The sequence below is a fragment of the Kaistia granuli DSM 23481 genome (assembly GCF_000380505.1).
In the GTDB taxonomy this organism is placed as follows: Bacteria; Pseudomonadota; Alphaproteobacteria; order Rhizobiales; family Kaistiaceae; genus Kaistia; species Kaistia granuli.
In genome coordinates this window covers 228492-338086 of record NZ_AQYH01000008.1, presented here as the reverse complement: position 1 = coordinate 338086, position 109595 = coordinate 228492, and the positions used below count along the sequence as shown (strand labels likewise).

The 109595-nt window shown below is 66.8% G+C and carries 117 protein-coding genes and 1 pseudogene (2 of these 118 cut by a window edge); 49 read left to right on the top strand and 69 right to left on the bottom strand.

The annotated features are described in order from the left end of the window. The 4 genes from G342_RS0113975 to G342_RS0113960 all read right to left on the bottom strand — a co-directional run. Nucleotides 1–638, bottom strand: the 5' portion of a protein-coding gene (locus tag G342_RS0113975) for a di-heme oxidoredictase family protein (RefSeq protein ID WP_018183780.1). The gene continues 565 nt to the left of window position 1, outside the view; 638 of the gene's 1203 nt are visible here — the first part of the coding sequence; the start codon lies at nt 636–638; its stop codon lies off the left edge, out of view. 11 nt (nt 639–649) lie between these two features. Beyond that, a complete protein-coding gene (locus G342_RS0113970; RefSeq protein WP_018183779.1) occupies nt 650–2101 on the bottom strand; it encodes a multicopper oxidase family protein in 1452 nt (483 codons plus the stop codon). A 78-nt stretch (nt 2102–2179) separates the two neighbouring features. Beyond that, the gene (locus G342_RS0113965; protein ID WP_018183778.1) at nt 2180–3454 is read right to left on the bottom strand and encodes an imelysin family protein; all 1275 of its coding nucleotides are present in this window, start codon (nt 3452–3454) and stop codon (nt 2180–2182) included. Between the two features lie 41 nt (nt 3455–3495). Then, nucleotides 3496–4008 carry a hypothetical protein gene (locus G342_RS0113960; RefSeq protein ID WP_040878877.1) on the bottom strand — a complete coding sequence of 171 codons (513 nt, stop codon included), beginning with the start codon at nt 4006–4008 and terminating at the stop codon, nt 3496–3498. Between the two features lie 428 nt (nt 4009–4436). Between G342_RS0113960 and G342_RS26020 the strand changes: the two genes are divergently transcribed. The 4 genes from G342_RS26020 to G342_RS0113935 are packed head-to-tail and all read left to right on the top strand — an operon-like array spanning nt 4437 to nt 7337. Next, complete coding sequence (locus G342_RS26020) at nt 4437–4703, top strand: hypothetical protein (RefSeq protein ID WP_156830945.1); 267 nt, start codon at nt 4437–4439, stop codon at nt 4701–4703. Between the two features lie 4 nt (nt 4704–4707). Beyond that, a complete protein-coding gene (locus G342_RS0113945; protein ID WP_018183774.1) occupies nt 4708–5460 on the top strand; it encodes a metal ABC transporter ATP-binding protein in 753 nt (250 codons plus the stop codon). Beyond that, complete coding sequence (locus G342_RS0113940) at nt 5460–6332, top strand: metal ABC transporter permease (RefSeq protein WP_018183773.1); 873 nt, start codon at nt 5460–5462, stop codon at nt 6330–6332. The genes G342_RS0113945 and G342_RS0113940 overlap by 1 nt, the downstream gene beginning before the upstream one ends. A gap of 30 nt (nt 6333–6362) precedes the next feature. Continuing rightward, complete coding sequence (locus G342_RS0113935; protein WP_018183772.1) at nt 6363–7337, top strand: metal ABC transporter substrate-binding protein; 975 nt, start codon at nt 6363–6365, stop codon at nt 7335–7337. A 55-nt stretch (nt 7338–7392) separates the two neighbouring features. Here the strand turns inward: G342_RS0113935 and G342_RS0113930 are convergent, their stop codons facing one another. The 15 genes from G342_RS0113930 to G342_RS0113860 form a co-directional block, all read right to left on the bottom strand. Beyond that, the gene (locus tag G342_RS0113930) at nt 7393–7977 is read right to left on the bottom strand and encodes a protein-S-isoprenylcysteine O-methyltransferase (RefSeq protein WP_026304429.1); all 585 of its coding nucleotides are present in this window, start codon (nt 7975–7977) and stop codon (nt 7393–7395) included. A gap of 9 nt (nt 7978–7986) precedes the next feature. Then, on the bottom strand, nt 7987–9183 hold the full coding sequence (locus G342_RS24180; RefSeq protein WP_018183770.1) for a hypothetical protein: 1197 nt from the start codon (nt 9181–9183) through the stop codon (nt 7987–7989). Between the two features lie 59 nt (nt 9184–9242). After that, on the bottom strand, nt 9243–10178 hold the full coding sequence (locus tag G342_RS0113920; protein ID WP_018183769.1) for a sugar kinase: 936 nt from the start codon (nt 10176–10178) through the stop codon (nt 9243–9245). Nucleotides 10179–10276: 98 nt separating this feature from the next. Then, entirely contained in the window at nt 10277–11452 is a 1176-nt protein-coding gene (locus G342_RS0113915; RefSeq protein ID WP_018183768.1) for an iron-containing alcohol dehydrogenase, read from the bottom strand. 74 nt (nt 11453–11526) lie between these two features. After that, nucleotides 11527–12930, bottom strand: a complete 1404-nt coding sequence (locus G342_RS0113910) for an aldehyde dehydrogenase family protein (RefSeq protein WP_018183767.1) — start codon at nt 12928–12930, stop codon at nt 11527–11529. 24 nt (nt 12931–12954) lie between these two features. After that, nucleotides 12955–14319 (bottom strand): glutamine synthetase family protein, encoded by a 1365-nt coding sequence (locus G342_RS0113905; protein ID WP_018183766.1) that lies wholly within the window; start codon nt 14317–14319, stop codon nt 12955–12957. Nucleotides 14320–14530: 211 nt separating this feature from the next. Continuing rightward, nucleotides 14531–15898 carry an FGGY-family carbohydrate kinase gene (locus G342_RS0113900; protein WP_018183765.1) on the bottom strand — a complete coding sequence of 456 codons (1368 nt, stop codon included), beginning with the start codon at nt 15896–15898 and terminating at the stop codon, nt 14531–14533. A gap of 43 nt (nt 15899–15941) precedes the next feature. Then, entirely contained in the window at nt 15942–16256 is a 315-nt protein-coding gene (rhaM, locus tag G342_RS0113895; protein ID WP_018183764.1) for an L-rhamnose mutarotase, read from the bottom strand. A gap of 83 nt (nt 16257–16339) precedes the next feature. Then, nucleotides 16340–17710, bottom strand: coding sequence for an FGGY-family carbohydrate kinase (locus G342_RS0113890; RefSeq protein WP_018183763.1), 1371 nt, complete (start codon nt 17708–17710; stop codon nt 16340–16342). 16 nt (nt 17711–17726) lie between these two features. After that, nucleotides 17727–18782, bottom strand: a complete 1056-nt coding sequence (locus G342_RS0113885) for a class II aldolase/adducin family protein (protein ID WP_018183762.1) — start codon at nt 18780–18782, stop codon at nt 17727–17729. A gap of 120 nt (nt 18783–18902) precedes the next feature. Beyond that, the gene (locus G342_RS0113880; RefSeq protein WP_018183761.1) at nt 18903–20009 is read right to left on the bottom strand and encodes an autoinducer 2 ABC transporter substrate-binding protein; all 1107 of its coding nucleotides are present in this window, start codon (nt 20007–20009) and stop codon (nt 18903–18905) included. Nucleotides 20010–20078: 69 nt separating this feature from the next. Continuing rightward, complete coding sequence (locus G342_RS0113875) at nt 20079–21029, bottom strand: ABC transporter permease (protein WP_018183760.1); 951 nt, start codon at nt 21027–21029, stop codon at nt 20079–20081. Nucleotides 21030–21036: 7 nt separating this feature from the next. Further along, nucleotides 21037–22026 carry an ABC transporter permease gene (locus G342_RS0113870; RefSeq protein WP_018183759.1) on the bottom strand — a complete coding sequence of 330 codons (990 nt, stop codon included), beginning with the start codon at nt 22024–22026 and terminating at the stop codon, nt 21037–21039. Continuing rightward, on the bottom strand, nt 22023–23531 hold the full coding sequence (locus G342_RS24175; protein ID WP_018183758.1) for a sugar ABC transporter ATP-binding protein: 1509 nt from the start codon (nt 23529–23531) through the stop codon (nt 22023–22025). The genes G342_RS0113870 and G342_RS24175 overlap by 4 nt, the downstream gene beginning before the upstream one ends. A gap of 72 nt (nt 23532–23603) precedes the next feature. Further along, the gene (locus G342_RS0113860; protein WP_018183757.1) at nt 23604–24395 is read right to left on the bottom strand and encodes a DeoR/GlpR family DNA-binding transcription regulator; all 792 of its coding nucleotides are present in this window, start codon (nt 24393–24395) and stop codon (nt 23604–23606) included. 301 nt (nt 24396–24696) lie between these two features. On the opposite strand from G342_RS0113860, the gene G342_RS0113855 reads away from it, so the two are divergent. The 4 genes from G342_RS0113855 (at nt 24697) to G342_RS0113840 (ending at nt 29260) form a co-directional block, all read left to right on the top strand. After that, nucleotides 24697–26799, top strand: a complete 2103-nt coding sequence (locus G342_RS0113855; protein WP_026304428.1) for a bifunctional rhamnulose-1-phosphate aldolase/short-chain dehydrogenase — start codon at nt 24697–24699, stop codon at nt 26797–26799. A gap of 196 nt (nt 26800–26995) precedes the next feature. After that, nucleotides 26996–28288 (top strand): L-rhamnose catabolism isomerase, encoded by a 1293-nt coding sequence (gene rhaI, locus G342_RS0113850; RefSeq protein ID WP_018183755.1) that lies wholly within the window; start codon nt 26996–26998, stop codon nt 28286–28288. 262 nt (nt 28289–28550) lie between these two features. Further along, nucleotides 28551–28814 (top strand): glycine zipper domain-containing protein, encoded by a 264-nt coding sequence (locus G342_RS0113845; RefSeq protein ID WP_018183754.1) that lies wholly within the window; start codon nt 28551–28553, stop codon nt 28812–28814. Nucleotides 28815–28993: 179 nt separating this feature from the next. Then, the gene (locus G342_RS0113840; RefSeq protein ID WP_018183753.1) at nt 28994–29260 is read left to right on the top strand and encodes a hypothetical protein; all 267 of its coding nucleotides are present in this window, start codon (nt 28994–28996) and stop codon (nt 29258–29260) included. Nucleotides 29261–29279: 19 nt separating this feature from the next. Here G342_RS0113840 and G342_RS25330 read toward each other — a convergent pair whose 3' ends face one another. Together G342_RS25330 and G342_RS0113830 are read right to left on the bottom strand one after the other, a co-directional pair. Then, nucleotides 29280–31199, bottom strand: coding sequence for a peptide ABC transporter substrate-binding protein (locus G342_RS25330; RefSeq protein WP_018183752.1), 1920 nt, complete (start codon nt 31197–31199; stop codon nt 29280–29282). 96 nt (nt 31200–31295) lie between these two features. Beyond that, a complete protein-coding gene (locus G342_RS0113830) occupies nt 31296–31772 on the bottom strand; it encodes a YbaK/EbsC family protein (RefSeq protein ID WP_018183751.1) in 477 nt (158 codons plus the stop codon). A gap of 110 nt (nt 31773–31882) precedes the next feature. On the opposite strand from G342_RS0113830, the gene G342_RS0113825 reads away from it, so the two are divergent. Both G342_RS0113825 and G342_RS0113820 read left to right on the top strand, forming a co-directional pair. Further along, nucleotides 31883–32515 carry a hypothetical protein gene (locus tag G342_RS0113825; protein ID WP_018183750.1) on the top strand — a complete coding sequence of 211 codons (633 nt, stop codon included), beginning with the start codon at nt 31883–31885 and terminating at the stop codon, nt 32513–32515. Between the two features lie 262 nt (nt 32516–32777). Continuing rightward, on the top strand, nt 32778–33758 hold the full coding sequence (locus tag G342_RS0113820; protein ID WP_018183749.1) for a tetratricopeptide repeat protein: 981 nt from the start codon (nt 32778–32780) through the stop codon (nt 33756–33758). 24 nt (nt 33759–33782) lie between these two features. Here G342_RS0113820 and G342_RS24165 read toward each other — a convergent pair whose 3' ends face one another. Next, complete coding sequence (locus G342_RS24165; protein ID WP_040878973.1) at nt 33783–34679, bottom strand: metallophosphoesterase family protein; 897 nt, start codon at nt 34677–34679, stop codon at nt 33783–33785. Between the two features lie 316 nt (nt 34680–34995). Between G342_RS24165 and G342_RS0113810 the strand changes: the two genes are divergently transcribed. Beyond that, nucleotides 34996–35451: an NUDIX domain-containing protein gene (locus G342_RS0113810; protein ID WP_018183747.1), complete on the top strand. Its 456-nt coding sequence runs from the start codon at nt 34996–34998 to the stop codon at nt 35449–35451. 203 nt (nt 35452–35654) lie between these two features. Further along, the gene (locus G342_RS0113805; protein WP_018183746.1) at nt 35655–36155 is read left to right on the top strand and encodes a GNAT family N-acetyltransferase; all 501 of its coding nucleotides are present in this window, start codon (nt 35655–35657) and stop codon (nt 36153–36155) included. A 206-nt stretch (nt 36156–36361) separates the two neighbouring features. Here G342_RS0113805 and G342_RS0113800 read toward each other — a convergent pair whose 3' ends face one another. From G342_RS0113800 to G342_RS0113785, 4 genes are read right to left on the bottom strand one after another with little or no spacing between them, the layout of a single operon-like run. Next, the gene (locus tag G342_RS0113800; RefSeq protein ID WP_018183745.1) at nt 36362–38440 is read right to left on the bottom strand and encodes a hypothetical protein; all 2079 of its coding nucleotides are present in this window, start codon (nt 38438–38440) and stop codon (nt 36362–36364) included. Then, on the bottom strand, nt 38437–41256 hold the full coding sequence (locus tag G342_RS0113795; protein ID WP_018183744.1) for a DUF4159 domain-containing protein: 2820 nt from the start codon (nt 41254–41256) through the stop codon (nt 38437–38439). Before G342_RS0113795 ends, G342_RS0113800 begins: the two co-directional genes overlap by 4 nt. Then, nucleotides 41253–42170: a DUF58 domain-containing protein gene (locus tag G342_RS0113790; RefSeq protein ID WP_018183743.1), complete on the bottom strand. Its 918-nt coding sequence runs from the start codon at nt 42168–42170 to the stop codon at nt 41253–41255. Before G342_RS0113790 ends, G342_RS0113795 begins: the two co-directional genes overlap by 4 nt. A gap of 4 nt (nt 42171–42174) precedes the next feature. Next, complete coding sequence (locus G342_RS0113785; protein ID WP_018183742.1) at nt 42175–43191, bottom strand: AAA family ATPase; 1017 nt, start codon at nt 43189–43191, stop codon at nt 42175–42177. 115 nt (nt 43192–43306) lie between these two features. Here G342_RS0113785 and G342_RS0113780 point away from each other — a divergent pair, with 115 nt between their 5' ends. The 4 genes from G342_RS0113780 to G342_RS0113765 are packed head-to-tail and all read left to right on the top strand — an operon-like array spanning nt 43307 to nt 46070. Next, entirely contained in the window at nt 43307–43936 is a 630-nt protein-coding gene (locus G342_RS0113780) for a DUF1285 domain-containing protein (RefSeq protein WP_018183741.1), read from the top strand. After that, entirely contained in the window at nt 43933–44571 is a 639-nt protein-coding gene (locus tag G342_RS0113775) for a CoA pyrophosphatase (protein ID WP_018183740.1), read from the top strand. The genes G342_RS0113780 and G342_RS0113775 overlap by 4 nt, the downstream gene beginning before the upstream one ends. Continuing rightward, on the top strand, nt 44572–44829 hold the full coding sequence (locus tag G342_RS24160; RefSeq protein ID WP_018183739.1) for a DUF6111 family protein: 258 nt from the start codon (nt 44572–44574) through the stop codon (nt 44827–44829). It abuts the gene before it with no gap. After that, a complete protein-coding gene (locus tag G342_RS0113765) occupies nt 44826–46070 on the top strand; it encodes a CCA tRNA nucleotidyltransferase (RefSeq protein ID WP_018183738.1) in 1245 nt (414 codons plus the stop codon). The genes G342_RS24160 and G342_RS0113765 overlap by 4 nt, the downstream gene beginning before the upstream one ends. A gap of 47 nt (nt 46071–46117) precedes the next feature. On the opposite strand, the gene G342_RS0113760 is transcribed toward G342_RS0113765, so the two are convergent. The 4 genes from G342_RS0113760 to G342_RS24155 all read right to left on the bottom strand — a co-directional run bounded on the left by G342_RS0113760 (nt 46118) and on the right by G342_RS24155 (nt 49641). Next, nucleotides 46118–47002 (bottom strand): cytochrome c1, encoded by an 885-nt coding sequence (locus G342_RS0113760; RefSeq protein ID WP_156830968.1) that lies wholly within the window; start codon nt 47000–47002, stop codon nt 46118–46120. 28 nt (nt 47003–47030) lie between these two features. Continuing rightward, entirely contained in the window at nt 47031–48299 is a 1269-nt protein-coding gene (locus G342_RS0113755) for a cytochrome b (protein ID WP_018183736.1), read from the bottom strand. A gap of 19 nt (nt 48300–48318) precedes the next feature. Further along, the gene (gene petA, locus G342_RS0113750) at nt 48319–48879 is read right to left on the bottom strand and encodes a ubiquinol-cytochrome c reductase iron-sulfur subunit (RefSeq protein ID WP_026304426.1); all 561 of its coding nucleotides are present in this window, start codon (nt 48877–48879) and stop codon (nt 48319–48321) included. A 213-nt stretch (nt 48880–49092) separates the two neighbouring features. Further along, a complete protein-coding gene (locus tag G342_RS24155; RefSeq protein ID WP_198010793.1) occupies nt 49093–49641 on the bottom strand; it encodes a MarR family winged helix-turn-helix transcriptional regulator in 549 nt (182 codons plus the stop codon). 157 nt (nt 49642–49798) lie between these two features. Here G342_RS24155 and G342_RS24150 point away from each other — a divergent pair, with 157 nt between their 5' ends. Then, nucleotides 49799–50191 carry an antibiotic biosynthesis monooxygenase family protein gene (locus tag G342_RS24150; RefSeq protein ID WP_018183733.1) on the top strand — a complete coding sequence of 131 codons (393 nt, stop codon included), beginning with the start codon at nt 49799–49801 and terminating at the stop codon, nt 50189–50191. A 47-nt stretch (nt 50192–50238) separates the two neighbouring features. On the opposite strand, the gene G342_RS0113735 is transcribed toward G342_RS24150, so the two are convergent. Then, on the bottom strand, nt 50239–52074 hold the full coding sequence (locus tag G342_RS0113735) for an ABC transporter ATP-binding protein (RefSeq protein WP_018183732.1): 1836 nt from the start codon (nt 52072–52074) through the stop codon (nt 50239–50241). Between the two features lie 421 nt (nt 52075–52495). Further along, nucleotides 52496–54346 carry an ABC transporter ATP-binding protein gene (locus G342_RS0113725; protein ID WP_018183730.1) on the bottom strand — a complete coding sequence of 617 codons (1851 nt, stop codon included), beginning with the start codon at nt 54344–54346 and terminating at the stop codon, nt 52496–52498. Between the two features lie 63 nt (nt 54347–54409). Here G342_RS0113725 and G342_RS0113720 point away from each other — a divergent pair, with 63 nt between their 5' ends. The 6 genes from G342_RS0113720 (at nt 54410) to G342_RS25325 (ending at nt 59240) form a co-directional block, all read left to right on the top strand. Then, nucleotides 54410–54907, top strand: a complete 498-nt coding sequence (locus G342_RS0113720) for a tRNA (cytidine(34)-2'-O)-methyltransferase (RefSeq protein WP_018183729.1) — start codon at nt 54410–54412, stop codon at nt 54905–54907. Further along, nucleotides 54894–55781, top strand: coding sequence for an oxygen-dependent coproporphyrinogen oxidase (gene hemF, locus G342_RS0113715; protein WP_425402225.1), 888 nt, complete (start codon nt 54894–54896; stop codon nt 55779–55781). The genes G342_RS0113720 and hemF overlap by 14 nt, the downstream gene beginning before the upstream one ends. A gap of 176 nt (nt 55782–55957) precedes the next feature. Next, complete coding sequence (locus G342_RS0113710) at nt 55958–56836, top strand: S-methyl-5'-thioadenosine phosphorylase (RefSeq protein ID WP_018183727.1); 879 nt, start codon at nt 55958–55960, stop codon at nt 56834–56836. A gap of 160 nt (nt 56837–56996) precedes the next feature. After that, on the top strand, nt 56997–57539 hold the full coding sequence (locus G342_RS0113705; protein ID WP_018183726.1) for an adenine phosphoribosyltransferase: 543 nt from the start codon (nt 56997–56999) through the stop codon (nt 57537–57539). Nucleotide 57540: 1 nt separating this feature from the next. Beyond that, nucleotides 57541–58185: a glutathione S-transferase family protein gene (locus tag G342_RS0113700; protein WP_018183725.1), complete on the top strand. Its 645-nt coding sequence runs from the start codon at nt 57541–57543 to the stop codon at nt 58183–58185. A 44-nt stretch (nt 58186–58229) separates the two neighbouring features. Beyond that, a complete protein-coding gene (locus G342_RS25325) occupies nt 58230–59240 on the top strand; it encodes a DUF4282 domain-containing protein (protein WP_018183724.1) in 1011 nt (336 codons plus the stop codon). Nucleotides 59241–59317: 77 nt separating this feature from the next. Here the strand turns inward: G342_RS25325 and ychF are convergent, their stop codons facing one another. From ychF to G342_RS0113680, 3 genes are read right to left on the bottom strand one after another with little or no spacing between them, the layout of a single operon-like run. Continuing rightward, on the bottom strand, nt 59318–60412 hold the full coding sequence (ychF, locus tag G342_RS0113690; RefSeq protein ID WP_018183723.1) for a redox-regulated ATPase YchF: 1095 nt from the start codon (nt 60410–60412) through the stop codon (nt 59318–59320). 8 nt (nt 60413–60420) lie between these two features. After that, nucleotides 60421–61206 carry an aminoacyl-tRNA hydrolase gene (gene pth, locus G342_RS24140; protein ID WP_018183722.1) on the bottom strand — a complete coding sequence of 262 codons (786 nt, stop codon included), beginning with the start codon at nt 61204–61206 and terminating at the stop codon, nt 60421–60423. A 39-nt stretch (nt 61207–61245) separates the two neighbouring features. Next, complete coding sequence (locus G342_RS0113680) at nt 61246–61872, bottom strand: 50S ribosomal protein L25/general stress protein Ctc (RefSeq protein WP_018183721.1); 627 nt, start codon at nt 61870–61872, stop codon at nt 61246–61248. A 259-nt stretch (nt 61873–62131) separates the two neighbouring features. Between G342_RS0113680 and exbB the strand changes: the two genes are divergently transcribed. Both exbB and exbD read left to right on the top strand, forming a co-directional pair. Further along, nucleotides 62132–63004: a tonB-system energizer ExbB gene (gene exbB / locus G342_RS0113675; protein WP_018183720.1), complete on the top strand. Its 873-nt coding sequence runs from the start codon at nt 62132–62134 to the stop codon at nt 63002–63004. An 8-nt stretch (nt 63005–63012) separates the two neighbouring features. After that, entirely contained in the window at nt 63013–63432 is a 420-nt protein-coding gene (gene exbD / locus G342_RS0113670; RefSeq protein ID WP_018183719.1) for a TonB system transport protein ExbD, read from the top strand. 109 nt (nt 63433–63541) lie between these two features. Here exbD and G342_RS0113665 read toward each other — a convergent pair whose 3' ends face one another. The 5 genes from G342_RS0113665 to lgt all read right to left on the bottom strand — a co-directional run bounded on the left by G342_RS0113665 (nt 63542) and on the right by lgt (nt 68040). Beyond that, nucleotides 63542–64474, bottom strand: a complete 933-nt coding sequence (locus G342_RS0113665; protein WP_026304423.1) for a ribose-phosphate pyrophosphokinase — start codon at nt 64472–64474, stop codon at nt 63542–63544. 150 nt (nt 64475–64624) lie between these two features. Then, nucleotides 64625–65140 (bottom strand): hypothetical protein, encoded by a 516-nt coding sequence (locus G342_RS0113660; RefSeq protein WP_018183717.1) that lies wholly within the window; start codon nt 65138–65140, stop codon nt 64625–64627. Between the two features lie 110 nt (nt 65141–65250). After that, nucleotides 65251–66021 (bottom strand): peptidoglycan editing factor PgeF, encoded by a 771-nt coding sequence (gene pgeF / locus G342_RS0113655; RefSeq protein ID WP_018183716.1) that lies wholly within the window; start codon nt 66019–66021, stop codon nt 65251–65253. A 118-nt stretch (nt 66022–66139) separates the two neighbouring features. Next, entirely contained in the window at nt 66140–67198 is a 1059-nt protein-coding gene (locus G342_RS0113650; RefSeq protein ID WP_018183715.1) for a class I SAM-dependent methyltransferase, read from the bottom strand. Nucleotides 67199–67215: 17 nt separating this feature from the next. Continuing rightward, nucleotides 67216–68040 carry a prolipoprotein diacylglyceryl transferase gene (gene lgt, locus G342_RS0113645; protein WP_018183714.1) on the bottom strand — a complete coding sequence of 275 codons (825 nt, stop codon included), beginning with the start codon at nt 68038–68040 and terminating at the stop codon, nt 67216–67218. Nucleotides 68041–68189: 149 nt separating this feature from the next. Here lgt and G342_RS0113640 point away from each other — a divergent pair, with 149 nt between their 5' ends. Continuing rightward, on the top strand, nt 68190–68486 hold the full coding sequence (locus tag G342_RS0113640; RefSeq protein ID WP_018183713.1) for an accessory factor UbiK family protein: 297 nt from the start codon (nt 68190–68192) through the stop codon (nt 68484–68486). A gap of 171 nt (nt 68487–68657) precedes the next feature. Continuing rightward, nucleotides 68658–68993 (top strand): GIY-YIG nuclease family protein, encoded by a 336-nt coding sequence (locus G342_RS0113635; protein ID WP_018183712.1) that lies wholly within the window; start codon nt 68658–68660, stop codon nt 68991–68993. A gap of 81 nt (nt 68994–69074) precedes the next feature. Here G342_RS0113635 and G342_RS0113630 read toward each other — a convergent pair whose 3' ends face one another. Continuing rightward, nucleotides 69075–69962, bottom strand: coding sequence for a branched-chain amino acid aminotransferase (locus G342_RS0113630; protein WP_018183711.1), 888 nt, complete (start codon nt 69960–69962; stop codon nt 69075–69077). A 299-nt stretch (nt 69963–70261) separates the two neighbouring features. Between G342_RS0113630 and G342_RS0113625 the strand changes: the two genes are divergently transcribed. From G342_RS0113625 to G342_RS0113615, 3 genes are all read left to right on the top strand, one after another. Further along, the gene (locus G342_RS0113625; protein ID WP_018183710.1) at nt 70262–70753 is read left to right on the top strand and encodes a MarR family winged helix-turn-helix transcriptional regulator; all 492 of its coding nucleotides are present in this window, start codon (nt 70262–70264) and stop codon (nt 70751–70753) included. 19 nt (nt 70754–70772) lie between these two features. Further along, on the top strand, nt 70773–71483 hold the full coding sequence (locus G342_RS0113620) for a response regulator (RefSeq protein WP_018183709.1): 711 nt from the start codon (nt 70773–70775) through the stop codon (nt 71481–71483). A gap of 151 nt (nt 71484–71634) precedes the next feature. Continuing rightward, entirely contained in the window at nt 71635–73014 is a 1380-nt protein-coding gene (locus tag G342_RS0113615) for an ATP-binding protein (RefSeq protein ID WP_040878961.1), read from the top strand. A gap of 6 nt (nt 73015–73020) precedes the next feature. Here G342_RS0113615 and G342_RS0113610 read toward each other — a convergent pair whose 3' ends face one another. The 6 genes from G342_RS0113610 to G342_RS0113585 form a co-directional block, all read right to left on the bottom strand. Further along, nucleotides 73021–73863 carry a VOC family protein gene (locus tag G342_RS0113610; protein ID WP_018183707.1) on the bottom strand — a complete coding sequence of 281 codons (843 nt, stop codon included), beginning with the start codon at nt 73861–73863 and terminating at the stop codon, nt 73021–73023. An 82-nt stretch (nt 73864–73945) separates the two neighbouring features. Beyond that, on the bottom strand, nt 73946–74299 hold the full coding sequence (locus G342_RS0113605; protein ID WP_018183706.1) for a tRNA-binding protein: 354 nt from the start codon (nt 74297–74299) through the stop codon (nt 73946–73948). A 64-nt stretch (nt 74300–74363) separates the two neighbouring features. Continuing rightward, nucleotides 74364–75050 carry a hypothetical protein gene (locus G342_RS24135; protein WP_018183705.1) on the bottom strand — a complete coding sequence of 229 codons (687 nt, stop codon included), beginning with the start codon at nt 75048–75050 and terminating at the stop codon, nt 74364–74366. A gap of 60 nt (nt 75051–75110) precedes the next feature. Beyond that, a complete protein-coding gene (proC, locus tag G342_RS0113595) occupies nt 75111–75935 on the bottom strand; it encodes a pyrroline-5-carboxylate reductase (RefSeq protein WP_018183704.1) in 825 nt (274 codons plus the stop codon). A gap of 157 nt (nt 75936–76092) precedes the next feature. Then, complete coding sequence (locus tag G342_RS0113590; protein WP_018183703.1) at nt 76093–76596, bottom strand: type III secretion system chaperone family protein; 504 nt, start codon at nt 76594–76596, stop codon at nt 76093–76095. Between the two features lie 345 nt (nt 76597–76941). Further along, on the bottom strand, nt 76942–77154 hold the full coding sequence (locus tag G342_RS0113585; RefSeq protein ID WP_018183702.1) for a cold-shock protein: 213 nt from the start codon (nt 77152–77154) through the stop codon (nt 76942–76944). A gap of 525 nt (nt 77155–77679) precedes the next feature. Between G342_RS0113585 and G342_RS0113580 the strand changes: the two genes are divergently transcribed. Next, a complete protein-coding gene (locus G342_RS0113580; RefSeq protein WP_018183701.1) occupies nt 77680–77865 on the top strand; it encodes a hypothetical protein in 186 nt (61 codons plus the stop codon). Nucleotides 77866–77868: 3 nt separating this feature from the next. On the opposite strand, the gene G342_RS0113575 is transcribed toward G342_RS0113580, so the two are convergent. After that, nucleotides 77869–79041: an MFS transporter gene (locus G342_RS0113575; RefSeq protein WP_018183700.1), complete on the bottom strand. Its 1173-nt coding sequence runs from the start codon at nt 79039–79041 to the stop codon at nt 77869–77871. Between the two features lie 138 nt (nt 79042–79179). Beyond that, complete coding sequence (gene lepB / locus G342_RS0113570) at nt 79180–79953, bottom strand: signal peptidase I (RefSeq protein ID WP_018183699.1); 774 nt, start codon at nt 79951–79953, stop codon at nt 79180–79182. A 210-nt stretch (nt 79954–80163) separates the two neighbouring features. On the opposite strand from lepB, the gene G342_RS0113565 reads away from it, so the two are divergent. The 5 genes from G342_RS0113565 (at nt 80164) to G342_RS0113545 (ending at nt 84051) form a co-directional block, all read left to right on the top strand. After that, a complete protein-coding gene (locus G342_RS0113565) occupies nt 80164–81228 on the top strand; it encodes an LLM class flavin-dependent oxidoreductase (protein WP_018183698.1) in 1065 nt (354 codons plus the stop codon). Between the two features lie 340 nt (nt 81229–81568). Further along, nucleotides 81569–82279, top strand: a complete 711-nt coding sequence (minC, locus tag G342_RS0113560; protein ID WP_425402230.1) for a septum site-determining protein MinC — start codon at nt 81569–81571, stop codon at nt 82277–82279. A 20-nt stretch (nt 82280–82299) separates the two neighbouring features. After that, the gene (minD, locus tag G342_RS0113555) at nt 82300–83115 is read left to right on the top strand and encodes a septum site-determining protein MinD (RefSeq protein ID WP_018183696.1); all 816 of its coding nucleotides are present in this window, start codon (nt 82300–82302) and stop codon (nt 83113–83115) included. Then, nucleotides 83112–83384, top strand: coding sequence for a cell division topological specificity factor MinE (gene minE / locus G342_RS0113550; RefSeq protein ID WP_018183695.1), 273 nt, complete (start codon nt 83112–83114; stop codon nt 83382–83384). Before minD ends, minE begins: the two co-directional genes overlap by 4 nt. 199 nt (nt 83385–83583) lie before the next feature. Beyond that, entirely contained in the window at nt 83584–84051 is a 468-nt protein-coding gene (locus tag G342_RS0113545; protein ID WP_018183694.1) for a DUF4126 family protein, read from the top strand. Nucleotides 84052–84063: 12 nt separating this feature from the next. On the opposite strand, the gene G342_RS0113540 is transcribed toward G342_RS0113545, so the two are convergent. The 5 genes from G342_RS0113540 to G342_RS0113520 form a co-directional block, all read right to left on the bottom strand. Beyond that, nucleotides 84064–84285, bottom strand: coding sequence for a SlyX family protein (locus tag G342_RS0113540; protein WP_018183693.1), 222 nt, complete (start codon nt 84283–84285; stop codon nt 84064–84066). Nucleotides 84286–84437: 152 nt separating this feature from the next. Further along, a complete protein-coding gene (locus G342_RS24130) occupies nt 84438–85751 on the bottom strand; it encodes an RNA polymerase sigma factor (protein WP_018183692.1) in 1314 nt (437 codons plus the stop codon). 70 nt (nt 85752–85821) lie between these two features. Continuing rightward, the gene (locus G342_RS0113530; RefSeq protein WP_026304418.1) at nt 85822–86361 is read right to left on the bottom strand and encodes an SRPBCC family protein; all 540 of its coding nucleotides are present in this window, start codon (nt 86359–86361) and stop codon (nt 85822–85824) included. A 62-nt stretch (nt 86362–86423) separates the two neighbouring features. Further along, nucleotides 86424–86843, bottom strand: a complete 420-nt coding sequence (locus G342_RS0113525) for a YciI family protein (RefSeq protein WP_018183690.1) — start codon at nt 86841–86843, stop codon at nt 86424–86426. 47 nt (nt 86844–86890) lie between these two features. After that, complete coding sequence (locus G342_RS0113520; protein ID WP_018183689.1) at nt 86891–87307, bottom strand: YciI family protein; 417 nt, start codon at nt 87305–87307, stop codon at nt 86891–86893. Between the two features lie 203 nt (nt 87308–87510). Between G342_RS0113520 and G342_RS0113515 the strand changes: the two genes are divergently transcribed. Further along, nucleotides 87511–88557 carry an Ldh family oxidoreductase gene (locus G342_RS0113515; RefSeq protein WP_018183688.1) on the top strand — a complete coding sequence of 349 codons (1047 nt, stop codon included), beginning with the start codon at nt 87511–87513 and terminating at the stop codon, nt 88555–88557. Nucleotides 88558–88661: 104 nt separating this feature from the next. Beyond that, nucleotides 88662–91223: pseudogene (gene uvrB, locus G342_RS0113510) on the top strand (excinuclease ABC subunit UvrB); the annotation flags it as partial. A 623-nt stretch (nt 91224–91846) separates the two neighbouring features. On the opposite strand, the gene G342_RS0113505 reads toward uvrB, so the two are convergent. Then, the gene (locus tag G342_RS0113505; protein ID WP_018183686.1) at nt 91847–92563 is read right to left on the bottom strand and encodes an MgtC/SapB family protein; all 717 of its coding nucleotides are present in this window, start codon (nt 92561–92563) and stop codon (nt 91847–91849) included. A 157-nt stretch (nt 92564–92720) separates the two neighbouring features. Between G342_RS0113505 and G342_RS0113500 the strand changes: the two genes are divergently transcribed. Then, nucleotides 92721–93287 (top strand): hypothetical protein, encoded by a 567-nt coding sequence (locus G342_RS0113500; protein ID WP_018183685.1) that lies wholly within the window; start codon nt 92721–92723, stop codon nt 93285–93287. A gap of 7 nt (nt 93288–93294) precedes the next feature. Here G342_RS0113500 and G342_RS0113495 read toward each other — a convergent pair whose 3' ends face one another. Further along, nucleotides 93295–94029 (bottom strand): phytochelatin synthase family protein, encoded by a 735-nt coding sequence (locus G342_RS0113495; protein WP_018183684.1) that lies wholly within the window; start codon nt 94027–94029, stop codon nt 93295–93297. Nucleotides 94030–94248: 219 nt separating this feature from the next. Between G342_RS0113495 and G342_RS0113485 the strand changes: the two genes are divergently transcribed. Beyond that, complete coding sequence (locus tag G342_RS0113485) at nt 94249–94830, top strand: AAA family ATPase (RefSeq protein WP_018183683.1); 582 nt, start codon at nt 94249–94251, stop codon at nt 94828–94830. 3 nt (nt 94831–94833) lie between these two features. On the opposite strand, the gene G342_RS0113480 is transcribed toward G342_RS0113485, so the two are convergent. The 3 genes from G342_RS0113480 to G342_RS0113470 all read right to left on the bottom strand — a co-directional run bounded on the left by G342_RS0113480 (nt 94834) and on the right by G342_RS0113470 (nt 96481). Further along, nucleotides 94834–95136 carry a hypothetical protein gene (locus tag G342_RS0113480; RefSeq protein ID WP_156830942.1) on the bottom strand — a complete coding sequence of 101 codons (303 nt, stop codon included), beginning with the start codon at nt 95134–95136 and terminating at the stop codon, nt 94834–94836. Between the two features lie 142 nt (nt 95137–95278). Then, a complete protein-coding gene (locus tag G342_RS0113475; protein WP_018183681.1) occupies nt 95279–96106 on the bottom strand; it encodes an SDR family NAD(P)-dependent oxidoreductase in 828 nt (275 codons plus the stop codon). Between the two features lie 96 nt (nt 96107–96202). Next, a complete protein-coding gene (locus G342_RS0113470) occupies nt 96203–96481 on the bottom strand; it encodes a TM2 domain-containing protein (protein WP_018183680.1) in 279 nt (92 codons plus the stop codon). 193 nt (nt 96482–96674) lie between these two features. On the opposite strand from G342_RS0113470, the gene G342_RS0113465 reads away from it, so the two are divergent. After that, nucleotides 96675–97028 (top strand): DMT family protein, encoded by a 354-nt coding sequence (locus G342_RS0113465; protein WP_018183679.1) that lies wholly within the window; start codon nt 96675–96677, stop codon nt 97026–97028. A 128-nt stretch (nt 97029–97156) separates the two neighbouring features. Here G342_RS0113465 and G342_RS0113460 read toward each other — a convergent pair whose 3' ends face one another. Then, on the bottom strand, nt 97157–97402 hold the full coding sequence (locus G342_RS0113460) for a hypothetical protein (protein ID WP_156830941.1): 246 nt from the start codon (nt 97400–97402) through the stop codon (nt 97157–97159). Between the two features lie 197 nt (nt 97403–97599). Continuing rightward, nucleotides 97600–98229, bottom strand: coding sequence for a glutathione S-transferase family protein (locus G342_RS0113455; RefSeq protein ID WP_018183677.1), 630 nt, complete (start codon nt 98227–98229; stop codon nt 97600–97602). A 154-nt stretch (nt 98230–98383) separates the two neighbouring features. Between G342_RS0113455 and modA the strand changes: the two genes are divergently transcribed. From modA to modC, 3 genes are all read left to right on the top strand, one after another. Further along, entirely contained in the window at nt 98384–99193 is an 810-nt protein-coding gene (modA, locus tag G342_RS0113450; RefSeq protein ID WP_156830940.1) for a molybdate ABC transporter substrate-binding protein, read from the top strand. Between the two features lie 71 nt (nt 99194–99264). Further along, a complete protein-coding gene (modB, locus tag G342_RS0113445; RefSeq protein WP_018183675.1) occupies nt 99265–99960 on the top strand; it encodes a molybdate ABC transporter permease subunit in 696 nt (231 codons plus the stop codon). After that, entirely contained in the window at nt 99957–101024 is a 1068-nt protein-coding gene (gene modC / locus G342_RS0113440; protein WP_018183674.1) for a molybdenum ABC transporter ATP-binding protein, read from the top strand. Before modB ends, modC begins: the two co-directional genes overlap by 4 nt. A gap of 83 nt (nt 101025–101107) precedes the next feature. Here the strand turns inward: modC and G342_RS24125 are convergent, their stop codons facing one another. Next, entirely contained in the window at nt 101108–101506 is a 399-nt protein-coding gene (locus G342_RS24125; protein WP_425402223.1) for a septal ring lytic transglycosylase RlpA family protein, read from the bottom strand. 184 nt (nt 101507–101690) lie between these two features. After that, entirely contained in the window at nt 101691–102482 is a 792-nt protein-coding gene (locus G342_RS0113430; RefSeq protein ID WP_018183672.1) for a DUF72 domain-containing protein, read from the bottom strand. Nucleotides 102483–102551: 69 nt separating this feature from the next. Between G342_RS0113430 and G342_RS0113425 the strand changes: the two genes are divergently transcribed. Next, a complete protein-coding gene (locus tag G342_RS0113425; RefSeq protein WP_018183671.1) occupies nt 102552–102794 on the top strand; it encodes a YgaP-like transmembrane domain in 243 nt (80 codons plus the stop codon). Nucleotides 102795–102824: 30 nt separating this feature from the next. On the opposite strand, the gene G342_RS0113420 is transcribed toward G342_RS0113425, so the two are convergent. Together G342_RS0113420 and arfB are read right to left on the bottom strand one after the other, a co-directional pair. After that, nucleotides 102825–103079, bottom strand: a complete 255-nt coding sequence (locus tag G342_RS0113420; RefSeq protein WP_018183670.1) for a GlsB/YeaQ/YmgE family stress response membrane protein — start codon at nt 103077–103079, stop codon at nt 102825–102827. Between the two features lie 161 nt (nt 103080–103240). Further along, on the bottom strand, nt 103241–103660 hold the full coding sequence (gene arfB, locus G342_RS0113415; RefSeq protein ID WP_018183669.1) for an alternative ribosome rescue aminoacyl-tRNA hydrolase ArfB: 420 nt from the start codon (nt 103658–103660) through the stop codon (nt 103241–103243). A 105-nt stretch (nt 103661–103765) separates the two neighbouring features. Here arfB and G342_RS0113410 point away from each other — a divergent pair, with 105 nt between their 5' ends. Further along, nucleotides 103766–103954, top strand: coding sequence for a hypothetical protein (locus tag G342_RS0113410; protein WP_018183668.1), 189 nt, complete (start codon nt 103766–103768; stop codon nt 103952–103954). A gap of 234 nt (nt 103955–104188) precedes the next feature. Here the strand turns inward: G342_RS0113410 and G342_RS0113405 are convergent, their stop codons facing one another. The 3 genes from G342_RS0113405 to G342_RS0113395 form a co-directional block, all read right to left on the bottom strand. Beyond that, nucleotides 104189–104512, bottom strand: coding sequence for a GYD domain-containing protein (locus G342_RS0113405; RefSeq protein ID WP_018183667.1), 324 nt, complete (start codon nt 104510–104512; stop codon nt 104189–104191). Between the two features lie 159 nt (nt 104513–104671). After that, a complete protein-coding gene (locus tag G342_RS0113400; protein WP_018183666.1) occupies nt 104672–104929 on the bottom strand; it encodes a hypothetical protein in 258 nt (85 codons plus the stop codon). 150 nt (nt 104930–105079) lie between these two features. Further along, a complete protein-coding gene (locus tag G342_RS0113395) occupies nt 105080–106069 on the bottom strand; it encodes a substrate-binding domain-containing protein (RefSeq protein WP_018183665.1) in 990 nt (329 codons plus the stop codon). A 476-nt stretch (nt 106070–106545) separates the two neighbouring features. Here G342_RS0113395 and G342_RS0113385 point away from each other — a divergent pair, with 476 nt between their 5' ends. The 3 genes from G342_RS0113385 (at nt 106546) to G342_RS0113375 (ending at nt 108819) form a co-directional block, all read left to right on the top strand. Beyond that, nucleotides 106546–107286, top strand: coding sequence for an ATP-binding cassette domain-containing protein (locus G342_RS0113385; RefSeq protein WP_018183663.1), 741 nt, complete (start codon nt 106546–106548; stop codon nt 107284–107286). A gap of 34 nt (nt 107287–107320) precedes the next feature. Next, the gene (locus tag G342_RS0113380) at nt 107321–108316 is read left to right on the top strand and encodes an ABC transporter permease (RefSeq protein ID WP_018183662.1); all 996 of its coding nucleotides are present in this window, start codon (nt 107321–107323) and stop codon (nt 108314–108316) included. 134 nt (nt 108317–108450) lie between these two features. After that, nucleotides 108451–108819 (top strand): winged helix-turn-helix domain-containing protein, encoded by a 369-nt coding sequence (locus G342_RS0113375; RefSeq protein WP_018183661.1) that lies wholly within the window; start codon nt 108451–108453, stop codon nt 108817–108819. Nucleotides 108820–108833: 14 nt separating this feature from the next. Here the strand turns inward: G342_RS0113375 and G342_RS0113370 are convergent, their stop codons facing one another. Then, on the bottom strand, nt 108834–109595 hold the 3' portion of the coding sequence (locus tag G342_RS0113370; protein WP_040878869.1) for a BaiN/RdsA family NAD(P)/FAD-dependent oxidoreductase. Its footprint extends 486 nt past the window's final position; only the last 762 of its 1248 coding nucleotides appear in the window; its start codon lies off the right edge, out of view — the gene reads right to left on this strand; its stop codon occupies nt 108834–108836.

Genomic DNA, 109595 nt, shown 5'->3' with positions numbered 1-109595 from the left:
TCGGATGTCACCTGGTCGAGCGTCGCCGCCGAGGCTTTCCAGCCGAAGCGGCCGACGACGGACTGGCCATCGATTTCGAGCAGGCGCGGCCGGCCCGAAACGCCGTCCGGCTTGGGAGCCGCCGCGTTCGCCAGGATCGCGGCCTCGTCTACCGTCTCGATCAGTCCGATGCCGCGCAGCGACGGCGCCTGGCGCGGGCCGAGGCGGGTCGCGGCCGCGAGATCGCCGCGGCTCGGCGCGAACACCACGGCGAGTGGCCCGCCGGGCTCGTCCGGCAGCGCATAGGTGACGGTGCCCTCGCTGGTCAGCCCTGAGACGGCGCGCGGCTGAATCTGGCGGCCATAGACGGGATCGGGCACACCCTGCGGGTCGGCGAGCCGCGTTACCAGTCCTCGCTGGGCGAGCGTACCGTCCGGGAGCGGCGTGATCTTGGCCGATAGCGCCTTGCCTGAATGGCAGCTGGCGCAGCTCTTCTCGTTGAACAGCGGCCCGAGCCCGTCATTGGCGGCGGTGGAGGAGGGCGCCTGCACCCAGATGCGGTCGAACAGTGCCTTGCCGACGGCGCGGTCGAGCCCGTCGGCAAGCGTCGCCGCCGGCAGCGCCGCGAGCAGGACGAGCGCGACCAGAGACGAACGCATCGGCGCCATCCTCACGCGACCTCGAACCACGCCATCATCCCCGTCTCCTGGTGCTCGATGATGTGGCAGTGGAACATCCACTTGCCGGGATTGTCGGCGACGAAGGCGACTTCCATGCGCTCCTTCGGCTGCAGAAGAACGGTGTCGGCATGATGCGGCGGTAGGTCGCGCCGGTTCGATTTCAGCACGGTGAAGCTGTGGCCGTGGATATGGATCGGGTGCATGTGCGGCGTGACGTTGCGCAGCTCGAACAGATAGGTCTTGCCGCGCTCCAGCTTCGCCATCGGTGGTGGGATCTGGTGCATGTCGCTCGGCCAGGACGCCTTGTTGATCGCCCAGAGATTGCCTTCCGACAGGCAGAGCGGCCCGAGCGGCGCGCCGGAATCGGCAAGCTCCTGCACGGTCGCGCCGGTCGCCGTCGCCGAGAAGGTGATGGGCATGCGGATCGCGGCGGCGAGGTCCGGCGGGGTGATGCGCGCGGCGGCGAGCGGCGCCGGATTGAACGGACCCTGGCGCCTGGCGGGCCCGCGCGCCGTGAGCCTCGCCAGCGGCACCGGCTTCGGCGCGAAATAGTCGACCAGCGTGGCCGAGCCGCCATCGGCCGGCGTGCGGATGACGAGGTCGGCGCGCATCGCCGGTCCCATGCGCCAGGAGCGCAGCGGGAAGGGCTGGCAGGCAAGGCCGTCGATCGCCACCACGGCGGCCTCGGCGCCCTCGATGCCGATTTCGGTCAGCCGAGTGGGATCGACATTCAGGATCCGGAGCCGGACGTCGGCCGAGGCCGGCAGCACGATTTCCGGATTGCGCCTGCCGTTGACGCTGCGCACCGTGCCGAAGGTACCCGCCTTGCCGGCCCCCTCCATCGTCAGGAAGGGCAGGAAGCTGGTGCCGTCCTCGCTGATGCGCCAGTCGCGCAGCGTCAGCACCTCGTCGGCGTCATAGGGCTCGGGCGCGTCGCCCTCGACGATCAGGATGCCGATCAGGCCGCGGCCGATCTGCTCGGCCGAATTGCAGTGGGTATGGAAGAAGAATGTGCCGGTGTCGGGCGGCACGAAGGAATAGTCGTAGCTCTCGCCCGGCTCCACCGGCGGCTGCACCAGATAGGGCACGCCGTCCTGGTCGTTCGGCAGGCGGATGCCGTGCCAGTGGATCGAGACATGCTCGCCCGTCCGGGTCAGGCCATTGACGAGATGGGTGTCGAGGCGCTGGCCGAGCTTCATCCGCACGACCGGCGGCTCGGCCTTGTCGGTGAAGGTCCAGAGCGGCAGCTCGTGGCCGTCGAAGCATGGCAGCGTCAGCCGGCGTTCGGCCGCCTTCAGGTCGAGCGAGACGATCCTCTCGGCGCCGGGTTCGGCGGCGGGCGGCAGGGCACGCGTGAAGGCGGGGGCTCGGTCGGGGCGCCCGAACAGGGCGGCGCCGGCGAGGGCGGCGGAACCGGCGAGAACGCTGCGGCGGGAAATCATGGCCTGGAACTCTGATGGCGCGGCCGCGCGAGGCGGCCGCGCCGAGGATGAGACCGCGCTAACGCGGCGGACAGGGTGTTACTCGGCCGAGACGGCCGAGGGGTTGTCAAGGCTGTCGGAGCCTTCGACTTCGATCTTCAGGCCGAGGGCGGCGACCACCGCCTCGACGGCGCGGGTCTGGGCAACCAGTCCGTCGATCGCTTCCTGGACGATGGCGTTGCCGTTGTCGTTGCCGGCGCCGATCATCTGGTCATAGGCTTCGCCCTTGTCGGACGTATCCTTGAGGACCTGCATCTTGGCGGTGGTGACGGCGAGCGCGTCGTCGACCCGCTTGGCGGCGTCGGCGTTCTTGGCGGCCGCGAAATCACGGATGCTCGGGCCCTCGACGACCTTGCCGTCGGCGCGGGTGTACTTGCCCTGCCAGGCGGCGACCATGCCGGCCTGGTCGTAATAGTGGCTGTTGGCGGTGTTGTCCGAGAAGCAGTCATGCTCCTCTTCCGGATCGTGCAGGATCAGGCCGAGCTTCATGCGCTCGCCGGCCAGTTCGCCATAGGAGAGCGAGCCGATGCCGGTCAGGATGGTGGCGAGGCCACCTTCGTCACCCTTGGCGGCGAGCTGCTTGCGGGCTTCGCCATCGGCCTGCCAGTTGCCGACCATTTCCTCGAGGTCGGCGACCAGCAGATCGGTCGCGGCCTTCAGGAACTCGGCGCGGCGGTCGCAATTGCCGTTGGTGCAGTTCTTGGTGTCGAAGTCGGTGGCCGGGCGGTTGCCGGCGCCGGCATCGGTGCCGTTCAGGTCCTGGCCCCAGAGCAGGAACTCGATGGCGTGATAGCCGGTGGCGACATTCGCCTCGACGTCGCCGGCTTCCTGCAGCTTGTGCAGCAGCTCGGCGTTGATCACGCTGGCGTCGACCTTGTCTGGGCCGATCTGCAGTTCCTTGTTGGCGATGACGTTGGCGTTGTAGAGCGGGTTCGAATCCGAGCTGTCGCCATAGGACTTGGTATCGACATAGTCGATCAGGCCCTCGTCGAGCGGCCAGGCGTTCACGCGGCCTTCCCAGTCATCGACGATGGCATTGCCGAAGCGATAGACCTCGGTCTGCTGATAGGCCGGGCGCGAGGCCTTCCAGGCGTCGCGGGCGGCGGCCAGCGTCGCGTCGGTCGGGTTGGCGATCAGCGCGTCGACGGCGGCGTTCAGTGCCTTGGCGCCGCTGAGCGCGTCCTCATACTTCGCCTGGGCGATGTCGCCATAGTTCTTCAGCACGGCGCTGGCGGCCGGCGCATCGGCGGCCATGGCCGGCAGCGCGCCCGAAAGGGCCAGCACTGCCGTGGCGGCGAGGAGCATCTTCTTCATCTTCACAATCGTCTCCGGTGTGTGAAATCGTGCGGTGAATCTCAATGGAACTGCCGGCGGCAGGGGCGGGAGCCGATCTCGCGGATCACGGCGCCCGGCACGGGAATGAGGATCTGTCCGGTCTCGGCCAGCGCGTCGGCGAAGGCGCGGGTGGCGCGGACAACGTCGCCGCGCCCCTCCGGCGGCACCAGCCGGCCGAGCGCATGGCTCAGGCTGTCGTCGTCATGGTTCTGGCAGGCGGCGATCATGGTGACGGCGAAGCATTCGTCGCGGCAAAGGCGCGGGCACTCGGAGGGGGACAGCCCGGCCGGCCGATCCATCCAGGTCCGGAGCGTCGCGACCCAATGGGCCAGCGCCCCGAGCACCCGCGAACCTTCGGCGACGCCGAGTTCCTCGGCATAGAGGCTGGCGGCGCGTTCCCAGCACGCGACCGAACCGCGCTCGCAGCCCTGCATCCAGCGCCGCAGGCCCTCGACGACGAGCTTTTCCGGCGGGCGCTCCAGATAGTGGGACATCACGGCGCCGGATGTGTCGACAGGAATGCGCGTCGCCATCAGAAGGGGCCCCCGGGGCATGTCGGCCGGGCGGGCGAGAGGCAATGTCGAGACATCGAGACCATCGTCCACTCCAATCGGCAGCAGGAAAACTGCCGTCAAAGCGTCACCGATCGTGGCGCGGTTGGCCGACGTTTGAACCTGTTGTGTTGGCAAGTCAAGAATATGTAACAGTCTGAAATTATTCTAATTCCAGTATTGGCAAGTGTTACTTCGACGAAGTCTTGCTGATCCTTGTGATGCTGCTTCGAACTGTCGCGCCTTGCGGTGGCATGGAACGCGATGGCTGCCAGGCGCCGCTACGGCAGGTCGGCATTGCCTCGCCGCCGACCGGATGGTGTCGATCGCGGGAAAAATGGCAGCGGGGGCTTGTCTCGATTGAAATGATATAACATAACATGTCACAACAGCAGCGAGATGGATCCGCCATGGCACATGCGAGCGAGGGCGTCGGAGTGACCGACGGGCCGATTCCGGTTCCGGCTGGGCCCCATGGTCATGGCCAGGAACGGCATGGCCATGACCATGGGGCCCATGGCCATCACCATCATCCCGACACATCCAGGCCGGCCCGCGTCGCGTCGGCGCGCGTCTACCGGCATTCGATGTTCCTCGCTTCGGCGCTGGAACGGCTGGTGATCGCGGCGCTGCTGATCGGCGCCATCTGGGTCGGCATCCTGTGGGCGATCGGGTGACGGCATGCTGAAGCCATCCGCGCCGTCGATCCGCCTCGACAATCTGACCCTTTCCTATCGCCGCCATCCGGCCGTGCATCATGTCTCGGGCGAATTCCGGCCGGGCTCGTTCACGGCGATCTTCGGCCCGAACGGCGCCGGCAAGTCGACCTTGCTCAAGGGCATCGTCGGGCTGATCAAGCCGGATAGCGGCCGCATCGTTCTCGACGGCATCGCGCGCCACGACATCGGCTATCTGCCGCAGCAGAGCGCGCTCGACCGCTCGTTTCCGATGCGCGTGCTCGACGTCGCCGCGATGGGGCTCTGGCGCAAGGCAGGCATCTTCTCGTCGATCGGCCGCAAGTCGCTCGGCGCCGTCGAGGCGGCGATCGCCACCGTCGGGCTGACCGGCTTCGAGGACAGGAACATCGACACACTCTCCGGCGGCCAGTTCCAGCGCGCGTTGTTCGCCCGGCTCCTGTTGCAGGATACGCGGCTGATCCTGCTCGACGAACCCTTCACCGCCATCGACGCGCGGACCTGCGACGATCTGCTGGCCCTGATCGCCGGCTGGCACGCGGAAGGGCGCACGGTCATCACCGTGCTGCATGATCTCGACATGGTGCGCGAGCGGATCCCCGAAACCCTCCTGCTGGCGCGGGAAAAGGTCGCCTGGGGGCCGACGACCGAGGTGCTGACCGACGCCAATCTCGCCCGCGCCCGGCATCTGCACGAGGCGTTCGAGGACAATGCCGAACTCTGCGAGATGCCTGCGTGATGAGCTTCTATGACCTGGTTTTCGGGCCGTTCGCCGAGTTCGGCTTCATGCGCCGCGCCCTGATGGGCTGCGTCGCGCTGTCGATTTCCGGCGCGCCGATCGGCGTGTTCCTGGTGCTGCGCCGCATGAGCCTGATGGGCGATGTGATGGCACATGCGATCCTGCCGGGTGCTGCGATCGGCTTCCTGCTCTCCGGCTTCTCGTTGTTCGCGATGACGGTCGGCGGCGTCGCGGCCGGCCTGCTGGTGGCGCTCGGCGCCGGCGCGATCGCCCGCACCACACCGTTGCGCGAAGATGCGAGTTTCGCCGCCTTCTATCTCGTCTCGCTCGGTCTCGGCGTGATGATCGTCTCGATCAAGGGCTCGAACATCGACCTGCTGCATGTCCTGTTCGGCAACGTGCTGGCGCTCGACGATCCGTCGCTCTACCTGATCGGCGGCATCGCCACGGTGACGCTGCTGTCGCTGGCGCTGATCTACCGGCTGCTGGTGGCGGAGTGCTTCGATCCCGGCTTCCTGAAGAGCGTCGGCGGCGCCGGTGGCCTGGCGCATTTCCTGTTCCTGGCGCTGGTGGTGCTCAATCTCGTCGGCGGCTTCAACGCCCTCGGCACGTTGATGGTTGTGGGCCTGATCGTGCTTCCGGCCGCCTCCGCGCGGTTCTGGAGCGAAACGGTTCCGGGCCAGATCGGTGGGGCCGCCGTCATCGGCATCGTCTCCTCGGCCGCCGGCCTGCTGATTTCCTATCACGGCGAACTGCCGACCTCGCCGGCCATCATTCTGGTCGCCGGCGCCATCCATGCCGTGTCGATCCTCGCGGGGCGGCACGGAAGCTTTGTCCGTCAGGCGTTGCATGCGCGGCATCTGAGGGGCTGAGACACCTCTCTTTCACAGGAGTTCTACCCAATGAAGTCATCCCCATGGCTCATCGCGGCGGCGCTTGCCCTCGTCGTCGCGCTCCCTGCCCAGGCGGCCGAGAAGCTCAAGGTCGTCGCCAGCTTCTCGATCCTCGGCGATCTCGTCTCCGAGGTGGGCGGCGATCATGTCGAGGTCCGCACACTGGTCGGGCCGGATGGTGACGCCCATACATTCGAGCCCAGCCCATCGGACGCGAAGGCGCTCGGCGGCGCGGCGGTGCTGGTGGAGAACGGTCTCGGCCTTGAAGGTTGGCTCGGCCGCCTTGTCACCGTTTCCGGCTTCAAGGGCGAGACGGTCGTCGCCAGCGAGGGCGTGCGGACGATCGCCTTCAAGGGCGGTGACGCGCATGGCGCCGAGGAAGCGGCGCATGGCGACGAGGCGGGCCACGATCCCTCCGGTCATGACCACGCGGCGCATGAGGGCCATAGCCACGACGTCGATCCGCATGCCTGGCAGAACCCGCTGAACGGCGTCCTCTATGTGAGGAACATCGTCGCCGGGCTGAGCAAAGCGGATCCCGCTCATGCGGCCGACTACAAGGCGAGGGGCGATCAGCTCGCGGCGGCGCTGCAAGCGGTCGATGCGCGCTTCAAGGCTGAATTCGCCGCGATCCCGGAAGCCCGACGCAAGATCGTCACCAGCCATGACGCCTTCGGCTATTTCGCCGATGCCTACGGCATCCAGTTCGCCGCGCCCGAGGGTGTCAGCACCGAGAGCGAGGCCTCGGCCGCCGATGTCGCCAAGATCATCCGCCAGATCAAGGCGGAGAACATCAAGGCGCTGTTCGCCGAGAACATCACCGATCCGAGGCTTCTGAACCAGATCGCCCGCGAGACGGGCGTCAAGATCGGCGGCGCGCTCTATTCCGACGCGCTGTCGTCGCCGGAGGGCCCGGCGCCGACCTATCTGAAGATGTTCGAGAACAACGGCGCCGCTCTTCTCGCCGCGATGAAGGACGGCTGAGCCGGTCGATGGGCCGCGCCATTCCCGCTGGGACGGACGTGGCGCGGCCTATGCCTCAGTAGATGAACGGGATCAGCCGGGCGGTCTTGCGCGAATAGTCGCGATAGGTGCCGCCGAACGTGTCGAGCATCAGCTTCTCTTCCTTCTTCACGCGGAAGAAATAGAGGATGCCGATGCCGACGAGACCGGCGAGGCCGACGAACCAGTTCTGCAGCAACAACGCCTGCGCCACCGCCATCAGCCAGAACGAGACATACATCGGGTGTCGGACATAGTGGTAGACGCCGCTCGTCACCAGCGTGTGCTTGGCGCGGATCTCCAGGGTCGCCGACCAGTTGTGGCCGAGATCCTTGTGGCTGCGATAGAAGAACCAGAGATAGGCGGCCACCGCGACGACGCCGATCCAGGCGGCGATCGGCGAGAAGGGCAGGTCGGCGCCTTCGGGGAAGCCGGTGAGCGCCCAGATCGCCGGGATCAGGCCGACGCCGACCACCGAGATCGCCACCAGCGACTGCTGGCTGGCGCGGTCGCGCGAATCCACGATCTGGTGCTTCCGCGACCGGCGCTGGTGCGGGTAGCGGATGATGAACCAGATCACCAACCCGGCAACCCAACAGATCGTGGCAGCAAACGGCGTCATGTCGTCCTCTCAGGCTTCCGGAACATCGGGGCCGGAGGTCTCCGGCCGCATGTCTTTCGTAACCGTCTTCGTCGTCAGGGAGAAGCGGTCGCCAAGACGAAGCGGTCCGCAGCAAATCAGGAAGAAATCATAGAAGTAGCGGCGCGTGTTGCCCATGACGAACTGATAGTGCACACGGAAAAGACTGTTCCGGATGCGGCTGTAGTCGTCGGGCGCCAGCATTTCGCGCACCCGCACGATCGTGACATGCGGGAAAGGCCTGGAACCGGCCTTGTCGAGCCGCATCAGGCGGATCGGATCGGTCTTGTAGAAATTGACGACGTCGGTCAGCGCCTGGAATTCGAGCCATTTGATCGCCGGCTCCTGCCGGACGCATTCGATCCGCTCCCGAAGCACCTTGGCGGCCGGATGCAGGCCGAGCTGGAGCACGCAGGAGCCGACGGTCATGACGGCGATCGACGGACCGCGCCGGACGAGATCGGGGTCCTGCGCCAGCGCGCGCGCGAGCGCCTCGAGCGCGAAGACGCTGCCCTGGCTGTGGCCGACGATCAGGACCTCGTCGAAGCGCCCCGAAAGGGCCGCCTCGACGATCTCGCCGGCGAAACGCTCGACCCGCGCATTCATGTCGGCGCGGTCACCGCGCATGTACTCGCCCATGAAGGTGCGGGCATCGAGCAGATGGCTGACGAACCAGCGCCCGCCCGGCCAGCGCATCAGCCCGGCATAGATGGCGAGGCCGGCGAGGGGAGCGAGGATCGCCGCGCCCCAAGGATCGAGCCGCAGCACCAGCGAGGCGGCGAAGGCGGCGACGATGACGAAGGCGAGCGACAGCACGAAGGGAAAGAGGAAGTAGAGCGCGAAGCGCCAGGCCGCGAAGAAGTAGCGGAAGACGGTACCGGAAACGAGGAAATCGGCCAGCACGCCCAGCGACAGCGGCACACGCTGCCAGATCGGCCGGGCGAAGTCGTTCTTGACCAGATCGTCCCAGGCGAGCAGCCGGAAGTCGGTCCGGCTCGTCCAGCCGTCGGCTCTGGTGGCGATCTCCGTCCGCCAGACCTGGCCGTCGGCGGATTTTTCCGGCGCCGATACGGTTGCGTCGACGCCCCAGGTGTCGCGGAAATGGCCGAGTTCGCGAGCCTGGCGCCGGAAGAATTTCTCCGGCGTAACCGGGTCGTAGCCGCCGAGATAGAGGACGCAGCGATGCATCGGCCGTTTGGCCGATGCCGCGTCCCCTTCGCCGGGAGCTTTGACCGGTTCGCTTGCTTTCATCGGCGCTCGGCGAGCGCCGCTTCGACGGCGTTGCGGGTCGGCATCGGCGCGACGGCGCCATAGCCCTCGGTCGCCAGGCCCGCGGCGGCGTTGGCGTAGCGGGCGGCGGCGAAGGGATCGGCCGAACGGAGATATTCGGTCAGGAAAGCGCCGTCGAAGGTGTCGCCGGCGCCGGTGGCGTCGACCGGCTTCACGCGGATCGCCGGGATCACCATCCGCTTCTCCGCCGTCGCCACCAGCGCGCCGTCGGGGCCCATGGTGACGATGACGATCTTCGGGCCGAGGCCGAGATAGAAGTCGGCGATCTTGTCGGCGTCCTTCTCGCCCGTCAGCTCGAAGGCGTCGTCGGAGCTTGTCTTCAGAATGTCGGCGAGGCCGGCGGCGGCATGAATGACGGCGCGGGCGCGGTCGATCGGCCAGAGGCGGAGCCGGAGATTGGTGTCGTAGGAGACGAGCTTGCCGGCCTCTTTCGCGGCGCGCATCGCGGCGAAGACGAAATCGGCCGCCTGCGAGGAAATCGCCTGGCTGATGCCGGAGGTGTGGATCACCTTGGCGCCGCGAATATAGTCGCCCGGCAGTTCCTCCGGCGTCATCCGGCTCGCGGCCGATCCGGCGCGGCGATAGGAGAAGACGTGTCCTTCGGGGCCGTGGGTGACGAAATAGATGCCGGTCGGGGCGGTGCCGTCGCGCTTGACGGCGCTGGTGTCGACGCCTTCCTGCTTCCAGAGATCCAGGAAGGACTGGCCGAAATTATCGGTGCCGATCGCCGTCACATAGCCGACCGAGGCGCCCTGGCGCGCCGCCGCGATGGCGCAGTTAGACGTGTCGCCGCCATGGCCCGGCCGGAACACCACGTCGCCCTTGGCCTGGTTGAGTTCGAACAGGGGCTCGCCGATGCAGACGATGTCGGGGCTCTTGGCAGGGCTTGGCATTCAAGTTTCTCCGGACGCGAATGGCGCCCTTCATGGCGGTTCAGGCGCGGTGGTGCAAGGGCCGGCGCTACACGCGGGCCAGCCCGGGCGAGAGTTGATCAGAGCGATCCGTGGATGGCGTTCCGGAACAGGCGGTCATAGTCGGCCGCGACGAGCGGTGTCGGGTTGCCGCCATTGGAGGGATCGAGCTCCGCCATCCGGGCCGCGTCCGGCAGGATCGATTCGTCGACGCCGATTTCCTTCAGCGTATGCGGAATGCCGAGTTCGCGGCGCAGTGCCAGCACCCAGTCGACGACGCTGTCGGCCGACCGGCCGGGCAGGTCGAGATAGCGGGCGAGCGCCGCCAGCTTCTCGTCGATGGCAGGCTGGTTGAAGGCGAGCACATAGGGCATGACGACGGCGTTGGTTAGGCCATGATGGCTGCCGCGCAGGCTCGATGTCGGATGGCTCATCGCATGCATGGCGCCGAGCCCCTTCTGGAAGGCGACGGCGCCCATCGACGAGGCGATCAGCATCTGCGAGCGCGCCGTGATGTTTTGGCCGTCGGCGACCGCCGTCGGCAGCCAGTCCTTGACCAGCCGCATGCCTTCGAGCGCGATCCCGGCCGACATCGGATGGAAGAACGGGCTGCACCACGCCTCCAGCGAATGCGACAGCGCATCCATGCCGGTCCAGGCGGTGATCTTGGCCGGCAGGTCCACCGTCAGCTCCGGATCGGCAATGACGACCTTCGGCAGCATCAGCGGGTGGAAGATGATCTTCTTGGTGTGATCGCTCGGATCGGTGATGACGCCGGCGCGGCCGACTTCCGAGCCGGTGCCGGCCGTCGTCGGCACGGCAATGATCGGCGCGATGCCCTTGGGGTCGGCCCGCGTCCACCAGTCGGCTCGATCCTCGAAATCGAACACCGGCCGGGCCTGGCCCGCCATGAAGGCGATGGTCTTGCCGATATCCATGGCCGAGCCGCCGCCAAAGGCGATCACGCCGTCATGGCCGCCGGCCCGGTAGGCGGCGAGGCCGTCGTCCAGATTGGCGAGCGTCGGATTGCCGTCGACCTTCGAGAACACCGAGTAGGGGACCTTGGCCGCATCGAGGATCGCCAGCGCTTTGCCGACGATCGGCAGTGCGACGAGGCCGGGATCGGTGACGAAGAGCGGGCGCCCGATCCCCGCCGCGACGAGCGCCGCCGGCAGTTCGGCGATGCGTCCGGCGCCGAATCGGATGGCGGTCGGATAGGACCAGTTGGCGTTCAGCGAGGCATAATTGTCGAGCATGGCGGTCCTTGAGGCGATCGGTGGGGCTGTCCGGTAGGCGTGCCGGGCATGGCCGGAGATGGTTCTGCGGGCGATCAGTCCGTCCTGGTGCGCAGGTGAAAACTCTTCGGCCGGGTCAATTGCTCGTAACCGACCACCGAGAGGCTGGCGCCGCGCCCGGTTGCCTTGATGCCGGTCCAGGCGAGCGCCGGATCGACATAGTCGCAGCGGTTCATGAACACGGTGCCCGTTTCAAGGCGGTCGCCGATCGCTTCGGCCGCCTCCAGATCCTCGGTCCAGATCGCGGCGGTCAGGCCGAATTCCGAATCGTTCATCAGGCGGATCGCCTCGTCGTCGGACTTCACCCTCATGATGCCGAAGGCCGGGCCGAAGGTTTCCTCCATCATGAAGCGCATCGAATGGTCCACATCGACGAGAACCTGCGGCGCCAGATAGGGCGTGCCGGCTTTCGCTTCCGGGAAGTTTCTGACGTCGATCAGCGGCCTGGCGCCGGAGCGAACGGCCTCGTCGATCTGTCCCTGGATGAAGGCCGCCGCCGAGGCGCGAACCACGGGGCCGAGCGTCGTCGCCGGATCGGTCGGGCTGCCGAGCTTGTAGGCGTTGACGGTGGCGACGACGCCCTCGACAAAACGGTCATAGACCGCCTCATGCACATAGACGCGTTCCATAGCGCAGCAGGACTGGCCGGAATTGAAGAAGCCGCCATCGACAATGTTCTCGATCGCGAAGGCGAGATTGACGTCGGGCCGGACATAGGCCGGGTCCTTGCCGCCGAGCTCGAGGCAGGAGGCGGGGAAGTTCGGCGCGCCGGCGATCGACGCCATGACCTGGCGGCCGCCCGAGGTCGAGCCGGTGAAGCCGACCTGGTCGACGAGGCCGGAGCGGATCACCCGGTCCGTCGTCTCATGCGTCATGTTCACATACTGGAACACGTTTTGCGGCAGGGCTGCCTTTTCGAAGTCGCTGGCAAAGTGCTCGGCCACCAGCGCCGTCTGGCTCGAATGCTTCATGACGACGGCGTTGCCCGCGAGGATCGCCGGCAGCACGGCGTTGAGCGCCGTCATGTAGGGGAAGTTCCACGCCGGCAGGTTCAGGCAGACGCCGAGCGGCTCGCGGCGGATATAGCGCCGGAAGCCTTCCTTCGGCCCCGGATCGATATCGGCGAGCGACCTTTCGGCGATGGCGATCATGTAGCGGGCGCGTTCCTCGAAGCCGCGCATCTCGCCATGGCCGTAGCGGATCGGCCGGCCCATCTGCCAGGCGATCAACTCGGCCACCTTGTCCTTCTCCGCCACCATGGCGTCGACGAAGCGGCCAGCGATGGCGGCGCGTTCGTCGACGGTGGTCTCGCGCCAGTCGCGCTGCGCCGCCTTGGCCCGCTTCAGCACGGCGAGGACCTCGGCTTCCGAGGCCAGCGGCCGCTCGGCATAGATGGAGCCGTCAACGGGGGTGATGATCTGGAGGAGAGGGGCGTTCATGATCTTCTTCCTGCGGAAGGCGCTTCAGTAGCGCTCGAAGCCGCGCTGCAGTTCCCAGTCGGTGACACGGCGGTCATATTCGAGCTGCTCCCAGCGCGCCGTATGAAGATAGTGTTCGACGACGGCGTCGCCGAGGGCGGCGCGCAGCATGGTGGAGCCGTCGAGCGCTGCGATCGCCTCGCGCAGGGTCTTCGGCACGTCGCGCAGATGGCCGTCGTGATAGGCGTCGCCGGCAAAGGCCGGTTCGAGCTCCAGCGTTTCATCGATTCCGTGGAGCCCGGCGGCGATCAGCGCCGCAAAGGCGAGATAGGGGTTCAAATCGGCGCCTCCGATCCGGCATTCGGTGCGGATCGACTTGCCATGGCCGACGACGCGGAAGCCCGCCGTGCGGTTGTCGACCGACCAGATCGCCTTGGTCGGCGCGAAGGTACCGACCTGGAAGCGCTTGTAGGAATTGATGTAGGGGGCGAGGAACAGGGTCATCTCGCCGGCATGGGCGAGGTGGCCGGCGAGCCAGGATTTCATCGTCGCCGACATGCCGAGCGGGTCGAAATCATCGGCGAACAGGGCGGAACTGCCGGCCCCGTCCCAGAGCGACGAATGGATGTGCGAGGACGAGCCGGCAAGGTCGTAGCGCCATTTCGCCATGAAGGTGACGGCCCGGTTCTGGAGATGGGCGATCTCCTTGATGCCGTTCTTCATGATGACGTGCCAGTCGGCCATTTCGAGGGCCTCGGCGTAGCGGACATTGACCTCTTCCTGGCCCGGGCCCCATTCGCCCTTCGAATTCTCGACCGGGATGCCCGCTCCCGTCAGCCCGTTGCGGATGGCGCGCAGCAGCGGCTCGTTCTTGCTGGTCTGGAGGATTTGATAATCCTCGATATTGTCGCCCATCGTCTTGAGGCCGCGCCAGCGCTTGGCGCCCGCGCTCTCCGTCGTCTCGTCGAAGGCGTAGAATTCGAGCTCGGAGGCGAAGAGCGCCTGCATGTCGCGCGCCGCCAGCCGCTTCAGCTGCGCCTTCAGGATCGAGCGCGGTGCGTGGACGAGGTCCTCGCCATCATGGTCGCAGACATCGGCCAGCATCAGCGCGGTGCCGTCGAGCCAGGGAATGCGGCGCAGCGTCGAGATATCGGGCTTCAGGACGAAGTCGCCATAGCCCTTCTCCCAGCTGGCGGCGGCGTAGCCGGGCACCGGCTCCATGTCGATGTCGACGGTCAGGAGATAGTTGCAGGCATGCGTCTCGTGAACGGCGCTGTCGAGGAAGAAGCGGCCGGTGAAGCGCTTGCCGAGCAGGCGGCCCTGCATGTCCGGGAACGCGACGATCACCGTGTCGATCGAGCCGATGCCGATCTCGGCCTCGAGTTCCGCCAGCGTCAGATTTCCGGCCATGCTCGCCCCCTGCGCGGGGCCGAGACACCGTCGATCATCGGGCGCGGCGGCGCCACGAGACTTCCTGCAGCCGTGCGATGCATGCGTGCAAGCCCTGATCGGCGCGCCGGCCGCCTGCCGGGTGGCAGGCGTCTCCCCCGCGGCGCTGATCGCAGAAGGTTACAGCAGCCGGCACGCCGGTCAATCCGGCGCGCCGCTGCGGCAGCCCGCTCTATTCGAGCGCGTCGCGCCAGGCGGCGACATAGGCGGTGACGTCGTGGGCGAGCGGCGCCGCCGGCTCCGGATCGGGCAGACCGGGGCTGACGCCCTCGGGACCGGTCGCCAGCAGGGCGGCGCCCTCGGTGGTGCCGGTCGCGTCGGCGCGGGCGATGACGGGGCGGTCGACGATGCTGGTCAGCGCCGACAGGAACAGCGCGTTGCGCGAGATCGGCCCCTCGATGATGATCGGCCCGGCGGCGCCCGTTAGCTGCAGGCAGGTGTCGGCGACCAGCGCGCAATAGAGGCTGGCTGCGGCGATCCGCTCGCCCGGCGACAGGGTCGCCGGATCGTGGCTCCAATGGCCGTCGAGGAAGGCATAGGGGCCGGTGCCGGGCGCGAAGGACGGCAGCGCCAGGATGCGCTCCTCGAGCACGCGGGCGATCTCCGCCTCGGTCGGCGTTACCTTCGCATCCGCCGTCAGAAGCGAGAATTCGCGCCCCGCCATGAAGCGGGCCGACGGGATGGCACGGCCGAAGGCGTCGACATTGGCGAGGCAGTCACGGGCCGGATCGAGATCGGCGATCGAGCCGCCGACGGCGAAGAAGATCATCCAGGTGCCGGTCGAGATCACCGAGAAGGGTGGCCGGCGGCGCAGGATATGCGGCAGCAGGCTGGCATTGGAATCGTGGATGCCGGCGACGACGCGGCAATCGGGGCTGAGGCCGGTCTTCGCTGCGATTTCCGCCTTGATCGTGCCGGCCGTGTCCCAGGGGTGCAGGCGCGGCGGCACCATGGCGGCCCAGCCGCGATCCTCGGCGAGGCGCGAGAAGGTGCCGGCCTCCGGGTTCCAGAGGTCGGTATGGCAGCCGAGCATGGTCGGCTCGCTGACTTTCGCGCCGGTCAGCCGCCAGACCCAGAATTGCGGATAGAACAGGATGGTCTTGGCGCGGCCGAAGGCGGAGGGGTAGGTCTGCTGCTGCCAGTAGAGCTGGCGGCCGACATTGAGGCCGGCCGGCAGGTCCGGCGACAGCGTCTCCCAGAACGCGCCGCGCTGCGGCCGGTAGGCCTCGGCGACCGAATCCGGCCCCTTGAACTCATAGTCGAGGATCGGCATCACGAGGTCGTCGCCGTCGATCACGGCGATGGCGGCGCCATGCGTCGTCGTCGAGATGCACTCGATGTCGGCCTGGCCGGCGAATTCCCGCAATCCCTCCAGGATCCACTTCCACAGCCGCTCGACGTCGTAATGCGGATAGAGGCCCTCGGTCACCACCTCGTTCGTCGTGGTGCGGATGGCGAGGCTGGCGCGCGTTGCGGCGTCGACCAGGGCGAGCTTGGCGTTGGTCTTGCCGATGTCGAGGACGACGGTGGCTTTGGGCATTTTCTGGCCTTCGGGGGCAGGCTGGCTATCGGACATCAGGCGATCACGGCATGTGGAAGACGGTTTCGAGCGGCGTGGCGACCGGTTCGTTGTTCGGATGCGAGGCCATGATGTCGGCCATGTGGGCCCACCAGCGCCGCATCACCGGATGCGACGGCAGATCGTCCATGCGATGGTCGTCGGTGCGCCAGAGCACGGCGAACAGCGTCCCGGTCTCGCGGTCGAGATGGATCGAATAGTCGGAGACGCCGGCCTCCTTCAGGAGCGCCGACAATTCCGGCCAGATCTCGTCGTGCCGCCGCTTGTATTCGGCTTCCTGGCCCGGATGAAGCTGCATCTTGAAGGCGTATTTTGGCACCGGATCCTCCTGATCGTGTCTGCATGTGGTCATGGAACGGGGGCCGGCGACAAGCGCCGTCGCGTCGCGCCGGGATGATTTTCTCAGCCTTCGGCCGTCTGCTTCCATAGCGCCGCATAGGCGGCGAAGCCAAGGCCGAGCGGCGTGGCCGGGGCGGGGTCGGGCGCTGCCGGATGGGCATGGTCGGGACCGTCGGCGAGCAGCGCCGCGCCCTCCGTCGTGCCGGTCGCGTCGGGGCGGCCGATGACGGGCCGGTCGACGAGCGCAGCAAGCGCGGAGAGGAAGAGCGGGTTCCTGGCGAACGGCCCCTCGATCAGCACCGGCCCCTCGGCACCGGTCAGCCGCAGGCAGGTTTCCGCCACCAGCGCGACATAGAGGCTCGCCGCCGCCGTGCGCTCGCCGGGCGACAGAGTGGCGGTATCGACGGTCCAGTTGCCCTTGCGCCGCCCGAACGGCCCATTGCCGGCGACGAAGCCGGGAAGAGCCATGACGCCGCGTTCCAGCACGGCGGCGATGTCGGCCGGAGCCGGCTCGACCGCCTTGCCCTCTGTCAGGATCTCGAATTCGCGGCCCGCCATCGACATCGCCGACGGCACCGGCCGGGCGAAGGCGTCAGCATAGGCGAGGCCGCCGCGCTCGGCGTCGAGAGGATCGAGGCTGCCGCCGGCGGCGAAGGTGATCATCCACGTCCCGGTCGAGATCACCGTGAAGGGCAGCGGCCGCGCTAGGATATGTGGCAGCAGGCTGGCGTTCGAATCGTGGATGCCGGCGACGACGCGGCAGTCCGGCGAAAGGCCGGTTCGCGCCGCGATCTCCGGCAGCACCGCTCCGACCGTATCCCAGGGCGCGACGCGCGGCGGGAACAACTTCGTCCAGCCCTCCTTCGCGGCGAGGGTGGAATAGGTGCCGGCGCGGCCGTTCCAGAGGTCGCTATGGGCGCCGAACGAGGTCGCCTCGGCGACGCGCCGGCCGGTCAGTCGCCAGACCCAGTATTGCGGATAGGGCACGACCGCCTCGGCGCCGGCGAATTCGGCTGGGAAGGTCCGCGCCATCCAGTAGAGCTGCCGCCCGGCATTGAGCCCGCCCGGCAAGTCGGGCGACAGGATTTCGGCGAAGTCGCCGCGCGCCTTGCGATAATCGTCCGTCACGGCGTCCGGCCCGGCGAATTCATAGTCGAGCACCGGCAGAGCGAGGCCGTCGCGGCCGAGCACGGCGATCGCCGCGCCATGTGTCGTCGTGGCGATGACGGCGATTTCCGCCTTCCCGGCGAACTCCGTCAGCCCGTCGAGGAACCAGTCCCAGATGCCGTCGACGTCAAAATGCGGGTAGGGCGGGCCGGGCAGGACGGCGTTTTTCCGGGTCCGGATATCGAGGACGACGCGGGTTTCGAGATCGAGCAGGGCAAGCTTGGCGTTCGACTTGCCGATGTCGAGGACGGCGATGGCTTTCGGCATGCGTCGGCTCTTCGCTTCAGGTCTTGGCGGCGCTGGCGAGCGCGCGGCGGTAGATCTCGGCGTCCCAGGTGACGAGCTCCTGTTCCTGCTCGACGGTGAGGAAGTGGAGCGTCGCGTCGGCGGGAATGCGGCCGGTGACGTCGGCGAGCGCGCGGGCGAGCGCATCACCGCCCCGCAGGACTTCCCTGTGGATCAGCACGCCCTTGCCGGGCACGGCGACGAGCATCGGGGCAATCGGGGATCTTGCGGCGAGTGCTGCCGGCGTGTCGCCGTCGTCGAGCACGGCGATGCCGCTGCCGAGGAAGACGACGTGGTCGGGGTAGAGCGTGCCCTGGCGGGCGATGGCGAGGCGGGCGGGATCCGTGGCCGTCGCATGCGCTGCGGGATCCTCCGGCAGGCGGTAGGGCGAGCCCTCCGCCAGCGCCTTGAGCGCCGCCATGTCGGCGGCCGGCGCGGGACGGACGGGCGAGGCCAGCGCCGCCGAGACGCGCTCGACCAACTGCCCCGCCGCGCCGACCGTGTCGGCGGCGACGATCAGGCCGTGATTGCCGAGCACGACGACATTGGTGCCGGGCTTCGACACCGCGTCGATCGCGCGCGCCAGCGGCAGGCCGGGCTTTACATAGGGCACATAGGCCCAGGTTACCCCGGCAAGGCCGTCGAGCCGGGCCGCGATCGCGGCTTCCGCGTCGACCCTGCCGACCAGCGCCACCGTCTCGACGCAGTGGATGTGCAGCACGGCCGCCTGCGGCAGCACGGCGTGCACCGAGGTTTCGACGGAGGGACGCAGGTTGAGCGGATTGGCGTCGGCCACGACGAAATCGGTCGCCTTGGCGGCGCGCTCGTCATTGGCGTGGACGGCGGCGAGCAGCGGCGCCAGCGCGACGGGGAGGAAGATCTCCTGCGCCTCGGCGTGGGCGAGCCAGGTGCCGGATGCCTTGACCCAGAGCACGCCGTCGCGCTTCAGCGAGGTGTTGCCGCCGGCCGCCTGGGTCCGGTGCGGATCGCGGCCGAGCGCCGCGGACAGGGTTCTGAGGGCGGCGAATTCGGGATCATCGGTCGAGAGAGGCAAGGTCCGGCTCCGGATGGGGCATGAAACGATCGGGAGCCACGGCAAGAGGTGAAACGGCAAACCCGAGAAAAGAAAACGCGAGGCATGGCGGACCATGCCTCGCGCGGGATCGGATCTCGATCAGAAATCGAAGTCCTTGATGTTGTCCTTGGTGAAGGTGAACGGGGCGCCGAGCAGGATCTCGGAACCATTGATCACCTGCAGATCGCCGAGCTTGCCCGCCTTGACCGAGGTCGCGCCGGGCTTCAGGTCGCCATCGGCGGTGGCGCGCAGCACCTGCAGAGCGGCATAGCCGAGATCGACAGGGTTCCAGAGCACGACCGACTTGACGCAGTCCTTCTCGACATAGGGCTTCATGGCATTCGGCGTGGCGAGGCCGACGACCGAGATCTTGCCGCATTTTCCGGCCTGGGTGACGGCCTCGGCGGATGCCGGGGTCGCGACCGAGGTCATGCCGAAGATGCCCTTCAGGTCATCGCCATGCTTGTTGATCAGCGTCGTCGCCTGGTTGAAGGAGAGGACGTTGTCTTCCTGCGCCTCGACGGTCTCCAGCCACTTCATGTTGGGATGGCACTTGGCCTGGTAGGCCTCCATCTCCGAGATCCAGCGTGCCTGGTTCGGCGTGGTGAAGGTCGATGTGACGATGGCGAAGGACGCGTCCTCGCCGACTTCCTTGGCCATGTTGTCGACCAGCGCCTTGGCGATGCCGTTGAATTCGGCCTGGTTGACGAACCACTGGCGGGCGTCCGGCTGCGAGTTGGCGTCATAGCCGACGACGTTGATGCCGGCGGCGAGCGCCTTCTTCAGCACGGGCGCGATGGCGACCGGATCGTTGGCGGCGAACAGGATGCCGTCGACGCCGGACGTGATGTAGTTGTCGATGAACGAGATCTGCTGGTCGATGTTCGCCTGCGTCGGGCCGTCGGTCTTGGCCTCGACATTGCCGAGTTCCTTGGCGGCGTCGGCGATGCCCTTCGAGGTGGCGTTGAAATATCCGATGCCGATCAGCTTCGGCACGTCGACCACCTTGATCGGCTTGCCCTTGCGGTCGGGGGCGTTGGTGGGCACGCCGCCGTCATAGGGCTTGGCCTCGGCCTTGCCCGGGGTGCCGTTGCAGGCGAGCGGATTGGTCGGCAGGTCGTCGCCGCCGGTCCAGGTCGCTGCAAGGGCGGCGCTGCTGACGCCGAGGCTGAGGCCCAGCGCCAGTGCTACGGTTCTCTTCAACATTGCTCTTCTCCTCCAAAATGACGCCGGGGCCTTTGTTGTTTCGGCGAGACCCCCTCGTCCCCTGCTGAATCAGCCGTCGCCCTCGCGGCTGAAGAGATTGCTCGCGACGATCGCGAGGATGAGCACAAGGCCGATGACGACGATGGTGCCGTCGCCCTTGACCCCGGAGAGTGCGAGTCCGTTCTTCAGTGCCTGCATCAGGATCAGGCCGAGGACGGTGCCGATGATGGTGCCGCGGCCGCCGAAGATCGACGTGCCGCCGAGCACCACGGCGGTGATGACGTCGAGTTCAAGGCCCGTGCCCATGTCGGAGCGGGTCGTCGAGACGCGCGAGACGAAGATGACGCCGGCGAGCCCGGCGACGAGGCCGGAGGCGGTGTAGATCAGGAGCTTGGTGCGATCGACGCCGATGCCGGAGAAGCGCGCGCCCGTCTCGTTGGCGCCGGTGGCATAGGTAGCGCGGCCGAAGGTCGTCAGTCCGAGCACCACGGCGGCGATCACGACCAGTGCGCCGAGGATCCAGAGCTGCGTCGGCACGCCGAGCACCTCGCCCTGGCCGAGCACGAAGAACCATTCGGGATAGCCGCGCACCGAGCGCGCCTGGCTGATGCCTTCGGCGAGACCGCGATAGAGCGCCAGAGTCGCCAGCGTGGCGATCAGCGGGGGGACCTTGAAGCGGGTGATGATCAGCCCGTTGATCAGCCCGCCGATGCCGGCCGCGACGATCGCCAGCACCATGGCGACGGGCAGCGGCAGGCCGAGATTGTGCCAGAACACGCCGAGCAGGATCGCCGTCAGTCCGAGGATCGAGCCAACCGACAGGTCGATGCCGCCGGTGACGATGACGAAGGTCATCACCAGCGCCACCAGCCCGACCTCGGCCATCAGGCGGCCTTGGTTCAGGAGGTTGGCGGTGGTGAAGAAGCGGTCGGACTGGGTCGCCAGCGCGGCGAGCACCAGGACGAGCAGGATCGCCAGGATCGTCTCGTGGCGGAGCAGGGAGCGGAGGGTTGCGGTCATCGGATCGTCACCGGAGCCGGCGTCGCCGCGCCATGTCGGCGAGCACGGTGATCAGGATCAGGAGACCCTGCACCGAGCGCAGCCAATAGGCGGAGACATTGAGGAAGATGAGCGAGGAGGCGATCGCGGCGAACAGGATCGCGGCCAGGGTCGAGCCGATCACCGTGCCGGTGCCGCCGAGGATCGAGACGCCGCCGACGACCGAGGCGGTGATCACGGTCAGCTCCAGATTGGGCGGAACCGTCGACTGGATGACCTGCAATTGCGTCGCGAACAGGACCGCTGCGATGCCGGCGAAGGCGCCGTGGATGGCGAAGACGATGACGGTCGAGCGCTCGACCTGGATGCCGGCGACGCGGGCCGCCTCGACATTGCCGCCGATCGCGTAGATCGTCCGGCCGAAGCCCGAATAGCGCATCCAGAACGCCACCAGCGCGGTCAGGATCACCATGAACCAGACCGGCGAGGGGATGCCGAACAGGCGGAACTGGGCGATCAGATAGTCGGCCGGCAGGTTGGTGATCCAGGCGCCGGCGGTGACGCTGATCAGGCCGCCCTTCAGGATCGACAGCATGCCGAGCGTGACGACGATCGACGGGATGCGGAGATAGGCGATCAGCGCGCCGACGCCGGCATTGACGACGATGCCGACCAGGACCGGCACCAGCCAGGCGAGCCAGATCGGGTAGCCGTTGACGGCGAGCGTGCCGGAGATCGTCGCCAGCACGCCGATCAGCGAACCGACGGCGACGTCGATATGGCCGGAGATGATCACCAGCGACATGCCGATCGCCGCCACCGCGATATAGGCGTTGCCGGCGAAGATGTTGGAGATGTTGTTGGCGCCGAGGAAGCGCGGATTGACGAAGCTGACGACGACGAACAGCGCGACGATGGCGCCGAGCAGGATGAATTCCTGACCATAGGCGGCGATCCGCTTCATCGGCCGCATCGCCGGCGCCGTGCGCGGGACGGCGGGACTGGACGCCGTCATCATGCGACCTCCGGCAGGGTTTGCGATTGCATCATCGCCGTGCCGACGCTGTCGGGCGTCGCCTCGGCGCGATCGAATTCGGCGACGATGCGGCCATTGTTCATGACCAGCACGCGGTCGCTCATGCCGAGCACTTCCGGCAGTTCGCTGGAGATCATCAGCACGGCGAGACCCTGGCCGGCGAGGCGGCTCATCAGCGCGTGGATCTCGGCCTTGGCGCCGACGTCGATGCCGCGCGTCGGTTCGTCCATGATCAGCACGCGCGGCTCCGTCGCCACCCATTTCGCCAGCACGACCTTCTGCTGGTTGCCGCCGGAGAGCTGCTTCACGAGTTGTTCCGGCCCGCGGGCGCGGATGCCGAAGCGCTGGATCAGCTCGCGCGCCAGGCGCGATTCCTTGGCGCGGTCGACGATGGTCGCCGTCGAGATGCGGTCGAGCAGGGCTAGCGACAGGTTCTCGCGGATCGTCTGCGGCTTGATCAGCCCCTGCAGACCGCGATCCTCCGGCACATAGGCGATGCCGAGGTCGCGCGCTTGTTTCGGGTCGGTGATCCGCACCGGCTTGCCGTCGAGCAGGATCTCGCCCGAGGTCGCCGGCGTGATGCCGAAGATGGTGAGCGCCAGTTCGGTCCGGCCGGAGCCGATCAGCCCGGCGATGCCGACGATCTCGCCGGCGCGGATGGTGAAGGAGATGTCCTCGACTTCGTCGCGATAGGCGATGTTGCGCAGTTCCAGCACCGGCGCGCCGATCTCGGCGTCGGTCTTCGGAAACAGCTGGTCGACCGGCCGGCCGACCATCATCGAGACGAGGTCGGCCTCGGTGATGTCGCCGATGTCGCGGGTGCCGACATAGGCGCCGTCGCGCAGCACCGTGACGCGGGTGGCGAGCGCGAAGATCTCGGGCATGCGGTGCGAGACATAGACGATGGCGACGCCGCGATCGCGCAGCCGGCGGACGACGTCCATCAGCCGGCGGGCGTCGGTGTCGGACAGCGCCGCCGTCGGCTCGTCCATGATCAGCACGCGCGCGTCCTGCGACAGCGCCTTGGCGATCTCGACACGCTGGCGGTTGGCGACGGAGAGGCTGCCGACGCGGGCGTCGACGTCGAGATCGTGGCTGTCGAGGTCGTCGAGCAGGCGGCGGGCGCCGTCGCGCATCTTCGTCCAGTCGAGCGCGTTCATGGTCATGCGCGGCGCATGGCCGAGATAGATATTCTCGGCGACCGAAAGCTCGGGGAAGAGCAGAAGCTCCTGGTAGACGGTGGCGATGCCGGCGGCGCGGGCCTCGCGCGGCGTCGCGAAGCGGACGAGCTCGCCATTGACGCGGATCTCGCCGCTGTCGGGCGCATGCACGCCCGCGATGACCTTGATCAGCGTCGACTTGCCGGCGCCGTTCTCGCCCATCAGCGCATGCACTTCGCCCGGGCGGACGTCGAACGAGACGTCCTTGAGCGCTTTCACGCCGGCGAAGGATTTCGACACCCCCTCCAGGGCGAGGATTGGCTGCATGACTTGGCGTTTCCCTTGAACAACGGCTTGGCGCCGCCTTTTTTGTTGGCCGGGATTGGCAAGATCAGATCATCAACTCTCCGCTTCGACCTCGACGACATCGACGATGACGCCGGCGTCGCGCAGCATGTCACAGGCTTCCTTCGGCGCCGAACTGTCCGTGATCACCCGGTCGAGCTGGGTCAGGGGACAGAGGATCAGGCTGCCGCGCGGCTGGAACTTCGAGCCGTCGACCAGCGCGATCACCTGCTCGGCCTGCTTCAGCATCTTCTGCTCGGCCTTGATCAGGACGGGATCGCCCTCGATCAGGCCCTGGCGGCGGATGGCGTGGGCGCCGAGGAAATACTTGGCGGCGTAGAAGTGCTCGATCACCGTGTCGTTGGTGTAGGGGCTGACCACCATGCGCTGCTCGCGATGGATGTCGCCGCCCGGCAGCACGACCTGGCAATCGCCATTGCCGATCAGATAGAGCGCGAGATCGAGCGAATTGGTGAGGACGCGCAGCTTGCGATCGGCGATGTAGGGACCGAGGCAGTAGGTGGTGGTGCCGCCATTGACGATGATCGACTCGCCGTCCTCGACCAGGCTGGCGGCGGCGCGGGCGATGGCGCGCTTGGCGGGAAGGTTCTGCAGCCGGGTTTCCTCGAAGGCCGGCGTCATCAGGCTGCCGATGCCGTTCGAGCCCTGCAGCCGCTCGGCGCCGCCGCGTACCTTGCGCAGCTGGCCGTCGTCGTTCAGGGCGGTGATGTCGCGCCGGATCGTGGCTTCGGAGGCGCCGGTGAGGCCGACAAGCTGCGCCACCGTGACGACAGGGCGCTCGGCCACCTCGCCGAGGATGATCCTGTGGCGCTCGATTTCGTGCATGCGTCCCTCCGACGGAGCGGGATTGTCCAAGCTTTCCGATGATTGTCAATCAGAAACGATCATTCCCGCTAATGATGCGACGCAAAATAGTCAACATCAGTCATAATGCAGCGCAATATCTCCGGCATCATGCTCCGATCTGACTGGTTTTGATTGACAAGCGGCGGGGCCCCTGACAGATCATCAGACGCAATTGCGTGGTCCTCGGCTGGACAGGCCGAGCGACGTCCCCCGTGGATGGTTCGCCGATCCGATGCGCTCGCGCCATGCGAAGCGGCGACCGATCAAGAGCACCTCGATCATGACCGAACCCGTTTCCTCGCATCTCCTCGACAATCGCTGGGACGACGCCAAGGCCGCCGGCCTCGGTGAGGCGGAACTCCTGCTCTATCGCTCCAACCTGCTCGGTTCCGACAAGCGCATCACCAATTTCGGTGGCGGCAACACGTCGGCCAAGGTCGTCGAGAAGGATCCGCTCTCCGGTCAGGACGTCACGGTGCTCTGGGTCAAGGGGTCGGGCGGCGATGTCGGTTCGATGAAGCTCGACGGTTTCGCGACCCTCTACCAGGACAAGCTCGAAGCACTGAAGGGCATCTATCGCGGCCTCGAGTTCGAGGACGAGATGGTCGGCCTGCTGCCGCACTGCACCTTCAACCTCAATCCCCGCGCGGCCTCGATCGACACGCCGCTGCACGCTTACGTGCCCTACAAGCATGTCGACCACATGCATCCCGACGCAATCATCGCCATCGCCGCCTCGAAGAACTCGAGGGAACTGACCCAGCAGATCTACGGCGACACGATCGGCTGGCTGCCCTGGAAGCGCCCGGGCTTCGAGCTTGGCCTGTGGCTGTCGAAATTCGCCAACGAGAACCCGAACGCCAAGGGTGTCGTGCTCGAGAGCCACGGCCTGTTCACCTGGGCCGACACCTCCAAGGGCGTCTATGGGCTGACGCTCGAGATCATCAACAAGGCGATCGCCTGGTTCGCCAAGGAGACTGAGGGCAAGGCGATCTTCGGTGGCGCCGTCGCGCAGTCGCTCGACGCCGACAAGCGCCGCGCCGTCGCAGCCAGCCTGATGCCGCAGATCCGCGGCCGCATCGGCAAGACGGAATCGAAGATCGGCCATTTCGACGACCAGCCGGCCGTGCTCGAATTCGTCAATTCCGCTCAGCTTCGCTCATTGGCGGCGCTCGGCACGTCCTGCCCGGATCATTTCCTCCGCACCAAGATCCGGCCGCTGGTCGTCGACTACGATCCGGCCAAGGATAATCTGGACGCGGTGCTCGAAGGTCTCGACGGCGCGCTCGATGCCTATCGCGCCGACTACGCCGCCTACTACGACCGCTGCAAGCACGCCGACAGCCCGGCGATGCGCGATCCCAACGCCGTTGTCTACCTCGTGCCCGGCGTCGGCATGATCACCTTTGCCCGCGACAAGGCCACCGCCCGCATCGCCGGCGAGTTCTACGTCAACGCCATCAACGTGATGCGCGGCGCCTCGACGGTGTCGACCTATGTCGGCCTCGACGAGCAGGAAGCCTTCGACATCGAGTACTGGCTGCTTGAAGAAGCCAAGCTCCAGCGCATGCCGAAGCCGAAGTCGCTCGCCGGCCGCATCGCCTTCATCACCGGCGGCGCCGGCGGCATCGGCTCGGCCACCGCCGTCCGCTACCTGCAGGAAGGCGCGGTCGTCATGATCGCCGATATCGACCAGGCGGCGCTCGACACCACCGTTTCCGGTCTCGGCGCCAAGTTCGGCAAGGACAACATCCGCGGCGTCATCGCCAACGTCACCAGCGAGGGCGCGGTCGACAAGGCGTTCCACGACACGCTGATCGAGTATGGCGGCATCGATATCCTCGTCTCCAATGCCGGTATTTCGTCCGCCGCGCCGTTCGAGGAAACGACGCTCGAGACCTGGGACAAGAACATCGCGATCCTCGCGACGGGCTATTTCCTCGTCTCCCGCGCCGCCTATCGCATCATGAAGACGCAGAAGCTCGGCGGCTCGATCGTCTTCATCGCCTCGAAGAACGGCCTCGCGGCTTCGGCCGGCGCCTCGGCCTACTGCACCGCCAAGGCGGCCGAGATCCATCTCGCCCGCTGCCTGGCGCTGGAGGGCGCGCCGTTCGGCATCCGCGTCAACACGATCAACCCGGACGCGGTGTTGCGCGGCTCGAAGATCTGGCAGGGCGAGTGGCGCCAGCAGCGCGCCGAGTCGAACAAGATCGGCGAGGACGATCTCGAGGAGTTCTACCGCAACCGCTCGCTGCTGAAGCGCAGCGTGTTCCCGGAAGACATCGCCGAGGCTGCCTACTTCCTCGCCGCCGACCTGTCGAACAAGTCGACCGGCAACATCATCAATGTCGATGCTGGCAACGTCATCAGCTTCACCCGCTGAGACCGCCCGCCAATTCTACTAGGCCGGCCGTCTGACGCGGTCTTCTGCGCTTCCGGTGCTCACGGACCCAAAGTCCGCTCCGCTCCGGTCCTCGAAGACCACGCCAGCCGGCTCGGCCTGGCGAATTCACGAACGGTCTCAGGCTGAGAGATTGCCGGAACCGTTACGCAAAACTGGCTTGGGGAGGACCCGCCACATGACCGATCTTCCGATTTCCGCAGATATCCTGGCCGAGAAGAACAAGGCCGAGGACGCGGCGCTCGCCAACGACTATTCCTCGCTCGGCGAGCAGCTCGACCGGCGTGGTATCGACATCGATGCGATCACGCGCAAGGTCGCGGCCTTCACCGTCGCCGTGCCGTCCTGGGGCGTCGGCACCGGCGGCACGCGCTTTGCCCGCTTCGCCGGTCCCGGCGAGCCGCGCGGCATCTTCGAGAAGCTCGACGACTGCGCCGTTATCAACCAGCTGACGCGCGCGACCCCGAATGTCTCGCTGCACAATCCCTGGGACAAGGCGGATCCGAAGGCTCTGAAGGCGCATGCCGACGCGCTCGGCCTCGGTTTCGATGCGATGAACTCGAACACGTTCTCGGACGCCAAGGACCAGAAGCATTCCTACAAGTTCGGCTCGCTGTCGCACACCGACGCCGCCGTCCGCCAGCAGGCGGTCGAGCACAACATCGAGACGATCGAGATCGGCAAGGTGCTGGGTTCGAAGGCGCTGACGGTCTGGGTCGGCGACGGCTCGAACTTCCCCGGCCAGTCGAACTTCACGGGCGCCTTCGAGCGCTATCTGGAGGCGATGAAGTCGGTCTATGCGGCATTGCCGGACGATTGGCGCGTCTTCACCGAGCACAAGCTCTATGAACCCGCCTTCTACTCGACGGTGGTGCAGGACTGGGGCACCAACTACCTGATCGCCCAGGAGCTGGGGCCGAAGGCATTCTGCCTGGTCGATCTCGGCCACCATGCGCCGAACACCAATATCGAGATGATCGTCGCCCGGCTGATCCAGTTCGGCAAGCTCGCCGGCTTCCACTTCAACGATTCCAAATATGGCGACGACGATCTCGACGCCGGCTCGATCAATCCGTTCCAGCTCTTCCTCGTCTTCAACGAGCTGGTCGATGCCGAGTATCGCAAGGCGAGGGCGTTCCAGCCGGCCTACATGATCGACCAGTCGCACAACGTCACCGATCCGATCGAGAGCCTGATGGCGAGCGCCGTCGAGATCCTGCGCGCCTATGCGCAAGCGTTGCTGGTCGACCGGGCCGGTCTCGGCGCCTATCAGGACGCCAATGACGTGACGATGGCGAATCAGACGCTGAAGCGGGCCTTCACCACCGATGTCGGACCGATCCTGGCCAAGGCGCGGCTGGCCAAGGGCGGCGCCATCGATCCGATCGGCGTCTATCGCGCGTCGGGCTACCGCGCCAAGGTCACGGCCGAGCGGCCTTCGACCGGCGGCAGTTCCAGCGGGATTGTCTGACCTTTTTGCACCTTTGTTGACAATAGCTAAGGGCAGCGCGGCCTTGGGCCGGGTTGCCCCTTCTCGGGGCCCTCCGGAGCAGCTAGCTTGACTTCGAGCCTGACTGACCCTTCAAGGGGGGCGGGTGCATGGCCGTGATCCCGGCCGCCTGTGATTCTTGTGATCATGGACGGGCTGGATCGAGCGCCGGTGTGGGGGAAACCAATCGGACCTTGGTGTCTTGGTGGTCGCCCTCGGGGGTTCACATGGACAGGAGAGATTGATGAAGAAGGCTTCTACGCTCGTTATGCTCGTTGCCCTGGGCGCTGTGGTCGCTGGCTGCACGACCGGCTCGCGTGCCGGTGACGGTGCCGTCGTCGGCGGTCTCGCCGGTGCGGCCATTGGTGGTCTCGCAGGCGGCAGCGTCGGCGCGGCGGCAATCGGCGCCGGCGTCGGTGCGGTCACGGGCGCGATCATCGCCGACGCGACCGGCCGTTGCTACTGGAAGGATAATCGCGGTCGTCGTCATTACACGTCCTGCCGCTAATTTCTTTTCTTGATTTCTTGAGACGGCCGGGACTTCGTTCCGGCCGTTTCTTTTTGGCCGCCGCGCCTTGCCTGCCGTGCCGCCGGAACTGATCCGCGACCTCCTGCATTACTTTCCAGCATGGTACAGCCGACGCGAGCCGCGACATCCGTCATGCGCCGCGTCCAGAGGAGGTCGACATGAACAAAGCTCCCCTCGTAATCGCAGTGGCTCTTTCGGGCGCCATCCTGGCCGGTTGCACGACCGGATCCCGGACGGGCGACGCCGCCGTCCTCGGCGGCGTGACGGGCGCGGCGATCGGTGGTTTGGCGGGCGGCACGGCCGGTGCGGCGGCGATCGGCGCGGGCGTCGGTGCGGTCACCGGCGCGATCATCGCCGATGCCACGAGCGGACGCTGCTACTGGCGCGACAGCTATGGTCGTCGCCATTATGTCGCCTGCCGCTGAGCCGGCTGGCGTCCGGCTGTCAGTCCAGCGTCATGAAGCGCGTCGGATGGACATTGCGGGGATTGTCGTCCCAGCCTGACAGCACCGGCGAGACCAGAGCCAGCGAGACATAGCCCAGAAGCGGGATGATCGGCGCGTCGGCGGCCAGCATGGCGGCCGCCGCGTCGAGATCCTGCTTCCGCTTCGCCATGTCCATCTCGACCGATGCCAGATCGAGCAGGCGGTCATATTCCACGTTGCGATAGCGCGGATAGTTGAAGCGGACATTGTCGCTGCGCAGCACCGTCAGCATGTCGATCGGATCCGCCTCGTCGGCGATCCAGCCGGAGCGGGCGACGTCGTAGTCGCCGCCGTCGCGAAGCCGCGCGAAATGCGCCGCGTTGGGCTCCGTCACGATCTCACTCTCGACGCCGATCGCCTTCCACTGGGCGGCGACGGCGCGGGCGGTTTCCTCGTTCCCCAGTCCGGTGCCGACGCGGATGGTCAGCACGAGCGGCTTCGGGCCCGACGCTTCGGGCGAGGCTGGAGCGGCGGCGGCCGTCTTCTCGGCTGGCTTGGTTTCGATCGGTTTGGTTTCGTCCGGCTTGTCGTCCGCCACTTTGGCTTGGACCGGCTTGTCCGTCGCCTGGGCGGCAGCCGCCGGCTGCCTGGTCTCCGGTGCAGCGTCTGCCGGCTTCGTCTTCGGGGCGGCGGAATCGGCTGCCATCCGGGCGGGGGCTGCGTTGGCCTCCGGGGCATCGGGACCGTCGGTTGCCGGCTTCGTCGCGGCGACGGCTTGAGCCGTCTCGGCGGCCTTCCCGGCGTTGTTCGGCTCCGCCGGATCGGCGGCGGCGTGCTGCATCGGGATGGCGGCTTCCGTCGCCGGTCCGAAGCCGGCGCTTTCGAGCAGCTTCCGCGCTTCGGCGCGGCGGATCTCGATCGGTTCCGGCGTCTTGGCGGCGATCCCCGACAGTTCCGGCGGCACCAGGGTCGCGGTCGGGATCATGCCGCCCGACCAGACGGCGGCGGCGAGCGCCTCTCGATCGATCGCCATGGCCAGCGCGCGGCGGACGACGATGTTGTCGAACGGCTTCTTGGTGGTGTTGAGCGCGAAATAATAGGTGCCGGGATAGGGCGCGAAGCGCAGCGCCGAGCCGAATTCCTTGCGCAGGTCCTGCAGGTTTTCCGTCGGCACGTCGGGGCAGGACAGCACCGCCTGGGTGCGGAACGCCTCGACGCATTCGGCCGGGCTCTCGAACGGCTTGTAGACGACGCTGTCGATCGGCATCGCCTTGGCGTCGCGGAAGCGGGCGTTCTTGACGAGGATGTAGCCGTCCTTCTTGTCGATGGCGGCGAGGCGATAGGCGCCGTTGGAGACGATCTTGCCGGTCGAGCCGAAATCGGCGCCGAGCTTCTTGATCGTCGCGACATTGACGGGGAGGGCGACCGGCAGCGCCAGCCGGTTCAGGAAGGTCGGCACCGGCCGTTCCAGCGTGATCTCGAGCGTGGCCGCGTCGGGCGCGGCGACGCCGAGCGTCTCGGGCTTGGCGGTGCCCTGCTGGACGGCGCTGGCGCCCTGGATGACGAGGAGCGGGCCGGCCTCGGTAGCGCCGGTTGTCGGCGCGAACAGCCGGCGGAACGACGCCACGAAATCGGATGCCTTGACGACGTCGCCGTTCGACCAGCGGGCGCCGTCGCGCAGCCGGAAGGTGTAGACGCGGCCATCCGGCGAAACGGTCCAGCTCTCGGCGGCGCCCGCGACGGGGCGGCCCTCGGCGTCGAGCGTCACCAGACCTTCGAATAGGTCGTAGAGAATGGGCGTTTCGTTGAAGGTGGCGGCCTTCTGCGGGTCGAGTGTTTCCGGAGCGCGTACCAGTCCACGCGGATAGATCACGTCGGCGCTGGCGGGAAGCGCGGCATTCGCCACGATCATCACGCCGGCGATCCAGGCGAATCGCATTCTCATCTCTCCGTATCGGTCCCGACCCGGCGCGGATAATCGTCAGAATTCAGGCGATCTCAAGCCGCCCCCGCGCTTTTTGGATCCGGACGGCCGTCATCCCATGGCGATGACCGGCGCCGCGATGGCATTTTGCAGCGCGGCCGGGCTGACGGCGAAGACGGCGTGCGGCGTGCCGGCGGCGGCGAACACGCGTTCGAACGCCAGCAGATCGCGGTCGAACCAGCAGGCGAGCCGGGTCGCATGGGCGAAGGGCGGAATGCCGCCAATGGCAAAGCCGGTGGCGGTGCGGACGAAGGCGGCGTCTGGTCGTTCGATCGGCTCGCCGATCGTTTCGGCGACCTTGCTTTCATCGACGCGGTTCGAGCCCGAGACGAGCAGCAGGATGGCGTCGCCGCTGGTCACGCCGCGAAAGACCAGCGATTTGACGATCTCGCCGACCGAGCATTCGCATGCCGCGGCTGCTTCCTCCGCCGTGCGGGTGGAGGACGGCATGACGTGGAGCGCGATGTCGAGGCCGAAGGACTTGGCTGCGTCGGCGACCCTGAGCACGGGTCCGGAAAGCTCGGTCATGGCGTCCCCCTGATCGCTGCCCGCGCGATGCCGACGATCCGTGGATGCGTCGGGGCGGCGGATTTGCTAAAGACAGGCAGAAGATCGTCGCATCAATTCGGAGTCAACGGATGAACGACGCTGGCGGCAGGCGCGGGCCCGAGGGCGGAGCGGCTTCGAACGTCCGCAATCTCGCCGATGCGATCCGCAAGGTCCGTCTGGCGGAAGCGGAGCGCGCCGACGTGGTGGTGGAGTTGCGCGAGGCCGAACGGGCTCGCCTCGACATGCTGGTCGACGCGCTCAAGGGCGTCTTCGACGGAGTCCCCGAGGGCGACGACCAGTTCGTGGCGGCGATCGATACTGGCACGCAGCCGCGCTTCTGGATCGACATGACTGCCTTTGTCACCATGGCGCGCGATCGTCGCACCTATCGTTTCCTGAAGGATACGCGGCTCGGCCGCACCGTCATCCTCGAGACCGTCGATCTCGAGGACATGGCCGATTGCGTCACCCACTATGTCGCCGAGCGGGTGATCGAGCGCGATCGGGCGCTGGAGGGCGACTGGCTGATCCGCCGCGCCGCGCAGCAGGACGGCAAGCGCGGCGAGCGCCGGACGCTCGCCCGCAGTCTGCCGGCCGATGCGGCGGCGCCGCGGGCGGCTGCCTCGACGCAGACGGGCTGGATCGTCGCGGCGTTCCTCGCGGGACTGCTGGTCGGCGTCGTCGGATTGCTGGCCTATGCCTGGGTCCATATCGGCGGCTAGCGTCTTTTCCCTTTCCAACGAACTCCCGCCTCGGCTCTCGGCGGCGGCTTTTGCATGCCCCCAAATGGCGCTGCCTCTATGGGGCGGTGGCGGGAAACTGTGTGCCCAGTCGAGTGTGGCAATTGAGGCCTAGAGAACCTTTCAGTTGGCGAGTACATTCGTCAAGTTCAGTCCAAGACCAGTGTCCGAATATCTGGAAGACTGAGTTGAATTTATAGCAAATTTCCAAATATTTCTTCTTGAAAGTCAGAGAAATCTTCGCATGGAAGAGCTGTATTCGGGTCGTTCCTACCAGGTGCAGGCGGCGCTGGCGGACGACGGGCCCGTGGTGGTCTGCTTCGACCCCTGGTCCAACGTCCTGGATCCGGACCGGCCGCCGTTTGGGCTGCGCTACTTCTCGACGAACAACGTCAACGTCGTCTCCATCAAATCGCATGGCAACCACTGGTATCAGCACGACGAGATGGATGACGTCATCGAGCGGATCAACCAGCGACTGGCTGGCCGGCAGCGCGTCGGCTACGGCTCGAGCATGGGGGCTTATGGCGCGATCAACTTTTCCGAGCGGCTGTCCCTTTCGCGGGTGCTGCTCTTCGCGCCGCAATTCTCGCCGGACATGGCCCGTTTTCCCTGGGAACAGCGGTGGCAGGCCGATCAGACCGGCCTCGTTTGCCGTTACGATGTTGTCTCGCAGATTGCGCCGGTTGCCGGCGGCTACATCTTCTACGATCCCTTCAACGGTAATGATCGAAAACACGCCGATCTGATTACCGCGCGCCACCCGCTGACGCCGGTCAAGATGCCGTTTTCCGGTCATCATACGCTGGACTGGTTTGGCCAGAACAAGACGATCAGCCGATTGATCAAGTTGATGGTGTTCGACAGCGGCCGCGAGTGCGAGGCCATTCGCTATCGAAGGCTGGATCGCCAGAACATATCGACATACTGGCTCAATCTGTCGGCCCATTATCTCAGCAAGGACAAGCCCGCACTGGCGCTGCAGGCGGCCCAGCGAGGGACGGAATGCGAGCGGGGGGATCTGATGCTGGCCCGGCATACCTATGCGACATGCCTGTATGCCAGCGGGGCAGGGAGTGAGGCGAAGCGGATCTGGCGTTCGGCTCTCGACAACCCCCAGGAGGCGACCCGCCAGCGCTGGCTGCTGGGTCAGTCCATCTTTCAGCAGGGCTGGCAGGAATTGCGCGGCGAATTCCTGGAACAGAACGCGCCGGCGCCCGCCTAGCGGCGCCGGGCGGCGTTCCGGCCTTCAGCCGACGCTGCGCTCGCGGATGATCTCGATGCCGCTGCCGGGGGCGCCGTAGCCTCGCTCCACCAGCGAACAGCGCCAATTGCCGGGTTCGCCCTCGATGCCGAACAGATTGTAGCGTCCGGCCGGCTTGTGACCGCCGGGCGCATTGGCCGCCGACGGCACGCCGATCACCGGCACGCGGCCTTCCGGCCCCTCGATGCTCTCGAAGCTGTCGATATGGGTATGGCCGTGCAGGATCAGTTCGGCTCCGACTTCCTTGATCAGGGCACGAATCCGTCCGGCTCCGACCAGCCGCTTGTGCCAGCCCGTCGCCTTCTTGAAGGGCGGATGATGGATCAGCACGACGCGATAGAGGCCGTCGCTCTTGGCGCGCAGGAGCATGTCGCGCAGTTCCGGCAGGCAGGCGGCGTCGACATGGCCCGTCGCCATGAAGGGGGCCGACGCCCTGGCGCTGGAAACGCCGATGATGGCGACCGGGCCGCGACGTCGCAGATAGGGAAAGGTGACGCGGCCGAGCGGCGTGCCGGTATCGCCGGTCGCATAGGGTCCCCAGAGGGCGAGTGCCTTGGCCAGAGCGCCCGGCACATAGGCATCGTGGTTGCCCGGTACGAACGAGACGTCGGCGGGCGGGCCGACAGCCTTCAGCCAGTCGCCGGCGGCGACGATCTCGGCCGGCAGCGCGATGTTGACCAGGTCGCCGGTGACCGCGATGTGGTCCGGCGTGCGGGAGAGCATGTCCTCGATCAGCCCGGCCAGCACCTCGCCGCCGAGCGAGCGCACGCGGTTGCGCCGCCAGTTGACGTAGCCGATGACCCGCTTCGACGCGAGCTCCAGCGTTCGCGGACGCGGCAGCGGGCCAAGATGCGGATCGGAGAGATGGGCGAGCACGAACATCGTCATCGGCTTAACGAAGCGCGAGGCCAGCGTCCAGCCGCGATGCCGCGTCGACTTCGATCGATGGCGGGTGCGTCGATGCCATCCTCGCAAAAGCAAACGGCGCCAACATGGGGCGCCGCCGGGCGGATCGGTCGATCTGGTCAGTGACCCGCCTCATCTGTTGAAAATATGGGGAGCGCGATCCGGTTCTGTCAGGCCGCGCGACGCGACCCTGCCATGTTCGTCCCGCATGGCATGCGTTCGGCCGCGGCGCGGTTTGCCGCCGCCGCCCGTCCCCCTATGCTTGGGTTCCCTCGCGGATGGAAGGATCGGCATGTATTCACTTCTCGCCCGCCTCGGCGGTATCGCCGCGCCCGTCTTGCGCGGCATGACGCTCGGGGTGCGCGGCGCCTGCTTCGACGAGGCTGGGCGCATCTTCCTGGTGCGGCATTCCTATACGCCCGGCTGGTATCTGCCGGGCGGCGGCGTCGAGCGGGGCGAGAGCGTCGGCGAGGCGCTGGCGCGCGAACTGCGCGAGGAGGGCGGCATCGTGCTCGGTGCGCCGGCGACGCTATTCGGCATCTACATGAACCCGAAGCGGCGGCGGGACCACGTGCTGGTCTTCGTCGCCCGCTCCTTCGATCGTCCGAGCCCGCCCCGCTATCCGAACCGCGAGATCGCGGAAGCGGGCTTTTTCGATCCCGCCGCGCTGCCCGAGGCAACGACGCCGGCGACGCGGCGAAGGCTCGGCGAGATTCTCGACCGCATTCCCGCCTCGGCGCATTGGTGATTGCCGACGCCGCCGGCCCATGCTATGCGCCTTGGGATTGCGACCCGGAACCAGACATGACTCCGAGCCTCCTTCTGCGACGACGAACCGACGGCCGTGACCTCCTGTCACGCGATGCCGTTCGTTTGTTTGTCCCGAGGACGCACCGCGCTTGACGGTGGTGTCCGTCGGACAGTGTCATGCCCTTCCGACGAGACGCCTCCATGAAAATCGACTCCTTCACCGTCCTGGCCGAGACGCCCGCCGATGACGCCGGCATCGAGGCGCTGCACGAAATCTCGTTCGGGCCCGGCCGTTTCGCCCGTGCCGCCTCGCTGCTGCGCGAGGGCGTTGCGCAGGATCCGGAGCTCTCCTTCGTCGCCAAGTCGGGCGAGAGGCTGATCGGCTCGGTCCGGCTGACGCCGATCCGTATCGGCGGCCGGCCGGCCATGCTGCTCGGGCCGCTGGTCGTGGAGCCGGACTGGAAGGGCAGGGGCGCCGGCAAGTCGCTCATGCGCACGGCGATCGCCGCCGCCCGGGAGGCGGGCCATTCCGTCATCCTGCTGGTCGGCGACGAGCCCTACTACGGACCGTTCGGCTTCGTCCGGCTGAAGCCCTACCAGATCACCCTGCCGGCTCCGGCCGATCCCGCCCGCGTGCTGGTCTGCCCGCTGACCGACGACGCGCTGGATGGCCTCGGTGGCGCGGCGGAACGGGCCGCCTAGGGGCGCGTCATCGACCTCAGGCTTGGCAGGGACAGGCTCTCGCTGCTTCCAAATCTTCCTCCGTCATTCCTGCGAAAGCAGGAATCCATGCAACGGCGATGCTACCGTCTGAGCCTCCCGAGCCTCGGATGAATGGGATGGCGGCTCGGAGACGGGCATGACGGCGAGGGTGTTCCGACCGTTCCGCTGCGTCTGGTCAGAACTGCCTACCGTCCTTCGCGGTACCAGGTCATCGCGGTCACGCCGAGCAGGATCGCCAGGCCGAGGAAGCCGGAGAACAGCGGCCAGCGGTCGACACCCTTGAGCACGGATGCCTCGGTCATGCGCACGCCCATCCAGTCGCGGCCCGACATGGCGCGGCCCGACTGCATCGGGATGACGCGCGGGGTGTCCAGAGTACCGTCGGCCGAGGCCATGCGCGCGATGCGGCCGCCGGTCGCCTCGACCACCGGCGCCAGCTTGTCGAAGGTCGAGAGCACATCGGTGAACTCGCGCGGATTGGCGGGCCCGACATGGGCGAAGGCGCGCCGTTCGCCGTCCTCGACGCGCCAGAGGCCGATCTCGTCGGCCGGCAACTCGGCCCGGAAGCGGCCGGGGCCGGCGGCGTCGAGCGTCAGCGTCCTGCGCGCACCGGACGGCGCGATCACCGTCACTGGGGCGATCTTCTCCTGCATGGTCTGGCGCTCGATCGCCAGCGTGGCGCCGCGCGCCGTCGCCCGCAGCGCCTCTTCCTCGAGGTCGGGTTCCTTCATCAGCCAGTGCGCCAGCCGGCGCAGCAGGTCGACATGCGGCCCGCCGCCCTCATAGCCGCGCGCCCAGAGCCAGACCTGATCCGACAGCAGCAACGCGACGCGGCCTTCGCCCTCGCGTTGCAGCACCAGCAGCGGATCGTCGTCGACGCCCTTCATGATGACTTCGCCATCCGGCTTGTCGACCTCGACCTGGCGGAACCAGCGGCTCCAGCGCGGCGGTTCGGCGTCGGCCCCTTCGAGGCCGCGCGTCACCGGGTGGCGCTGCCCGAGATCGGTGACGCGGGGGCTGAACGGCTTCTCGATGATGCGGCCGGTCGGCGCCGCCGGCAGCACATCGGCGAGCGGCGTCGCATAGAGGCTGTCGTCGGAGGCATAGTCCGGCCCGGAGGCGACCAGCAGCGCGCCGCCGTCGCGGACATAGCGGGCGATGTTGTCGAAATAGACGGTCGGGAGCACGCCGCGCTGGGCGTAGCGATCGAAGATGATCAGGTCGAACTGGTCGATCTTGACGGAGAACAGCTCGCGTGTCGGGAAGGCGATCAGCGACAATTCGTTGATCGGCGTGCCGTCCTGCTTCTCCGGCGGCCGCAGGATGGTGAAATGCACGAGGTCGACGGAAGCGTCCGATTTCAGCAGGTTGCGCCAGATCCGTTCGCCGGCATGCGGCTCGCCCGAGACCAGCAGCACGCGGAGATTCTCGCGGATGCCGTCGATGACGGCGGCGGCGCGGTTGTTGATCGGGGTCAGCTCGCCGGCGAGCGGCTCCGCCTCGAATTCGATGATATTCTGGCCGGCATGGCCGATCTCGATCGGGAAGCGGTTGATCGCGCCGGGCGTCACCGTTTCGGTCGCCAGCGGCTCGCCGTCGCGGCTGATGGTGACGCGGACGGGTTCGTTCGAGGGCGCACCCTGGTCGAGCACCTGATATTCGACCATCTGGCTCTCGCCGACGATGGCGAAGCGGGGCGCCGAGCGGATCACCATCTGGCGGTCGCGCTCGTCGTCGCGGCCGGCGACCAGCGCGTGCAGCGGCGCGCCGCCGAAGGGCGAGCCGGCCGGCATCGGCACGTCGTGCACTTCGCCATCGGTCAGCATGACGACGGCGCCGAGCCGCTCCGGTGCGACATCGGCGAGCGCCGTGCCGAGCGCTGTGAACAGTTCCGTGCCGTCGACCGGTGCTGCGCCGGTCTTGCCGCCGGCCTCGACTGTGCGGATCTCGATATTGCGGAGGTCGCCGAGCCGCTTGGTCAGCGCGTCGCGCGCCGCTTCCGTCGTGGCGGCGCGGCCATCGAGATCCTGGCTGGCGCTCTTGTCGACGACGACGGCGACGATGGTCGGCAGCGGCTGGCGGTCCTCGGCCAGGAGCACCGGCCCCGCAAGGGCCGCGACCAGGGCTGCCAGCGCCGCGACGCGCAGCCAGGCACCGCGCAGCCGGCGGAACAGGAGGGGGGCGACGGCGACGAGGCCGAGCAGCGCCAGCGCCGCCAGCCAGGGCAGCGGGATCAGCGGCGCGAAGGTCAGCGACCAGTTCATTGCCCCAGCCTCTCCAGGAGGGCCGGCACATGCACCTGGTCGGCCTTGTAGTTGCCGGTCAGCGTGTACATGACGATGTTGATGCCGGTGCGATAGGCGAGTTCGCGCTGGCGCGGGTCGGGCGGCACGGTCGGCACCAGATAGCGCCCGTCGGCATCCGTCGCCCAGGCGCCAGCGAGGTCGTTCTCGGTGATCAGGATCGACGAGACGCCGTCGCCCGGCCTGGCGGGCCGCGCCGCCGCGGCGGCATCGTCCTCCGGCGGCGAGGCTTCGACCCAGAGTGGACCGCCGCTATAGCGACCGGGAAAATCCTCGAGCAAGTAGAACGCCTTGGTCAGAACATGGGTGGAGGGTACCGGTTCGAGCGGCGGCACATCGAGCCCGGACAGCATGGCCCGCAGCCGCTCCGCCGCCGGCGTGCCGCCGAACCCCGTGGTGCCGGGCGCCCGTTCCAGCTCGTCGCGCGTATCGAACAGGATCGAGCCGCCCTGTTTCATATAGGCGTCGATCCGCGCGAGCGTGGAAGAGTCGGGCATCGGCGATGTCGGATCGATCGGCCAGTAAAGCAGCGGGAAGAAGCTGAGCTCGTCCTTGGCGACATCGACGCCGAGCGGGTCGGCCGGCTCGAGCGCGGTACGGGCGCCGAGCGCCCGCGACAGGCCGGCCAGACCGGCCTGGCTCATGTCGTCGATCTCCTTGTTGCCGGTCGTCACATAGGCGAGGCGCGAGGTGTTGACGGCGTCGATGGCGAACTGGTCGCTCGCCGCGTCGGCGCCTGCCGGAGCAGGGACGAAAGCATGGCCCAGGGTTAACGAAAGGATAACAAGAGCAATCGCGCGCGGACGCAGCCGGAGGCCGCCATTCAGCCAGAGCACCGCCAGCGCATCGGCGATCAGGCAGGCGAGCGCCGCGAGCAGCAGATAGGGCGACAGGTCGGTCGGCGCCGTCGTCGGATAGGGCCGGATTTCGGCGCCGGCGAGCGAGGCGGCATCGAAGGGCGGCAGCGTCGCGTCGGCCGCCAGTACGTTGACGGCGCGGAATCCGTCATCCGCGCCATAGAGTCCGGGCGGGTGATCGCGGCTCGGCGCCGGCAGCGGGCCGGTCGCCGGCAGCGGCCGCGCCAGCGGATCGCTGGTGACGAAATGGCCGAAGCCGTCGAGCAGGCGATAGGGCGGCAGCGCCGCGCCGGTCGCGACGCCCTCGGCGGTGCGGGCGGCCTCGATCTGCGGCACCGAGGCGAAGGCGGCAATGCGGCGCAGCATCTCGACGAAAGTGCCGGAAAGCGGGAGGTTCGACCAGCTCGCGTCGGCCGTCACATGGAAGAGGATCAGCCAGCCCTTGCCGAGCGGGGCGGCCGTCACCAGCGGCGTGCCGTCGCCGAGGGCTGCCCAGGTGCGTGCCGGCAGATTGCCGTCGGGCTCAGCCAGGACCTGGCGCCGGACTTCGATGTCGGGCGCGATGGCGAGGCCTGCGAAGGGGCTGGTCGGCGAGAGCGACGCCAGCGGTTGCGGCGAGGCCCAGGACAGGCTGCCGCCGAGCACGCGGCCGCCTTCGCGCAGGCGCACGGGAATGAGGGTGTCCGTCTCGCCGCTGGCAGCGGCCAGACGCGGTCCGGCGAAGCGCAGCAGCGTGCCGCCCGCCTCGACCCAGCCGGCGAGCTTTTCCTCCACGTCGGGCGTCAGCGTGCCGATATCCGCCATTGCGATCACCGCCGCGCCGGCCTCGATCATCTGCGGAACCGCGTTGGCGGCATTGGCGTCGCGCGGTTCGATCACGTCGGCGAAGGGCTGCACGGCGCGGGTGATGTAGTATAGCGGCGACAGCAACGGCTGGGCATTGTCGCTCGAAGCGCCGGAGATCACGCCGATGCGCCGGCGCTTGAAGCGGTCGTCGAGCAGTTGCACGGCGCCTGCGGTCTCGCTGCCGGCGATCTCGACCCGGACGATCTCGTTGCGCAGTTCGGTTGGCAGCGTGAAGGCGGCCTCGGTGCGAAGCTCGCCCGGCTTGAAGGCGAACGGCGCCTCGCCGATCGAGCGGCCTTTCATGTCGCGGGCGACCAGCGTGCCGGTCGCGGTCTGTCCTTCGCTGCGCAGCACCGAAAGGGTCAGCGCATCGGCGGTGGCGGCCGGCGCGGCTAGGCCGAGCAACGGCTTGCCGTCACGGCCATAGATCGTCACCGGGGCCCTGATGGTCGTCTCGAGGAAGCGCGAGAAATCCTCGGCATCCTGGCCTCCGAGGCCGTTGGAGAGCCAGGCAACGCCGCCGAACTCGGCCGAGGTGATGCCGGTTCGCAGGGCTTCTGCGATGGCGTTGCGATCGGTCGGATAGGGACGGGGGACCATCGCATCGAGGCGCGTCCGGATCGTCGCGCCATCGGTCGGCGCATATTCCTGGTTCGGCGGCTCGGCCGTCGCGATCAGGCCGACGGGCCGGCCCGAGCGTTCGGCCAGATCGACGATCCGCCGCGCCGTGTCGATGCGGGTCTCCCAGTCGCGCGCCGCCGCCCAGTCATTGTCGATGACGACGAGAAGCGGGCCGCCACCGGGCACGCTTTCGCCGGTCGGACGCCAGATCGGCGCCGCCAGAGCCAGGATGACCAGGCCCGCGAGCAGCAATCGCAGCGCCGTCAGCCACCACGGGCTGCGCGCCGGCTGTTCGTCGCGCCTGGCGATTTCTGCCAAGATGCGCGTCGGCGGGAAGCTTTCCAGCCGCGGGCGTGGCGGGGTCAGCTTCAACAGCCACCAGATCGCCGGCAGCAGCACCAGCGCGGTGAGGACGAGCGGCGCGCCGAAGGCGAGGGGCAGGCCGGCGATCATGGCCGTCCTCCCTCGGTGACGCGGGCCGACAGGCGCGCATGCAGCGCCAGCAGTGGCTCCGTCGCCGGCCGGTCGGTGCGATGGGTGAGATAGCTCCAGCCGAGGCGGCGGCAGGTCGCCGCCAGAGTCTCGCGGCGGGCGAGCAGACGGTTTCGGTATTCCTCGCCGATCTGCTCGGCGCGGCCTATCGTGTAGAGCGCGCCGCTTTCGGGATCCCGGAACTCCGTTCGCCCGGCGTAAGGGAAGATTTCCTCGACCGGATCGCGGATCTCGACCAGATGGGCGGTGGCGCCGTGGCGCGCATAGTCGGCGAGCCGCGCGTCGATCTCGTCGATCGGATCGAGAAAGTCGCCGATCAGCACGAGATCGGCAAAGCGGCTGAGCCGGGCCGCGGACGGCAGAGCCGGCTGGGCATCCTCGAAGACGGCGAGCGTCTCCGCCAGTCGCTCGGCCGCGTTGCGCGAGAGCACGGGATCGCCGAGACCGAGCAGGCCGATGCGTTCGCCGGCGGCCGCCAGCAGATCGCCCAGCGCCAGCAGGATGACGAGCGCGCGGTCGCGCTTCGAGGCCAGCGCCAGCTTGGAGCGGAAATCCATCGAAGGCGAGAGATCGGCCGAAAGCCACACGGTGTGGGCCGCTTCCCACTCGCGCTCGCGGATATAGAGATGATCGTCGCGTGCCGAGCGGCGCCAGTCGATGCGGCCCGGCGCCTCGCCGGTGACGAAGGGACGGAACTGCCAGAAGGTTTCACCCGGTCCGGCGCGCCGGCGGCCATGCCAGCCGGCCAGAACCGTGGTCGCGACACGGCGCGCCTCGACCAGAAGGTCCGGCAGGCTCCGGGCAAGGCCCTTGGCCTCGGCCAGATTCGTGCCGACAGGACGAGATGTCGGCACGTTGGCGCGCGGTTCGGTCAAGACTTCACCCGATTCGTGACTTGAGGGTCCCGATCACATCGCGAACCGAGAGCCCGTCCGCCCGTGCGGCGAAGCTCAGGCTCATGCGGTGCTGCAGCACGGGTTCCGCCAGCGCGATGACGTCGTCGACGGAGGGCGCATAGCGGCCGTCGATCAGGGCGCGGGCGCGCACGGCGAGCATCAGCGCCTGACTGGCGCGGGGGCCGGGTCCCCAGGCGATCACGCCGGCGAGCTTCTTGTCCTCGATCTCGCCGGGACGGGCCGAGCGCACGAGGTTCAGGATCGCCTCGACGACGCTCTCGCCGATCGGCAGGCGGCGGACCAATTGCTGGATCGACTTCAGCGCCGCCGCGTCCGTCACGCGCTGGGCGACGGCGTCGGCCGCGCCGGTCGTCTCGAACAGCATACGCCGCTCGGCGTCGCGGTCGGGATAGAGCACGTCGATCTGCAGCAGGAAGCGGTCGAGCTGGGCTTCCGGCAGCGGATAGGTGCCTTCCTGCTCGAGTGGGTTCTGCGTCGCCAGCACATGGAACGGGCTCGGCAGGTCGTAGCGCTGGCCGGCCACTGTGACGTGATATTCCTGCATCGCCTGCAGTAGGGCCGATTGCGTGCGCGGGCTGGCGCGATTGATCTCGTCCGCCATCAGCAGCTGGCCGAAGATCGGGCCCTTGAGGAAGCGGAACGAGCGGCGGCCGGATTCGTCCTGGTCCATCACCTCGGAGCCGAGGATGTCGGATGGCATCAGGTCGGGCGTGAACTGCACGCGCCGCTCATCGAGCCCGAGCACGATGCCGAGCGTCTCGACGAGCTTGGTCTTGGCGAGGCCCGGCACGCCGACCAGCAGGCCGTGGCCGCCGGCCAGCAGCGTGACCAGCACGCGCTCGATCACGGTTTCCTGGCCGTAGATGATCTTGCCGATCGCGTCCCGCGCCGACTTGATCGTCGCGACGGCGGCATCGGCTTCGGCGACGGTGCGGCCCGGATCGACGTCTGCGATGGAGGTCTGATTGAACGCGCTCATATCGGCCCATATAGTTTCAGTTACGGTCGCGACGAGATCGAGTGACTCGATCCGCTTACAATCTTCGCACGACCGGCATGGCAGCGTCAGCCATGCGCGGAAGGATGAATTTAGCATGTCAGTGATAAAGCAGGGCGAAACCAAGGCCGACCCGGATTCGGCGGACGGTTCGACCCTCGCCGCCCTGATCGCCAGGGCGGGGACGTTCCGCGGGCCGGCCCCTGTGCATCTGTGGAATCCCGCTCATTGCGGCGTGATCGATATCCGCATCGACTGGTCGGGTGCTTGGCATCACGAGGGCCGGCCGATCCAGCGTGAGGCGCTGATCAGGCTGTTCGCGACGGTGCTGCGGCGCGAGCCGGATGGCGGCTATGTGCTGGTCACACCGGCCGAGAAGCTGGCGATCCGCGTTGACGACGTGCCGTTCATCGCCGTCGAAATGGCGGTCGAACACAAGGAGGGCGGGCCCAGCCTCGTTTTCCGGACCAATGGCGGGGATGTCGTCACCGTCGACGCCGACCATCCCCTGCGCGTCGCGGTGAACGGGGAGGATGGCGGGCTGGTGCCCTATGTGCGGGTCCGGGGCGGCCTGGAAGCCCGGCTGGCGCGCCCCCTGGTGCATGAGCTGGCGGCGCATTTCGAGCAGCGCGGAGCGGATATCGGCGTCGCCTCGGCCGGCTGCTTCTTCGTGCTCGGGCATGAGGGCGACATCGCCGATTCATCCAGCGAGGTGGCAGCGGCGTGACGAGCCCCGACTTCGACAATCCCTTCCGCCCGGATCACTTCTTCAGCCGCGCCCGCCAGCTTCTGCGTCCGCTCGACCAGGGGCCGGACGCCGGCGACAACGAGGTGGTGATCAATCCGGAGTTTATTCCGCCGCGCGGTTTCGTGTCTCGCGACGCGGCGGTGCTGATCCCCATCGTCGAACGCCGCAATGCGACGGTGCTGATGACACGCAGGACGATGCAATTGCGCAATCATGCCGGCCAGATCGCCTTTCCCGGCGGCAAGATCGATCCGACCGACGCCAACGCGGCGGAGGCGGCGCTGCGCGAGGCGCAGGAGGAGATCGGTCTCGATCCCCATCTCGTCGAACCGATCGGCCGGCTCGATCCCTACATCGCCGGCACCGGCTACCGAATCATCGCGGTCGTGGCGCGCGTGGCGCCGGAGCATCAGCTTGTTTTGAACCCCGACGAGGTCGACGCTGCCTTCGAAGTCCCGCTCTCCTTCCTCATGAGCCCGCAGAACCACCAGACAATTACCCGGGAATTTGATGGTGTCCGGCATTTGCTCTACGAAATGCCGTATGACGAACACCATATCTGGGGAGTGACCGCTGGAATTGTCCGGGGTCTCTATGAACGGCTCTACCAATAGATGTTGAGATTTCTCGCGATCACCGTTGTCTGTTTTCTCGCGCCGTTCATCCTCTATGCCGGGTGGCGGCAAGTCGTGCCCAGCGCCGCGGGCGGAACCTGGTCCTATACGGTGCTGTCGCGGCTTTCGGCCATCGGCGTCGTCATCGTGCTGATCGCCGTTCTAGGCCTGGTGCATTTCTCCGGCGGCAGCGCGGGCACTACCTATCATCCGGCGGAATTCCGGGACGGCGTGCTGGTGCCGGGAGGCTTCGATTGACCATCCGGGATTGCCGGGACGCGGCGTTTCTTGCCGATCCGTTGGTCCGCCAAGTCCTGACGCTCCTTTCGTCCGAGGGCGAGGCGGCGCGGGTTATCGGCGGCGCCGTGCGGAATACGCTGATGGGGCTGCCTGTCGCCGATGTCGACATCGCGACAACGGCCGTTCCGGAAACGGTGATGGCGCGGGCCGAGTCCGCTGGCCTCAAGATCGCGCCGACCGGCATTGAGCACGGCACGGTGACGGTGATCGGCCATCGCCACGTCGTCGAGGTGACGACGCTGCGCGAGGATATCGAGACGGATGGCCGCCGTGCCGTCGTGCGCTTCGGCCGCGACTGGCAGACGGATGCCGAACGGCGGGATTTCACCATCAACGCCCTGTCCGTCGATTTGGATGGTCGGGTATATGATCCGGTCGGCGGCCTTGCCGATATCGCAGCGCGACGGGTGCGCTTCATCGGCTCCGCCGATCGGCGGATCGCCGAGGACAGGCTGCGGGCGCTGCGCTTCTTCCGCTTTCATGCCGCCTATGGCGTGGGCAATCCCGATGCCGAAGGCCTCTCGGCCGCGATCCGCGCTCGCCAGGACCTTGCCTCGCTGTCGGCCGAGCGGATCGGCCAAGAGATGCGCAAGCTGGTGGTAGCCGGCGGCGCCGTTGCGACGATCGCGACGATGCAGGAAAGCGGCATCCTGCCGCTGATCGCCGCCAGCGTCGGCGATCTCGTCGCGCTGGCCCGATTGCCGGCCTTCGAGGATGGCGAACCCGCGGTGCCCGCGTTGCGCCTCGCCGTCCTGTTCGGTCGCTTGCAGGAGGATGTGGACCGGATCGCGACGCGCTTCCGCCTGTCCAATTCCGAGCGGGGTCGCATGCGTGCGGCGCTGGCCGTGGGCTGCGAGGCGTCGGGGACACCGGCTTCCGCTGATCATGCAACGCTCTACCGGATCGGTCAGGACGCCTTTCGCGACGGCCTGATGCTCGCGGGCGCCAAGGGCTGGCTTCCGGCCGAGGCGGTCGATAGCCGTGGCGCCGCGGCGCGGGGCTGGACGGTCCCGGTCTTTCCGCTGTCCGGCCGCGACGTGGTCGAGCTGGGCGTCGATCGAGGGCCGCTGGTCGGCCTCCTGCTCAAGCATTTCGAGCGGGCGTGGATCGCCGATGATTTCCGCGCCGACGCGGAGGGACTGCGGCAACAGATGCGGGAATTCCTCGCCAGCTACCAGCAGCAACAACAGCAGCAATAAAAAAAGGGCCCCGACGGGCCCTTTTTCGTAGCGGGATGCGGTTGCGATCAGTGCGCGACCCGGGCCCAGATCTTCTTCTTGGCGAAGTAGAGCAGGCCGGCGAAGACGATCAGGAACAGGATGACCTGGAAGCCGATGCGCTTGCGGGCGTCGAGATGCGGCTCTGCGGTCCACATCAGGAAGGCCGAGACGTCGCGGGAATACTGGTCGACCGTCTCGGGCGAACCGTCCGAATAGGTGACCTGGCCATCCGACAGCGGCGGCGCCATGGCGATGGCCGAACCGCTGGCAAAGCCGACATTGTAGTGCAGGCCGGGGCCGACTTCGGTGCCGGCCGGCGGCTCCTTGTAGCCGGTCAGCAGGCCGTGGATGTAGTCCGGGCCGCCTTCCTGGTACTGCGTGAAGATGTCGAGGACGAACCAGGGGAAGCCGCGCTCGACGGCGCGGGCCTTGGCCATCAGCGACAGATCCGGCGGCGCCTTGCCGTTGTTGGCGGCGGCGGCTGCCTGATGGTTCGGGAACGGCGCCGGGAAGCGGTCCGACAGACGAGCCGGGCGCTCGAACATGTCGCCTTCGTCGTTCGGGCCGTCCTGAACCTGGAAGCTTTCAGCGACCGTCTTGGCCTGGGCCTCGGTGAAGTGCGGTCCGCCTGGCTGGGCCAGGTTGCGGAAGCTCATCAGGTCCATCGAGTGGCAGGCCGCGCAGACCTCCTTGTAGACCTGGTAGCCGCGCTGCAGCTGCGCCGTATCGAATCGGCCGAACACGCCGGCGAAGCTCCAGGGCTCCTGCGGCGGCTTGACCAGCGGATAATGCGGCGTCGCCTGGGCACCCTCTTCGGCGGCGCTTGCCGGGGCTGCCACCAGCGTCGCCGAAGCGACGCTGAGGGCGAAGGCCAGGCCGAACCGCGCGATTTTCTCGGATAGGGTCTTCATCATGATCGATCCGTGATCCTCTCGCGGCTTACTTGGTCTGCGGCGCGGCGGGCGCACCGGCGGTGACATTGGCCGCACCCTTGCCAAGAACCGACTCGGTGATCGAGGCGGGGAGGGGCTTCGGCTTCTCGAACAGGCCGAGCAGCGGCAGGATCACCAGGAAGTGGGCGAAGTAGTAGATCGTCAGGATGCGCGAGGCGATGACGTATCCACCCTCGGCCGGGCGCGAGCCGAGATAGCCGAGGCCGATCGAGACCAGCACCAGGATCCAGAAGAACTGGCGATAGAGCGGGCGGAAATTGGCCGAGCGAACCTTCGAGGTGTCGAGCCAGGGCACGACAAACAGGACCGCGATGGCGCCGAACATGGCGATGACGCCGCCCAGCTTGTCCGGAACCGAACGCAGGATCGCGTAGAACGGCAGGAAGTACCATTCCGGAACGATGTGCGCCGGCGTCACCAGCGGATCAGCCGGGATGTAGTTGTCGGCATGACCCATGAAGTTCGGCAGGTAGAACACGAACCACATGAAGACGATCAGGAAGACGACCAGGCCGAGCGCATCCTTGACGGTGAAGTAGGGATGGAAGGGCAGGGTGTCCTGGCTGCTCTTGACGGACACGCCGGTCGGGTTGTTCGAGCCCGGAACATGCAGCGCCCAGATATGCAGGACGACGACGCCGGCGATCATGAACGGCAGCAGGTAGTGGAGCGAGAAGAACCGGTTCAGGGTCGGGTTGTCGACCGCGAAGCCGCCCCAGAGCCAGGTCACGATGGTCTCGCCGACGATCGGGATCGCCGAGAAGAGGTTGGTGATCACGGTGGCGCCCCAGAAGGACATCTGTCCCCAGGGAAGCACGTAGCCCATGAAGCCGGTGGCCATCATCAGCAGGAAGATGATCATGCCGAGGATCCACAGCACCTCGCGCGGCGCCTTGTAGGAGCCGTAGTAGAGGCCGCGGAAGATATGGATGTAGACGGCGATGAAGAACATCGACGCGCCATTGGCGTGGAGGTAGCGCAGCAGCCAGCCATAGTTGACGTCACGCATGATGCCTTCGACGGAGGTGAAGGCGAGCGACGTATGCGGGGTGTAGTGCATCACCAGCACGACGCCGGTGAGGATCTGCGCCACCAGCATGAAGGCGAGGATGCCGCCGAAGGTCCACCAGTAGTTCAGGTTCCGCGGGTTCGGGAACACGATGAACGACGAATGGATGAGCCCGCCCAGCGGAAGGCGCGACTCAAACCACTTCAGGAAACCGTTCTGCGGCTGATAGGTCGATGGTCCGGACATGATCTCAAATTTCTCCCGATCAGCCGATCTTGATCTTGGTGTCGCTCAGGAACGAATAGACCGGAACGGCCATGTTCTCTGGAGCCGGACCACCGCGGATGCGGCCGGCCGTATCGTAGTGCGAGCCGTGGCAAGGGCAGAACCAGCCGCCGAATTCACCCTGCTGGCCAAGCGGAATGCAACCCAGATGGGTGCAGACATTGACCATCACGAACCAGTTTTCCTTGCCCGGCGCGGCGCGGTTTTCGTCGGTCGCCGGAGCGTCGAGCTGCAGGTTTGCGTTGCGGGCGACCGGGTCCTTCAGGTCGGACAGGGCGACGCTTTTCGCCTCGTCGATTTCCTTCTGGGTACGGTTGCGCACGACAACGGGCTTGCCGCGCCACTTGACGGTCAGCGTGTCGCCGGGCTGCAGCGCCGAAATGTCGACTTCCGTGGAAGCCAGAGCCAGCGCCGATGCGTCAGGATTCATCTGATTGATGAAGGGCCAGATAGCGGCGGCGACACCGACGGCGCCCACAGCGCCGGTCGCAATAAATAGAAAGTCGCGGCGGGTCGGTACTGCCGTAGCGGTTTCAGCCAAGATGATCCCCTCTCAGTCCTCGGAAGCGGGAGCTGCCGTCGTCATCGACCGTTTGCGTTGTGCACCAGAACGATGCCCAAGGCAGCCGGCCGAAAATAGATGGGAAAACCGCCATGGTCCCCATCTCTCAGATTAGAAGCTGTTTAGCCACCGACCGCGAGGAATGTCCAGAGAGCGGACACAGTATGCGCACATTGTCGCGGGACGGCGGGCTCAGCTACGGCCATCGGGACGAGCGATCGACGAAAACCGCGTCAACAGACGGGCAAAATCGCTGAGGTCCTGTTCCGACCAATCGCGGAAATGCTCCAGAAGCAGAGCATGCTTGTAATTTCGCGAGCTGGCAACCAGCGCCGCCCCCAGCTCGGTCAGCTGCAGGGCGCTGCGGCGGGCGTCGTCGGGTGATGCGACTCGCCCGACAAGCCCCGCCGCCACGGCTTCGCGCACGAGGCGACTCGCCTGGGAGGGGTCGACACCCATCTCCTGCGCGACGACGCCGATCGAGACGACGTCCGGCGAGTTCGCGCTCCCGCCGGCGATCGCGTGCAGAACCTCGACCAGGCTGGGGTCGATGTCGGCGCCGAGATCGGCAAGCACCCGCCGGCCGAGCGATTGCCGCGCCATGCTACGCCGGATGCGCCCGAGCGCGGCATCAATCAGCTCGATGCCGTCGGCGCGCTCGGGCTCACGCTCCAGCCGTTCGAGCGCATCGGCCCCCAAGCGGCCGATGCGGCGCCGGGATTCGTCATCAAGGTTCGTCATGGTGCGATCTTGCATCGGGTCCGGCCGTCGACGCAAAGCGATTTCCCCGTCGTCGAAAGCTCTCTTGTTATATATGCATGACTCATGCATATAATTGGAATGAGCGGGGCTGAGATCGCCCCTTCCTTCCGACGACTTCCGCCAACAGGAGATAGCCATGAGCGACCCCGTTGTCTTCCAGGATGCTTCTTCTATCAGCGACGCTCCCCGGAGTGATGGAGCGGCGTCTGCCCGGCCGCTCTACCGGGTCGACAAATTCATCGTGCCGGCGGAAGCCCGCGACGAGTTCCTCGCGCGTGTTCGCGACACCCACGGGGTCCTGCGCCGGCAGGAGGGTTTCGTCCGCGACCTGATCCTCGAGCAGCAATCGGGGCCGGGGGCCTTCAACATCGTCACGGTGGTGGAATGGGCGAATGAGGATGTCGTCGGCCGGGTCAGCGAGGCGGTGGCGAAATACCATGCCGCAATCGGCTTCGACCGGAACGAGACGCTGGCGCGGCTCGGCATCACGGCGGATATCGCGAACTACGCGCCACTCGCGGCCGCCTGATCGGGATGCAGGGACGGGGAGGGCGATTGGCCCACCCCGCCCGTACCTCAGGCGGTCGCCATGTCGAGGAAGCCGCCCGACTGCCGGCGCCACAGGCTGGCATAGAGACCGTCGTGCCGGAGCAGCTGGTCGTGACTGCCGGTCTCGACGATGTGCCCTTGATCGAGCACGATCAGGCGGTCCATCGCGGCGATGGTCGAGAGGCGGTGGGCGATCGCGATCACCGTCTTGCCGGCCATCAGTTCGGTGAAGCTCTCCTGGATCGCCGCCTCAACCTCCGAGTCGAGCGCCGATGTCGCCTCGTCGAGGACGAGGATCGGCGCGTCCTTCAGCAGCACGCGGGCGATGGCGATGCGCTGCCGCTGGCCGCCCGACAGCTTGACGCCGCGTTCGCCGACATGGGCGTCGAGCCCGGTCCGTCCCTTCGGATCGGAGAGGCCGGCGATGAAGCCGTCGGCATGCGCGAGCCGGGCCGCCCGCACGACCGCTTCCTCGGACGCATCGGGGCGGCCGTAGAGAATGTTGTCGCGGACCGAGCGGTGCAGCAGCGAGGTGTCCTGCGTGACGAGGCCGATCTGCTGGCGCAGGCTGTCCTGCGTCACGTCGGCGACGTTCTGCCCGTCGATCAGCACCCGCCCGCTCTCGACGTCGTAGAAGCGGAGCAGCAGGTTGACCAGCGTCGACTTGCCGGCGCCGGAGCGGCCGACCAGGCCGACCTTCTCGCCGGGACGGATGGTGAAGGTGAGGTCCTCGATGATGCCGCCCGCCTTGCCATAGTGGAAGCGGACATTCTCGAAGCGGATCTCACCCTTGTCGGCGACGAGCGGCTTGGCGCCCGGCTTGTCGAGCAGTTCATAGGGGCGGGCAATCGTCTCCAGCCCCTCCTGCACGGTGCCCATCTGCTCGAAGATACCGACCGCCACCCACATGATCCAGCCGGACATGTTGGTGATGCGGATGGCGAGGCCGGCCGCGACGGCGATCGCGCCGAGGGTGAGGGCGTTGAACGACCAGAGCCAGACGGCGAGCGAGCCCGTCGCCATCACCAGCAAGCCGTTCAGGCTCGACACCGTGGCGTTCATCGCCGTGATCAGGCGCGTCTCGTCCTTGAAGGCGGCGGTGTGCTCGACCAGCGCCTCCTTGGCATAGTCGTCCTCGCGCTCCGGATGGGCGAACAGCTTCACCGTCTGGACGTTGGTGTAGCTGTCGACGATGCGGCCAGTCAGCTGCGAGCGCATCTCCGACATGATCGTCGAGCGGTCGCGGATGCGCGGCACGAACCAGGCCAGCGTCGCGATATAGGCGACGATCCAGAGCAGCAGCGGCATCGCCAGCCGCCAGTCTGCGCTCCAGAAGATCACCAGCGCCGAACCCGCGAAGATCGTCACGAACCAGAGCGCGTCGATGACCTGCACCACCGATTCGCGCAGCGCCGGACCGGTCTGCACGATCTTCGAGGCGATGCGGCCGGCGAAGTCGTTGGCGAAGAAGGTGATCGACTGGCGCATGACGTAGTGATGCGTCTGCCAGCGGATCAGATTGGTGAAGTTCGGCGCGATCGTCTGCTGGTTGACCAGGTCATGCGCCAGTGCCGCCAGAGGACGGGCGATGACGATGACGAAACCCATCCATAGGAAGGTCGGGCCGTAATCGGCGAGGATCTCGCTCGGCGTCGTCGCCTTCAGGAGATCGACGATCGAACCGATATAGCGAAGCATCGCGATCTCGATCAGCGACACGACGAGGCCGATCGCCATCAGGATCAGCAGGAAAGGCCAGATCTGCCGGCAGTATCGCCAGTAGAAACCGAGCAAGGTCGCCGGCGGCATGCTGTCGTCGTGGCTCTTGAACGGATCGATCAGGGATTCGAAATAGCGGAACATGGGAATGTCCAGAGTTTGGATGCTGGACCGCGCCTGGCCGCGCGGCGGAGAAACGGAAGTCGAGGCGCGCGGCTCCGGCGGGAGACGGCCGTCATCCGGAAGCGCGATGAGCCTTGGGGGAGCGGTGAACCGACGCGTTCCGAGGTAGGTTCGGACGGTTCAGTCGATCGGGAGCAGGAGCGTCAGGAGGCGGCGTTGGCCGTCTGACGGAGGCAGATCGCAGGCCGGATGTGCATAGGGACCAATTCCATCCAACCCTCCTGGATCTGCGTTGCGGCGCGTGGCGCGGCAACTGGTGCGAAGACGTCCTTCATAGACACAATCGGCGCGTCGATCTGCTGACATTGCAGCTCGGTCGGACGTTTCGATGCGACTTGTTGCCGAAGTGCGACAGTTTGACCGACTGGCGCCGTCAGGCGCTCTATTCCGCCGCGATCTCGTGCGGGGTGTTGTCGCCGAGAAAGCCGCCGGACTGGCGCGCCCAGAGCGAGGCGTAGAGGCCCTGCGCGGCCAGCAGTTCCTGATGCGTGCCGGTTTCGACGATGCGGCCTTCGTCCATGACGACGAGCCGGTCCATCGCAGCGATGGTCGAGAGGCGGTGCGCGATCGCGATCACCGTCTTGTCGGCCATCAGCGTTTCGAGCTGCTCCTGGATCACCGCCTCGATCTCGGAGTCGAGCGCCGAGGTGGCTTCGTCGAGCACGAGGATCGGCGCGTCCTTGAGAAGTACGCGGGCAATGGCGATGCGCTGGCGCTGGCCGCCCGAAAGCTTGACGCCGCGCTCGCCGACATGGGCGTCATAGCCGGTGCGGCCGCGCGGATCGGAAAGGCCCTCGATGAACACATCCGCCGCCGCTTGGCGCGCCGCGGCCCTGACCGCCGCATCGTCGGCGTCCGGCCGGCCATAACGGATATTGTCGCGCACCGAGCGGTTCAGCAGCGCCGTATCCTGGGTGACGACGCCGATGGCGGCGCGCAGCGATCCTTGCGTGACGGTCGAGATGTCCTGACCGTCGATCCGGATCGCGCCGCCCTCAAGGTCGTAGAGGCGGAGCAGCAGGCTCACCATGGTCGTCTTGCCGGCGCCCGAGCGACCGACCAGGCCGATGCGCTCGCCGGGCTTCACCGTGAGATCGACGCCGCGCAGGACGGGTGTCTTGCCGCCATAGTTGAAGACGACCTTGTCGAAGACGATCTCGCCCTTGGAGACGACCAGATCCGGCGCGTCCGGCTGGTCGATCAGCCCATGCGGGCGGGCGATCGTGCGCATGCCGTCCTCGACCGTGCCGACATTGTCGAACAGGCCGGTCAGCGTCATCATCACCCGGCCGGACATCACGGTGAGGCGCATGACGAGGCCGAGCGCCACCGCCGTCTCGCCGGCGCTGATCGAGCCGCGCATCCACAGCACCACCGCCGCGGCGCCCGTCGCGCCGATCAGCAGCGCGTTGGTGAACTGCATCAGGATGGAGAGCGTGGTGAGCAGGCGATTCTGGTCGAGCATCCGGCCCGTCTGCTCGGCGATGGCGTTGCGGGCGGAATCCTCCTCACGGCCGTCGCGGGCAAACAGCTTCACCGTCTGGATGTTGCCGTAGATGTCGGCGAGCTTGCCGGTCAGAAGCGAGCGCGCCTCGGAGGCGGCGGCGGCGCGCTTGCGCACGCGCGGCACGAACACATAGGCGAGGACGGCGAGCAGCACGACCCAGATCGCCAGCGGCACCGCCATCAGCAGGCTGACATCGGCGAAAATGAAGAAGGCCGAGACGATGAAGACCGAGATGACCCAGAGCGCGTCGATCACCTGGGTGATCGACTGCGTCAGCGCCGATCCGGTCTGCACGATCTTGGTCACGATACGGCCGGAGAAATCGTTCTGGAAGAACGAGTAGGACTGGCCGACGACATGCAGATGGTTCAGCCAGCGCACGCGGGCGGTCAGCGCCGGCGGCAGGGTCTGGTTCGACAATACGGTTTGGATGGCATTGACGAGCGGGCGCAGGACGACGACGACGAGCGCCATGCCGGCCAGTTGCCAGCCATGCTCGGCCAGGAAAATGCCGGGTTGGCCTGACGTCATCAGGTCGACCAGCCGGCCGACATAGGAATAGATCGCGACTTCGGCCAGCGATACGGCGAGGCCGGCCGCCATCAGGGCCACGACATAGGGCCAGACCGGCATCAGGAAATGCCGGTAGAAGGCGAGCAGGCCGGTCGGCGGATCGCTTTCTTCCGGGACGAAAGGATCGATCAGATGTTCAAAGTAGCGGAGCATTCCCGATCCTGTATCACCATTGCCGCGACCCTGCCGCGCCAACCTGCTTGAGATGAAGGCGATATGCCCCGCATTGCGCTCTACCAGCCCGACATCCCCCACAATACGGGCGCCATCCTGCGCTTCGCCGCCTGTGTCGGGGTGGAGGTGGATATCATCGAGCCGGCCGGCTTCGACCTTTCCGATCGCGGCCTGAAACGGGCCGGCATGGACTATGTGGAGCGCGCGGCGCTGCGGCGCCACATTTCTTTCGCCGCCTTCGAGGATTGGCGGGCGGGAGAGGGCTCCCGGCTCGTGCTGCTGTCGACCCGGGCCGAGCAGGCCTATACGGATTTTGCCTTTCGCGCCGATGATGTGCTGCTGTTCGGTCGCGAGAGCGCCGGCGTGCCCGAATCGGTGCATGAACGGGCCGGGGCGCGACTGATCGTCCCGATGCGGCCGGGATTGCGCTCGATCAATCTCGCCATGACGGTCGCCATGGTAACCGGCGAGGCGTTGCGACAGACCGGCGGCCTGCCGGGCGCACCCGCTGTTGAGGAAGATGGAAATGGCATTGCCTGACGCACTCGAGGACAAGAAGGCTCGCGCGAGCTCCTGGTTCGCCGAATTGCAGGGACGCATCATCGCCGCCTTCGAGGCGCTGGAGGACGCGGCATCGCCCGCACTCTATGGCGACAAGGTCGGCCGGTTCGAGCGCAAGCCGTGGAAGCGCACCGACCACACCGGCGCGCCCGGCGGCGGCGGCACGATGGCGCTGATGCATGGCCGCCTGTTCGAGAAGGTCGGCGTCCATGTCTCGACCGTGCATGGCACTTTCGCCCCCGAATTCGCCAGGGAAATGCCGGGTGCCGCCGAGGATCCGCGCTTCTGGGCGGCGGGCATCTCGTTGATCGCGCACATGACCAATCCGAATGTCCCGGCCGTGCACATGAATACGCGCATGGTGGTGACGACCAAGCAGTGGTTCGGCGGCGGCGCTGACCTGACGCCGGTGCTCGATCGCCGGCGGACGCAGGAAGATCCGGACAGCATCGCCTTCCACGCCGCCATGCAGGGCGCCTGCGATCGTCATCCGGTCGCCGATTACGAGCGCTACAAGGCGTGGTGCGACGACTATTTCTTCTTGAAGCACCGCAACGAGCCGCGCGGCATTGGCGGCATCTTCTATGACGGCCATAATTCCGGCGACTGGGACGCCGATTTCGCCTTCACCCAGGATGTCGGCATCAGCTTCCTGGCTGCCTATGACGCGGCGGTGCGCGCCAATATGGACCAGAGCTGGACCGAGGCCGACCGCGAGGAGCAGCTGATCCGGCGCGGCCGCTACGTCGAGTTCAACCTGCTCTACGATCGCGGCACGATCTTCGGCCTGCGCACCGGCGGCAACATCGATTCGATCCTGTCGTCGATGCCGCCCGTGGTGAAGTGGCCGTAGGGTGCGCTTCTTATTTCGCAAGGGAGAGCCGGCCCGACTGAGGGGCCGGTCCTCCGTGCCTCAAATGATCACCCGCCGCAGCCCGCACTCGCCGTCATCCCGCGCCAATCCCGCTTGAGCTCGGCCGGACCCTTTGCGATCCTCCTCCCTCCACGAGACAGGACAGGTGGCGATCCATGACCAAGGCGGTTCTCGGCATCATCGGCGGGTCGGGGCTCTATGACCTGCCCGGCCTCGAAGGGGCGGAATGGCGGCCCGTCGAGAGCCCCTGGGGGCAGCCCTCGGACCAGCTCCGGTTCGGTCGCATCGGCGCGACGGAAATCGTCTTCCTGCCGCGCCATGGCCGCGGCCACCGCCTGTCTCCCTCCGGCATCGACTACCGCGCCAATATCGACGTGCTGAAGCGGGCGGGCGTCACCGATCTCGTTTCCGTCTCGGCCGTCGGGTCGCTGAAGCAGGAACTCTTTCCCGGCGATTTCGTCATCGTCGACCAGTTCATCGACAAGACGGTGGCGCGGCCGTCGAGCTTCTTCGGCAATGGCTGCGTCGCGCATGTCTCGATGGCGCATCCGGTGGCGCCGCGCCTGGTCGACCAGATCCGCCGCGCCGCCGAGGCCGAGGCGATCGAGCACCATGTCGGCGGCACCTATGTCTGCATGGAGGGGCCGCAATTCTCCTCCGCCGCCGAGTCGCATCTGCATCGCAGCTGGGGCGCCTCGGTGATCGGCATGACCAACATGCCGGAGGCGAAGCTCGCCCGCGAAGCGGAGATTTCCTACGCCACCATCGCCATGGTCACCGACTATGATTGCTGGCATCCCGGACATGAGGCTGTAACGGTCGAGCAGGTGATCCAAGTGCTCGGCGACAACCGCGACAGGGCGCAGCGCCTGGTCGCCCGGCTGGCGCGCGATTTCCCGGCCGAGCACGAGCCCTGTCCGATCGGCTCCGATCGCGCGCTCGACCATGCCATCATGACGGCGCCGCCGGCGCGCGACCCCGCCCTGCTGGCCAAGCTCGACGCAGTCGCCGGGCGGGTCCTTGCACGGTCGTGAGGCCTCGTCGTCCGTTGCTTCTCGGGGCTTCCGCTGCCCGGTCGCCCCGGTCACGCGGAACGGCTGCGCGCCTTGACGCGTTATTCGCCGTCTTCGAACTGGACGCGGACGCCAAGCTGGGGCAAGCCTACGGCATCTCCGCAGACATCTGAAAGTCACCATGACCTCAGCCTTGAACGAAATCGCGGCTTCGATCCGCACGATCGTGGACTATCCGAAGCCCGGCATCCAGTTCCGCGATATCACGACGCTGCTCGGCAATGCGCGGGCGTTCCGCCGCACGATCGATGAGTTGGTGCAGCCCTGGGCCGGCGCCAAGATCGACCAGGTGGCGGGGATCGAGGCGCGGGGGTTCATCATCGGCGGCGCCGTCGCCCACCAGTTGTCGGCGGGCTTCGTGCCGATCCGCAAGAAGGGCAAGCTGCCCTACGAGACGGTCAGCATGTCCTACGCGCTCGAATACGGCACGGACGAGATGGAGATGCATGTCGACGCCGTCGGCAAGGGCGACCGGGTCATCCTGGTCGACGACCTGATCGCCACCGGCGGCACGGCCGAGGGCGCGGTCAAGCTGCTGCGCAATCGGGGCGCCATCGTCGAGGCTGCCTGCTTCATCATCGACCTGCCCGAGCTCGGCGGTGCGGCCAAGCTGCGCGCGCTCGATGTTCCGGTGCGCACGCTGGTTTCCTTCGAAGGGCACTGACATGCCGCACTTCACCATCGTCATCGGCACGCGCCACTGGTCCAGCTGGTCGATGCGGCCCTGGCTGGCGCTACGCCAGACCGGCGCGCCCTTCGACGAAGTCGTGCTGTCGCATCGCACCCCCGCCGGCAAGGCCGAGGCGGTGGCGATGGGGCCGACGGGCATGGTGCCGCTGCTGATCGATCGTCGCGGCCAGGTGCCGGTCAAGGTCTGGGATTCGCTGGCGATCTGCGAATATCTGGCCGAATGCTACCCCGAGGCCGGTCTTTGGCCCGCCGATCGTGTTGCCCGCGCCACCGCCCGCTCTATCTCTGCCGAGATGCATTCGGGCTTCCGGCCGTTGAGGATGGCTCTGGCGATGGATCTGTTCGAGCATTTGCCTGGCGTTGGGCTCGACGAGCCGGGTGTAGCCGCCGACATTGCGCGTATCGATTCGATTTTCCGGGATTGCCGCACGGCCTATGGGCTCGATGGCCCGTATCTGTTCGGTCAGTTCACCATCGCGGATGCCATGTTTGCCCCGGTCGTCAGCCGTATCCGAACCTATGAACCCAAAATGTCCGAGCTTGCCGGTGAATATGTTGCCACAATGCTGGGCGATGCCGGGTTCAGGGCTTGGGAAGATGCGGCGCGTCGTGAATTGTGAGACCCTGACGCGTGTCGTCTCGGCGTGTTTCTTAGGATGACGGAATGATCTCTTTTCTCGACCTCTTCAAATGGGATCGGTTCGTCGCAACGTCGTTTATCGAACTGCTGTTCTGGCTGCTCGCAGCGATCGCGGTTCTCTTCGGCGTTTCGGGCCTGATCGGCGGGATCACGCTGGCTTCCGTGGATCCGGCCGGCGGATTGCTGGCGATCGCGGTCAGCATCATCGGCGGATTTGCCGGCATCGTTGCCGCGCGGGTCGCCTGTGAAGCCGTCATCATGCTCTTCCGTGTCAACGAGAACCTGATGGACATCCGCGACAATCTCGGTGCCATCGAACGTCATGCGCCAGTGCCGGCGGCGGCGCCCTTGGCCGCCGTTGCGCCGGTCGCTCCGGAGCTGTCGTTCGCCGAGGTTCTCGAGGTGGCGTTGTCCGAGCCGATGGACGTCGGCCCAATCGGGGCTGGCGAGGGCCGCAGGGGCGATACCCGGTCGGCCGAGGCACGTTCCGCCGAGACGAGTTCGCTCGAGGCCCGCCTGGCCGATATCCGCGCCCGTCGCGAAAGCGTCAGCGCTACGGCGCGTGCCGCCGAGCCGGCTCCCGCGGTGTCGCGTCCGCCAGCCGCGTCCGCTGGCACCAAGGCGCATCTGGAGGAACCTGCCGCCCCGGCCTGGGTTGCACCGCCGCATGTAGAGCCCTCCGTGGACGGGAAGCCGGCCGAAGCGCGATCGGCGGCACCAGATGTCCGGCCCGCTACCGGCCCGCGGATTGCGGAAGCCAGGCAGGCCGAAAGCCGCAAGGTGGAGGCGCGCAAGCCGGTTGCAAAGGACGAGACGCCGGCCGCAGAGCGCAAGCCTGCCGATCCCGCTTCCGGCACTCCGCCTGTGGCCGAGCCACGGCCTGCCGGCGCGAAGTCGAAGGATGCCGCGACGGAGGACGCCAAGGCTGTTGCCGAAAAGCTCGTCGACGATGCTAGCAAGGTGCTGGCACGAGAGGCCGAGGCGACGGTCGACGCCGCCGCGCCCGCGAAGTCGAAGGCGCATGACGCGGCCTGAACCCTTCGAGTTATGGACTCGACAAAAAAAGCCCGGCGAACGCGTTCGCCGGGCTTTTTCGATTGGGTCCGTCTGCCTCAGGTATTGAAGCGGAACAGCAGCACGTCGCCGTCGGCGACGACATAGTCCTTGCCTTCGTCGCGGGCGCGGCCGGCTTCCTTGGCGCCGGCCTCACCGCCGAGGCGGATATAGTCGTCGAACGCGATTGTCTGGGCGCGGATGAAGCCGCGCTCGAAATCGGAATGGATCACGCCGGCGGCCTGCGGCGCCTTGGTGCCCTTGGTGATCGTCCAGGCGCGGGCTTCCTTCGGGCCGACCGTGAAATAGGTGATCAGGCCGAGCAAATCGTAGCCGGCGCGGATCAGCCGGTCGAGGCCGGGCTCCTCGAGGCCGAGCGTCTCCAGGAACTCTTCCTGCTCGGCGGCGTCCAACTGGGCAATCTCGGCCTCGATGGCGGCGGAGATCGTCACGCAGCCGGCGCCCTGCGCCTTGGCCATGTCGGCGACGCGGGCCGAATGGGCGTTGCCGGTCGCGGAAGCGGATTCCTCGACATTGCAGACATAGAGGACAGGTTTCGACGTCAGCAGGTTGAGCGCGTTGAAGGCGGCGCGGTCGTCGTCCGAAACCTGGATCAGGCGAGCGGGCTTGCCTTCGCGCAGCAGCTCAAGCGCTGCATCCATCAGCACGACCTGGGCCTTGGCTTCCTTGTCCGTGGCGGCGCGTTTGCGCAGCGGCGTGACGCGACGCTCCAGGCTGTCGAGGTCGGCCAGCATCAGTTCAGTCTCGACCGTCTCGGCATCGGCGACGGGATCGACGCGGCCTTCGACGTGGGTGACGTCGCCGTCCTCGAAGCAGCGCAGCACATGCGCGATGGCATCGACTTCGCGGATATTGGCAAGGAACTGGTTGCCCAGGCCTTCACCCTTCGAAGCGCCCCGCACCAGGCCGGCGATGTCGACGAAGGTCAGGCGGGTCGGCACGATCTGCTGCGACTTGCCGACTTCCGCCAGCTTGTCGAGGCGCGGATCGGGAACGGCGACCTCGCCGGTGTTCGGCTCGATGGTGCAGAAGGGATAGTTCGCCGCCTGCGCCGCCGCCGTCTTGGTCAGCGCGTTGAAAAGGGTCGACTTGCCGACATTCGGCAGGCCGACGATCCCGCATTTGAAGCCCATGATGTTCCTTACTCGTCCTTGACGCCGAAGAGGCGCTTCAGCCCTGCCGCAAACGGCCCGCCGGCTGGCGGCGAGGCTGGTGAAGTGGAGGCGACGGCCGGTTGGCCGCCCTTGTCCGGCTGTCCCGCGTTCGCCGTGGCGACCGCCTTGGCCGGAGTGTCCGTACCGGCCGCTTTGGCCGGCTTGTCAGCCTTGTTGTCGGCCTTGGCAGTCTTGGCCGGCTTCTCGGGTTCGAGGCTGCGGTGCAGCCGGTTGCCGAAGGTGCTGTCCTTGCCGTCCGCGAGCAGCGCCGCATTGTCGGCGATGGCGTCGAGCAGGGGGTTGATCCACTCGCCGTCGACCTTGGCGAAATCGCGCAGAACGTAGCCGTGCACGAGTTCCTTCGAACCCGGATGGCCGATGCCGAGCCGCAGCCGGCGATAGTCTTCGCCGATATGGGCGCTGATCGAACGCAGGCCGTTGTGACCGCCATGGCCGCCGCCGGTCTTCATCCGGATCTTGGCCGCCGGCAGGTCGAGTTCGTCATGCATGACGACGATGTCGGCGTTCGGGATCTTGTGGAAGCGGGCCGCCTCGCCGACGGCGCGGCCGCTCTCGTTCATATAGGTCTGGGGCTTCATCAGCAGCGTCTTGCGGCCGGCGAGCGTGCCCTCGGAGACCAGCGCCTGGAAACGCGAGCGCCAGGGGCTGAAGCCATGGCGGCGGTGGATCGCATCCGCCGCCATGAAGCCGATATTGTGCCGGTTGAGCGCGTATTGGCTGCCCGGGTTACCGAGACCGACAATGAGGAGCATCGTGCTTCCCCCACGCTGAACCGGAGAGAGGACCGAAGCTTACGCCTTGGCGGCGGGGGCGGCTTCCGTAGCCGCGGCTTCGCCTTCTTCGCTCTTCAGGCCAGCCGGAGCCGCGATCGTGGCGATCGTGAAGTCACGCTCGGAGACGATCGGGGTGACGCCAGCCGGCAGCTTGACGGCGGAGATGTGGACCGCGTCGTTGATCTCGAGGCCGGTCAGGTCAACGACGATGTGATCCGGGATCGAATCGGCGGGGACCGTCGCGTCGATGTCGTGGCGAACGATGTTCAGCACACCACCGCGCTTCAGGCCCGGCGACTTCTCTTCGTTGATGAACTGCACGGGGATCTGGACGTGCAGGGTCGAGCCAGCGGAGACGCGCAGGAAATCGACGTGGATCGGCTGATCGGTGACCGGATCGAGCGCGTAGTCGCGCGGGATCACGTTGATCTTCTGGCCGTCGACGTTGATGGTCGCGATCGTGGTCAGGAAGCCGCCGCCATGGAGCTTCATGAAGATCGTCTTGTGGTCCAGCTCGATCGCCAGAGGAGCCTGCTTGTTGCCGTAGATTACGGCCGGAATCTTGCCTTCGCGACGCGACGCCCGGGCGGCCCCCTTGCCCACGCGGTTGCGGACAGAGGCCGTGAGCTCGTAAGTATTGCTCATCGGTATTCTCCTTGTGTGAAACAGAAAAAGGCCGCGGTGCCTCCAGGGGTGTCGGCGCGGCCGGCGTCCTTATAGACGAGGCCGATCCATGGAACAAGCTGCGCAGGCCCATGAAGCGGCCGGAAACGCGCCGTCCGCCTGCTCAAATGGAAGATTGGGCCGCTGGTTCAAGCGGGTTTGCCGGCTGGTTCGGGTTGCGTCGATCCGGGCCGTGCGTTATTCGGACTGTGAAACTCATCTTTTAGCGGTATGTCTGGCCATGCTTGGAAACTTCCGTCGCGGTGCGGCGCTCCTCGTCGCGATCGTCGGTCTCGCGCTGCCCTTCGGGATCAGCGCAGCCTATGGCCAGGCGGAAGCGCCGGCGGTCGAATACGTCGCGCCGCCGACGGTCGATGTGCCCGAAGCCGGCAGCGGCGGGGGCGTCGATCGCGCGACCCTGCCGCATGATCTCTCGCCGGTCGGCATGTTCGAGAATGCCGACGTCGTCGTGAAGACCGTCATGATCAGCCTGGCCATCGCGTCGATCCTGACCTGGGCGATCTTCCTGTCGAAGACGCTGGAACTGGCCGGCATCCGGCACCGGACGCGCGCGCTCGGCGAGCGGATCGCCCATGCCCGCTCGCTGGCCGAGGCGGAGACGCAGGTAGCCCGACGCCGGGATGCGGCGGCCCTGCTGGTCCAGGCGGCGGCCGAGGAGGTGTCTATCTCCGCCGGTCTCTCCGCCGACGGCATCAAGGAGCGCGTCGCTTCGCGCTTCGAGCGGATCGAATCCGCCGCCGGTCGCGGCATGATCCGCGGTACGGCGGTTCTCGCCACGGTCGGCTCGCTGTCGCCCTTCGTCGGCCTGTTCGGCACCGTCTGGGGCATCATGAATTCGTTCATCGGCATCAGCCAGGCCAATACGACCAATCTGGCGGTTGTCGCCCCCGGCATCGCCGAGGCGCTGTTCGCGACCGCGCTCGGTCTCGTCGCGGCCATTCCCGCCGTGCTGTTCTACAACGTCTTTGCCCGCGTCATCGCCGGCAACAAGGCGGCGATCGCCGATGTGGCGGCCGAGACGCTGCGGCTGGTATCGCGCGATCTCGATCGCGCCCAGGCGCGCGGGCCGTCGCGCCTCGCCGCTGCGGAGTGAGGTGAGCCATGGCCGCCAAGCTCAGCCATCACGACGACGAACTCGTCGAGAACAGCGAGATCAACGTCACGCCGTTCATCGACGTGATGCTGGTGCTGCTGATCGTGTTCATGGTCGCGGCGCCGCTCGCGACCGTCGACGCGCCGGTCGACCTGCCGCGCTCCAACGCCAAGGCGGCGCCGCGCGCCGACAAGCCGCTGTTCCTGTCGCTGAAGGCCGATCTGTCGCTGGTGCTCGGCAACGACCCGGTCGCCGTTGACGGCCTCGGCGCGGCGCTCGACCATGCCACCAAGGGCAATCGCGAGGAGCGCCTCTATCTGCGTGCCGACCGCAAGGTGCCCTATGGCGATGTCATGGAACTGATGAACCGCCTGCGCGACGCCGGCTACGCCAAGGTCGCGCTCGTGGGCATGGACAGCGGCCGCTAGGCGCGCCTCCGCCATTCGAAGGTCCCAACATGCAAAAGGCCCGGACTGCCAGCTGGCATCCGGGCCTTTTCTTTGCTGTGCGCCGCCCGCGGGCGGCAGCGATGCCTTGTCAGATGAACAGGCTTGAGACCGACTTCTCGCTGGCGGTGCGGTTGATCGCTTCGCCGAGCAGGGTCGAGATCGAGGTGACGCGGATGTTCGGCGCCTGACGCACGGCCTCGGTCGGCTGGATCGAGTCGGTAATCACCAACTCCTTCAGCACCGAATTGCTGATGCGGGCGACGGCGCCGCCCGACAGCACGCCATGGGTGATGTAGGCGACGACCGACTTGGCGCCCTGCGCCAGCAGCGCTTCGGCTGCGTTGCAGAGCGTGCCGCCGGAATCGACGATGTCGTCGAACAGGATGCAGTCGCGACCCTCGACATTGCCGATGATGTTCATGACTTCCGACTCGCCCGGGCGCTCGCGGCGCTTGTCGACGATGGCGAGCGGCGCGTCGATGCGCTTGGCCAACGCGCGGGCGCGGACGACGCCGCCGACGTCGGGCGAGACGACCATGACGTTCTGGAGCTCGTAGTGCTCCTTGATGTCGCGGGTGATCACCGGAACGGCGAACAGATTGTCGGTGGGGATGTCGAAGAAGCCCTGGATCTGCCCGGCGTGCAGGTCGAGGGTGAGGACGCGGTCGGCGCCGGCATGGGTGATCAGGTTTGCGACCAGCTTGGCCGAGATCGGCGTGCGCGGGCCGGCCTTACGGTCCTGGCGGGCATAGCCGAAATAGGGCAGGACCGCCGTGATGCGGCGCGCTGAGGAGCGGCGCAACGCATCAATGATGATCAGGAGTTCCATCAGGTGGTCGTTGGCCGGGAAACTGGTCGACTGGACGACGAAGACGTCCTCGCCGCGCACGTTTTCCTGGATTTCGACGAAGATTTCCTCGTCCGCGAACCGTCGGACCGAGCACTTCGCGAGCGGGATTTCGAGATAGGTGGCGATCGCCTCGGCGAGCACCCGGTTGGAGTTTCCGGCAACCAGCTTCAAGGTCTCGTGTCCCGACGTGAGGAGGTATAGGGAGAGTCGACCCCGTGAGGAGCCGTTCGTTCGAGCGGCGGCGTTGTACCAACTGCGCCGCCGCACTGCAAACGCGATTCGCGTTCGAGCGGCAAGCGCCGAATGAGAGGGCGGCCCTGGTCAGGCGCCCGTTCCCCAGGCAACCAGGGCGGCGACGGTACGTCGCGCGACATTCGAGATGGCCCCTCCGTCGACGCCGAGCCACGGATCCTGCGACCCGTTGGCCGAGGTTTCCTGGCCGGAAATGCGGTGGACGCGACGTCCGCTGGCGTCGAAGACGTCCCAGACATAGACGAGGATGGTGCCGGAGGAATCGCCGACCGCCGACAGATAGCCCTTGATCACATAGCTGGCCTGCGTGTCGCCGGACGGCACGAGCGCGACGTTTTGCGCCACTGCTTCCTGGGCGAGCTGTGTCGACAGGCTTGAAAGGATATGGGCGGGCGCGCCGGTAATCGGGGCAAAGGAGAACTTCGCCGTCGCGAAGGGCACGGCCGGCAAAGCGGGTGCACTGGCGTCGGGAGACGCGGATGCCGCCGGCTGGCTCTCGCTCAGCGTATTGTTGCAAGCCGCCAGGACAAGCGTTGCCAACAGGATGGCGGCGCAGGCCAGCGGCCGATTTCCCTTCACCATCATGGCGATCGTCCTTTCGGCGCGGTCGTCAGGACCCCGAAATCCTGTCTAGCGGCAATTTCCGGCGCGGTCCAGAAGTGCTTCGCCATGCGCGAAAGCCCCTTCGTCCAAGCTCAGGCGGCGATGCTGATGGCGTGCAGCAGGCGGCCGTAGTCGGGCTCGCCGGCATGAGTGGTGCGCCGATAGGAAAAGAAGCGATCCGGATCGGCATAGGTGCAAAGGGCGAGATCGCCGACCGTGCCCAGGCCAGCCGTGCGCAGCCGCATGCCGATATAGGCGGGCAGGTCGAACTGGTGGTGATCGGCGCGGGGCGAGGGCGTGAAGTAGGCCGCGTTGCTCTCACCGGCCTCGAGGAAGCGGGCGCGGAATTCTGGGCCGACCTCATAGGCGGATTTCGAGATCGTCGGGCCGAGCACGGCGACGATCCGCTCGCGCCGGGCGCCGAGGCTCTCCATCGCGGCGACCGTCGCCTCCAGCACGCCGGTGAAGGCGCCTTTCCAGCCGGCATGCGCGGCGCCGACGACGCCCGCCTCGCCATCGGCGAACAGGACGGGGCCGCAATCGGCGGTGCCGACGCCGATGGCGATGCCGGACCGGTTGGTCACGACGGCGTCGGCCTTGGGACCGTCGCCGGTCGGCCAGATCTTGTCGACGATGACGACGTCGGGGCTGTGGACCTGGTAGGGCGTCGCCAGCTGGCCGGGCGGCACGCCGAGCTCGGCGGTGACGCGGGCGCGATTCTCCAGGACATGGGCGCGCTCGTCGGCCGAGCCGACGCCACAATTCAGGCTGGCATAGATGCCGTCCGAGACGCCGCCGCGGCGGGTGAAGAAGCCGTGCCGGATGCCGGGGAGGGCGGAAAGTGCGTCGGCAGTGATCTTCATCGGGATCTCCCTCAAGAGCGTTTTCGAGCGAAGTGGGTACCGGTTCGCGTGAAGAAAACGCGAGCAGACAAGGAGCTAGATCAATGCGCCGTTTCGAGGAAACGGCGCATTGATCTATTCATCCGAATGGCGGCAAGACGAGGTCGCCGCCCGTCACGCACAGGACCTTGAACAGCGTGCCCATGGCGTCCGGGCCTGCCAGCCGCTCGACCGCGGCGCGGATTGCGTCCTGGGTGGCGCTGTCCTTGCCGGCGCCGAGGCGGCCGGCCCGTTCGAGCAGGCCGAGCGCGATGAGGAAATCGCCCTGCGTCCAGATTTCCGAGGCCCGGGCGTGCTGGGCGGCCGCGACCTTGGCCAAGGCCGCGAAATCGACATGCACGGTCAGATCCGCTTCGCCAGGATGGGCGAGCGGATGGTCGAAACGGTGGCCGCGCACGGCCTGCAGCGTGTCGCCGTAGCCGGTCTCGGCATGGCCGTAGTCGATCGCCAGCATCGCGCCGCCGAAGCGCTGCAGCCGCTCGGCGAGGGTGGCCATGATGGCAGTCGAGATCGAGGCGATCTCGACGACGGCGCCCGCCGGCGCAGCGTCGCCGACCCCGTCGATCCGCGCGCCGGGGCGAAGGCCGAAGGCGAGCTCACCGTCGCGCAAGCCGACCATGCGTTCGGCCCAGCCTTCCGGCGTGCGCAGGAATTGCCGAATCGGCAGGGCGTCGAAGAACTCGTTGGCGAGCAGGATGGTGGGGCCGTCGGGAAGGTCGTCGACCCGTTCGGCCCAGCGGACCGCATGTCCGGCAAGGGTATCGTTCTGGACGGCGCGGAGGCGCGGGCTCGTCTCGACGAGGACGATCGTCGCCGCCTGCTCGAAGCCGGGGGCGATCCGCGCGGCGCGCAGCGCGTCGGCCATCAGCGTGCCGCGGCCGGGGCCGATTTCGGCGAGGACGAAGGCATCGGGGCTGCCCATGCGCCGCCAGCACTCGACCGCCCACAGGCCGATCAGCTCGCCGAAGATCTGGCTGACCTCCGGGGCGGTGATGAAGTCACCCGCCACGCCAAACGGCTCACGCGCCATGTAATAGCCGTGCTCGGGATCGCCGAGGCAGGCGGCCATGTAGTCGGCGATGGTGATCGGTCCGAAGTTCTCGATCCGGCGGATGAGTTTCTCGCCGAGCGGCGTCATTTTCTCGCCAGGCGGCGTCATGCGGCGGCGACCGGCCGCCGCGATGCGACGATGAGCAGGATGATACCGGCGACGACTAGCGGCAGCGACAGCAGCATGCCCATGGTGAGCCCGCCGGAGAAGTAGCCGATCTGGATGTCGGGCTCGCGGAAGAACTCGGAGAAGATGCGCGCCAGGCCATAGCCGATGGCGAAGATGGCCGAGACGAAGCCGGGCTGGCGCAGGCGCAGCTGCTTGTGGGTGAAGAAGCGCAGCACCAGGAACAGAACCAGCCCTTCGAGGCCGGCTTCGTAGAGCTGGCTGGGATGACGCGGCTGGCCGTCGGCGTTCGGGAAAATGAAGGCCCAGGCGACGTCAGTTGGCCGGCCCCAGAGCTCGCCATTGATGAAATTGGCGATGCGGCCGAACAGTAGGCCGAAGGTTACCGACGGCGCGACGACGTCGATCAGCGACCAGGTCGGGATTTTGCGCGAGCGGGCGAACAGGATCATGGCGATGACGGTGCCGAGGAAGCCGCCATGGAACGACATGCCGCCGTTCCAGACCTGCAGGATCTGCCACGGCGCGGCGAGAAACAGGCCGGAATCGTAGAACAGCACATAGCCGAGCCGGCCGCCGACGATGATGCCGAGCGTCGCCCAGACGACGAAATCGTCGATGTCGATCGGCTTCATCGGCGCGCCGCCAGGTCCCCAGAGGCGGGGATTGGCGACGAGGCGCTTCGCGTACCACCAGCCGATCAGGATCCCGACGATATAGGCGAGCGCATACCAGCGTATGGCGAACGGGCCGATCTGGATCAGCGTCGGGTCGATGGCCGGGAAGGGAAGGGTGAACAGCATGAGGCGCTCCGGCGGTCAGTCGGGCGGCATTGGTGCGCTGATCCGGGGGGAAGGGTCAAGTCTGGCTGCGCGCGACGCGTCGACACCTTGTTCGTGACGGCGCTGGCAACCATACTAGAAGAGACCCGTTTACTCTCCGGAGGCTGCCCATGAACACGACCCCGAACCGGCTGTTCGACGAATTCGCCAAGCTGATGACCGACGCTGCCGGCATGGCCCAGGGCGTCAAGCGGGAGGCGGAGACAGTCATGAAGCATCAGGCCGAGCGCCTGTTCGCTGACATGGATTTCGTCAAGCGAGACGAATTCGATGTCGTTCGCGAAATGGCACAGAAGGCGCGGGCCGAAAATGACGCCTTGTCCGCGCGCGTGGCCGAACTGGAGGCGAAGCTCGCCGTCCTCACGCAGGGCCATGTGGTCGCCGCGCCGTCGACGGAAGAGCGCTGAGGCGCGCCCTCTCCCGTTTCTCCCTCACCTCTCCTGCGGGCAGAGGCGAGGGATATCTTTGTTTTATCCGGGTAATATTGACATCGGAATATCATCCGGGTAAAAGGTCGTTCTAGCGCGACCGCTCGAACACGGCGCGTCCTCTGTGGGCAGCTGATGGAGCGGATGAAAATGCAGCGCGAAGACCGGAAGGCGGCCATTGCCGCCTACAAGAAGCGGGAAGACGCCGTCGGCATCTATGCCGTGCGCTGCCTCGTCAGCGGCGAGGCCTGGGTCGGCAAGGCCCCCAATCTCGACGCCATCCAGAATCGGCTCTGGTTCACGCTCGGCCACGGCAGCTGCACGGCGAAGAGCCTGCAGGCCGCCTGGGACCAACATGGCGCCGCCGCCTTCACGATCGATGTGCTGGAACGGCTGGAGCCGGAAGAGTCAGCCTATATCCGCAACGCGATGCTGAAGGAGCGCTGCCTGCACTGGCGAGCAGAGCTCGGCGCACAGGCAATCTGAAATCCTGACAAAGAAAAACGGCCGGAGAGGTCTCCGGCCGTTTCGAATTTCGACCTGGATAGCAATATCCAGCGAGGCGGATCAGGCCGAGACCTTGGCCGGCTGGACCAGGTCCGTATAGGCCTGCATCAGGTCGGCGCTGATCTTGCCCGGCGTGAACTTGTGTTCGCCGATCTCGGACACCGGGGTGACTTCGGCAGCGGTGCCGCAGAGCCAGCATTCGGTGAAGGTCGACAGTTCTTCCGGAGCGATGCGGCGCTCGATCACCTCGATGCCGCGCGACTTGGCGAGGCCGATCACCGTCTGGCGGGTGATGCCATTCAGGAACCGGTCGGCCTGCGGCGTATGGATGACGCCATCCTTGACGAAGAACACGTTGGCGCCGGTCGCCTCGGCGACGTTGCCTTCCCAGTCCAGCATCAGCGCGTCGGCATAACCGCGAGCCTCGGCGGCATGCTTGGAAATCGTGCAGATCATGTACAGGCCGGACGCCTTGGCGAGCGACGGCGCCGTCTTCGGATCGGGACGGCGATACTTGGCCCAGTCGAGGCGGATGCCCTTCAGGCGCTCGGCCGGGGTGAAGTAGGACGGCCATTCCCAGGCGGCGATGGCGACGTTGATCTTGTTCTTCTGGGCCGAGACGCCGAGCGCGTCGCTGCCGCGCCAGGCGATCGGACGCAGATAGCCATCGACCAGGCCGTTCTTGACGAGCGTCGCTTTGCAGGCCTCGTCGATCTCGTCCAGCGTGAACGGGATCTGGAAGTCGAGGATTTCGGCGGAATGGAACAAGCGCTCGGTATGCTCGCGCAGCTTGAAGATCTCGCCGCCATACGCGCGTTCGCCCTCGAACACGGCGCTCGCATAGTGCAGGCCATGGGTGAGCACGTGAATCTTCGCGTCCTTCCACGGAACGAAGGATCCGTTCATCCAGATCCAACCATCTTTCTGGTCGAAGGGAACCGCGCTCATTTTCCTCACTCCATATCGGCCGCCGGCAGCGGCCGCGCCCTGTTGGCGTTGATTATCGTGCTTACTTCTCGCGCCGGAGTGGCAAAGTAAAGTCAGTTCCGGCTACGAGCTTTTGCGCGGTTTTGAAACAGTCGGTAATGTGCCGGTCGAAACGCCATCCCGAGAGCCAGACTCGCGGGGTGGGAAACGGCGGGCGCGTTCGATCATTTCGCCGCGACCGTTCATTAGGTAACAATCGAACCCATTTATGTCAACAAGGCTGACATAAATTTCGTGGCCGATTCGAAGGACAGAGATCTGTGCAGCGCGACGAGACCGTGACACCGCCGCTATCGATTCAGCAGCAGCCCGAACTCGTCCTGATTGAGCTCCTGTTCTATGCCTATCGGGACTTCGTGTCGGATCCGGACGTCGTGCTGGCGAAGTTCCAGTTCGGGCGCGCCCATCATCGCGTCGTCCACTTCGTCAATCGCCATCCCGGCATGCGCGTCGCCGACCTGCTCGACATTCTGAAGATTACCAAGCAGAGCCTCGGCCGGGTGCTGAAGCAGCTGATCGACACCGGCTATATCGAGCAGGTGCCGGGGCCGGTCGACCGCCGGCAGCGTTTGCTCTATGCCACCGCCAAAGGGAGGGCGCTCGACCAGCGGCTGACCGAGCCGCAGGCGGAACGGATCCGCGCCGCCCTCGCGCCGCTCGGGCCGGAAGGCCGGATCGCTGCCGAGCGCTTCCTTCGCCTGATGATCGACCCGGCCGAACGGGATAAGGTCGCGCAGATGATCGAGCACTGATGCGCGTGGAGTAGGCACGATGAGCGACTTGGCAACTGCCCCCCTGGCCGATGATGCGCCGCATCTGCTCGTGATCGACGACGATGCCCGTATCCGGACGCTGCTGTCGCGCTACCTGAACGACAACGGCTTTCGCGTCGATGTCGCGGCGAATGCGTCCGAGGCGCGCACGCGGCTCGGCGGCCTCGCCTTCGACCTCCTGGTCGTCGACGTGATGATGCCGGGCGAGAACGGGCTCGATCTGCTGAAGAGCCTGCGCGAGACGATGGACGTGCCGATTCTCATGCTGACGGCGCGCACCGAGCTGGAAAACCGGATCAAGGGACTCGAGCTCGGCGCCGACGACTATCTCGGAAAGCCGTTCGAGCCGCGCGAGCTGCTCCTGCGCATCAACGCCATCCTGAAGCGCGGCACCGCGCCGACGGCGCCGCTGATCGAGCAGGTCCGCTTCGGACCCTTCACCTTCCATATCGCCCGGCGCGAACTCCGCCGCGGCCAGGAGACGATCCGGTTGACCGACCGCGAACGCCAGATCATGGCCGTTTTCGCCGAGACCCCGAACGAGACGGTGCCGCGGCTGTCGCTGCTGGCCGAGGATGAACCGGCCGGCGAGCGCACCATCGACGTGCAGATCAACCGGCTGCGACGGAAGATCGAGGTCGATCCCGCCAATCCGCTGTTCCTGCAGACGGTGCGCGGCATCGGCTACCGGCTGGTGACGGAAGCGTGACGCAGGCTCGCGACCGGATTCAGGCGGAACGGGACCGGTGCTGATGGACAAGCCGCCGCATTCCTTCCAGCGCGGCACGACCGGCGCCTGGGCTGACTGGCCGGCCGTGGTGGCGCTGCGGCGATTGGGCCGCTCGCCGGCCGTCAACGCCATGCGCCGCGTGGCGCGACGCGCACAACCCGTCGTCGACGCCCTGCTCGTGCCCTATCGCTTCATCGGCAAGCGGCTGGCGGCCGCGATGCCGAAGGGCCTCTATGCCCGCGCGCTGATCATCATCATCACGCCGATCGTCATCCTGCAGTCGGTGGTCGCCTTCGTCTTCATGGAGCGGCACTGGCAGACGGTGACGCAGCGCCTGTCCGCCGCCACGGTGCGCGATATCGCGGCGATCGTCGACCTGATCGATACCTATCCCGCCGATCCGAATTTCACCCAGATCATTCGCATCGCGCAGGATCGGCTCGGCCTGATCGTCTCGGTGACGCCGAACGAGCCGTTGCCGCCGGCGGCGCCGAAACCGTTCTTCTCGCTTCTCGACAGCGCGCTGTCGCGCGAGATCGGCCGGCAGATCAACAAGCCGTTCTGGATCGATACCGTCGGCCGTTCCAATCTGGTCGAGATCCGCATTCAGCTCGGTGACAAGGTGCTGAGGGTGCTGGCCCGCCGCAGCCAGACCTATGCGTCCAATTCGGAGATCTTCATCTTCTGGATGGTCGGCACCAGCCTGGTGCTGCTGGCGATCGCCATCGCCTTCCTGCGCAACCAGATCCGGCCGATCCAGCAACTCGCCGACGCGGCCGAGGATTTCGGCATGGGGCGCGAGGCGGCCGACTTCAATCCGCGCGGCGCGCGCGAGGTGCGCCGCGCCAGCGCCGCCTTCATGGAGATGCGCCACCGCATCGAGCGGCAGATGGAGCAGCGCACGACGATGCTCGCCGGTGTCAGCCACGATCTCCGCACCGTGCTGACGCGTTTCCGCCTGCAGCTGGCGCTGCTCAAGGAGACGCCCGACGTGCGGGCGATGCGGCGCGACGTCGACGACATGCAGCGCATGCTCGAGGGCTATCTGGCCTTTGCCCGCGACGACGCGGACGAGCCGACGGCGGCGACCAATATCAGCACGCTGCTGTCGGAAGTGGCGGAGAATGCCCGTCGCGTCGGCCACGACGTGTCGCAGGACTTCCTCGGCGATCCGATCGTCAGCATCCGCCCGAACGACTTCAAGCGCTGCCTGTCCAACCTGGTCATGAACGCCTGCCGCCATGGCGACAGCATCAAGCTGCATGGCGTGCATGCCGATGGCTGGCTGGTCATCCATGTCGACGATGACGGGCCGGGCATCGACGAGGCCGAGCGCGAAGCGGTGTTCCGGCCGTTCTACCGGCTGGACGAAGCGCGCAATCTCGACGACAGCGGGACGGGCCTCGGCCTGCCGATCGCCCGTGACATCGCCCGCTTCCATGGCGGCGACGTCACGCTTTCCGAGGCGCCGGGCGGCGGCCTGCGCGCCACCGTCCGCATTCCGGCCTGATCCACGTCAGGCCGCCGGCGTCAGCCGAACGCGCGTGCCCCAGGGGTCGGCCAGCTCGCGTTCGGATCGGATGCCGGAGCCGGTCAGCGTGACATAGGCAAGTCCGCTGCGCTTGGGATCGCGCGGCCCGGCGCCGCGGCTCTGCCAGTTGTTGGCGCCGATATGATGGTGATAGCGACCGGATGACAGGAACGAGGCGCTCGGCATGGCGGTGACCTCTTCGAGGCCGATCTCCGACTTCCACCAGTCGGCCGCGACCTTGGCGTCGCCGACGCGCAGATGCACGTGGCCGATCCGCAGCAGGTCCGGCGCGGTCCGCCAGGGTTCGGAGGGACCATCCAGTGACGCGACGATGGCGTTGACGTCGAGCGGGTCGGTCGCCATGCGCACCGTGTCGCCATCCCAGGCCCATTCCTCGGCCGGCCGGTCGGAATAGATCTCGATGCCGTTGCCTTCCGGATCGGTCAGGTAGAACGCCTCGCTGACCAGGTGGTCGGCCATGCCGTCGACGGGCAGCCGCTTCTCGCTGGCATGGAGGATCCAGCGGGCGAGGTCGGCGCGGGTCGGCATCAGGAAGGCAGTGTGGAACAGTCCCGCCTGGCGCGTATCGTCGGTCGGGGCGCCACGCGGCGACGGCTCGATGCGAAGCAGCGGCACGCCGCCGGCGCCGAGCACCGCGCTCCCGGACGCAGCCGGCAGGGTCTCGAGGCCGAGGATCGCCCGGTAGTAATCGGCCACCTTGTCGACGTCATGCGCCTTGAGGCCGACTTCGGCGATATGGATCGGCCGCGTCAGTGCGAAGGGGAGGCCGGCTTCGGGGCGGGTGGCATCGGTATCAGGGCTGCTCATGGCGTCATGACCTCTGGTTGATACCGATATCTAGGCTCTCGCCGGGGCGATCGACAGCCGCCCCGGAGTGAACACACCGTGCTCAGAAGAGCCGGCCGCCATTCGGCACGGCGCGCTCGACCGCCGTCAGCACGACGTCGCCATCGGCGTCGGGCATGCCGAGCGTCAGCACTTCCGACATGAAGGGGCCGATCTGGCGCGGCGGGAAATTGACCACCGCCATCACCTGACGGCCAATCAGTGTCTCGGGCTGGTAGTATTTGGTGATCTGGGCCGACGACTTCTTGCGGCCGATTTCGGGGCCGAAATCGATGACCAGCTTGAAGGCCGGCTTGCGCGCCTCCGGGAACGGCACGGCCTCGACGATGGTTCCGACCCGGATGTCGACCTTGAGGAAATCGTCGAAGCGGATTGTCGTCGGTGCGGGCGCGTCCATGCCATCTCTCCGTATGCCTGAGCCGGAACGGGTAGCATGGTCAGGCGCCGCGTCAAGGCGCCGATCAGGCGGCGGGCGTCGCCTTGTCGGGCGCGGCGTCCCGGTTGTCGCCCCGTTTCGGCCGACGACGCTCGAACTTGCGACCGACGCGGCACAGGAGATCGACGGCGCGGTCGCTCCGCCGTGACCAGCTTTCCGCCTGCTCCAGCGCCCGGTCGAGGGCCGCCATCGTCCGCGACAGGTCCGGATCCTGATCGTCGCGCCAGACCGGCAGGATGCGCGTCATCATCAGCACCAAGCCCTGTGCCCGCGCCGCGCCGCGCAGGCCGCCGGTCGAAACGTTGGCGGCGGCGAGCATGTAGCGGGCGGAATCGAGCCCCAGCTGGTTGAGGCAGAGCGCGAGGCCGGGATCGCGACGGGCCGAATCCGCCAGATGGCCGACGGCGGCGCGGTAGGGCGCCAGCGTATCCAGCCGCTTCATGATCAGGTCGAACAATCGGTCGCGCGCCGTCTCCTCCGGCGAGGGGGCGTCGGCGGCGTCGAGCACGGCGCGGTCGATGCGCCGGGTAAAGTTGGCAAGGATCGAGATCTTGCCGTCATAGGCGGTGCGCAGCTCGCCCAGCGAAACCTCCGCGCGGGCGGCGATGTCGCCGAGGCCGATGTCGGCGAAAGGCTTCTCGGCCAGCAGCGCCAGGAACGCGTCGGTGATGCGCTCCGCCGGGGCGCGGCCCTTGGTCTTCTCAGTCGCCATGATCGGATCTCCTGTTCAGACCCCTCATCTAGGGATCGAATAGGGCGGCTACGAGTCCGCCTAGCCGGCCAGTTCCTCGGCGCGACGCTTGGCGGCGGCGACGGCGCGGTTCAGCAGCGGCCCGAAGCCGTCGTCCGCCATCAGCACTTCGAGCGCTGCGGCGGTGGTGCCGCCCGGCGAGGTGACGTTCTTGCGCAACGTCTCGGCGGGAAGCGGCGACTGGTTGAGCAATTCGCCGCCGCCGACAACCGTCTGGCGGGCGAAACGGGCGGCGAGCTCGGGCGGGAGCCCGGCTTCCACGCCGGCGGCCGCGAGGCATTCCGCCAGCAGGAAGACATAGGCGGGGCCGGAGCCCGAGACCGCCGTCACCGTGTCGATCAGACCCTCGTTCTCGACCCAGCCGACTTCGCCGACGGCCGCCAGCAGCGCATCGACGAGCGCGCGGTCGGCCTCGGTCACGGCGCCATTGGCGAAGGCGCCCGTCATGCCCCGCCCGACCTGCGCCGGCGTGTTGGGCATGGTGCGGACGATGGCGCCACCGAGCGCCGATTCCAGCGTCGCGATCGTCGTACCGGCGGCGATCGAGACGACGACCGTCTCGGGGCTGATCAGGGCGCGCACGGCCGGAAGCGCCGCGCCCATCATCTGCGGCTTGACCGCGAGCAGCAGCACGCGCGCCGCGACGTCGGCCGGAGCGCTGATGTCGTGGGAAATGCCGTGGCTTGCCAGCAGGCTCAGCGTCTCCGCCGGTGGGTTCGGATCGACGACGATCACGGCCTTAGGGTCAAGGCCGCCCGCGAGCCAGCCGGTCAGCAGCGCGCCGCCCATCTTGCCGGCGCCGATCAGGACGATGGGGGAGGTGGGCGTGAGGGCGGAGAGTGACATGCGGGAGCGCTCGTTCTGGGAAAGGCGATGCCTTTCTCTACGCGTGTCGGCGGCGCTGCGGAAGACGCCTTGCAACGGGAGGCGAAAGGACGGTTCGCAGTCATGGCTGACGGGGGGGAATCCGGCGCGCGCAGAGCGGGCGCCGGAAGAAGATGGTTCAGGCTTCGCCGACGGTCTCGAACAGAACTGTCTCGAGCGCGTCGGCGGCGGACTTGCCGGCCCAGACGACGAACTGGAAGGCCTGATAATAGCGCTCGCAACTTTCGATGGCGTTCTCGAGCAGGCCTTCGACCTGACGGCTGTTCGGCTCGGCGCCGCCGGCCAGCAGTAGCGTCTGCCGGTACATCACGACGCCTTCCTTGCTCCAGAGGTCGAAGTGACCGATCCAGAGCTGCTCGTTGACGAGGGAGAGCAGGCGCATCACCTCGGTCTTGCGCGGCTCCGTCACTTTGAGATCGAAGGCGCAGGCGAGATGGACGGCTTCCATGTCCTCCATCCAGGAGAACGAGACGTGGTAGTCGCACCAGCCGCCGGCGATCGAGATCGTGATCTCGTCATCGCCCGACCGTTCGAAGCTCCAATCATTGAGCCCTGCAATGTGCTCAATCATGTCGACCGGATTGGACTGACGGTCTTCGGTTTCGAAGTCGATGAGGCTCATGGCCGACCCTCGCGCTTGATCGGGTGAATACGCAACGCAACAAAACGACTGCCGAAAGCAGATCTCCAGTTCCACCGCGCCGGTCGAGCAAGATCGCCTCCGCGTCGGGCGGAATGATCGGCTCGCATATCGAACTCAACACGGGCGCAGGAAGGAGCAGCGCGAATCTTCATTGGAATCAGTATATAGGCAGGCCGTAGAATTGCGCGATGACTTTTCATCCACGGCAGTGTCGGAATTGTGGACGCCCGTATGGGGCTTGTTCAACCTGAAGCCCGGACGCGCAAAAGCCGCCGGGCGGGCCGGCGGCTTTCTCGTTCAATCCCAGTGGGATAAGGCTGATGCCTAGCCCGGCTGAAGGTCGACCGCCTTCGGTCCCTTGCCGCGCTTGTCCGGTTCGGTCTCGAACGTGATCCGCATGCCGTCGTTGAGGTTCGATAGACCCGAGCGCTCGACAGCCGTGACGTGAACGAACACATCCTTGCCGCCATCGTCGGGTGTGATGAAGCCAAAGCCCTTCGAGGCATTGAAGAACTTGACTGTACCAGTCTGTCGCATCGCTGTTCCTTTCCCATTCCTCTGCTCTTCACCGGCCGCTCCGCTCGGCCGGCGCACTCCAGGCACTCAGGTGTCGGGGAAAGGTCTCTGCGTCTTCTCGGTATCGTGCGGTCGCTCGCGCTAGCCGCCCCACGGATGCCGTAGCATCCGACGCGCGTTTGTCCAGTCTCCGTCGGGTCCTCTGCCCGTGCGGACAAAACTATGCTTCAGCATTGCGAGGAAATCAATGCCCTAGCTTACGCTTGGTAATGTTGATGTCATCTTGAGCGATATTGCGGCGCCGACGATGCTATCCGGAAAGCCGCCCTTAATATAAGCCACCTGCTAGCAACTCTGGCGCTGCAACTTGCGGTGCAACAGTGGAGCGACGCCGGGCCGCCGGACCCTTGTCACAAAACTGGCACGATCGCTGCATATTGCAGTGCGAAGTGCCGTAGCGGCCACCGCGAAAATAGTGCGGGGCAGGCGGAACCCGACGGCGGATGCCGCATTGGGACGGTGCGCGGGGTAGGCGGAGTGTGGGTCATGTCTGGATTGAACGCAGATAATCTGCTGGCTGCGGCGGCGGTTTGGGTAGCCATCATGCTGCCGAGTGCCGCTTTTGGAGGCGATCCGGTGCCCGCCGGAGTGCTGGTGAAGCAGTGCCAGGCGCTGGAGGCTCAACCGGTCGCCGGCATCGACCTCGGCCATGCGCTCGATCGGGACGCCTGAGTTCTAGGCCGTCCGGACGAGGTTCCGGGCCTGGCGTTTCGCCAATTGCGATGAAATAAGAGCAACGGCCAGGGCCAGGGCCGAGAGCGCCGCGCCGACAATCGGCAGCATGTCGTAGGCGGCGCCATAGGTGATGGCGAGGCCCCCGATCCATGCGCCACCCGCATTTCCCATGTTGAAGGCGCCCTGATTGAGGGTCGAGGCGAGGTTAGGCGCATCGCCGGCGCATTCGATCACCCGCATCTGCAGCGGGGCGATCAGGATGAACATCACGCATCCCCAGACGAAGACACTGATGCAGGCCCCGATCACGGAATGGCTCGACCAGGAGAACTGGGCGAGCACGAGGATCATGACGGCCAAGGCGCCGATGATCGTCGGCATCAGCTTCCAGTCGGCGAGGCGGCCGCCGATCAGGTTGCCGATGGTGATGCCGACGCCGAACAGCAGCAGCACCCAGGTCACCTGATGCGGCGCCATGCCGGTCACTTCCTGCAGGATCGGCGCGATATAGGTGAAGCAGGCGAAGGTGGCGCCGGCCGCCAGCACGCTGATCGCCATGGCGAGCCAGACCTGCAACCGGCGGAATACTGCGAATTCGCGCACCAGGCTGGGCGGCGCTGCCGCGCCCCGGTCGGAGGGAACCCAGGCGATGATGGCGGTGACGGAGACGAGGCCGATGGCGACGACGGCCCAGAAGGTCGAGCGCCAGCCGGCGATCTGGCCAAGTGCCGTGCCGCCGGGCACGCCGAGAATGTTGGCGAGCGTCAGGCCGGCGAACACCAGCGCCATGGCGCGGGCGCGCTGGTTGCGCGGGACGAGTGTGCCGGCAACGACGGCGCTGATTCCGAAGAACGCGCCGTGGCCGAAGGCGGTAAACACGCGGGCTGCCATCAGCAGCCCGTAGTTCGGCGCGATGGCGCAGAACAGATTGCCGAGCACGAAGAGCGCTGCTAGGCCGACCAGCGTCAGCTTGCGCGGCAAGCGTGACGTCGCAACCACGATGATCGGGCCGCCCACCACGACGCCGATGGCATAGCCGGTGATCAGCAGGCCGGCGCTCGGGATCGACACGCCGAGATCGGCAGCGACCTCGGGCAGCAGCCCCATGATGACGAATTCCGTCGTGCCGATGCCGAACGAGGCGATGGCCAGGGCGAAGAGCGCGATCGGCATAAGGGATCCGGCAGGCGAGGAGAGGGGGGGAAGGGCGGCTAGGATGCCGTCGGATCATGCGTGCCGAATTGTGCATTTTGCAACGCACAATTCTTCAGCCGTTGCGTTTTGCGACGCGGCGTTACCGGTTTGTCGGGATCAGGTGATCGAGGTGAACAGCCGGTTCCAGCGGATCGACCACGGCCATTTCCAGAATTCCCAGACGCGGGCGCCGTCGGCGATCGAGAAGAACACCCAGCGCGCCTTGCCCTCGATGTTGTCGTAGGGGACGTAGCCCATCGACTGCATGTCACGGGAATCGGCCGAATTGTCGCGATTGTCGCCCATCATGAAGAGATGGCCGGGGGGAACCTCGAACTTCGGCGTGTTGTCGTAGGAGCCGCGGTCGCCCTCGATCTCGATGATCTCGTGCTTGACGCCGCTCGGCAGCGTTTCCTCGTAGCGCGGCGCCTGGATGACGTTGCCGAAGAAGTCCTTGGTCTCGTAGGGCGGCAGCGGCGTCCGCTCGACCAGCTGGTCGTTGATGTAGAGACGACCATCGGTGAGCTGCACGGTGTCGCCGGGCCGGCCGATCACGCGCTTGATGTAGTCGGTCGAATTGTCCTTCGGCCCCTTGAAGACGACGATGTCGCCCTGTTCCGGCATCGAGCCCCAGATGCGGCCCTCGAACGGGCCCATGCCATAGGGGAAGGAATAGCGTGAATAACCGTAGGAATATTTCGAGACGAACAGATAGTCGCCGATCTCCAGCGTCGGGATCAACGAGCCCGAAGGAATCTCGAAGGGCTGGAACAGGAACGTGCGGACGATCAGGGCGATGATCAGCGCTTCGGCGAAGACGCGGATGGTACCGCCGAGGCCGTCCTTGGACGGTTTCTTCTGCTCGGCGGTCTTCTCGATTTCAGCCATCATGCGACTTTCAGCCGATAGGGGAACCCGTCATTTAGGCGATGCGCGACCTTGGGGCAACCGCGCGCCGTCGCCGCAGGCGAGGCTGGTAAGCCCGTCCTCGCGTCGCCGGGCCGAGCATCGCTCGGGAAGCAGGGGCTGACAGCCGGCCCGTGTCGCTCCTATATCAGCGGTCCCGGACGCGCTCCGCTGCCACCCAATGAGGCGACCACCATGGAATTCGGCGTCTACACCTTCGGCGACAACATGCCGGACCCGCTCACGGGCATCCGTCTCAATCCGGCGGAACGGGTGCGCAACCTGCTGGAGGAGATCGAGCTCGCCGATCAGGTCGGGCTTGACGTCTTCGGTCTCGGCGAACATCACCGGCCGGATTATCTGATCTCGGCGCCGGACGTCCTGCTTGCCGCGGCGGCGGCGCGGACGAAGACGATCCGGCTGACCAGTGCCGTCACCGTGCTGTCCTCCGACGATCCGGTCCGCGTGTTCCAGCGCTTCTCGACGCTCGATCTGATCTCGAACGGCCGCGCCGAGATCATGGCGGGACGCGGTTCCTTCATCGAATCCTTCCCGCTGTTCGGCTTCGATCTCGGCGACTACGACACGCTGTTCCAGCAGAACCTCGATCTGCTGCTGCGGCTGCGCGATGGCGAGCGGGTCACTTGGCCAGGCGGCCATCGCGCGGCGATCCATGATCTCGGCGTCTATCCGCGTCCGGTCCAGCAGCCCTTGCCGGTCTGGATCGCGGTTGGCGGCACGCCGCAATCGGTGGTGCGCGCCGGCGTGCTCGGCCTGCCGCTGGCGATCGCGATCATCGGCGGCAATCCGGCCCATTTCCAGCCGCTGGTCGAGCTTTATCACCGCGCCGCCCGGGAGGCGGGCAGCGATCCCGCTGCGCTGCGGGTCGGCATCAATTCGCACGGCTTCCTGGCGGAGACGTCGCAGGAGGCGGCCGATGTCGCCTACCCGCCCTTCGCCGCGGTGATGAACAAACTCGGCCAGGAACGCGGCTGGCCGCCGACGACGCGCGGCCAGTTCGAAGCCCAACGCCGCCTGCAGGGAGCGCTGTTCGTCGGCAGTCCGATGGAGGTCACGGAAAAGATCCTCTACCAGCACGAGCTCTTCAATCACGACCGTTTCCTGATCCAGTTCAGTGTCGGCACGCTGCCGCACGACAAGATGATGAAGTCGATCGAACTGTTCGGCACAAGGGTCGTGCCGGAGGTGCGCAAGGCGCTCGGCATCGGCGCGCGGCCGGCGACCCTCGCACAAGGCTGAGAACGCCGGGGCGGCGTTAACCATAAGGGATCGCGGACCGGTGACGGCGAAGGTTAACGCGTTAACCCCGCCGACCCGCTGATTGATTCGTGCCGGCCCGCGGTCCGATGCCGCCGCGGCTGCGTCGAATCCCGCTGGGCGTCGTAGGGAAAGGCAGCGAAACGGCCTGTTTTCGCGCGGTTGTTGATGCCGCTTCCGGCTGCAACCGATAATTTTTTGTAGGCCGCAAGTCCCTCGGAATTCCTCAACTTTCGTCGCCTGACCGGTTAACGGCCCCGGCGTGGTTAACCACTCGTTAACCGGCGTGTCGCACAGATTGCTTAACAGAAGGCAAATTGCGATCGTGGCTACACCTGCTTCCAAACAACGCGCTGCAATCCGGTTCCGGGGAAGGTCCTTCCTCGCCACCGTGCTGGCGCCCGAGCTCCCGCTGGCCGACTGGCTGGCCGAACTCGACAAGCTATCCAAACGTTCCGAGGGCTACTTCGCCAGTCGCCCCGTCATTCTCGACGTCACCGGCCTCGCCATCACCAAGCGCGACTTCGCAGAGCTGATCGCAATGCTCTACGAGCGCGAGATCAAGGTGATGGGGGTCGAGGGCGCCGATCCGTCCTGGCTCGGCTTCGGCATGCCGCCCTCCGTGAGCGGTGGCAAGCAGACCGAAATCCTGCACAAGCCGTCCGCCGAGCCACCCAAGCAGAACAGCTTCGTCGACCGCGCGATTCCCTCGCTGCTGATCGAGACGCCGGTCCGTTCCGGGCAGTCGATCATCTTCCCGCAGGGGGACGTGACGGTGGTGGGTTCGGTCGCCTCGGGCGCCGAGATCATCGCCGGCAACTCGATCCACATCTACGGCACGCTGCGCGGCCGGGCGATCGCGGGGTCGACGGGCAATGCCGGGGCGCGGATCTTCTGCCAGAAATTCGAGGCCGAGCTGATCGCCATCGACGGCCTCTACCAGACTGCCGATGACCTGGATGCAAGCCTTCGCGGCCGCGCCATCCAGGCTTGGCTCGCAAATGACAAGATGAACATGGCGGCGCTGGCCTGAGCCAGCAAGGAGCAGAAGCAATGTCTCAGGTTCTCGTTGTGACATCGGGCAAGGGCGGAGTGGGCAAGACGACGTCCACCGCTGCCATCGGCGCCGCACTGGCCCTTTCCGGCCAGCGCGTCGCTGTCGTCGATTTCGATGTCGGCCTTCGCAATCTCGACCTCGTCATGGGCGCCGAGCGCCGCGTGGTCTACGATCTCATCAATGTCGTGCAGGGCGAAGCCAAGCTGCAGCAGGCGCTGATCCGCGACAAGCGGCTCGAGACGCTCTACGTGCTGCCCGCCTCGCAGACGCGCGACAAGGACGCGCTGACGGAAGAGGGCGTCACGCGCGTCATGGAAGAGCTGCGCGGCCATTTCGACTGGGTTGTCTGCGACAGCCCGGCCGGCATCGAGCGCGGCGCCATGCTCGCCATGCGCCATGCCGACGTCGCCATCGTCGTCACCAATCCGGAAGTCTCGTCGGTGCGCGATTCCGATCGCATCATCGGCATGCTCGATTCGAAGACCCTCAAGGCCGAGAAGGGCGAGTACATGGAGAAGCATCTCCTGCTCACCCGCTACGACGCCGCCCGCGCCGAGCGCGGCCAGATGCTCAAGGTCGACGACGTGCTCGAGATCCTGTCGATCCCGCTGCTCGGCATCATCCCGGAGAGCGAGGCCGTGCTGAACGCCTCGAACGTTGGCTGCCCGGTCACGCTGGTCGACACCGACAGCGCCCCGGCGCGCGCCTATCTCGACGCCGCCCGGCGCCTCGAGGGCGAGAACATCCCGATGGTCGTTCCGTCTGAGCGGCGCGGCTTCATGAGCAAGCTTTTCGGTCGGAGGGCTGCATGACGATCTTCAATTTCTTCAAGCCGACGCGCTCGGCGCCGGTGGCGCGCGACCGGCTGCAGATCCTGCTGCAGCATGAACGGGTCTCGGCAGGAGCCAGCGACCTGATCGCCAAGCTCCGGGAGGAGATCCTCGGCGTCATCGCCCGCCATGTCGACATCCCGGCCGACAAGGTGCAGGTGAAGATGCAGCGCGGCGACGCCGTCTCCACCCTCGAGGTCGAGATCGAGCTGCCGAATCCCGTGCGACGCCGCGCCGAAGCGGCCGCCTGATACGCCAGGGAAGGCCGGCATTCATGCCGGCTTTTTCTTGCGCCCTCGGTGGCTTCCGGCTTCCGCAGGGTAAGATTTGCTGCCAGTTCGGCTCCGCCCCCGGCCGCGCTAGTTTTTCTTTCCGACCACCGCAGTTTCCGCTGGTCTCCCGAGCCGGAAATCCGTCACCTTGTGGCGCAGGCAGCGGGGGAAAAGCAGCATGACCATCTACGTCCTGGCTCTGTTGATCGGCGTCGTCGCAGGACTGCGCGCCATGACCGCGCCGGCGGCGGTCAGCTGGGCCGCCTATCTCGGCTGGATCAATCTGGACGGCACCTGGCTGTCCTTCCTCGGCCACTGGATCGCGCCCTGGATCCTCAGCCTGCTGGCACTTGCAGAGCTCGTCACCGATCAACTGCCGACCACGCCGAGCCGCAAGGTGCCTATCCAGTTCGGCACCCGTATCTTCATGGGCGCCGTCTGCGGCGCGGCGATCGGCTTTGCCGGCGGCAGCTGGATCGTCGGCCTCATCCTCGGCGCGATCGGCGCGGTAATCGGCACGCTGGGCGGCCATGAGGCGCGGAAGCGCCTGGTCGCGGCGACCGGCGGCAAGGACCTGCCGATCGCCCTCTTGGAAGACGGCATCGCCATCGCCCTGGCGCTCTGGGTCGTCGCCTACGTCACCTGACCGGCTCGCGCCTCAATAATGCGGCGGCGGTGGCTCGGGCAGGCCCGGGCGACCGATCTGTTCCGTCGTCTCGCGCAGCTGGTCGGTCAATTGCGCGATCTTGCGGGTCAAGAGGTCGATCTGCTTCCACTGATCGGTGACGGCCTTGTTCAGATCCTCGATCGTCTCGTCCTGATAGGCGAGGCGGATCTCCAGCGCGTCGATACGGCCCGTCAAGGCCTCGGTGTCGGCCATCGGATCCTCCAAATTGCACGTCGTCCGCAAGCCGGACCGGACCCGCTCCTAAAGCATTTCATCGCGTCGTGGATACGAGGAAATGCTCCGACGCTGGGTTCACCCGCGTTTTCTTCCCGCGAGCCGGCATCGAGTTTGCTTGAAAACGCGTCCTATGGTGGCCGGCGCGCCGATGCGAGCGAGGCAGTTGCCGGACGCTCGCCGATGCCGCCGGCGCACTCGGCTGCCCGCGCCATCAGCAGGTCGCGCTCGCGCTGGTTCCGCGTGAGGGAAGCCGCCCGCTCGAATTCGATCCGGGCTTCGTCGAGTCGGTCGAGCTTCATCAGGAAATCGGCGCGCACGCCCGGCAGCAGATGGGACGCGGCCAGCGCCGGTTCGTTGGCAAGCGCATCGACGATGGCGAGGCCGGCGGCCGGACCGTGCGCCATGGCGATCGCCACCGCCCGGTTGAGCTCGACGACCGGCGATGGGGTGAGGGTGGCCAGCTCGTCATAGAGATCGGCGATCCGCAGCCAGTCGGTCTGGTCGGCAGTCGCTGCGCGCGCATGGCAGGCGGCGATCGCCGCCTGCAGCGTATAGGGGCCGCGCGGCCCCAGCGCTTCGGCGCGGTCCAGCGCGGCGAGGCCGCGGCGGATCAGCAAATGGTCCCATCGGGCGCGGTTCTGGTCGAGGAGGAGCACCGGCTCGCCATTCGGCCCAACCCGGGCGGCGAAGCGGGAGGACTGGATTTCCATCAGCGCGACGAGACCGTGCACTTCCGCTTCGCCCGGCGCCAGCCCGGCCAGGATGCGGCCGAGGCGCACGGCCTCCTGCGCCAGCTGCGGCCGGATCCAATCCTCGCCGGCGGTCGCCGCATAGCCTTCGTTGAAGACCAGATAGACCACCTCGCAGACGGAGGCGAGGCGCGCGGCGAGTTCGTCGCCGCGCGGCACTTCATACGGTACCTCGGCATCGGCGAGCGCCCGCTTCGCCCGCACGATACGCTGGGCGATCGTTGGTTCCGGAACAAAGAAGGCGCGGGCGATCTCTGCGGTAGAAAGGCCGCCGATCAGGCGCAGGGTGAGCGCGACGCGCGCCTCGCGCGACAGGATCGGGTGGCAGGCGGTGAAGACGAGCTTGAGCAGGTCGTCGCCGATGTCGTCGTCGAGCCTCGCCTCCAGATCGGCGACCGCGCTTTCCTGCTCCAGGTCGAGCCCGTAGCCGATCTCGACATGCTTGCGATCCTGCATCTTGCGATGGCGCAGCCGGTCGATGGCCCGGCGCTTGGCGGTTGCCATCAGCCAGGCGCCGGGATTGTCGGGGATGCCGGTTTCCGGCCAGCGCTCCAGCGCCACCACCAGGGCGTCCTGCGCCAGCTCCTCGGCCTGACCGATGTCGCGCACCATCCTGGCGAGACCGGCGACGAGTTTCGCCTGCTCGATCCGCCATACCGCGTTGATCGCCTGATGTGTCTCTGTCGTGCTCACGGCTGCCGATCAGGCCATGTCCTGTCGACAGGCGCAAGTCGTTCGGGAAAGAAGGCGTTCGGCGCGGGCCTCAGCCGCCTTCGGTCGCCGCCTTCAGATTGGCGAGGCCGGTCTCGAAATCGCGGCCGATCATCTTGTCCATGTCGACGAAGAGACCCATCACCCGCGCGACGAGCGGCGCCGGTCCGTCCATCGACCAACTGACCCGTGTCGCATCACCGTCCGGCTCCAGCGTGAATTGGGCGATATTGCTGGTGCGCATCGGCTTGGTGAAATCGAGGTTGATGCGGACGAGCGAGGGCGAGGCGGCGTCGGCGATTTCCATCCGGCCGGCCCCGGCCTTGCCGTCGCTGCTCCATTCATAGACGGCGCCCTTGCCGCTGGCCGCGCCGGCGAAGCTGCGCTGCATCGCCGGATCGAGCTTCTCATAGGGCGACCAGAGGGCCCAGCGATGGAAGTCGGTGATCAGCGGGAAGATCTTTTCCGCCGGCGCCTGGATGCGCGCCTGGCGCTGGATGCGCATGTGGTCGGGACGGGTCGCGGCATAGGCGACGACCGCCCCCATGACGACCACCAGCAGGACGGCGGCGATGGCGATGAATTTGAGCATGGTCATTCTCTTCGGAAGGGAACGCTGGGCAGGCGAAACCAGGCCTGGGAAGGGGCGGGCGGCTAGCGGCGGGCTGCCCCGGTCTGCATGGCCTCGAAGCCGGCGGCCGCCTGCTGGACGTCCTCCGGGAAATCGTCCATCTCCTGGACCTGGCGGATTTCGATGATCTCGTTGTCGCCGCCCGGGCACTTCTTGGCCCATTCGATCGCTTCCTCGCGCGACTTCACATTGATCATCCAGTAGCCGCCGAGCACTTCCTTCGCCTCGGCGAACGGGCCGTCGCTGACCTTGGGCTTGCCGCCCTCGAAGGTGACGCGCGCGCCGACGGAGGGCGGATGCAGGCCGTCGCAGGCCATCAGGATCCCGGCATTCTGCAGGGCCTCGTTGTATTTCATCATCTCGGCGACGGCGTCGGCGGCGGGCATCGTGCCCGGAGCCGCGCTCTCATAGCCCTTGGGGATCATCAGCATCATGAAACGCATGGTCGTATCCTGTTTTCTGAAGGGTGGCTGGTTGCGTGGCGGAGGCGTCAGGCCTTCGAGCCGGTTTCGATCTGGCGCATGCGCTCGATCGGCTCGCACATGGCGAAATCCTCGAGCTCGAACAGCTGGCGGAGCTCGATCTCGGCGTCCCGGCCTTCGCCGGCGGGCGAGGGCATCCGCTTCGCCCAGGCGATAGCCTCGTCGCGCGACTTGACCTCGATGATGGTGTAGCCGGCGATGAGTTCCTTGGCCTCGGCGAAGGGGCCGTCGATGACGGTGCGCTGGCCGCCGGAAATGCGGATGCGGGCGCCCTTCGAGCTCGGCTGCAGTCCGGCGCCGTCGAGCAGGGCGCCGGCCTTGGCGAGTTCCTCGTGATAGGCGCCCATCTCGGCGAGCAGCTTCTCCTCCGGCATGACGCCGGCTTCGCTGTCCTTGTTCGCCTTGACGATGATCATGAACCGCATCGGGTTGCTCCTGCTGGATCGAGGGAGACGCCTTTTCCGCACTCTGACAACACGACGAGCGACCGGCGCCCGGATCGACATCGGCGCAGACTTTTTTGCGCGCCGGGTTCGGGGTGGCACGGCGAGCCCGGGCATCTGGCGTTGTCCACCCCCCGGGGCGCTGCTAGACACGGTCGCAGGCATGGTCGGTGACGGGGGATGATTTGGACAAGGCACAATCCGGCGAGACGGTAGCGCTCAGCCTCGACGAGGTCTTCGCGCTCTCCAGATCGGTGCTGCTCGCCGCCGGCCTGACGGCCGAGCAGGCGAACCCGGTGGCCCGCGTCATCACCGAGGGACAGCGCGACGAGTGCCATTCGCACGGTCTGTTCCGTCTGCCCGGCTGCGTCCAGACCATCAACCATCCGCGCTTCAACCGCGCCGCCGTGCCGGTGGTGGAAAGCACCACGGCGGCGGTGACCAGGGTCGACGCCGATTTCGGTTTCTCGCTGCCGGCGCTGGAAGCGGCGATGCCGCGCTTCGTCGAGAAGGCGAGGGCGATCGGTATCTCGGTGCTGGCGATCAACAACTGCTTCCATTTCTCGGCGCTGTGGCCGGAGATCGAGCGGCTGACGGCGCAGGGGCTGGTGGCGATCGCCATGACGCCGAGCCATAGCTGGGTGGCGCCGGCCGGCGGCACGAAGGGGGCGCTCGGCACCAATCCGCTCGCCTTCGGCTGGCCGCGCATGGGCGCGGATGGCCAGCCGCGCGACCCGTATGTCTTCGATTTCGCCACCAGCGCCATCGCGCGCGGCGATATCTCGCTGCACAAGATGGCCGGCAAGCCGCTCAAGGAAGGCTGGGCGATCGACGCCGAGGGCAATCCCACGACCGACGCGGCGGCGGCGCTCGACGGCGCGATGCTGACCTTTGGCGGGCACAAGGGCTCGGCGCTCTCGACGATGATCGAACTCCTGGCCGGGCCGCTGATCGCCGACATGACCAGTCTCGAATCGATGGAATTCGACGATGGCGGCAAGGCCGCGCCCTGCCATGGCGAGCTCCTGATCGCCTTCGACCCGACGATCCTCGGCGGCGGTTCGCGCGACAACCAGGCGAGCAGCGAGCGCCTGTTCGGCGCCATCACCGACCAGGGCGCGCGGCTGCCGTCGCTGCGCCGCTACGAGGCGCGGGCGCGCAGCCTGGCGCACGGTGTCACCATCCCGCGCCATCTGTACGAGCAGATCCTGGCGCTGCCCCGGGCTGGCTGAGCGCCCGCGATTGCGGCAGGACGCGGCGTCAGGCGTGATTTCGCGGTCGTGATCTCGCATCACACCCCTTCAAATTCGCGTCCGGACGTTCTACTTTCGTACCCATGGTCAAGCGTCCCAAGACTTCCGGCTTCGGCGAAGCGCCGCAGGCTCCGCTCGAAGGTACTCCCCTGTCGGGTAACATCGCCGATTGGATGGACGAGATCGCGCGCGCGGCGGACGCCGAGCCGATCGCGCCCAAGCCAAAGCGCGCGCCCCGCGCCCGTCCCGAACGGATGCAGCTGGTCGACCTGCCGGTCGACGAGGGCCGCAAGACGAAGTCCGGCAAGAAGGCCGACAAGAAGACGGATAAGGCCGCCGGCGATACGCACAAATCCTCGCGCGGCACCTCGATCGGCATCGCCGCGACGGCGCGCGAGCGCGCCGCGAGCGGCCTCAATCCCGTTTCGGGCCTCGAGATCAGCCTAGAAGAGGCGGAATCGATGTCGGCGTCGTCGGTGACGGCGACCGTCGCGGCGCTGTCGGCGCTCATCGAGACCGGCCGGCCGGAGATCCAGGACAAGACCTGGGTGCCGCATCGGCCGCCGCGGCCGGAGAAGTCGGAAGGCGGCAGGCCGTTCCAGATCGTCTCGCCGTTCGAGCCGCGCGGCGACCAGCCGAACGCCATTCGCGAACTGGTCACGGGCGTCGCGGAGCAGGAACGCGACCAGGTGCTGCTCGGCGTCACCGGCTCCGGCAAGACCTTCACCATGGCCAAGATCATCGAGGAAACGCAGCGGCCGGCGCTGATCCTGGCGCCGAACAAGACGCTCGCCGCCCAGCTCTATGGCGAGTTCAAGTCGTTCTTCCCGAATAACGCCGTCGAGTATTTCGTCTCCTACTACGATTACTACCAGCCTGAGGCCTATGTGCCGCGCACCGATACCTTCATCGAGAAGGAATCCTCGGTGAACGAGCAGATCGACCGCATGCGTCATTCGGCGACGCGCTCGCTCCTGGAACGCGACGACGTCATCATCGTCGCCTCGGTTTCCTGCATCTACGGTATCGGCTCGGTCGAGACCTATACGGCGATGACCTTCGGCATCGAGCTCGGCGAAAAGCTCGACCAGCGGCAGCTGCTCGCTGATCTGGTGGCGCTGCAATACAAGCGCCAGGACCTGAATTTCGTCCGTGGCACCTTCCGCGTGCGCGGCGATACGGTCGAGATCTTCCCGGCCCACTTGGAGGATCGCGCCTGGCGGCTGTCGCTGTTTGGCGACGAGGTCGAGAGCATCACGGAGTTCGACCCGCTGACCGGGCAGAAGACGGCCGAGCTCAAATTCGTCAAGGTCTACGCCAATTCGCACTATGTGACGCCGAAGCCGACGCTGAACCAGGCGATTGCCTCGATCAAGCAGGAGCTGCGCGCGCGTCTGGCCGAGTTGGAAGCCGCCGGCCGCCTGCTCGAAGCGCAGCGGCTGGAGCAGCGCTGCCGCTTCGACATCGAGATGATCGAGGCGACGGGCGCCTGCGCCGGCATCGAGAACTATTCGCGCTATCTGACGGGACGTCTGCCGGGCGAGCCGCCGCCGACCCTGTTCGAATACCTGCCGGACAATGCGCTCGTCTTCACCGACGAGAGCCACGTCACCATCCCGCAGATCGGCGGCATGTATCGCGGCGACTTCCGGCGCAAGGCGACGCTGGCCGAATACGGCTTCCGCCTGCCAAGCTGCATGGACAACCGGCCGCTCCGCTTCGAGGAATGGGACGCGATGCGGCCGCAGACGGTGCACGTCTCGGCGACGCCCGGCAGCTGGGAGATGGAAGCGACCGGTGGTGTCTTCACCGAGCAGGTCATCCGCCCGACCGGGCTGATCGATCCGCCGGTCGAGGTGCGCTCGGCCAAGAGCCAGGTCGACGATCTGCTCGGCGAAGTGCGCGAAACGGCGAAGAAGGGCTATCGCACGCTGGTCACGACGCTGACCAAGCGCATGGCCGAGGATCTGACCGAATATCTGCACGAGAACGGCGTCCGCGTCCGCTACATGCATTCCGATGTCGAGACGCTGGAGCGGATCGAGATCATCCGCGATCTCAGACTCGGCGCCTTTGATGTTCTGATCGGCATAAACCTGCTGCGCGAGGGGCTCGATATTCCCGAATGCGGACTGGTGGCGATCCTGGACGCCGACAAGGAGGGCTTCCTGCGTTCCGAGACGTCGCTGATCCAGACGATCGGCCGCGCGGCGCGCAACGTCGACGGCAAGGTCATCCTCTATGCCGACCGCATCACCGGCTCGATGGAGCGGGCGATGGGGGAGACCGAGCGCCGTCGCGAGAAGCAGGTCGCCTACAACACGGAACACGGCATCACGCCGGCTTCGATCAAGCGCGACATCGGCGACATCCTGTCGTCGGTCTATGAGCAGGACCACGTCACCGTCGATGCCGGCCTCGCCGACACGGCGCTGGTCGGGAACAATCTGAAGGCGCATCTCGACGCGCTCGAGAAGAAGATGCGCGACGCCGCCATGAACCTCGAATTCGAGACGGCGGCGCGGCTGCGCGACGAGATCAAACGTCTCAAGGAGACGGAACTCGCCATCGCCGACGATCCGCTGGCGCGGCAGTCGACGATCGACGACCGCACCGGCGGCTATCGCGGCGAGCGCAAATACGGCAACGCCGCCAATTTGCCGCCCGAACCGGCGACCCGCGCGCACAAGAACGATCTCGACGAGATGACGGTGAAGCGCACCGAAGTTCCCGCGACGCGGGCGCGCAAGCCGCATCTGGACGAGATGGGCGCCAGCTCGAACATGACCTCGGTCGCCGCCGACGAGCATGAGCGGCCGCAGCGCCCCGACCCGATGACGACAAACCATCGTCCCGGCGGCCGCTCGGTCGGCGGTCGCCCGGGCAGTTCAGCCGGGCGCAAGGGGCCGAAGCGGCGGTAAGGGCTGACAGCGACTCCCTCGTCTCCGGAGTGGGAGAGGGGCTTCGCTTCTCTTGAACCCTCCCCTTGAGGGAGGGTCGAAAACGCTCTTCGCGTTTTCGGGGCGGGGGGCTTTGGAGGGACGGCTCCAGTCTCTCGACGCGATCAATATCTTTCAGACGGCCTGGTCTCTCGACGAGGCCAGGAAGAACCCTCCCCAAAACCGCTTCGCGGTTTTGGCCTTCCCTCAAGGGGAGGGTTCAGAGGGAGGCCGGTCGGATGGTGGCATGAGCTAGGGGGCCTCTCCCGCTGGCGGGAGAGCGGGCAGGTTGCGCCATCCCAGCCAAGCGCCCCCATCGTTGCGGGAAATCAATCCTTGGTGCTGAGCGCCCAGGAGGCGTGGGTGACGCCGGCCAGCCGCTCGATCCGGCGGGCGACGGCGTCCATCTCGCTCGCCTTCACCGCCGTGCTGACGAGGGTCGCGACGATCTCGGCGAGGTTCTCGCCGCGCTCGACCACCTCGATGTCGCCGGCCGGGTAATGCGCCTTTTCCAGGAGGTCGGCCACCACGGTGCGGAGCCTCGGCAGGTCAGCCTCCTGCACGGTCACCGTCACCTCATAGGTCGCCTCGGACGCCTCCTCGTCGAGCGGGATGCGGTTGATGGCGTTGACCAGCGGCCTGAGCAGCGTGTTGCCGGCGATCACGAACACCGTCACCAGCGCCGCATGCGCGATCATGTCGGCGCCGGCGCAGGCGCCGATCGCCGCGGCGCACCAGAGCGTCGCCGCCGTGTTGAGGCCGCGCACGTTCATGCCCTCGCGCATGATCGCGCCGGCGCCGAGGAAACCGACGCCCGACACCACATAGGAGATGACGCGCGTCGCCTCGACCGGGCCGGTGATCGACATGGCGAGATCGACGAAGGCGGCGGCGCCCACGGCGACCAGCACATTGGTCCGCAGGCCGGCCGTGCGCTGGCGATACTGCCGCTCGGCGCCGACCATCGTGCCGAAGATGAAGGCGGCGGTCAGGCTGACGACGGTGTCGAGGAAGGGCCAGAACTGGAAGGTCTCGATGAAGCGCAATTTCGGCCTTGTCGGGAAGGGGCGGGAATCAGACGAACCATACTAACCGGCGCGTGTGCAGGACGCATGACGCTCCGCCTTCCGGACCGCCGCGACAAATGGCTGGCTGGCCCGCCCAGCCGCGCGCGCGACAATGCCTGGGAATCAGGAGGCCGGCATGGCGCTCATCGACGATTATCTTCCCGCCTATCAGTTCAGCGAACGCCATTCGCGCCCGATCGCCGCGGCGCCGGAGCGGGTGATGGCGGCTGTCGCGGCCTATCGGCCGGACAATGACCGCTTCTTTGCGGCGATGATCGGCCTGCGCGAGTTGCCGATGCGGTTGTCGGCCCGGCTCTCGGGCCGACCGGCGACGCTCGCCGCGCCGTTCGGACTGGCCAACTTCACCCGGCTCGACGAGCGGCCGGCGAGCGAGATGGTCTACGGCCTGGTCGGCCGGTTCTGGCAGCGGGATTTCGGCCTGGCCGCGATCGCGGACGGCGCGGCTTTCCGCGCCTTCGACGAGCCGGGCGTCGCCAAGCTGGCGCTCGGCTTCGTCGCCACCCGGACGGCGACGGGGATCCTGCTCGCCACCGAGACGCGGGTCCATTGTGCCGATCGCGCCGCGCTGCGCCGGTTCGCGCCCTACTGGTATCTGATCCGCCCGGTCAGCGGCATGATCCGCGGCCGGATGCTCGCCGCGATCCAGCGCGCCAGTGAAGGTCCGGTCCCCGGCGAGCGCTGACGAGCGCTTATTGGCCGGTGGATTCCGGCCGTTTCGAGATCAGGACATAGCCGCGCGTGCGGTCGCCATTGTCGCTGTCGGTCGTGTTCATGGCGGCGAACAGGTCGGCCGCCTTGACCCAGACCGGCGGGTATTTGTAGCGGGCGACATCGAGGATGAGGAAGCGGTCGGTATCGGCGTCATAGGCGGCGAGCGGCGAGATATGGCCGCCCACTTCCTGGCGGATCGCCTTGCGCAGATAGTTGACGATGACGAACTGGCCGGGCTTGGCGAGATGGTCGCGGGCGGCGTCCCGGAAGGCGTCGAGGCTGTTGTCGCCGGCGTGCTTGACGGTCACGGCGAGCGGCCGTGTCGCCAGTATGCCGCCGAGCTCGTCCAGCGTCATGCCCTGCTTCAGGATGGTCTCGCGCGACACGATCGCGTCGGTGCGCTCGTCGAGCAGATTGTCCTGCGTGAAGATGTGATACGGCTCGTATTCCGGCACCGGCGGGGCCGGGACCTTGGCCGCGTTGAGCACCATCACCATCGAAGCGACGCCGCAATAGGCCTGGTTCTTCTGGGTGACGAACTGGTCGACCAGCGGAAAATAGGCCTCGCGCGCCTCGGCGCCGACCAGCAGCGCCTCGCCCTCATCCGTCGCCGCGCCGACGAGCCCGTCCGGCAGGGGCAGGGTTTCGGCGGAGAGGGGCGTGATCGAGAGGGTAACGAGCAGAAAGGCGAGGCGGAGGCTTGGGGCGTTCATGATGCAATCCCGGCTCGATCCTGGCTTGGCCGGGATCATGATCCTTTTTTCCGAGGCGGGCGAGCCCGCGACGACCTGACATCCTTCGGCTTGACGTTCCTTGGTTCGAGTGGTTCATGGAAGGGTGCGAAATGCGGTCGAGCCTGGCTCCCGCCCCCGCCCATCCTCCTCCGAAGCGAAGCTGCTCATCCCTTGACCCTGCATCCGGGAAGCCGAACCATGCCTAAAATCGAAGACCGTCTCGATTGGCCGAACGAAGGCCGACAACGCCTCGTGATGCTGTCCGGCTGCTCGGGCGGCGGCAAGTCGACCCTGCTCGCCGAACTGGAGGCGCGCGGTCTCGCCACATGCCCGGAGCCCGGCCGGCAGATCGTCTGCGAGCAGAGCTTCATCGATGGCCCGGCTCTGCCATGGGTCGACATGAGCCAGTTCATCGAGCTCGTGGTCTCCCGTTCCCTCCAGCAGGCGGCCCAGGCGATCCGAAGCGGCGAGGTGACGATCTTCGATCGTGGCCTGGTCGACGCCTATGCCTATTTCGAGCGGGAGGGCCTCGCCGTGCCGTCGCATATCGAGAATGCCGTGCGCCGCCTACGCTACGCCGACCGGGTGTTCCTGGCGCCGCCCTGGCCGGAGATCTTCGCCTCCGACGCCGAACGTCGCCACGGCTTCGACGCGGCGGTGGCCGAATATCAATCCCTGCTGCGGGTCTACGCGGCCCTCGGCTACGAGCTCGTCGAGTTGCCGAGGGCGTCCGTCGCGGCGCGGGCCGATTTCGTGATGGGCCGGCTTGCCGGAGCGTGAGCCCTACTTCTTCTTGTGCCGTCCCATCGACATGGCGGTTTCGCAGGCCATCTTGCCATCGGCCATCTTCATGTCGTTGGCCATGTACATCTTGCCGTCGGAGCCCATCATCATCATGACGCAGCCATCCATCGGCTTGGCGTCCTTCATCATGGCATCCATGTTCATCCGCTCGGTGTCCCGCGTCCGACCGTCGGGCATCACGATCAGCACTTCGCCCTTTTTCATCATGTCGTCGGCGAAGGCGGGCGCGGTTGCGATCGTCGCCAGGCCGGCAACGGCCATGACCAGGGACCATTTATGCATGATCTTTCTCCAGCGGTGACTGCGCCGTCATTTCCCGGCGGCGCGGCATCTTAGGTCTGGAGTGTCGTCTGGGCGGATGAATTGAGTATCAAATTGCCGTGTCGGGCGCGGCATTGGATCGTGATTTCGCGGACGTGACCGCTCACCCCTTTAGATACGCCTTGAACTTGTCGCCGAAATCCTTGTGCCAGCGCGATAGCGGTGGGCGGTTCTCGACGATGTCGCCGGCTGCCCAGAGGATGCGCTTCTCGTCGGTGGCGCGGTCGACGTCGTTGTCGGGGCAGAGGATGTAGAAATCGCCGCGCTCCAGCGAGGCGAGCATGAAATCGACCGTCTGCTCGGCCGTCCAGGCGCCGGCCGGCTTCTCGGTCCGATCGCCCTTGGTCAGATGCGTCCACACGAAGCCCGGGATCAACAGGTGCGCGGTGATTGTCGCGCCCTCGATGTTGCGCAGTTCATGCGCCAGCGCCTCGGTTGCCACCTTCACGCCGGCCTTCGACACATTGTAGCCGGCGTCGCCCGGCGGCGTGGTGATGCCCTGCTTGGAGCCGGTGTTGATGACGAGCCCGGGCTCGATCCCCATCAGCATCTCCGGCACGAACACCTGCATGCCGTTGACGACGCCGAACAGATTGGTGCCGATCACGCGCTGCCAGTTGTCGAGAGAGCCCAGCACCGGACCGGCGCCATCGGTGCCGGCATTGTTCATCAGCACGTTGACCTTGCCGAAGCGCTCGTAGACGGCGTCCTTCAGCTTTTCGACATCCTCGCGCACGGACACGTCGGTGCGGATGGCGAGGACATCGGGGCCGAGCTGCGCCGCGGCGGCGTCGAGCGCCTCCTGCCGGAAATCGGCGATGGCAAGCTTCAGCCCCATCGCCTGGAACTTCTTCGCGGCGGCGAGGCCGATGCCGGAGGCGCCGCCGGTGATGACGGCGACATGGTCTTTGGCGAGCGCAGGATGGGGCATGGCGATAGGTCCGGGCTGGAAGAGACGGGGAAAGCTAAGGGCCTCGGCGATCGCTTGTCCAGCGGGCCGGCGCGACGGTCGGATTCCTCCGCCGGCTCAGCGCAGCGCTTCCAGCTCCAGCCGGCGGCGAATCTCGTCCTGCTTGTCGCGGATCATGCCGGGGATTAGGAAGGCGTCGATCAGCACCCAGACGAAGCCGATGACGATGAAATAGCAGAGGATCTGCAGGATCGCGCTGCCCGGGCGGCCGAGATAGAAGCGGTGCGCCGAGACGAACCACAGGAAGATCCAGAGCAGATAGGCCGTCGCCGTGCTCGGGCTCTCATTGGCCACGCGCATTTCGATCAGCATGCGTTGTTCGGTTGTCAGCGGCATGGAACCATCCCTTCAGTTGCGGCGACCATAGCCGAAGCCCGGGGAATGGGAAGCGGGCGAGCTGCTCTGTGCGGTCAGGATGTCACAATCGGCGGGAATGGCTTGGCGAGACGGGCTTGCGCGGCGTCCCTGGCTTGACGACGGCCTTGGCACAGGCAGAGTGCGCGCCATCCATCTACCCCAAGGTCAAGCCATGCCCAACCTGCTCTCGCCGGCGATCGCGCCGATCCTGCTCCTGATCGCCTCGAACGTCTTCATGACGTCGGCCTGGTACTGGCACCTGAAGTTCCCGAACACCTCGCTGGTCAAGGTGATCCTGATCAGCTGGTTCATCGCGCTGTTCGAATATTGCCTGGCGGTGCCGGCGAACCGGATCGGCCACGGCGTCTATTCGGCGGCGCAGCTGAAGACGATCCAGGAGGTGATCACCCTCGTTGTCTTCGCGCTGTTCTCGGTGCTCTATCTGAAGGAATCGCTGAGCTGGAACCATCTCGTCGGCTTCGCGATGATCGCCGGCGGCGCCGCCTTCATTTTTCACAAGTTCTGAGCGGCGCGGCCAGCCAGAACTGCTCGATCTCGAACGAGTCGTCATGGTGCTGGCGGCGTTCGCCGGCGACCGGCGACCGACGGACGTGAACGCGTTCCAGCGAACGGGCAGGGCGGTTGCGCATGGGATCAGCCGCCCGTTCCGGCGCGGGCGACAGGGACGATCGCGCCGACCGGCGTGTGATCCAGCGTCTCGATAGCGGCGTCCTGGCGAACCGGGCTGTCGGTGGCGCGCGGCGGCGTGCCGCCGATGCCGTGCACGGTGACGATGGCGATGATCACGGCCGCGTAAGCGGCGATCCAGACGTAAAAGGCGCCCCGCGCCGCGTGCTCGCGGCGGGGTCTACCGCGCTTCGTTCCGTTGTCCATGCTCATCGTCATAATCCGTTCGTCTGATCGTCAGTCTGCCCGTCCCACATTCCCATAGAGAGCCCGGACTACGGCGGCGGTCCGGACGTATTGTGGTTTTGCGCGACATTTGTCGTGTCGAAATTGAGAACCTTGGGCCAAGGTTAAAAATGGATGAATTCCGGCTGCTTAGCAGTGCGGCCTCACATGGTCTGTGACCGGGGTCACGCTGCGTCAGGTCGCCAATCGAGGCCAACATGCCGGGGCCGCGCCGCGACCCGTGCCAGCCAGTCGCGGATCGCCGGATAACGGCCGAGATCATAGTCGGCCTCTTCCGCGACATGCGTATAGGCATAGAGCGCGATATCGGCGATCGAGAAGGCCGCGCCCGCGAAGAAGGCGCTCCGGCTGAGCCTGTCTTCCATCACCGCCAGCACGCGGTTGCCCTTCTGCTGCCATTCGTCGATCCGGTGCGCCATCGTCTCGCGGCCGCCCGGAATGTAGCGCAGCCAGTTGCGCGCCACCGCGATCACCGGCTCGTGGCTGTATTGCTCGAAGAACAGCCACTGATAGCAGAGCGCCCGCTCATAGGGATCAGCGGGGAGGAGCGGGCTGCCTTCGGCCAGATGCAGCAGCATGGCGTTTGATTCTGCCAGCGGCCTGCCGTCCGGCAGCAGTAGCAGCGGCACCTGCGCATTTGGATTGATCGCCAGGAAGGCCGGGCTGGTCGTCTGTCCGTCCCCCTTCACAAAGTCGACGATCCGGAAGGGAATGCCGAGTTCATGCATGGCGAGGCGCGGCTTGTAGCAATTGCCGGAGAACTGCATCGAATAAAGCGTATAGGCGTTCGTCATGACGGATCCTCTTTGTCGATCGCCAGGCTAGTCGTCGCGACGGGATCGCGTCCAATTCCAAATCGTGTTGCTCTGATTTGCGAAATCGATCGATCGAGGCGTTGATCCCTCGACATTTCCATGCAGAAATGTCGATATGATTGAGGAGAGCATCATGTCGATCCACCGTTTCCGTCGCGGGCTTGTCCTGCTGGGTGCCCTGGCGGCACTGGCCGCGCCGTTCGTCTCGCCCTTCGCCACCTCGACGGCGCAGGCGGCCGACGTCACCGTCTTCGCCGCCGCGAGCCTCAAGAACGCGCTCGACGGCGCCGCCGCCGCCTACAAGGCGAAGACCGGCAAGGAGCTCGCCATCAGCTATGCCGGCTCCTCGCAGCTCGCCAAGCAGATCGAGTCCGGCGCCCCGGCCGACATCTTCTTCTCCGCCGATCTCGACTGGATGGATTATCTGGCCAAGAAGGACCTGATCGATCCGGCGTCGCGCGTCACGCGGCTCGGCAACACGCTGGTGCTGGTCGCGCCGAAGGATGCCACGGTCGATCTTTCGATCGGCAAGGACTTCCCGCTCGCCGCGGCGCTGGGCGCCGATGGCAAGCTCGCCATGGCCAGCATCGATTCCGTGCCGGCCGGCAAGTATGGCAAGGCCGCGCTGACCTCGCTCGGTGTGTGGGACGCGGTCGCCCCGCATGTGGCGCAGGCGGATAATGTCCGCGGTGCGCTCGCCTTCGTCGCCAAGGGCGAGGCGCCATTCGGCATCGTCTACGGCACCGACGCCCATGCCGAGCCGGGCGTCAGGGTGGTCGGGACCTTCCCGCAGGACAGCCACCCGGCGATCGTCTATCCTGTCGCGCGGATCGCCGCCTCGACCAATGCCGAAGCGAAGGCATTCCTTGATTGGCTGATCTCGCCGGAGGCTCGCCCGAGCTTCGAGGCGCAAGGGTTCACCATTCTCGCCGGACAGGGATGACGAATCCCATGCACAAGGGCTTCGCGATGCCGTGATAAGGAACGTCGCTGCATTCCGGACCCGGCTGATCGATGACTGATTTCCTTTCCCCCGAAGAACTGACCGCCATCGGCCTGAGCCTCAAGGTCTCGTCGGTAGCGATGCTGGTCAGCCTGCCGTTCGGCATCGCCATCGCCTTCCTCCTGGCGCGCGGACGCTTCTTCGGCCGCACGCTGCTCGATGGCATCGTGCATCTGCCGCTGGTGATGCCGCCTGTGGTGACGGGCTATCTGCTGCTGCTCGCCTTCGGCCGCAAGGGACCGCTCGGCGCCTTCTTCGAGCAGACCTTCGGCCTCGTCTTCGCCTTCCGCTGGACGGGCGCGGCGCTCGCCTGCGGCATCATGGGCTTCCCGCTGATGGTGCGGGCGATCCGGCTCTCCATCGAAAGCATCGATCGCCGGCTCGAACAGGCTGCCTCGACCCTGGGCGCCGGGCGGATGCTGGTTTTTCTGACTGTGACGCTGCCGCTGGCGCTGCCGGGCATCCTCGCCGGTCTGGTGCTGTCGTTTGCCCGCGCGCTCGGCGAGTTCGGCGCCACCATCACCTTCGTCTCCAACATTCCGGGCGAGACTCAGACCGTGCCGTCGGCGATCTACGCGCTGATCCAGACGCCGGATGGTGACGCGGCGGCGCTGCGCCTGACCCTGATCTCGATCGCGATTTCGCTCGCCGCCCTCGTCCTGTCGGAATTCCTCGCCCGCCGCATGGCAAGGGATGTCGTCGCATGACGATGTCGATCGCGATCCGCAAGCAGCTCGGCCAGTTCACGCTCGATATCGCGCTGGAGACAGGGCCGGGCGTCACGGCTCTGTTCGGCCGCTCCGGCTCCGGCAAGACCTCGCTGGTCAATCTGATCGCCGGCCTCGCCCGGCCGGACCAGGGCAGCATCGTCCTCGACGGGCGGACGCTGGTCGATACCGGGCGCGCCGTCTTCGTACCGCCGGGCAAGCGGCGCATCGGCTATGTGTTCCAGGAGGGGCGGCTGTTCCCGCATCTCTCCGTCCGCTCCAACCTGCTCTATGGCCGCTGGCTGACGCCGCGCGCCCGGCGCTGGGGCGGTCTCGACGAGGTGGTCGAGCTGCTCGGCATCGGCGGCTTGCTAGGCCGCATGCCGCGCGATCTTTCCGGCGGCGAAAAGCAGCGCGTCGCCATTGGCCGGGCGCTGCTGGCGAGCCCGGACTGCCTGCTGATGGACGAGCCGCTGGCGGCGCTTGACCGCGAGCGCAAGGCCGAGATCCTGCCCTACATCGAGCGTCTGCGCGACGCCAAGCGCCTCCCCATCGTCTATGTCAGCCACGCCATCGAGGAGGTGGCGCGTCTCGCCGATACGGTAGTGCTGATCGACAAGGGCCGCGTCGCCGCCATCGGGCCGGTCGGCGAGGTGTTCGCCCATCAAGAGGCGGTGGTCGACTGGGAGGCGGGGGCGGTGCTGGACGCGATCGTCGTCGCCCAGGATCCGGCCGGCGGCGTGACCCGGCTCGGTCATCCGGCCGGGCCGATCGTCGTACCCCATACCGAGGCGCCGATCGGCAAGCGGCTGCGCATCCGCATCCGCGCCCGCGACGTGACGCTGGCGGTCGGCGAGCCGGGCCGGCTATCGGTCCGCAACCGGCTGGCGGCACGGATCGTCGAGGTCGGGGAAGGCGGCCCGCAGGACATCGGCATCCGCCTCGATGTCGGCGGCGAACCCATGCTGGCGCGCGTGACGCGCGATGCCGTGCAGGATCTCGGGCTGGTGGCGGGCCTCGAAGTGACCGCGCTGGTCAAGGCCGTGGCGCTGGACGGCACCTAGATCGGCAGGATCGATGGAAGAGGGAGGCGGATGCCTCCCTCCGGCGTCGGATCGGCCGTGTGCCCGCAGGGGGCGAGGCTTCGTTAGGCCGGGCAGGCGCCCTTCATGGCGGCGCCGTCGACGACCAGCCGCACCTTGGCGGTGCCGGACTTGACCATGCCGAGCTGCTGCGCCGCGGCGCGCGAGACGTCGATCACCCGGCCGCCGGTGAAGGGGCCGCGATCGTTGATGCGGACGACGACATACTTGCCGTTCTTGAGATTCTCGACCCGGACGCGGGTGCCGAAGGGGAGATGACGGTGCGCGGCCGTCATGGCGTTGGGATTGTTGCGCTCGCCATTGGCGGTCTTCCCGCCCAGCTGGTACCATGAAGCACGGCCGCACTGGGTGCCGGCTTCAGCCGGCTGGCTCCCGAAGGAGACGGCCGCTCCAGCGGCAACAAGGGCGGCCGTAACGGCCGCGATACGCAATTGAACCTGCACGCTTGATCTCATGGTTGTCGCGCTCGCCGACGCGGGTTTGCACCTAAAACGGAAACAAGTTTCGCTGGCTGTTTATCCAACAGCGGAAAAAGGCGAGAATTGGGCGTGCGATTGTTCACTAAAACAATGCAACCTGCCGCAACCGACGAAGCATTGGCGGTGGGATGCGTTGAGTCAGGTGGACTCAGTCGGCCTTGAGTCGCTCGATCAGCGCCATGGCGGCGAACGGCGCCTTCGGCTTGAAGCCGTTGATCATGTAGAGGAAAACATCGCGCTTCTTGCCGCTTGCCGGCGTCTCGGCGAGGAGCGGCAGATCGGAAGGCACGCCGCCTTCGGCCCATTCCTCGGCGCGCCGGCGCCAGTCGTCCAGGGCGGCTTCCGGGTAGCCAATTTTTTCTTCCTGGGAGGCATTTTGCAGCCGGGCGTAGACGAAATCGGCGGTCGGATCGGCAATCTGCGGGAAGTCGTCGGAATCAGCGACAACCACCGCGACGCCGTGCCGGCGCGCGAGCGCGATGAAATCGGGCGTCTGGAAGCTCGGATGACGGACTTCGACCGCATGGCGGATCGTCCGGCCGTCGACGCTCTTGGGCAGCAGCTTGAGGAAGCCCTCAAAGTCCTCGGCGTCGAATTTCTTGGTCGCCATGAACTGCCAGTTGATCGGACCGAGCTTCGTGCCGAGCTCGGTGACGCCGCTGGCAAAGAAGCGGTCGATCGACTCGCCCGCCTCCGCCAGGACGCGGCGATTGGTGGCGAAGCGGGGCCCCTTCAGCGCGAAGACGAAATCATCCGGCGTCTCTTCCGCCCATTTGCGGAAGCTCTCGGGCTTTTGCGAGCCGTAATAGGTGCCGTTGACCTCGATCGAGGTCAGCTTCGAGCTCGCATATTCAAGCTCGCGCTTCTGCGCCAGGCCGGCCGGATAGAAACTGTCCCGCCACGGCTCGAACGTCCATCCGCCAATGCCAACGCCGATCATGCTCTGCTGCTCCTGATTGGAACGCCGCCGACATTCGCGCGTTCACTTCTGTCAGCAACTGGAGAATAGATGATGTTTGGCGCCAAACCACCCGTCGTTGTCCCGCAAATCTCGACCGAGGGGCGTGTCGTTTCGGTGATCGCCGGTCTGATATTGGCTGCCGCGGCGGTCAAGCCGAGGCCAAACCGGATCCTGTCGGTCGTGGCGCTGGCGACCGGATCGTATCTCGCCTATCGCGGCGCAACGGGACATTGCCCGCTGACCGAGGCGGTTCACGATCATTGCCATCGGTCCGACAGCCGGGGGCGGTGAGCCCCGGCTGCCGGGCCGGCAGTGCCGGGATCAGGCGCGCTTGCGGACGACCGCGCCCCAGATCAGCAGGACGATGACCGCGCCGACGATGGCGCCGATGAAGCCTGCCTGGTCGTTGGGGCCGTACCAGCCAATCGCCTGGCCGAGCCAGGTGGCCAGGAAGGCGCCCGCGATGCCGAGGATGACGGTCAGAATGAAGCCGCTCGGCTCGTTGCTGCCGGGGGTGACGAACTTGGCAATGACGCCGGCGACGAAGCCGATGATGATGGTCCAGATGATACCCATAAGATGGTTCTCCCCGTGATGCCGGTCCGCAAAGGGTGCGGGCGCGTCAAAATGTTGCACGGCTCGGACTGATTTGGCGAGAGCCAATGACGCCGTGCTCTTTCGCCGCTTCGACGTGTGCAGACGATTTCGCTCAGTTCATCTGGTTCAGTCACGCTCGGCTAGTCGATCTTGACGCTGCCGCGCATCGCCTTGACGCCGGAGCGTTTGGTCTTGCCCTCCAGCCGCCGCTTCTTCGAGGCGAGGGTCGGCTTCGTCGCGCGCCGCGGCGTCGGCGGTACCAGCGCTTCCTGGATCAGCGCGACCAGCCGTTCCTGCGCGTCGGCGCGGTTGCGGGCCTGGTCGCGAAAACGCTGCGCCGTGATGACAATCACGCCGTTCTGCGTCAGTTTCGATCCGGCGAGTCGCATCAGCCGCACGGCTACCGCATCGGGCAGCGCGCGCGACCGCCTGGCATCGAAGCGCAGCTGCACCGCGCTCGAGACCTTGTTCACATTCTGCCCACCCGGACCGGAGGCGCGGATGAAGCTTTCCTCGATCTCATTGTCGTCGAGGATGATGTCGTCAGTGATGCGGATCATGATGGCCTTCCCGGCGCACCGATAGCACGACGAAGGCATTTCCGGGAGGGTGTCGCAAACCGGCAACAGTTGTGCTAGAATCAGCAGGCAAAAACGGGGGTATCGATGAATCTCCAGTTTGGACTAGCTGTCACGCTCGTCGTCGTCGCCGGCTTTTTGCTTGCCAATAAAGCCGGGGCCGGCCCGATCATCTGGGCTGATCACAGCGTCGCTTCGCAGCGGGCGACCGTACTTTCCGGGGTGTCGTTCGGGTTCGGCGGAGCCCTGGCGCGCATCACCATTCCGCAGCGCTGACGACAGCCGGGCGGCATCAATACCGACAACAAGACGGGAGCGGCGATATCGCCGCGCGCTGGTATTTGGCCAGCCCGAATCTTGGCCGAGCGCGCTCTGCGAATCGGGGCCTGAGACGACTTGTCCCCGGACAGGTCGAAGGCGCCTGTCCGGAAATCTGGAAATGGCGCTCGGCCGGGACTGGTCCGAGCCCGGCAGCCGGAACCGCTCTCCCTGCCGGATGCTGTTGTCTCGTCAGGCCGGCGGCGAATAGCTGCCCGCTTTCGCCTTGCGCATCGCCTCCGTCCCTTCCGCCGTCGTCATCAGGGCGGTGGTCTGGAAACGCGACAGGGCGCCGGTGGCGCCGGTTGCCAGCGACACCGAAGCCGCCGAGGCATTGTCGGGGAACTCCGCGATCATCACCACATCGAACTCGCCGAGCGCGAAGTGGAATGATTTCAGCGAGCCGCCGACCGATTCGATGACCTTGCGGGCGGCGTCCTCGCGGTTCTGAGGATTGGCGACCATCGCCTTCACGGCGCCGTGCGAATAGCAAACCTGCAACAGATAGTGGGCCATGGCAGATCCCTTTCGGGGCGCGCGCACGGATGGCGCTGTTCGCGCCCGGGGGCGCGCGCCGGACCACCCGGCCGGATCCGGCGGATCGGCGGGGTGGTAGCCAACTTTGAACCGGAAGTTGACGTAAGGGAAGTCACGTCGGCGCGGCTGCGCTTGGGCCTATTTCGCGGCCTTGGCTTCCTCGATCGCCTTGTCGTAGGCGGCGCAGATCTCGGCGAAATCGGTCGTCCGTTCCGCGACACGGTCGACGGCGACCTGCTTGCGGCGCCAGTCATCGGCCTTGGACGGATCCTTCGTCGTGATCTCCTTGACCAGCTCGGCCAGCGAGATGGATTTCGCCTGCAATTCCTCTTCCGTGCAGGCGAATGCCGGCGTGGCGGCCAGAAGCAGCGAAAGAGCCAAGATCGTACGGCGCATCGTTTGGATATCCTCGTCTCGAAACCAGTCCCCGGTCCGATATAGAGCGTTCGGCGCGACGATGCACGTTACGCTTCGGCCATATCCGGACATGGAAAGGGGCGCCGCGGCGCCCCTTTCGTCGAATGGACAGCGATGGTCGGCCTGAGACTACTTGGCCAGGCAGCTGTCGACGTTGTCCGGCAGGCAGGTGTCGAGGCCCGTGAACAGGATCTCGTCGACCTTCTCGCCATTGATCAGCTTGATCATGGCGTCCGGGGCCTTGTAGCCCATCTCGAACGGCCGCTGGCCGATCTGGGCATGGCTGCGACCCGCCTTGAGCGCGTCGATCTGCGGCGGCAGCGTGTCGCCGGCGATGATCACGAGGTCCTTGCTCTTCAGGCGTTCCATGACGCCGTCCGTCACCTGCGCATAGGCCTGCGGGGCGAACTGGGCCCAGCCGCCGACGAGCACGAAGGCGTCGAGCTTCGGGTTGGCCGTGAAGGTATCGCTCATCTGCTGGTTGGCGAGGTCGGCCTGGTCGTTGGTGAAGAGCGGGCAGCCCGAGGGCTCGGTCCAGCCATTCTGGCCGTTGAGCTTGTCGATACCCTTGGCGCCGGCCAGTGTGTCGCGCACGCCGGCGGCGCGGGCGGCGATGTTGGCGGCCGCGACGTTGCCGAGCTGCAGGCAGACGGTGCCGCCCTTCTTCAGCTTCTGCAACTCCTCGGCCATCTTGACGCCCATCAGATAGTTGTCGGTGCCGAGATAGGCCTTGCGGAGGGCGGAGTCCTCCGGGTTGAGGTCGGCGTCGACCGTCATCACCGGGATCGACGGCGCACGCTGCTTCAGCAGGTTAGCCATGGCCGGGGCATTCGAGGGCGAGATGGCGATCGCGGCAACGCCCTTGGTCAGCAGATCGTCGACGATCTGCACGGCGCCGGCTTCGTCAGCGCTGGAGGCCGGACCCGTATAGAGGCAGGTAAAGCCCTTGCCCTGGTTCTCGGCGTTCCACTTCTGGCAGCCCTTGTTGATCTCTTCGAAGAAGGGGTTGTCGAGCCCCTTCACGACGATCGCGAGCACCTTGTCTTCCGCGCTTGCCGCGCCGAATGAAAAGGCCAGCGCAGTCGTGGCGAGCGACAGTATCGCCAGTGTTTTCTTCATGGTCTCCTCCCGAGACATTAAAAGCATCGTGCCGATCGGTGCGGCCGATTGGGGCCTCCGCCGACGCTCCCCGATGTATCCCGGTGATCGCGCTGGCAGGGCCGTTTGGCCCGCTTCCCGAACAGGCACGCTCCAACTAAATTCCGAATTCGAACAAAGTCAATCCGATTAATCCTATGAAACCGGTTTATGACGCAGTGCAATCTAAATATTGTGCGTTGCAATCAAAGTGGACAAGGCGCTGATATCCATTTGGTTATTGGGAAAAGCGCTGTGTCGGCACTGTAATTTCCGAGTTGGCCGAGATGTCGATTTTGTTACCTTTGCGCGAGGTGCTGTCTATTTGTCTGATGTTCAAGTTGACGGCGATGCGGCGCGTCAATAAGGGTAAAATCAGGAGCCTGGGCGGCGTCGCCGCTCCGGAAGGGTGAACGACGGGCCGATCAACGGCCTGCGTGGCAGGGAGGAGCGCCGGGATGACTGTCCTGGAACTCAAGGGAATATCGAAGCATTTCGGGGCGATTCAGGCCCTGAACGACGTCTCGCTCACCATCGAGCCGGGCGCCGTGGTCGGTCTCATGGGCGACAATGGCGCGGGAAAATCGACGCTGGTGAAGATCATCGCCGGCAATTTTCCGCCGTCGCACGGCACGATCCGCGTCCAGGATCGCGAAGTCCATTTCCACAAGCCGGTCGAGGCGCGCGAGAGCGGCATCGAGGTCGTCTATCAGGACCTCGCGCTCTGCAACAATCTGACTGCCGCCGCCAATGTCTTTCTCGGCAGGGAGCTTCGGCGCGGGGTCTGGCCGCTGCGCATCCTCGACTATGCGACGATGTACAAGCGCGCCGCCGAGCTGTTCAAGGAGCTGAAGTCCGAGACGCGGCCGCGCGATCTGGTCAAGCAGATGTCGGGTGGCCAGCGCCAGGCGGTGGCGATCGCCCGTACGCGCCTCTCCGATTCGAAGATCGTGCTGATGGACGAGCCGACGGCGGCGATCAGCGTGCGCCAGGTGGCGGAGGTGCTCAACCTCATCCGTCGCCTGCGCGACCAGGGCATCGCCGTCATCCTGATCAGCCACCGCATGCCGGACGTCTTCTCGGTCTGCGACCGGATCGTCGTGCTGCGGCGCGGCACCAAGGTGGCGGACAAGGAGATCGCCAAGAGCTCGCCGGAAGAAGTGACGGCCTTGATCACCGGCGCGCTCGAGCGCGCCTGACATCGAGCGAAATGGAGAGGGAGGACGTTACAACATGGCTGTTTCGCTCGACGACACCATCAACCGGCAAACGCACAGCACGCTGAGCTGGCTGCTCTCGCGCCAGACCTTCTGGGTCTTTCTGGCGGCGGTGCTCGCCTGCATCGCGCTGACCTTCATGACCGACACGTTCGCGACCAAGAACAACCTGTTCAACGTGACGCGAAACTTCGCTTTCGTCGGCATCGTCGCCATCGGCATGACCGTGGTCATCATCTCCGGCGGCATCGACCTGTCCGTCGGATCGACGCTTTGCCTGTCGGCGATCGTTACCGGCCTGGTGATGAGCGCGGGCTATCCGCTCGGCCTCGGCATCGCGGCGGCGCTGGTCGCGGCGATCCTCGTCGGCGTCGTCAACGGCGTGCTGATCGCCTATGTCGGCATGCCACCCTTCGTGGTGACGCTCGGCATGCTTTCAGTGGCGCGAAGCATGGCGCTGGTGCTGTCCAACAACAAGATGGTCTACCAGTTCGGGCCGGACCAGGCGCTGCTGCTGCAGCTGGGCGGCGGCACCACCTTCGGCATCGCCAATCCGCTGATCGTGCTCGCCATCATGGCGCTGATCGCCGGTTTCGTCTTCCGCTGGACCGGCTGGGGCCGGCACATCTTCGCCATTGGCGGCAATGAGCAGGCGGCGATCCTCACCGGCGTTCCGGTGCGACGCATCAAGGTCGGGGTCTATGTGATCTCGGCGCTGACGGCGGGCATCGCCGGCGTGCTGATGACCGGCTGGCTCGGCAGCGTGACGACCAATCTGGGCACCGGCATGGAACTGACCGTGATCGCGGCAACCGTCATCGGTGGCGCCAATCTCGCCGGCGGCACCGGTACCGCGTTCGGCGCGGTGGTCGGCGCGGCGCTGATCGAGGTGATCCGCAACAGCCTGATCCTGCTGGGCATCTCGACCTTCTGGCAGGGTGCCTTCGTCGGCAGCTTCATCGTCATCGCCGTCGCCTTTGACCGGATCCGCAGCTTCCGCCAGTCGGATTGATGGTCTCCGGGCGCCGTTCGCGGCGCCCGGCCTTTCTTGCGGTCGTGGGCTCCCCAATGCCGGGCTGCCCTCGACTGTTCGGCGCGCCGGCGCGACAATGCGGGTTCCCGTCCCCTCGAAGCGAATCCCTGCCCATGCGCCTACCCAACCAGACCGAGGGTCTCCGCTTCCGTCTCGTCCTGAAGCCCGGCTTCGCGCTCGGGCCCGGCAAGGCGGATCTCCTGCAGGCGATCCAGGAAAGCGGATCGCTGGCGGCGGCGGGCGCGCGTCTGGCCATGAGCCCGAAGCGGGTCTGGGGGCTGGTCCGGGAAATGAACACCGCCTTCCGCGATCCGCTGGTCGAGACGGAAAAGGGCGGCAGCGGCGGCGGCGGCAGCGCCCGTCTGACCGAAGCAGGACGGCTGGTGCTCGGCCGCTACCGCGCCATGGAGGCGGAAGCGAACGCCGTCATCGCCGCCGGCGTCGCGGAACTGCGCGGCCTGATGCGCGACGACGGCGCGTAGCCGGAACGCTTGTTTCAGCCGGACTGTTCGGCGTCCAGACGGGCGAGAACGCCCTTCGCCGCGGCGATGCCGGTTGCGAAGCAGGCCTGCAGCAGATAGCCGCCGGTTGGTGCCTCCCAGTCGATCATCTCGCCGGCGACGAAGACGCCGGGTATCGCCTTCAGCATCAATCCGTCGTCGAGCCCGCTCCAGGCAACGCCACCGGCAGTCGAGATGGCGCGCTCAAGGCCCTCGATGCCCGTCAGCCGGATCGGCACGGCCTTGATCAGCGCGGCGAGTTCCTCGGCGTCGCGGGGCAGGGTGGGGCCGCCGCCGGCTTCGCGCATCAGATTGATGGCAACCGGCGCGAGATGGGCCGCCTTGCGCAGCAGGTTGGACAGCGACTGGCCGGGCTTCTGGCTGGCGATGCGGGCGGCGAGCTCCGCCGCGTCGCGTCCGGGCGCGAGGTCGAGCGAGAGGGTGGCGGAACCGTCGCGCTCGATCGCATCGCGCAGGCGTGACGACAGCGCGTAGATGACGCCGCCTTCGAGACCATAGGCGGTGACCATCGCTTCGCCGCGCAGGGTGGTGTCCTCGAAGCGGACCGCCAGGGCCTTCAGCGGCGTGCCGGCGAAGCGGGCCCGGAAAGGCTCCGACCACTCGGCGCGGAAGCCGACATTGGCGGGAAGCAGCGGTGTCATCTCGACGCCGCGCGCCGCGAGGATTCCGGTCCAGGCGCCGTTCGAGCCGAGGCGCGGCCAGCTGGCGCCGCCGAGCGCCAGCAGCGTGGCGTCGGC

What these genes read in the sequence shown, in the direction of transcription:
- G342_RS0113970 (WP_018183779.1), bottom strand. Translation starts at nt 2,101, where the DNA reads ATGATTTCCCGCCGCAGCGTTCTCGCCGGTTCCGCCGCCCTCGCCGGC.
- G342_RS0113965 (WP_018183778.1), bottom strand. Translation starts at nt 3,454, where the DNA reads ATGAAGAAGATGCTCCTCGCCGCCACGGCAGTGCTGGCCCTTTCGGGC.
- G342_RS0113960 (WP_040878877.1), bottom strand. Translation starts at nt 4,008, where the DNA reads ATGGCGACGCGCATTCCTGTCGACACATCCGGCGCCGTGATGTCCCAC.
- G342_RS26020 (WP_156830945.1), top strand. Translation starts at nt 4,437, where the DNA reads ATGGCACATGCGAGCGAGGGCGTCGGAGTGACCGACGGGCCGATTCCG.
- G342_RS0113945 (WP_018183774.1), top strand. Translation starts at nt 4,708, where the DNA reads ATGCTGAAGCCATCCGCGCCGTCGATCCGCCTCGACAATCTGACCCTT.
- G342_RS0113940 (WP_018183773.1), top strand. Translation starts at nt 5,460, where the DNA reads ATGAGCTTCTATGACCTGGTTTTCGGGCCGTTCGCCGAGTTCGGCTTC.
- G342_RS0113935 (WP_018183772.1), top strand. Translation starts at nt 6,363, where the DNA reads ATGAAGTCATCCCCATGGCTCATCGCGGCGGCGCTTGCCCTCGTCGTC.
- G342_RS0113930 (WP_026304429.1), bottom strand. Translation starts at nt 7,977, where the DNA reads ATGACGCCGTTTGCTGCCACGATCTGTTGGGTTGCCGGGTTGGTGATC.
- G342_RS24180 (WP_018183770.1), bottom strand. Translation starts at nt 9,183, where the DNA reads ATGCATCGCTGCGTCCTCTATCTCGGCGGCTACGACCCGGTTACGCCG.
- G342_RS0113920 (WP_018183769.1), bottom strand. Translation starts at nt 10,178, where the DNA reads ATGCCAAGCCCTGCCAAGAGCCCCGACATCGTCTGCATCGGCGAGCCC.
- G342_RS0113915 (WP_018183768.1), bottom strand. Translation starts at nt 11,452, where the DNA reads ATGCTCGACAATTATGCCTCGCTGAACGCCAACTGGTCCTATCCGACC.
- G342_RS0113910 (WP_018183767.1), bottom strand. Translation starts at nt 12,930, where the DNA reads ATGAACGCCCCTCTCCTCCAGATCATCACCCCCGTTGACGGCTCCATC.
- G342_RS0113905 (WP_018183766.1), bottom strand. Translation starts at nt 14,319, where the DNA reads ATGGCCGGAAATCTGACGCTGGCGGAACTCGAGGCCGAGATCGGCATC.
- G342_RS0113900 (WP_018183765.1), bottom strand. Translation starts at nt 15,898, where the DNA reads ATGCCCAAAGCCACCGTCGTCCTCGACATCGGCAAGACCAACGCCAAG.
- G342_RS0113890 (WP_018183763.1), bottom strand. Translation starts at nt 17,710, where the DNA reads ATGCCGAAAGCCATCGCCGTCCTCGACATCGGCAAGTCGAACGCCAAG.
- G342_RS0113880 (WP_018183761.1), bottom strand. Translation starts at nt 20,009, where the DNA reads ATGTTGAAGAGAACCGTAGCACTGGCGCTGGGCCTCAGCCTCGGCGTC.
- G342_RS0113875 (WP_018183760.1), bottom strand. Translation starts at nt 21,029, where the DNA reads ATGACCGCAACCCTCCGCTCCCTGCTCCGCCACGAGACGATCCTGGCG.
- G342_RS0113870 (WP_018183759.1), bottom strand. Translation starts at nt 22,026, where the DNA reads ATGATGACGGCGTCCAGTCCCGCCGTCCCGCGCACGGCGCCGGCGATG.
- G342_RS24175 (WP_018183758.1), bottom strand. Translation starts at nt 23,531, where the DNA reads ATGCAGCCAATCCTCGCCCTGGAGGGGGTGTCGAAATCCTTCGCCGGC.
- G342_RS0113860 (WP_018183757.1), bottom strand. Translation starts at nt 24,395, where the DNA reads ATGCACGAAATCGAGCGCCACAGGATCATCCTCGGCGAGGTGGCCGAG.
- G342_RS0113855 (WP_026304428.1), top strand. Translation starts at nt 24,697, where the DNA reads ATGACCGAACCCGTTTCCTCGCATCTCCTCGACAATCGCTGGGACGAC.
- rhaI (WP_018183755.1), top strand. Translation starts at nt 26,996, where the DNA reads ATGACCGATCTTCCGATTTCCGCAGATATCCTGGCCGAGAAGAACAAG.
- G342_RS0113845 (WP_018183754.1), top strand. Translation starts at nt 28,551, where the DNA reads ATGAAGAAGGCTTCTACGCTCGTTATGCTCGTTGCCCTGGGCGCTGTG.
- G342_RS0113840 (WP_018183753.1), top strand. Translation starts at nt 28,994, where the DNA reads ATGAACAAAGCTCCCCTCGTAATCGCAGTGGCTCTTTCGGGCGCCATC.
- G342_RS25330 (WP_018183752.1), bottom strand. Translation starts at nt 31,199, where the DNA reads ATGCGATTCGCCTGGATCGCCGGCGTGATGATCGTGGCGAATGCCGCG.
- G342_RS0113830 (WP_018183751.1), bottom strand. Translation starts at nt 31,772, where the DNA reads ATGACCGAGCTTTCCGGACCCGTGCTCAGGGTCGCCGACGCAGCCAAG.
- G342_RS0113825 (WP_018183750.1), top strand. Translation starts at nt 31,883, where the DNA reads ATGAACGACGCTGGCGGCAGGCGCGGGCCCGAGGGCGGAGCGGCTTCG.
- G342_RS0113820 (WP_018183749.1), top strand. Translation starts at nt 32,778, where the DNA reads ATGGAAGAGCTGTATTCGGGTCGTTCCTACCAGGTGCAGGCGGCGCTG.
- G342_RS24165 (WP_040878973.1), bottom strand. Translation starts at nt 34,679, where the DNA reads ATGTTCGTGCTCGCCCATCTCTCCGATCCGCATCTTGGCCCGCTGCCG.
- G342_RS0113810 (WP_018183747.1), top strand. Translation starts at nt 34,996, where the DNA reads ATGTATTCACTTCTCGCCCGCCTCGGCGGTATCGCCGCGCCCGTCTTG.
- G342_RS0113805 (WP_018183746.1), top strand. Translation starts at nt 35,655, where the DNA reads ATGAAAATCGACTCCTTCACCGTCCTGGCCGAGACGCCCGCCGATGAC.
- G342_RS0113800 (WP_018183745.1), bottom strand. Translation starts at nt 38,440, where the DNA reads ATGAACTGGTCGCTGACCTTCGCGCCGCTGATCCCGCTGCCCTGGCTG.
- G342_RS0113795 (WP_018183744.1), bottom strand. Translation starts at nt 41,256, where the DNA reads ATGATCGCCGGCCTGCCCCTCGCCTTCGGCGCGCCGCTCGTCCTCACC.
- G342_RS0113785 (WP_018183742.1), bottom strand. Translation starts at nt 43,191, where the DNA reads ATGAGCGCGTTCAATCAGACCTCCATCGCAGACGTCGATCCGGGCCGC.
- G342_RS0113780 (WP_018183741.1), top strand. Translation starts at nt 43,307, where the DNA reads ATGTCAGTGATAAAGCAGGGCGAAACCAAGGCCGACCCGGATTCGGCG.
- G342_RS24160 (WP_018183739.1), top strand. Translation starts at nt 44,572, where the DNA reads ATGTTGAGATTTCTCGCGATCACCGTTGTCTGTTTTCTCGCGCCGTTC.
- G342_RS0113760 (WP_156830968.1), bottom strand. Translation starts at nt 47,002, where the DNA reads ATGAAGACCCTATCCGAGAAAATCGCGCGGTTCGGCCTGGCCTTCGCC.
- G342_RS0113755 (WP_018183736.1), bottom strand. Translation starts at nt 48,299, where the DNA reads ATGTCCGGACCATCGACCTATCAGCCGCAGAACGGTTTCCTGAAGTGG.
- G342_RS24155 (WP_198010793.1), bottom strand. Translation starts at nt 49,641, where the DNA reads ATGACGAACCTTGATGACGAATCCCGGCGCCGCATCGGCCGCTTGGGG.
- G342_RS24150 (WP_018183733.1), top strand. Translation starts at nt 49,799, where the DNA reads ATGAGCGACCCCGTTGTCTTCCAGGATGCTTCTTCTATCAGCGACGCT.
- G342_RS0113735 (WP_018183732.1), bottom strand. Translation starts at nt 52,074, where the DNA reads ATGTTCCGCTATTTCGAATCCCTGATCGATCCGTTCAAGAGCCACGAC.
- G342_RS0113725 (WP_018183730.1), bottom strand. Translation starts at nt 54,346, where the DNA reads ATGCTCCGCTACTTTGAACATCTGATCGATCCTTTCGTCCCGGAAGAA.
- G342_RS0113720 (WP_018183729.1), top strand. Translation starts at nt 54,410, where the DNA reads ATGCCCCGCATTGCGCTCTACCAGCCCGACATCCCCCACAATACGGGC.
- hemF (WP_425402225.1), top strand. Translation starts at nt 54,894, where the DNA reads ATGGCATTGCCTGACGCACTCGAGGACAAGAAGGCTCGCGCGAGCTCC.
- G342_RS0113710 (WP_018183727.1), top strand. Translation starts at nt 55,958, where the DNA reads ATGACCAAGGCGGTTCTCGGCATCATCGGCGGGTCGGGGCTCTATGAC.
- G342_RS0113705 (WP_018183726.1), top strand. Translation starts at nt 56,997, where the DNA reads ATGACCTCAGCCTTGAACGAAATCGCGGCTTCGATCCGCACGATCGTG.
- G342_RS0113700 (WP_018183725.1), top strand. Translation starts at nt 57,541, where the DNA reads ATGCCGCACTTCACCATCGTCATCGGCACGCGCCACTGGTCCAGCTGG.
- G342_RS25325 (WP_018183724.1), top strand. Translation starts at nt 58,230, where the DNA reads ATGATCTCTTTTCTCGACCTCTTCAAATGGGATCGGTTCGTCGCAACG.
- ychF (WP_018183723.1), bottom strand. Translation starts at nt 60,412, where the DNA reads ATGGGCTTCAAATGCGGGATCGTCGGCCTGCCGAATGTCGGCAAGTCG.
- pth (WP_018183722.1), bottom strand. Translation starts at nt 61,206, where the DNA reads ATGCTCCTCATTGTCGGTCTCGGTAACCCGGGCAGCCAATACGCGCTC.
- G342_RS0113680 (WP_018183721.1), bottom strand. Translation starts at nt 61,872, where the DNA reads ATGAGCAATACTTACGAGCTCACGGCCTCTGTCCGCAACCGCGTGGGC.
- exbB (WP_018183720.1), top strand. Translation starts at nt 62,132, where the DNA reads ATGCTTGGAAACTTCCGTCGCGGTGCGGCGCTCCTCGTCGCGATCGTC.
- exbD (WP_018183719.1), top strand. Translation starts at nt 63,013, where the DNA reads ATGGCCGCCAAGCTCAGCCATCACGACGACGAACTCGTCGAGAACAGC.
- G342_RS0113660 (WP_018183717.1), bottom strand. Translation starts at nt 65,140, where the DNA reads ATGATGGTGAAGGGAAATCGGCCGCTGGCCTGCGCCGCCATCCTGTTG.
- pgeF (WP_018183716.1), bottom strand. Translation starts at nt 66,021, where the DNA reads ATGAAGATCACTGCCGACGCACTTTCCGCCCTCCCCGGCATCCGGCAC.
- G342_RS0113650 (WP_018183715.1), bottom strand. Translation starts at nt 67,198, where the DNA reads ATGACGCCGCTCGGCGAGAAACTCATCCGCCGGATCGAGAACTTCGGA.
- lgt (WP_018183714.1), bottom strand. Translation starts at nt 68,040, where the DNA reads ATGCTGTTCACCCTTCCCTTCCCGGCCATCGACCCGACGCTGATCCAG.
- G342_RS0113640 (WP_018183713.1), top strand. Translation starts at nt 68,190, where the DNA reads ATGAACACGACCCCGAACCGGCTGTTCGACGAATTCGCCAAGCTGATG.
- G342_RS0113635 (WP_018183712.1), top strand. Translation starts at nt 68,658, where the DNA reads ATGCAGCGCGAAGACCGGAAGGCGGCCATTGCCGCCTACAAGAAGCGG.
- G342_RS0113630 (WP_018183711.1), bottom strand. Translation starts at nt 69,962, where the DNA reads ATGAGCGCGGTTCCCTTCGACCAGAAAGATGGTTGGATCTGGATGAAC.
- G342_RS0113620 (WP_018183709.1), top strand. Translation starts at nt 70,773, where the DNA reads ATGAGCGACTTGGCAACTGCCCCCCTGGCCGATGATGCGCCGCATCTG.
- G342_RS0113615 (WP_040878961.1), top strand. Translation starts at nt 71,635, where the DNA reads ATGCGCCGCGTGGCGCGACGCGCACAACCCGTCGTCGACGCCCTGCTC.
- G342_RS0113610 (WP_018183707.1), bottom strand. Translation starts at nt 73,863, where the DNA reads ATGAGCAGCCCTGATACCGATGCCACCCGCCCCGAAGCCGGCCTCCCC.
- G342_RS0113605 (WP_018183706.1), bottom strand. Translation starts at nt 74,299, where the DNA reads ATGGACGCGCCCGCACCGACGACAATCCGCTTCGACGATTTCCTCAAG.
- G342_RS24135 (WP_018183705.1), bottom strand. Translation starts at nt 75,050, where the DNA reads ATGGCGACTGAGAAGACCAAGGGCCGCGCCCCGGCGGAGCGCATCACC.
- proC (WP_018183704.1), bottom strand. Translation starts at nt 75,935, where the DNA reads ATGTCACTCTCCGCCCTCACGCCCACCTCCCCCATCGTCCTGATCGGC.
- G342_RS0113590 (WP_018183703.1), bottom strand. Translation starts at nt 76,596, where the DNA reads ATGAGCCTCATCGACTTCGAAACCGAAGACCGTCAGTCCAATCCGGTC.
- G342_RS0113585 (WP_018183702.1), bottom strand. Translation starts at nt 77,154, where the DNA reads ATGCGACAGACTGGTACAGTCAAGTTCTTCAATGCCTCGAAGGGCTTT.
- G342_RS0113580 (WP_018183701.1), top strand. Translation starts at nt 77,680, where the DNA reads ATGTCTGGATTGAACGCAGATAATCTGCTGGCTGCGGCGGCGGTTTGG.
- G342_RS0113575 (WP_018183700.1), bottom strand. Translation starts at nt 79,041, where the DNA reads ATGCCGATCGCGCTCTTCGCCCTGGCCATCGCCTCGTTCGGCATCGGC.
- lepB (WP_018183699.1), bottom strand. Translation starts at nt 79,953, where the DNA reads ATGATGGCTGAAATCGAGAAGACCGCCGAGCAGAAGAAACCGTCCAAG.
- G342_RS0113565 (WP_018183698.1), top strand. Translation starts at nt 80,164, where the DNA reads ATGGAATTCGGCGTCTACACCTTCGGCGACAACATGCCGGACCCGCTC.
- minD (WP_018183696.1), top strand. Translation starts at nt 82,300, where the DNA reads ATGTCTCAGGTTCTCGTTGTGACATCGGGCAAGGGCGGAGTGGGCAAG.
- minE (WP_018183695.1), top strand. Translation starts at nt 83,112, where the DNA reads ATGACGATCTTCAATTTCTTCAAGCCGACGCGCTCGGCGCCGGTGGCG.
- G342_RS0113545 (WP_018183694.1), top strand. Translation starts at nt 83,584, where the DNA reads ATGACCATCTACGTCCTGGCTCTGTTGATCGGCGTCGTCGCAGGACTG.
- G342_RS0113540 (WP_018183693.1), bottom strand. Translation starts at nt 84,285, where the DNA reads ATGGCCGACACCGAGGCCTTGACGGGCCGTATCGACGCGCTGGAGATC.
- G342_RS0113530 (WP_026304418.1), bottom strand. Translation starts at nt 86,361, where the DNA reads ATGCTCAAATTCATCGCCATCGCCGCCGTCCTGCTGGTGGTCGTCATG.
- G342_RS0113525 (WP_018183690.1), bottom strand. Translation starts at nt 86,843, where the DNA reads ATGCGTTTCATGATGCTGATGATCCCCAAGGGCTATGAGAGCGCGGCT.
- G342_RS0113520 (WP_018183689.1), bottom strand. Translation starts at nt 87,307, where the DNA reads ATGCGGTTCATGATCATCGTCAAGGCGAACAAGGACAGCGAAGCCGGC.
- G342_RS0113500 (WP_018183685.1), top strand. Translation starts at nt 92,721, where the DNA reads ATGGCGCTCATCGACGATTATCTTCCCGCCTATCAGTTCAGCGAACGC.
- G342_RS0113495 (WP_018183684.1), bottom strand. Translation starts at nt 94,029, where the DNA reads ATGAACGCCCCAAGCCTCCGCCTCGCCTTTCTGCTCGTTACCCTCTCG.
- G342_RS0113485 (WP_018183683.1), top strand. Translation starts at nt 94,249, where the DNA reads ATGCCTAAAATCGAAGACCGTCTCGATTGGCCGAACGAAGGCCGACAA.
- G342_RS0113480 (WP_156830942.1), bottom strand. Translation starts at nt 95,136, where the DNA reads ATGCATAAATGGTCCCTGGTCATGGCCGTTGCCGGCCTGGCGACGATC.
- G342_RS0113475 (WP_018183681.1), bottom strand. Translation starts at nt 96,106, where the DNA reads ATGCCCCATCCTGCGCTCGCCAAAGACCATGTCGCCGTCATCACCGGC.
- G342_RS0113470 (WP_018183680.1), bottom strand. Translation starts at nt 96,481, where the DNA reads ATGCCGCTGACAACCGAACAACGCATGCTGATCGAAATGCGCGTGGCC.
- G342_RS0113465 (WP_018183679.1), top strand. Translation starts at nt 96,675, where the DNA reads ATGCCCAACCTGCTCTCGCCGGCGATCGCGCCGATCCTGCTCCTGATC.
- G342_RS0113460 (WP_156830941.1), bottom strand. Translation starts at nt 97,402, where the DNA reads ATGAGCATGGACAACGGAACGAAGCGCGGTAGACCCCGCCGCGAGCAC.
- G342_RS0113455 (WP_018183677.1), bottom strand. Translation starts at nt 98,229, where the DNA reads ATGACGAACGCCTATACGCTTTATTCGATGCAGTTCTCCGGCAATTGC.
- modA (WP_156830940.1), top strand. Translation starts at nt 98,384, where the DNA reads ATGTCGATCCACCGTTTCCGTCGCGGGCTTGTCCTGCTGGGTGCCCTG.
- modB (WP_018183675.1), top strand. Translation starts at nt 99,265, where the DNA reads ATGACTGATTTCCTTTCCCCCGAAGAACTGACCGCCATCGGCCTGAGC.
- modC (WP_018183674.1), top strand. Translation starts at nt 99,957, where the DNA reads ATGACGATGTCGATCGCGATCCGCAAGCAGCTCGGCCAGTTCACGCTC.
- G342_RS0113430 (WP_018183672.1), bottom strand. Translation starts at nt 102,482, where the DNA reads ATGATCGGCGTTGGCATTGGCGGATGGACGTTCGAGCCGTGGCGGGAC.
- G342_RS0113425 (WP_018183671.1), top strand. Translation starts at nt 102,552, where the DNA reads ATGATGTTTGGCGCCAAACCACCCGTCGTTGTCCCGCAAATCTCGACC.
- G342_RS0113420 (WP_018183670.1), bottom strand. Translation starts at nt 103,079, where the DNA reads ATGGGTATCATCTGGACCATCATCATCGGCTTCGTCGCCGGCGTCATT.
- arfB (WP_018183669.1), bottom strand. Translation starts at nt 103,660, where the DNA reads ATGATCCGCATCACTGACGACATCATCCTCGACGACAATGAGATCGAG.
- G342_RS0113410 (WP_018183668.1), top strand. Translation starts at nt 103,766, where the DNA reads ATGAATCTCCAGTTTGGACTAGCTGTCACGCTCGTCGTCGTCGCCGGC.
- G342_RS0113405 (WP_018183667.1), bottom strand. Translation starts at nt 104,512, where the DNA reads ATGGCCCACTATCTGTTGCAGGTTTGCTATTCGCACGGCGCCGTGAAG.
- G342_RS0113400 (WP_018183666.1), bottom strand. Translation starts at nt 104,929, where the DNA reads ATGCGCCGTACGATCTTGGCTCTTTCGCTGCTTCTGGCCGCCACGCCG.
- G342_RS0113395 (WP_018183665.1), bottom strand. Translation starts at nt 106,069, where the DNA reads ATGAAGAAAACACTGGCGATACTGTCGCTCGCCACGACTGCGCTGGCC.
- G342_RS0113385 (WP_018183663.1), top strand. Translation starts at nt 106,546, where the DNA reads ATGACTGTCCTGGAACTCAAGGGAATATCGAAGCATTTCGGGGCGATT.
- G342_RS0113380 (WP_018183662.1), top strand. Translation starts at nt 107,321, where the DNA reads ATGGCTGTTTCGCTCGACGACACCATCAACCGGCAAACGCACAGCACG.
- G342_RS0113375 (WP_018183661.1), top strand. Translation starts at nt 108,451, where the DNA reads ATGCGCCTACCCAACCAGACCGAGGGTCTCCGCTTCCGTCTCGTCCTG.